Below are 115,343 nucleotides of genomic sequence, written 5' to 3' on the forward strand. Positions count from 1 at the left end.
CCCGACCCGGACGCCGAACAGCTCGCCGACATCGCCCTGTCCTCGGCGCAGACCGCCGCCGCGTTCGGGATCGAGCCGCGGGTCGCCCTGCTCTCCTACTCCACCGGCAGCTCCGGGGCGGGCGCCGACGTGGACAAGGTGGCGGCGGCCACCGCGCTGGTCCGGCAGCGGCGGCCCGATCTGCCGGTCGAGGGCCCGATCCAGTACGACGCGGCGATCGACCCGGCGGTGGCCGCCGCCAAGCTCCCCGGCAGCGCGGTCGCCGGCAAGGCCACGGTCTTCGTCTTCCCGGACCTGAACACCGGAAACAACACCTACAAGGCGGTCCAGCGATCGGCGAACGCGGTCGCGGTCGGCCCGGTGATGCAGGGCCTGCGGCGACCGGTCAACGACCTGTCCCGCGGCGCGACGGTCAAGGACATCGTGAACACGGTCGCCATCACGGCGATCCAGGCGGGAGCGAAATGACTCGGGTGCTCGTGCTCAACAGCGGCTCGTCGTCGCTGCGATACCGGCTCTTCGACGGCTCGGACGTGCTGGCCAAGGGGCTGATCCAGCGGATCGGCGAACCCGGCGGCGACGCGGCCGACCACGGCGCCGCGCTACAGCGGCTGATGGACGAGCTGGACCTGTCCGGGCTGACCGCGGTCGGGCACCGGGTGGTGCACGGCGGCGAGCGGTTCACCGCCTCGACCGTGGTCGACGACGAGGTGCTGGCCGCCATCGAGGAGCTGATCCCGCTCGCCCCGCTGCACAACCCGGCCGCGCTGACCGGGCTGCGGGTGGCCCGTGACCTGCTGCCCGGGGTCCCACAGGTGGCCGTCTTCGACACCGCGTTCCACGCCACGATCCCGCCGGAGGGCGCGCTCTGGGCGATCGACCGGGAGGTGTCGCGCAAGTGGGGGCTGCGGCGCTACGGGTTCCACGGGACGTCGCACGCGTACGTCTCCCGGGAGACCGCCCGGGTGCTCGGCCGGCCGGTCGCCGACACCAACGTGATCACGCTGCACCTGGGCAACGGGGCCAGCGCCACGGCGGTCCGCGGCGGGCGCAGCGTGGCCACCTCGATGGGCCTGACCCCGCTGCCCGGGCTGGTGATGGGCACCCGCTCCGGTGACATCGACCCGAGCCTGATCTTTCACCTGCACCGGGTGGCCGGGCAGTCGCTGGACGAGATCGAGGAGATGCTGACCCGCCGGTCCGGGCTGCTCGGCCTGACCGGGGACAACGACATGCGTACCGTGGAGGAGCGGTGGGCGGCCGGCGATCCGGACGCCACCCTGGCCTTCGAGATCTACTGCCGGCGGATCCGCGAGTACACCGGCTCCTACCTGGCCGTCCTGGGCCGGGTGGACGCGATCACCTTCACCGGCGGGGTCGGGGAGAACTCACGGGAGGTCAGGGCGACGACCATGGCGGGGCTGGAGGCCCTCGGCATCGCGATCGACCCGGACCGGAACCGGGCCAACGCCTCGATCATCTCTCCGGACGGCTCCCCCGTGACGGTCTGCGTGGTGCCGACCGAGGAGGAGCTGGAGATCGCCTCCGAGGCCCGTAGGGCGGTCGGGGCCTAGAGGACCAGCCAGGCCACGAGGGCGATCAGCAGGACCGCCACGGCGCCGCCGACGATGTAGGGCATTTTGGACGGTGCCGCGTCGTCCGGCGTCGTCCGGTTGAAGGCCCGGAACGCCTCGGTGTTGCCGCTCGGGTCGACTTGGTTGTCAGGCATGAGGCCGACCCTAACCACAAAGGTCAAGGTTGGCGAAACAGGTCCACCTGTTCGGCGGAACCCGGTGTGATGTCCGCTACCAGGGAACTCTGATCTTTCGACGGCACAATGGTCGGCGTGTTGCGCCGTTCCCTACTCGCCCTTGTCGCCACCGCCGGCCTCGCCGCCTGCACTTCCGAGAAGCCGAAGGAGGAGACACCCACCTCCTCACCGGCTCCGGAGAAAGCCTCACCAGCTCCGGAGAAAGCAGAGGCCGGCACCAGCGAATTCGACCTCAACCGCGGCGGCGACCGACCCCTGCCGACCAAGGTGTGGCTGCCCGCCACCGCCGGGGCCCGCCCGCTGATCTACTTCAGCCACGGCCTGACCTCCCAGCCCGACGACTACGCCGAGCTACTGACCGCCTGGCAGGCCGCCGGTTTCGTGGTGGCCGCCCCGAAGTACCCGCACACCTGGCACGACGCGCCCGAGTACAACGCCGGCGACATCGTCAACCAGCCCGCCGACGCCCAGTTCGTGATCACCGAGGTGCTGAAGGCGCTGCCCGGCCGGATCGACGCGAACCGGATCGCGGCGGCCGGGCACTCGGCCGGCGCGATCACCACGATCGGACTGTTCAGCGGCAGCCGGGACGAGCGGCTCAAGGCCGGGGTGCTGATCGCCGGCCGGCAGATGCCGCAGCCCGCCCCGTTCGCCGGCACGCCGTCGCCGCTGCTGTTCGTCCAGGGCAAGCTCGACGAGACGGTGACCTACGAGCAGGCGTACGGCGCGTACAACGAGGTGACCTGGCCCAAAGGCTTCCTGGAGCTTCCGCAGGGCACCCACCTGCCGCACCGGGACCAGCCGGCCGTGGTGGCCGCCACCACCACGGATTTCTGGCACTGGACCCTGGACGGCGACGAGGCCGCCAAGCAGAAGCTGCCGCAGGACGCGTCGTCGACCGGTGTGGCCGGGCTGACCAGCACCTTCTAGAACTCGACGACGACCTTCCCGAAGACGTCACCGGCGGCGAGGCGGGCGAACGCCTCGCCGACCGCGTCGAACGCGAAGGTCGAGTCGATCACCGGGCGCGCCCGGCCGGACGCCACCAGTTCGAGCAGGGCGGCCAGCTCGTCCGGGGTGCCCATGCTGCTGCCCAGGATCTCCAGCTGCATGGCGAAGACCCGGCGCAGGTCGACCTGGGCCAGGTGGCCGGCGGTCGCCCCGCACACCACGATCCGGGCGCCCGGGGCGGAGCACTTCATCGAGTGCTCGAAGGTGGGCGCGCCGACCGACTCGATCACCACGTCGACGCGCTCCGGCAGCCGGGCGCCGGACTCCACCGCGGTGGCGCCCAGTTCGGCGATCCGCTCCCGCTTGGCGGCGTCGCGGCTGGTCACGTACACCCGCTTGCCGAGGCCCGCGGCGAGCGCCACGGCCGCCGTGGACACGCCGCCGCCCGCGCCCTGGACCAGCACCGAGCCGGCCTCGGCGACCCGGCCCCGGGTGAACAGCATGTGGTAGGCGGTGAGCCAGGCGGTCGGCAGGCAGGCGGCCTCGGCGAAGGACACCCCGGCCGGCAGCGGGACCAGGTTCTCCCGGGGCGCGGCGAGGCGCTCGGCCAGCGTGCCCGGGTGCCGCTCGGAGAAGAGCGAGAAGCCCCGTGGATCGGCCTTGTCCTCGACCACCGGGTAGACCACGACCTCGTTGCCGTCCGGGTCCACCCCGGCCGCGTCACAGCCGAGGATCATCGGCAGCCGGTCGGCGGGCAGGCCGACCCCGCGCAGGGACCAGATGTCGTGGTGGTTGAGCGAGGATGCCCGTACGTCGACGGGCACCCAGCCGTCCGGGACGGAGAACGGCAGGTCACCCACGGTCAGGCCGTCGAGCGGCGCTTCGGGGTGCAGGGCGGAGGCGTAAGCAGCTCGCATGACCCGACCTTAGGGCTGGTTCAGGGGATCACAGAAGCGTGATCCCCTGAACATCCTCGACTAAACGCTCTGCCGCTGCTGGGCCGGAGCCGGCGTGGCGGTCCGGCGGGCGACCCCGTCCTCGATCGCGGCCGCGGCGACGGCGGCGGCGACCGCCGGGGCGACCCGCGGGTCGAGTGGCGACGGCACGATCGCCTCCGGGCGGAGGTCGTCGGCGACGATGGCGGCGATCGCGTCGGCCGCCGCCACCTTCATCCGGTCGGTGATCGTGGTGGCCCGGACGTCCAGCGCGCCCCGGAAGATGCCGGGGAAGGCCAGCACGTTGTTGATCTGGTTCGGGAAGTCGCTGCGGCCGGTCGCGACGATCGCCGCGTACCGGTGCGCGATCGCCGGCGGAACCTCCGGCGTCGGGTTGGCCAGCGCGAAGATGATCGCGCCCGGCGCCATGCCGGTCAGCGCCTCCTCCGGGATGTTGCCGCCGGAGACACCGACGAGCACGTCGGCGCCGATCAGCGCCTCCGCGATCCCCCCGGTACGCCCGGAGACGTTCGTGACGGCGGCCAGCTCCGCCTTCATCCCGTTCAGGTCGCCGCGCTCGGCGTGGATGATGCCGCGCGAGTCGACGACGATCATGTTGGCGCCCTGGACACCGGCCGCCATCAGGGTGTTCGTGATCGCGACACCGGCCGCGCCGGCCCCGCTCACGACGACGCGCAGGTCACCGAACGACCGGCCGAGCAGCTTCGCGGCGTTCCGCAGGGCGGCCAGCGTGACGACCGCGGTGCCGTGCTGGTCGTCGTGGAAGACCGGGATGTCCAGCTCGGCGTCGAGGCGGCGCTCGATCTCGAAGCAGCGCGGCGCGCTGATGTCCTCGAGGTTGATCCCGCCGAACGACGGCGCCATCGCCTTGACCGTGGCGATGATGCCCTCGACGTCCTGCGTGTCCAGCACGATCGGGATGGAGTCGACGCCGCCGAACTGCTTGAACAGGACGGACTTGCCCTCCATGACCGGCATGGCGGCCTTGGGACCGATGTTGCCGAGACCCAGGACGGCGGATCCGTCGGTGACCACGGCGACCGTGTTCGACGTCCAGGTGTAGTCGGAGTAGAGCGACTCGTCCTCGGCGATCGCCTCGCACACCCGGGCGACACCCGGCGTGTAGGCCAGTGAGAGGTCGTCACGGCTGGCCAGCGGAATGGTCGCGCTCATCGTCATCTTGCCCCGGCGGTGCAGGTCGAAGACGGGATCGGCGGCGAGGGCGGGATCGAGTTCGAAACTGAAGAAAGACACGGTGAAACTCCACACTGCATCGACATTGATACGTGGCACCAGCGGGTCCTGGTCGCGAGTATGCGCCAGGCGGCGGTGCATGCGGGGATCACCCGGTAAACCGTCCACAGCACGGGTGTGCGCTGGGGATTAGAGGACACTAACTTAACCGGAAGGGTCTCGGGTAGTAGCGAAATATCACACGCCCGATGACATCAGCGACGCCGTGAGCACGGGAATCGTCCTCCACGAACTGATTGTCACCGACCAGCCACCACCCGCCGTCGCGCTTTTCCACGGCCCGTTTCACGACCAGCAGACCCGGCCGGGAACGGAACTCGCCGACGACGATGTCCCCGGCCCTTACATGATCTGCCCCCCGGCGCACGATCAGGGCATCTCCGGACCGCAGAGTCGGAGCCATCGAGGGCCCGTTCACAAGCACCGCGAACAGTGGTAATTGCCATCTCAACGCATCAAGCCTCCGTCGCGTTACGTCCGGGCTGTAAGGGGTAGGGTCAACCTCGGATCATCGCAAACTCTATGGAGGAGTCCTGATGCGACTTCCGCGTTTCCTCACCCCGCGCACCGTGGCCAGCGCGCACTGCGACCTGCCGTGCGGCGTCTACGACCCGGCCCAGGCCCGGATCGAGGCCGAGTCGATCAAGGCGATCGCCGAGAAGTACCAGGGGAACACCGACCCCGAGTTCCGCACCCGGGCCATCCTCATCAAGGAGCAGCGGGCCGAGCTGGTCAAGCACCACCTCTGGGTCCTGTGGACGGACTACTTCAAGGCCCCGCACTTCGAGAAGTACCCGAACCTGCACCAGCTCTTCAACGAGGCCACCAAGCTCGCCGGCGCCACCGGCGCCAAGGGCTCGGTGGACCCGGCGATCGCCGAGCAGCTGCTCGGCAAGATCGAGGAGATCTCCAAGATCTTCTGGGAGACCAAGCAGGCCTGATCCGTGCCTGTGCCGACGGCCGGCCCGCCCCGAGCGAGCCGGCCGTCGGCGTCTCACTCCCCCGTTTTCCAGGCCATATCACCCACACATCGGAACTGGCGGTCACCGGGTGCTCCCGCAGCGTCCAGTAGCCGCTAGAGTCTCTCCATCGGGAGGAGGCCTCGGGTGACTCAGCTGATCGAAACGGAGCCGGTCGTCGGAGACGATGTCGTACTACTGACGGTGCCCGCCGACGGCGGTTACCTCAGCGTCCTCCGGACGGCCACCGCCGGCCTGGCGGCCCGCCTGCACTTCGCCCTCGACGAGATCGAGGACCTGCGCATCGCCGTCGACGAGGCGTGCGCCATGCTGCTGGCCATCGCCACCCGCGGCGCCGAGCTCGAGTGCCGCTTCGCGGTCACCGACGACGCCCTCACGGTCGAGGTCACCGTCGCCACCGTCCGCGGCGCCCGCCTCCCCTCCGAGTCGTCCTTCGCGTGGAAGGTCCTCACGGCCCTGACCACGAGCGCCGCCGCCGAGGCCAACGGCCGCCAGGCCACCATCCGCCTCCTGACCCGCCGAACCGAGTTCTAAACCCCTTCTCCGGTACGGGCTGCGCCGCCCCCGCCGAATCCCGGCCGTACCGCGGCACCCCGCGACCATCTGCCGGGTCAAGCCCGTGCCGCGCCCGCCGGGCTCAGATCGGTGGTCCGGCAGACCGGCCCTCCACCAGAAGCGCCGCTCACATGCCCCCCACGCAACGCACACGACCGAGCAGACACCGCGTGGACCCCCCAGCCTGCCTCTCGACTACGGACGGCCGCGCCCGAAAGACACCACGTGGAACCCCCCGCAACCCCAGAGAGCCTGCCTCTCGACTACGGACGGCCACGCCCGAAAGACACCGCATGGAACCCCCCGCAACCCCAGAGAGCCTGCCTCTCGGTTGTGGGTGGCCGCGATGGCAAGTCACGCATTCGGATGGCTCCGGCGTCACCCCAGACTCGCCGGCAATCTTGGTCGATTGTTGCTTTCGGGCCAATCTTGATTCCTGGTTGCCATCCGACGGGCGATCATCACCCATGATCCATTTCCCCTGGAAGATCTTGGGTCATCGGACACATCGGTTGCGAGGCGCTCAAGATGGCCAAGGCGCACGGGTGGGCCGCGCACCCGGCTCCCTCCACCCGCGATCTTGGACGATAGGCCACCGATTGCGGTGGTAAGGCGTCCAAGATCGCAGAGGCACGCAAGAGCGCAAGACGACATGGGGCCGCGCGTCTGGCGCGCCCCCGGCCGCGATCTTGGACGATTGGTCACCGCAATCGGCGGCGAGGCGTCCAAGATTGCCGAGGTACAGGCGCGTCCGGCTCCGCCTGCCCGCGATCTTGGACGATAGGCCACCGATTGCGGTGGTGAGGCGTCCAAGATCGCGGAGGTACAGGCGCGTTCGGCTCCGTCTGCCCGCGATCTTGGACGGTGGGCCACCGTTAGCGGTTGGTGGGCGTTCGAGATTGCGGGTGGGTGGATGGGGTGGGTGCGGGACCACCGGTATGCGCCCGGCGGGCGCGGCAAAGGCTGGAGTGGCAGTCGCTCGCGTGGAACCGACGGGACTGCCAGGATTCGGCGGGGGCGGCGCACCCCGTACCGGAAATGGGTTTGAAACGGACGCCCGGCCGGAAGCGCGCCCACGCGCCGGAAGGAACCGCCAAGCCGAAGAGCGACGCACGGCCGAAGAGCGACACACGGCCAAAGAACGACACACGACCGAAGAACGACAGACGACACACGGCCGAAGAACGACACACGGCCGAAGAGCAGCATCCGGACGGAGAGCGGCATCCGGACGGAGAGCGGCAACCGGACGGAGAGCGGCAACCGGACGGAGAGCGGCAACCGGACGGAGGGGCTGGTCAGCGGACGGTTTCGGCGATGAATTCGAGGTGGGCGGCCGCTGTCCGGGTGGCGCCGTCGGCATCGCGGGCGACCACGCAGTCGAGGATCGCGCGGTGATCGGCGTCGATGCGGTTCCAGTAGTCCGCGGGGAGGCCGTCGGTCACCTCCTCGCCGTAGGTGGCCTCGTACAGCGGGAGGCTGACCAGCTCGAAGAGCGGGTTACCGGTGGCCTTGGCCATCACCCGGTGGAAGGCGGGGTGCGCCGCCATCATGGTGTCGAAGTCGTCGATCGCCGGGTCGAAGAGGGTGCCCCTCAGCTCGGTGAGGTGGCTGTCGGCGCGGCGGACGGCGGCCAGGCCGGCGGCCGGAACCTCCAGGGCGCGGCGCAGTTCGAGCAGGTCGGCGAGGCCGACGTCGGCGGAGTGGGCGAGCAGCGCGAAGCCGGTGGAGAGGCCGTCGGCGAGCTGGCCGGCGTCGGGGTGTGCGACGAAGCTGCCGCCGGTGACACCTCGCGTCGTGACGATGAGGTGCTGGCTGGCGAGGAGGCGGAGGGCTTCACGCACCGTGCTCCGGCTGACGCCGATCTTGACGCACAGCTCGGGTTCGGGTGGTAGCCGCTCGCCGGGTTGGAGGCGGCCGGACGTGATTTCCGCGCGTAGCTCGTCGGCGAGCTGCTGGTAGGCGGGTGGGCGCACCGTTGAGCCGGTCACCCGTCCAGGTTAGGCCCTGATCCGCACCGGAAGACCGGCTAATCGACGCCCAACGCTCGGCTACTGGGTGGAAGAAGGATCAGCAATGCGGTCAGCGCGGCCAGGACGAGCAGTCCGGCGCCGGCCCATCGCGGGCCGATCTGGAGCAGGAAGCCGCCGGTGGCGAGGAGGAACAGCTGCACCACGATCGCCGGGCCGCGGGCCCGGGCGGAGCGCCGGCCGAGGGCGCGGGCCACCGCGAAGACGGCCAGCGCGGCCAGCGCGGACATCACGGTGAGCGAGACGGCGATCGCGACGACGATGTCGCCGCTGGTCAGATCAAGGACGATCAGGTACGCGGTGAGCGCCACGAGTCCGGCGCACTGCAGGTAGAGCAGGCGCACCCCCCAGTCGAGGGTGGCTGCGTCGACGGTCACGGGCTTCTCACCGGTCACCGGTGCACCATACCTACCGCTTCCGGGTAAGGTGCCGCCCATGCGAGCGTTGCTGGTGGTCAACCCTCGGGCGACGACGACCAGCGAACGGGCCCGCGACGTGCTGGTGCGGGCGTTGCGCAGCGCGGTGGACCTCACGGTGGCCTACACGGAGCGGCGCGGTCATGCCACCAGGCTGGCCCGGGACGCCGCCGAGAGCGGGATCGACCTGGTGGTGACGCTCGGTGGGGACGGCACCGTGAACGAGGCGGTGAACGGTCTGCTGACCGCGACGACCGCGCTCGACGGTCTCTCCGCGACCCCGGCGGACCGGCTGCCGGCGCTGGCCGTGGTCCCGGGCGGTTCCACGAACGTCTTCGCCCGCGCGCTGGGCATGCCCCGTGACTGGGCGGACGGGACGAGCGTGATCCTGGACGGGCTGCGGGACGGCCGGCACCGGGTGATCGGGCTGGGCCGCGCCGACGACCGCTATTTCTGTTTCACGGCCGGGCTGGGCTGGGACGCGGCGACCATCCGCCGGGTGGAGCAGTCCCGGCTGCGGGGCCGTACGTCGACGCCGGCCCTCTACATGCGCGCGACGTTCGGCCAGTTCTTCACCGGCCTGGACCGTGGGGATCCGCCGCTGACCCTGGAGCGCCCGGATGAGACGCCGGACACCGGGCTGGCCACGGTGATCGTGCAGAACACCGCCCCGTGGACATACGTGGGTGACCGTCCGGTCCATCTGAATCCGGACGCATCGTTCGATCTCGGCCTGGATGTGACCGCCCTGCGCCGCCTCACGATCGTGGCCGGAGCGCGGACCGTGACACAACTCGCGTGGCGTAGCGGGGATCCACGCGGTAAACAGGTGTTGCGTCTGCATGACACCGCGGAGTTCACCGTGGTGGCGTCCCGGCCACAGCCTTTCCAGCTGGACGGTGACTACCTAGGGGAACGACAGAAGGTGCACTTCGTGTCCGTCCCCTCGGCTCTGCGTGTGATCTGCTGACGACGGGGTACGTGTCTCGGCACGTGCTCACGATCCGTTACAGAAGCGCGGCAAAAGGTCTGCGAGATGGCCGGGACCTTACTACATTGATGGGAGCGTTCGTCAACCGGCTCTGGCGACAGCGGCGGAACCGGACATATGGGTGCGTGAGCCAGCTCACCCGCCGGGAGAAACTTCCAGCGCTACCCTTGACATCGCGTGAGTTCGTGAAAGCATTCACAAGCGATAAGAAGTAACCGGTTGCCGGTTGTGCGCGTTCCTTAATCCGGAAGCGCAAACAGCACCAAACACCAAAGCTTGCTGACGCATCGGTGAGCGTACGGGCACAAGCCGTCGCCAACCACTGCGCTCGCATATAGGTAAACAGCACTGTTTTCATTACCCCATCCGAAACAAGGAGTTTGCCGCCATGGACTGGCGTCACGATGCGATCTGCCGCGACGAGGACCCCGAGCTGTTCTTCCCGATCGGGACGAGTGGGCCGGCGCTCCTGCAGGTCGAGCAGGCCAAGGCCGTGTGCCGCCGGTGCCCGGTGACCGAGGAATGCCTCTCGTGGGCACTCGAGTCCGGTCAGGACGCCGGCGTATGGGGCGGGATGAGCGAGGACGAGCGGCGCGCCGTCAAGCGTCGTGGTGGTCTTCGGATCAGCGCCCCCACTGCCTGAATCAATCCCCCACACAGCATTTGCGCCCCGGGCCGTACGGCACCGGGGCGTCTTGCTGTTTTCAGGTTCTTCACAGCTACCAACTCCAATGCGCGCTAATTTGATCACGGTACGTTTCCCTGGTCCCGCCGAAATGATCTCGAAATTCCGTCCATGACGCTTTGCGTTGCGAGTCACACACACTCCGCAATGGACGATGGGGATCGGGACGTCAATCACATCAAGGCCGTCGCCGAACGCAGAGTGACAGTCGCGCAGAGTAGCGATCAGTCCGGACGGCTCTCAGGAACGTCTCAGGCCGCGACGGGCAGCGGCTCGTTCAGGACCGCCTCGGCCCGTGCGCCGATCAGCCGGACCAGCTCCGGGGCATCGCCCAGCGGCTCTGCGGCGGTGACCGCGCCGGCCTCGACGGCCGCCCGTACGGCGGTGTCGTAGAGAAGCCCGGGCGCCAGGAAGTAGGCGGCCACCCCGACCCGCCGGGCGCCGGCCGCCCGCAGCCGGGCCACCGCCTCGCCGGAGCGGGCGCCGGGGCCGGAGGCGTAGGACACCGCGGACGGCAGCCCCAGACGCCGTCCCAGGGCCGCGGCCGCCTCGGCCACCGTCTCGCGTGCGGCGTCGTCCCTCGTGCCCGCAGCGGCCAGCACGACGGCGTCGAGGTCGTTTCCCGGGAGTCGCCGCTCGAGGGCGGCCAGCAGGAGCGGGGACGCCGGGCCGAGCACGTCGGTGGCGGTCACCGTGAGCGGGAGCGGCTCCGCCTCCCGGATCACCGCGGGCAGGTCCACCCGGCCGTGGTAGGCGGCGGTGAGCAGCAGCGGCACCAGGGCCACGCGCCGGCCGGGCAGAGCGGCCAGCACGTCCAGCGGGCGGGGCCCGTCGTGGTCCAGGTACGAAGCCCGGACGGTCCAGTCGGGGCGGGCCCGCCGCACCGCCCGGGCCAGCGCCTCGGTCGACACCGCGGCCCGGGGGTCCCGGCTGCCGTGGGCCACCAGGACCACGGCCGGCCGGTACGGGGTGGTCAGACGTGCAGACCGCATTCGGTCTTCTCGAACATCGCCCAGCGGCCCGCGCGCGGGTCCTCGCCGGCCTTGGTCCGCCGGGTGCACGGCCAGCAGCCGATCGAGCCGTAGCCCTTCTTGAACAGCTCGTTGACCGGCACGTTCCACCGGCTGATGTAGGCGTCCACGTCGGCCTGGGTCCAGGCGGCGATCGGGTTGACCTTCACCTTGCCCTTCTTGGCGTCGAACGCGACGACCGGCGTGTTGGCCCGGGTCGGCGACTCGTCCCGGCGCAGGCCGGTGGCCCAGGAGTCGTACTCGGCGAGGGCGCGTTCCAGCGGCTCCACCTTGCGCAGGAAGCAGCACTCGTCGGGGCTGCGGGCGAACAGCCGGGGACCGTACTCGCCGTCCTGCTGGCCCACGGTCAGGCGCGGGCGGATCGAGCGGACGTTGACGTTCATCGTCCGGACGACCGTGTCCCGGATCTTCAGCGTCTCCGGGAAGTGCAGGCCGGTGTCCAGGAAGACCACGTCCACGCCGGGCGACACCCGGGAGAAGAGGTGCGCCACCACGGCGTCGGCCATCGAGCTGGTGACGCAGAACCGCGCGCCGAAGGTGTCGGTCGCCCACTTGGCGATCTCCTCGGCGGGCCGGCCCTCGAGCGTCTCGGCGGCCTCCAGCGCGAGGGCCTTCAGCTCCTCGGGTTTCCGGCGTTCGGGATCCGCGCCGGCGGACGGACCGCCCAGGTTGATCAGGCCCATACCCGCGGCGTTGAGGAGACTCATGACGAACTCACTCCCTTGGACAGAAGACCGATGAACTTGACCGAGAACACACGGGCGCAGGAGTGGCACTCCCAGGCGCCGTGCGAGGACTCGTTGGGGCGGAGGTCCTCCTCACCGCAGTAGGGGCAGTACAGCGGAGCCTGTCGCTCGCTCATTTGAGGAGCTCCTCGTCGGCCCGCAGCACCCAGTTGGCGAAGGTCTCGCCCTGGTCGCGGCCGTCCAGGTAGTGCCGGGCGACGCGTTCCACGTACTCCGGAAGCTCTTCGGCGGTGGCCTTGAGGCCACGGACCTTGCGGCCGAACCCGGCGGTCTCGCCCTTGGCCATGCCCAGCGCGCCGCCCAGGTGGATCTGGAAGCCCTCGACCTGCTCGCCGTGCGAGTTCAGGACGAGCTGGCCCTTGAGGCCGATGTCGGCGACCTGTGTGCGGGCGCACGCGTTGGGGCAGCCGTTGATGTGGATCGACAGCTCGGCGTCGAAGCCCTTGAGCCGGTCCTCGAGCCGGGCCACCAGCTCCTCGCCGCGCGCCTTGGTCTCGACGATGGCGAGCTTGCAGTACTCGATGCCGGTGCAGGCCATGGTGCCGCGGCGGAAGGCCGACGGACGGGCTTCCAGCCCGATGCCGCGGAGACCTTCGATGATCGGCTCCACCTGGTCGTCGGCGATGTCCAGGACCAGGAGCTTCTGGTACGCCGTGAGCCGCACCCGCTCCGACCCGTGCTTCTCGACGAGGTCCGCGAGCTCGGTCAGCTGGGTGCCGGACGACCGGCCGACCACCGGGGCCGCGCCGATGTAGTTCCGCCCGTCGATCTGCTTGTGCACGCCGATGTGGTCGAGCGGCTTCTCCGGCAGCTCCGGAGCCGGGCCGTCGATCAGCGCGCGGCCCATGTACTCCTTCTCCAGGACCTCGCGGAACTTCGCCACGCCCCAGTCGGCGAGCAGGAACTTGAGCCGGGCGCGGTGCCGCAGGCGGCGGTAGCCGTAGTCCCGGAAGATCCCGACGACGCCCTCCCAGACGTCCGGGACCTCGGCCAGCGGCACCCAGACGCCGAGCCGCTCGGCCAGGCGCGGGTTGGTGGACAGGCCGCCTCCGACCCAGAGGTCGAAGCCGGGGCCGTGGTCGGGGTGGTGCACGCCGACGAAGGCGATGTCGTTCGCCTGGTAGGGACCGTCGGGCAGCCAGGAGATGACCGACTTGAACTTGCGCGGCAGGTTCGAGTAGCGCGGGTCGCCGACGTACCGCTCGACGATCTCGTCGATCGCCGGGGTGGCGTCGATCACCTCGTCGGCCGAGACCCCGGCGACCGGGCTGCCCAGCACTACGCGGGGGCAGTCGCCGCAGGCCTCGGTGGTCTGGAGGCCGACCGCCTCGAGCCGGCGCCAGATCTCCGGCATGTCCTCGACCCGGATCCAGTGCATCTGGATGTTCTGCCGGTCGGTGATGTCGGCGGTGTCCCGGGCGAACTCGGTGGCGATGCCGCCGATGGTGCGCAGCTGCGCGAGGTTCAGCGCGCCGCCGTCGATCCGCACGCGGAGCATGAAGTACTCGTCCTCGAGCTCCTCCGGCTCCAGCACCGCGGTGCGGCCGCCGTCGATCCCGGCGCGCCGCTGGGTGTAGAGGCCCCACCAGCGGAACCGGCCGCGCAGGTCGGCCGGGTCGATCGAGGAGAACCCGCCGTGGGCGTAGATGTTCTCGATCCGGGCCCGCACGTTGAGCGGGTTGTCGTCCTTCTTGCTGCGTTCGTTGGGGTTGAGCGGCTCGCGGTGTCCGAGCGCCCACTGACCCTCGCCGCGCGCCTTGCGGGGGCGGGCGGTCGGCCTTGCAGCGGGAGTGTTGCTGGGCGCCATCTCGGCGTTCCTCCGGGTTTCGTGGGCGCGCTGTGCCGCTCACGGCCCGTGGGAGGCTCGTGACATCTGTGTCAGGAGTTGGGCCCGGCGGTCGAGCGCCCGGAAATGGAAATCGGGCGTCGTCAGGAAGCCGGACACATGGCGCTGCGGACACGGCCGTAGTCGACGTGGCGACGGGCCACGAAGCGGCGGTCAACTGCAGCGGTCATGTCGGCTAGCCTCTCACGCCCAGCGATTCTCGGCCAGCACGGTCCAGATTTCGGGAGTGTGCCGAGTCGCACAACGGCAACATCTTGTAACAGTTGGCCCCTAAGCTGTACGGCTACGCTCCGTGAGTAGCGCATCACGAGCCGGAGTTGCGACACTCGGGCCGGAGGCGCTCATGCAGGCTCAGGCCGTCCACGACGACTCACCGACCCGGCCGCTGTCCGGCCCGCACCGCCGCCCGGCACGCCGGGCGGCCACCCTGTTCTGGACGTGGATCCCGTCCCTGCTGCCGGCCGCGGCCATGCTGATCGTCGGCCGGATCGGGCTGACCGGCCCGGCGCCCGGCCCGCGGGAGGCGCTGACCGGCGACTCCCCGGCCGCCCTCGTCGAGGCGGGCCGCGCGGCCGACGCCGTGCTGGTCCCCTACCGGATCCTGCTGCACTACTGGAGCCAGGTGGCCGGCGACTCGGTGGTCGCGCTACGGGCGCCGTCGCTGCTCGCCATGGCGCTCGCCGCCGGGCTCACCGGGGAGCTGGGCCGCCGGCTGCTCACCCCCGGGGCCGGCCTGTGCGGCGGCCTGCTGCTGGTGGCACTGCCGGTGACCAGCCGGTACGCCCAGGAGGCCGGCCCGCACGCCCTGGCCCTGTGCGCGGCCACCGCCGCCACACTGCTGCTCTACCTAGCCCTGGACCGGCCGGGGGCGCTGCGCTGGATCGGGTACGGGCTGGCCGTCGCGGTGACCGGGCTGGCGCATCCGGCGACCCTGCTGGTGCTGGCGGGGCACACGTACACCGTGGTGTCCCGGTGGCGACTCAGCCGGGAGCGGTCGCTGTTCTGGTGGTTCCCGGTGACCCTGCTGGCCCTGGTGGTCCCGGCGCCGCTGGTCTCCCTCGGGGTGCGCCAGCACACCGCGCTCTTCCTCTACCGGCCCGGCACGCCGTGGGAGATGCTGCGCGCCGCCCCGGAGGCGTTCTTCGGCGCGGCCGCGGCCGGGCTGTTGGTGACCGGCCTGGCCCTGGCCGCCCGCTGGCCGGACCGGGCGCTGCTGCGGGAGCTGGCGGTGCTCGCCGTGCTGCCGCCGGTCGCGCTGCTCGCCGCGTCCTTCCTGACCGGCCCGCTGTGGCAGCCCCGCTACGTGCTCTTCGCCCTGCCCGCGGTCGTGCTGCTGGCCGCGGCCGCGCTGCGCGGGTTGCGGCTGCGCGCGGTGGTCACGGTGGTCCTGGTGGCCGCGCTCGGGCTACCCCAGCAGCAGGCGCTGCGTCAGCGTTTCTCGAGCGGCACCACCAGCACGGCCTCGGTGCCGCCGCCGGCCCGGTTGCGCAGCTCGATGCTGCCCCGCAGCTCACCGGTGGCCAGCGCCCGGACGATCTGAAGCCCGAGACGGTTGCTGCCCTCGAACTTGAAGCCGTCCGGCAGGCCGCGCCCGTTGTCGGCCACGGTGACGTGCAGCTGCTTACGGAACCGGTGCGCGGAGACGACCACCTCGCCGTCGCTGCCGGCCGGGGCGCCGGCCGCCTCCTCGTCCTCCTCGGGCTCCGGGAAGCCGTGCTCGACCGCGTTGATCAGCAGCTCGTTGAGGACCATGACCAGGGAGGTGGCGATCTCGGCGGGCAGCACCCCGAAGGTGCCGTCCCGCCGGATCCGGACCGGGGAGCCGGTGGTGGCCACCTCGGTCGCGGCCTGGGCGACCCGGTCCACGATGCCGTCGAACTCGACCGCCTCGTCGCTGGACATCGACAGCGTCTCGTGGACCAGGGCGATCGAGGCGACCCGGCGGACCGACTCCTCCAGCGCCATCCGGGCCTCCGGCGCGTCCACCCGGCGGGCCTGGAGGCGCAGCAGCGCGGCCACGGTCTGGAGGTTGTTCTTCACCCGGTGGTGGATCTCCCGGATGGTGGCGTCCTTGGTCATCAGGGCCCGCTCCCGGCGGCGCACCTCGGTCACGTCCCGGACCAGCACCAGGGCGCCGATCGGCACACCGGCCGGCAGCAGCGGCAGCGCCCGGGTGAGGACGGTGGCGCCGCGCGCCTCCACCTCCATCCGGGCCGGGAACTCGCCGCGCAGCGACCCGAGGATCCGCTCGGACGCGTCGTTGCCCTCCAGCGGGTCGCCGGAGAGCCGGCTGGCGAGCTTGGCCAGTTCCTCCCCGACCAGGTGCGCGTTGAAGCCGAGCCGCCGGTACGCCGACTGCGCGTTCGGGCTCGCGTAGGTCACCTTGCCGGAGGCGTCCAGCCGGATCAGCCCGTCCCCGACCCGGGGCGCCGAGGTGATCTCGCCGGGCAGGCGGGGCGGCGGGAACGTCCCGTCCGCCACCATCTGCGCCAGGTCGTCGGCCGTGGTCAGGTAGTTCAGCTCGAGCTGGCTCGGGGTGCGCGCGGTGCTCAGGTTGGTGTCCCGGCCGATCACCGCGATCACCTCGCTGAGCGCCTCCTCCAGGTCGGTGGCGTCGCGCAGCCGCACCGGGATGGCCTCGTGCCGGGCGGGGGTGTCCCCGTACCAGACCGGATCGCCCTCCCGCCAGATCCGCTCCTGCGTGATGGCGACGTCGAGGTGCGCCACCTCCGGCCCGCCGACGATCTTGCCGACCTGGTCGTCCTGGTACGCCGTGGGCGCGGTGGTGGGCCGCACCTGCGCGACGCACAGGAACTCCCGCGGCTGCCTCGGCTCCCCCTTGATCGGCACCCAGAGCAGCAGGTCCGCGAAGGAGAGGTCGGACAGCAGCTGCCAGTCACCGGCGATCCGGTGCAGGTGATCGATGTCGGCGGGGCTCAGGCCGGTGTGCTCTTCGACAAGGTCACGGAGGGTGGACACCGGCCCAGCCTATTTCTAAAGCGTGGTGGTGACCTTCTTCAAACCGCGAGGAGCATCGGGATCTTCGCCACGTGCCAATGCCAGCGCGAGCGCGAGCTGCTGCAACGGCAGGATGTCGAGCAGCGGCGAATAGCGCTCGTCGACGGCCGGCACGGCGAGCCGGGCCGAGGCGCCGGGCACGTCGGCGGCGCCGACGGTCACCACGTCCGCACGGCGCTCCCCGAGCCGGGTCACCACGTCCCGCATCGAGCGGCCACCCGGGCCGTCACCGACCACCGCGAGCACCGGCACGTCCGGGTCGGTCATGGCGAGCGGGCCGTGCAGCAGGTCGGCGCCGGAGAACGCGAGCGCCGGCAGGTACGACGTCTCCATCAGCTTGAGGGCGGTCTCCCGGGCGGTGGGGTACGCGTACCCCCGCCCGGTGGTCACCAGGCTGGAGGCGAACCGGTAGCGCTGGGCCAGATTCTCGGCCGACCGGTCGGCGAGCACCTCGGCGGCCAGCCCGGGCAGCCTGTCGAGGGCGGCCCGCTCGCCGGCGGGCAGCCTCCCGTCGCCGGCCCGGATGCCCTCGACCAGCAGCAGCAGGGCGAGCAGCTCGGCTGTGTAGGTCTTGGTGGCGGCGACGGCCCGCTCGTGCCCGGCGACCACGTCGATCGACAGTTCGGCGGCCTCCGCGAGGGGCGATGAAGGGTTGTTGGTGACCGCCAGGGTGAGCGCGCCGGTCTCCCGGGCCACGTTGAGCACCCCGGCGAGGTCGGGCGAGCCGCCGCTCTGGCTGACGCCGATCACCAGCGTGCCGGTCAGGTCGGGGCGGGCGCCGTAGAGCGTGATGGCGCTCGGGGAGGCGCTGGCCACCGGCAGGCCGAGCCGGATCTCGGCGAGGTAGGCGCCGTAGAGCGCGGCGTGATCGGAGGTGCCGCGGCCGACGAACAGGACGCTGCGCGGCGCCCGGCGGGCCACCTCGGCGGCCACCTCGGCGATGGCGCCGGCGGGCCCGTCCTCCAGCAGCCGCGCGAACCCGGCGGGTTGCTCCGCGATGTCCGCTGCCATCCCCAGGCCTCGCTGTGTCACGTGATCCTCCCCTTTTCGCGCGCTCCTTGCGCATTCTGTGCGCAGTCTTGCAAGAAACAGCTTACTCGGTCAAGGTTTCGTGCATGAACGAGCAAACGTGAGGACTGACAACGAGCGGCGCTTCCCCTAGGGTCTTCACTCGTGGATTCCCCCTCGGCCCACCGTGACCTCGCGCGTGCTCGCGACGCCCTCGAGCGCGGCGAAACCGCGTCCGCGGCCGGGCACATCGCCGCCGCCCTGGCCCACGCCCCCACCCTGCCCGACACCCACGAGCTGCTCAGCCGATTGGCGGCACGAGCCGACGGCGGGCTGGACCTGTTCCCGGTGGAGCCGTACGCGCCGGTCGGCCGGCTCGCCGCCCGGGCCCACCTGCTCGCCGCCACCGGGCGCCCCGAGGAAGGGCTGCCACTGCTCGCCGCCGCCAGCGGGCACAGCCCCGGGCTGGACTGGGCCGGAGTGCCCTGGGTCGGCGACCCGGCCCTCGGCGCGCGGATCGATCCGGGGGTGCTCGCGCGTACCGTGATGCGGCTCTGCACCGCGGTCGGTGACCCGGCCCCGGCCGGTTCGGTCACCACGCTGCGGCCGTACCTCGAGGTGGTCCGGCACGCGGTCGCCGCCCACGGCGAGCACGGCATGCTGCTCGGCGCCGGCTCGGCGCTGGCCCGCCGGCTCGGCGAGGTACGACTGGCCGTCGACTGGGCCGGACGGGGCTCCCGGGCACAGCCGTCCAAGCTCGCCGAGATCTGGCTGGGGTACGCGTACCGCAGCGCCGGCCGGATGCCGGAGGCGCTCGCCGCACTGCGCCGCGCCGTCGCCTACGACCCCGACGACCTCTCGGTGTACGCCGACGTCGCCGCCACCCTGGCCGACCTGGGCCGGCTCGACGAGGCGCTCCGCTGGACCGAACTCGCCCTGGAACGCGACCCGGACTTCGACTGCGTGGTGCACACCGCCCACCGGCTGCGCTACCGCGCCGACGGCGACGTCGCCCACCTGGTCGACCTGGCCGACTTCATCCGCGGCCACCCGGACGACGCCCACGAGCACACCGACCTGGAGGAGTGCTGCCGGGAGACGCCATGGCTGGGCGGGCTCCCGGCCGGGGCGCCGCTGCCCGCCGGCCGGGCACCGGTCAACGCCGAGCCGTCCGCCGACGCGCTGCACCGGCTGCAACGGATCTCCGGCGCCACCTGGCCGCACCCGCCGGGCGCCTACGACCGGGCGCTCGGGCTGGTCCTGGTCGAGCCGTGGGAACTGCTGGCCCTGCTCGCCCACCCGGAGACCACCCGCGCCGACCAGCAGAACGGGCTGGAGGTGTGGGCCTGCCTGGGCCTGCTGCACCACGGGGCCGAGGAGCCCTGGCCGGAGTCGAGCCGCCGCAGGCTGCTGCTCGGCCTGCTCGACGGCGAGGTGGACCGGGTGACCCAGGCCGCGCTGTTCGCCCTGGTCGCCTACGCCTGGGTGGACCCGGAGGCCCGGGCCGACGTGGCCGCCGTGGTGGCGGCCCGGCTCACCGAGACCGCCTCCCGGCCGAACGCCCGCGCGGTCGCCGAACTCGCCCTGGCCGCGCCCGCCCTGGACCGGCCGACCCGGGAACTGGCCTCGGCCACCATCCGTGTCCCGGCCGTCCCCCGTCAGCGGGGCCGGGGCCGCTCCCTGCTGCGCTGGCGCCGCGACTAGGACGTGCCCTAGTCGATGACGGCGATGAGGTCGCCCTCCTGGACCGTGTCACCCTCGTGCACGGCCAGCCGGGCGACCGTCCCGCCGGTCTCGGCGTGCACCGGGACCTCCATCTTCATCGACTCCAGGATGACCAGCGTGTCCCCCTGGGTGACGGTGGCGCCGGGCGCTGTCACGACCTTCCACACGTTGGCCCCCATCTCGGCACGGATCTCGTCCGCCATGGCTCGGCCTCCTCGTCCGTCGGCACGGTTCGGTGAAGGCCATCACATCACGGATCGGACGCGGGTGAGTCCGGTCCGGCCGGACCGGCCCATTACGATCGGCAACGAGTTCCAGCACCACGAACAGGAGACGCGACATGGCCAAGAAGGCTCGCAAGAAGAAGGCCCGTAAGAAGAGCGGCGCCAACCACGGCAAGCGCCCCAACAGCTGAAAAACGAGAAGGCCCGGCGATCGCCGGGCCTTTCGTCACCTCAGGTTCGTCCCCTCCGGGTTCGTCACCTCAGGGCAGGAACTCCTTGGTCTCCGTCTGCACCTCGAGCTGCCCCAGCTTGTGACGCAGCCGGTCACGCAGCTCGGCCGGCGCCCGCTCGTCGCCGCAGCACCGGCTGACCAGCGCCTTCACGTCGTGCTCGATGCCGAACTCGCGCAGGCAGCCGGCGCACTCGTCGAGGTGCTTCTGGATCAGCCGGCGGCGCTCCTCCGAGCACTCCAGGTCCAGGTAGAGATAGACCTCGCTCAGGACGATCCCGCAGTCGTTCTCGTTCTCCTCGGGCTCCATCTCGTCATGCCCCCTGCGGCTCGGAGGTCGCGGCCCGGGTGATGCCCCGGTCCGCCGCGTACTGCTCGAGCAGCTTGCGCAGGTTGCGCCGGCCGCGGTGCAGCCGGGACATGACCGTGCCGATCGGCGTGCCCATGATGTCGGCGATCTCCTTGTACGAGAAACCCTCGACATCGGCGAGGTAGACGGCGAGCCGGAAGTCCTCCGGCAGGGATTGCAGCGCTTCCTTGATGTCGCTGTCCGGAAGCCGGTCCAGCGCCTCGGTCTCGGCCGACCGCAGACCCTGCGACGTGTGCGACTCGCTCGACGCGAGCTGCCAGTCGGTGATCTCCTCGGTCGGCGCCTGCACCGGCTGCCGCTGCTTGCGCCGGTACGAGTTGATGTACGTGTTCGTCAGGATCCGGTAGAGCCAGGCCTTGAGGTTCGTCCCCTGTTCGAACTGGTGGAAGGCGGAGAACGCCTTCAGGAACGTCTCCTGCACCAGGTCCTCGGCGTCGGCCGGATTCCGGGTCATCCGCAGGCCGGCCGCGTACAGCTGGTCGACGAACGGCAACGCCTCACGCTCGAAGCGCTCTCGGCGCTCCTCGATCCGCTCCCTCTGGGCCACCCTGGACTCTCCCCTCGACCGCCCCGCCGAGGATACGGGTCGAGCCCGCGTGACGCTCTCGAAAACCGCGGGTGTGCTCACGCTCACCGACGGCGACACCTGCGGAGCCCCGGCCGCGGGCCACTCGGGGGAGCTCAGAAGGCCCCGCACCCGGTTCGCCCCCCGGCCGTCACGCTCGACGCATTCGGTACCGGCACGCACCACAGAACCCCTTCCCGCCGACAAAGTCTCATCCGCTGTAACGCCGGCCAGGGTTCCTCACATTCCCTATCTCAGCGCGCCCAGGAATGGCGGCGGAGCCATTCGATCGCGATCACCACCGAGTCGGAGAGGCCTTTGCGCAGATCGTGCACGGCGCCCGGCCGAACGGCCACCTCGACCGTGCCGGCCGGCTCCGGCACCCCGAACGGGTCCCGGTCACCGTTGATCACCAGTGCCGGCAGATCGGTGGGCAGCTCCCCCGCCCGGCTCTTCTCCGGCTTGCCCGGCGGATGCAGCGGGAAGGCCAGGGCGAGCACCCCCGCGGCGCCGAGGGTGGTCGCGGTCCGGCACGCGACGCGCGCTCCGCTGGAGCGCCCGCCCACGATCAACGGCATCCCCGGTACGCCGATCGCGCGCACCACCGCGGTCCAGGCCTCGTCGAGGTGCCCGGCCGGCGCGGGCGCACGACGGCCGGCCACCCGGTACGGCTGCGTGACCAGGGCGACCCGGACCCCGGCGGCCACCGCGGCGTCGCACACCGCCACCAGGTCCGGCGCGTCGACCCCGCCACCGGCCCCGTGACCGAGGACGAGCAGGGACAGCGCCGGACCGGAGGGGTCGCTGACGGCCACGACCGCGGGGCCGCGCGGCGTTTCGATTTCAAGATCCGTACGGGACACGAGTCCCGTTGTATCAGCGACTGACCGGAATCAGGTTGAGCAGACGGCGATCCTCGGCGTCCGGCGAGTCGTCGATCTCCTCACCGTCGGCCTGGATCCGCTCCCGCCAGGCCACCAGCATGGCCCGGCGCTCCCGTGGCGTGGTGCCGCCCCAGACGCCGTGGCAGTCGCCGACCTGGAGCGCCCAGGCCAGGCATGGGCCCTGCACCTCGCACGTGCCGCAGAGGGCGACGGCGCCCCCGGACGGCTCGTTCGGCGCGGGAAAGAACGTCTCGGGATCCACGCTGCGGCAGGCGCCCCGTGTGCGCCAGGCCTCGTCGGTACGTCGTTGCGCGATCGCCTCGAGCAGCCGCGGGTCGCGTCGCGCGATGGCTACCTCGTGCGGACGCGGCATGCGTGCTCGTGTCATCAGCCCACCTCCCCCGTGGGACCGGAACTGCTGTGGCGGCCAGGCCGCACCTTACGGTCCGGCACCACTCCGGCGCTGGTTTGTACCGCAGGGTACAAGATCAGAACAAGGGGGTGATCTATCTTGAAACAAAGTTGGCCAACGAGAATGGCCACATAAACCGACAAAGACCTTTGTTGATCTTCACTTGTTCAAAAAAGCGTTACCTGCGGATCGACTTCGATCAACTCCGGTCCGTTGTTGCGCACATTGCCGACCGTCGGTCCGACCGGACGGATTTCGATGGCTTCCAGTTCCCGTTCGGAGAGCGGGCGCAACAACCGCTCCGGCTCGCCACCGCCGGCCAGCCAGTCCGCCCACCGCTCGGGCGGCAGGACGAGCGGCATCCGGTCGTGCACCCGGGTCAGGCCGCCGACCGCCGCGGTGGTGACCACGCTGCACGTGAGCACCGACTCCGGGCCCCAGGCCGACCAGAGGCCGGCGAAGGCGAGCGGCGACCCGTCCGCCGGCGTCATGTAGAACGCCTGCTTCTCCTTGCCGTCGCGGACCCACTCGAACCAGCCGTCGGCCGGGACCAGGCAGCGGCGCTTGGCGAACGACGGGGCGAACGACCGCAGCTCGGCGACCGTCTCCGCGCGCGCATTGATCATGCGGGCGCCGACCTTCAGGTCCTTCGCCCAGTGCGGCACGAGACCCCAGCGGGCGGTGTCCAGCACCCGGCCCTCGTGCTCCTTCGACATCCGGATCAGCGGCACCGGGTCGGTGGGTGCGACGTTCCAGCTCGCGCGCAGCGGCTCGGCCACATCCACGGCCTCGAACAGCCTGGTGAGGTCCGCGTTGCTCCGGGTGGTCGCGTATCGCCCGCACATGGGCAGCACGGTACGCCGGTTTCGAACACTCGTCCGCCCCGTGACACTCCGGTGGGCCTCACACGTCCGCCTGGAAATGTCCCGGGAGGCGGGAAGGCGGGCCGGAACCGTCGTACGGCGGCGGCAGAATGGCGGCGTGACTGCAGAACCCCGTCCCTGGCTCGCCCCGACCGCCACCGGCCCGGTCACCACGACCGTGCGGCTGCCCGGCTCCAAGTCGATGACCGCCCGTGCCCTGATCCTCGCCGCGCTGGCCGACGGCCCCTCGGTGATCGAGGCGCCGCTGCGGGCCCGTGACACCGTGCTGATGGCGGCCGGCCTGCGTGCGCTCGGTGTCGAGGTGGACACCTCGGCCGACGACCGGTGGACCGTCACCCCCGGCCCGCTGCGCGGCCCGGCCCGGGTGGACGTGGGGCTGGCCGGCACCATCACCCGGTTCCTGCCGCCGGCCGCCGCGCTGGCCGAGGGCGTGGTCGAGTTCGACGGCGACCCGCACATGCGCAAGCGGCCGCTGCGCCCGATCGTCGCGGTGCTGCGCTCGCTCGGCGTGACGGTGGACGCCTCACCGATCGACGGCCTGCCGCTGACCGTGCACGGCACCGGCGTGGTGGCCGGCGGCGAGGCGGTGATCGACGCCTCGGCGTCCAGCCAGTTCGTCTCCGGCCTGCTGCTCTCCGCGGCCCGGTTCGCCAAAGGGCTGACCCTGCGGCACGAGGGCCCGCCGGTGCCGTCCGCGCCGCACCTGCGGATGACGGCGCACATGCTGCGGGCCGCCGGCGCGGTGATCGACGACAGCGTGGCCGACATGTGGACGGTCGAGCCCGGTCCGCTGCACGGCCGCACCTGGGTCATCGAGCCCGACCTGTCCGGGGCGGCGCCGTTCTTCGCGGCGGCCGCGGTCACCGGCGGCGCCGTCACGCTGGCCGGCTGGCCGGCCGACAGCTGGCAGCCGGTCGACCAGGCCATCGGGATCTTCGAGGCGCTGGGCGCCGAGGTCACCCGGTCCGCCGAGGGACTGACCGTGCGGGGCACCGGCACGCTGCGCGGCATCACCGCCGACCTCTCCGAGGTGGGCGAGCTGACCCCGGTGGTGGCGGCGCTGGCCGCGCTCGCCGAGGGGCCGTCCGAGCTGCGCGGGGTGGAGCACATCCGGGGCCACGAGACCGACCGGATCACCGCCCTCGCCACCGAGCTGGGCAGGGTGGGCGCCGGGGTGACCGAGTTCCCCGACGGGCTGCGCATCGTCCCGGGGCCGCCGCGCGGGGCCGCCTTCGAGACGTACGCGGACCATCGGATGGCGCACGCCGCGGCCGTAATCGGACTCGCCGTGCAGGGCGTCCACCTGACCGACGTAGGTTGTACCTCGAAGACGTTGCCCGAGTTCCCCGAACTCTGGGCGGGACTCGTGGCGAGGAGCTAGATCTGCCAGCGCGTAAACGGGAGTACGACGAGGACGACGTCCGGATCCGGCCGGGTAAGTCGTCGCGTCCGCGTACCCGGACGCGCCCGAAGCACGACGACGCGATCGACGGCCTGGTCATCACCGTCGACCGGGGACGGTACGGCTGCGTCCGCGAGGACAGCGGCGGCACCGAGGTGATCACCGCGATGCGGGCCCGCGAGCTGGGCCGCAAGTCGGTGGTGGTGGGCGACCGGGTGGCCCTGGTCGGGGACGTCTCGGGGGCACCCGGCGCGCTGGCCCGGATCGTCCGGATCAGCGACCGCACGTCGGTTCTCCGCCGGACGGCGGACGACGACGACACCACGCCCGAGGGCCGGCTGGAGCGGGTCGTGGTGGCCAACGCGGACCAGCTGGTGATCGTCAGCGCGCTGTCCGACCCGCCGCCGCGGACCGGGTTCATCGACCGGTGCCTGGTGGCGGCGTACGACGCGGACGTGGAACCGCTGCTCTGCCTCACCAAGGCCGACCTGGCCGGGCCGGAGGGTGTGCTCGGCTACTACGCCGAACTGGACCTGCCGCACGTGCTGGTCCGGCCCGGCAGCGACCTGGAGGAGCTGCGCGCCCGGCTGGCCGGCCGCATCTCGGTGCTGGTCGGGCACTCCGGCGTGGGCAAGTCGACGCTGGTCAACCGCCTGGTGCCGGACGCGTTGCGGGCGGTCGGCGCGGTCAGCGCGATCGGGAAGGGGCGGCACACCTCGACCAGCGCGGTGGCGCTGCGCCTGCCGGCGGTCGGCCGCTCCCGCCGGGACCCGGGCTGGATCGTCGACACTCCCGGGATCCGCAGCTTCGGGCTGGCGCACGTGAGCGCGGAGAGCCTGCTGCACGGGTTCCCGGACCTGGTCGAGGGCACGCTCGAGGATCAGCCGAACTGCGGGCACACGGCCGCGGAAGTGGACTGCCGGCTGGACGCCTGGGTGGCCGAGGGGAAGGCCGACGAGCGCCGTCTGGCGTCGTACCGTCGCCTGCTGGCCTCGCGTGCCGGTGAGGGTGACGTGCGCGACCAGCCCGCGGAGGGGGTCTGATCCCGCGGGACCGGGCCGCCGGGAAATCTGATCTTGGAAAGCGGGAAACCCGGCACGCTGACCGGCGCCGGATGGGCTAGCTTTTCGGCATGGCCGGATATGCCGACGATCTTGCGCTTGCCCACGTCCTCGCCGACTCGGCCGACACCATCTCGATGGCCCGGTTCCGCGCGCTCGACCTGAGGGTGGAGTCGAAACCGGATCTCACCCCGGTGTCCGACGCGGACACCGCCGTGGAGAAGGCGATCCGCGCCACGCTGGCCCGGGCGCGCCCCCGGGACGGGGTGCTGGGCGAGGAGTTCGGCCGGTCGGCCGCGGCCGCCGGCCCTGGCAGCCGGTACTGGGTGATCGACCCGATCGACGGGACGAAGAACTTCGTCCGCGGCGTACCGATCTGGGCCACCCTGATCGCGCTGATGGAGGGTGACACCCCGGTCGTCGGCCTGGTGTCCGCGCCGGCCCTGGGCCGGCGCTGGTGGGCCGGTCGCGGCCTGGGCGCGTTCGCCGGGAAGAACCAGCACTCGGCGACCCGGATCAACGTCTCCTCGGTGCGCCGGATGACCGACGCCAGTTTCTGCTACGCGAGCCTGAACGGCTGGGCCGAGATCGGCCGCCTGGACCAGATGATGGACATCCTGCTCGGCGTGTGGCGCAGCCGGGCCTACGGTGACTTCTACGGCTACATGCTGCTGGCCGAGGGCGCGCTGGACGCGATGGCCGAGCCGGAACTGTCGCTCTGGGACATGGCGGCGCTCATCCCGATCGTGACCGAGGCGGGCGGCCGCATCACCGATCTGGACGGGCGGCCGACCGCCGACAAGAGCTCGGTGATCGGCACGAACGGGCTGCTGCACGAGAGCGTGCTGACCGCGCTGGCCCGCCGGAGCTGACCCGCTCTTTCCGGCATACACGTCCCGGACCGGGGTACCACCTCGGACATGCCCGTCGAAGCGCCCTTTGCGGCTGATCGCGGCACCGGATCCGCACGCGCCGAAATGCGACGACGGGACGTGTTATGCACAATGGAGCGATCATGTCGAGCGAGGTTCGTCACCGGGTGGACCGTGACCGTGGCTACCCGTTGGTCCGGATCACCGGAGTGCTCGACGACGACACCGCCGCTCCGATCCGTACGGCGTTACTCGCCGTGCTCGCCACCCAGCCCGAGGCACTCGTAGTCGACGTGGCGGATCTGCGGGTGTCCCGGGCCGCCGCGGTGGCTGTACTGCGCGAGATCCGCGAGGAGACCCGGGACTGGCCGGGCAGCCACCTGATGCTCTGCGACCCGGCCGGCGCATCGGCCTGGCACGACACCGGGTGGCCGGTCTGGCCCGACCCGGCCGGCGCCATCGCGGCTCTCGGCCCGCCGACCGCCGATCACCGGGCCGGCCTGGACCTCGATCCGGTGGCGGGCGCGGCCCGGGCCGCCCGCGAGATGGTCACCGAGGCGTGCGGGCGCTGGGAGCGGCCCGGCCTGGCCGGCAACGCCTGCATCGTGGCGACCGAGCTGGTCAACAACGTGGTGGCGCACGCCGGTACGCCGATGCGGGTCCTGCTGGCGCTGCACGGCGCGACGATGAGCGTGGCGGTGCGCGACGGCTCCCCCGTGCTGCCGCGCTTCACCGGGCCGGTGCCGGTCACCTCGTACGGTGGTCGTGGCCTGTTGTTGATCGACGCGGTCTCGGCCCGCTGGGGTCATCTGGCGCTGACCGACGGCAAGGTCGTCTGGGCTCGCCTCGAAGGGGCATGAGCCGCCCTGGGCGTGGGTAGTCAACGGGCATGCGAGACAACGACTACCCGACTGAGGTCATCGATCCGGAGGCCTCCGGACTGCCGGACACCGCCGATGACGATTCGACCGCGTACGACGAGGTGAACAGCCCGCGGTGGAGCGACGGCCGGGATCCGGCCGCACTCGCCGGCACCGGACCGGGTGGGTCGAACCGGTTCGGCGACACCGCCGAGGAGCAGCGCCGGGGCGAGTCACTGGACCGCCGGCTGCGCCAGGAGGAACCGGACGTCGGGGCCGAGCCGGCCATCCCGCCGCGCCGCGACCCGCTGGACGAGACGCTCGACGATCCGGAGCGGCGTGACCTGGACCGGGACGTGTGGGGCCAGGGCCCGACGTCGGATCCGCGGTCGCCGATCTCGCTCTACGACGACGGCCAGCTGGACGACGACGATCCGCGCCGGGTGGGCCGCCTGGTCGCGCCGGACAGCGGTTCCGGCTGGGACGACGAGGCGGACAGCATCGCCTACGACGCGGGTGCGGCCGGTGGCGGCGCGAGCGCGGAGGAGCTGGCGATGCACGAGACCCGTGAGCCGGACTACGACTAGATCGTAAATTTCTCGGCGAAACCCTTGCTGAGAGCGCTCCCAGGTCCGCACAGTGCACCCTGCTGATCTGAAATGGGGGTTGTTCGATGCTGAGCGGGAGCCTGCGGCGTGCGCTGGCCGCGGCCGTGGTGGTCGTCTCCGGGGCCGGGGCGTCGACGGTGACACCCACCGCCGCCGTGGCCGACACGGTGAACCGCGTGGTGCTCCGCGACGACTTCTCCGGCGACCGCGGCGACACCCCCGACGCCGGCCGCTGGGACACCGGCGGCGACCGCCGGAACTCCGCCTGGCTGGACGGCGACGGACACCTTCTGCTCGGCTCGGCGCTGCGCACCGAGAAGACCTTCGGGCAGGCGTACGGGCGGGCCGAAGCGCGGATCCTGGTGAACCGGGAGGACGGCACACGGCGGCCCCTCGGGGTGCTCGGCGCCGACGGGCAGGCGCCGGCCGGACAGGTCGAGGTGCTCGGCTCCGACCGGGTGGACGGCGACGACTTCCACACGTACGCCGTCGACTGGACCCCGACCACGCTGACCTGGTCACTGGACGGCCGCGACGTCCTCCGCCTCACCCCGGAGAAGGACAGCCGGCCGTACACCTTCGTGCTGAGCCCGGGGTCCGGCGGTGGGTACCGCTCCTCCGGCATGGTGGTCGACGCGGTCACCGTCACCGCCCGGATCACCACCCCGGTCGCCTCGAAGTCCGCGCCGGCATGGCGGCCGTTCACCGCCTACCGGACCGGGGATCTGGTCTCCCAGCGCAACGTCGTCTACCGGGTGCGCGAGCCGCACACGTCCCTGCCCGGCTGGGATCCGACCCTGGTGCCGGCGCTGTTCCTCAAGCTCTAGAGAAACCCCTTTTCCGGTACGCGTGTCGCTGTCCCGCCATTTCAGGGCCGTCCCGTCCGGTCGGCGCGATCTCGCTGCCCGCTCCGGCCTGTGCCGCGCCCGCCGGGCGCAGATCGGTGCCCGGGCCGGTGGCCACTCGCTCACATGCCGCCGGTCACGGCCGCCCCCTGCTTCCGGCCGTAGCGCCGGTCACCCGGGGCGGGTGGTCACGGTTTGCCGGCCAGGCACCGGGATTGCCCGCTCCCGGCCGTAGCGCCGGTCCGGCTGGGCGGGTGGTCACGGTTAACCGAGGGTGGGTGGGTGCGCACGGCGGCAGTGTCGATTGTGGGTAGCCTCGGTGTCGAGTCGCGCATGGGGCCGCCGTCCGCCGCGTTAGGCAGAAATGCGGCTTTCACCGGAGACAGTCGCCCGTTTCGCCCGCTTTGCCCGCCGCTGTTGTGCGATCTTGAACGATTTACCATCGCCTCGGGTGGTAAATCGTTCAAGATCGCTCCGGGTGGCGCGTCCTGCTGTCGAGGGATTGCGGATTCGGCCGTAGGCAGCCAAGAAGGCTCCCTCGGGTGGCAAATCGTCCAAGATCGCTCCGTCTCAGCCCGGCGGGTGCGGCACAGGCCGGAGCAGGCAGCGAGATCGCGCCGACCGGACGGGACGGCCCTGATCGGAGCGGGACGAGGTCACGCGTACCCCCAAAGGAGCGAAGCGAGTCACCGGCGTCTGCGGCCGCGGGAGATCAGCAGGACCACGACGGCGATGACCCCCACCACGAACAGGCAGCAGAACACCCCGAAGAAGCCGAAGCCGCCCCGCCGCCCGCGGCGGGCCGCCTCGATCATCATCTCGCCGGTGCCGCTCGACGCCCAGGCCGCCGCCGGGACCAGCAACGCCATCGTCACGCCGGCCAATGCCGCGGTGAACCACTTCCTGATCACTGAGGTCATGTCAGCCATGTGCCCCATGCTGACGGATGTACGCAACGCGTGAGGGATCGTGTACGGAGTGGTTGCCGACCGAAGGGGACGGACGATGGACGCGGATCTGGTGGCGCTGGCCGGGGCACACGGGGTGGCCACGTGGTACGAGAACTGGCGGCGCAAACGCACCGACGTGGCCGCCGAGTCGGTGATCGGCGTGCTCGGCATGCTGGGCGTCGACGCGAGCACCCCGGCGGCGGTCCGTGCGTCGCTGGCCGCGGCCCGGCGCCGGGACACCGGTGACCGGCTGCCCGGCACGATCGTGCTGCGGGAGGGCGCCGGGCGGGCGCTGCCCGGGCCGGCCGAGATCCGGCTGGAGGACGGCGGCGTACGGGCGGTGGACCGGCGGCTGCCCGGTGACCTGCCGCTGGGCTGGCACCGGCTGCACTGCGGCGGCCAGGAGGTCACTCTCGTGGTGGTGCCCACCCGGCTGCCCGAGCCGCCGCACACCTGGGGCTGGATGGTGCAGCTCTACACGCTCCACTCGGCCGGCTCGTGGGGCATGGGCGACCTCGGTGACCTGCGCGACTTCGTGGCCGGGGCGGCCGGCGCCGGGCTGGTGGTGCTGAACCCGCTGCACGCGGTCACGCCGACCAGGCCGGTGCCGGCATCGCCGTACTCGCCGTCGAGCCGGCGTTTCGCCAACCCGCTCTACCTGCGGGTGGCCGACACCGGCGAGTACCGGCGGGCCGATCCGGCGCTGCGGGCCCGGGTGGACGCGCTGCGGCCGGCGCCGCCGGTGGACGGCCTGATCGACTACGACGCCGTGCTGGCCGCCAAGTTCGCGGCGCTGGATCTGCTCTGGCCGCTGGCCGGGCCGGTCGACCTGGACCGGGATCCGGGGCTCACCGACTTCGCCCGGTTCTGCGCGCTGGCCGAGGAGCACGGGCCGGACTGGCGGGAGTGGCCGGAGGAGCTGCGCCGCCCCGGCGCTCCGGCGGTGCTGGCGTACCGCGGTGACCGGATCGCCTTCCACGTCTGGGTGCAGGCGCTGCTGGAGGAGCAGTTCGACACGGCCGGGGAGGCGGCCCGGGAGCACGGCATGCCGGTCGGCATCGTGCACGACCTCGCGGTGGCGGTCGAGCCGGGCGGCGCCGACGGATGGCTGCTGCAGGACGTGCTGGCCATGGAGGCCCGGACCGGGGCGCCGCCGGACGCGTTCAACCAGCTCGGCCAGGAGTGGGGCGGGGTGGCGTGGCGGCCGGACCGGCTGGTCGAGACCGGGTACGCGGCCTACCGGGACATGCTGCGGCGGATCTTCCGGCATGCGGGCGGGCTGCGGGTCGACCACGTGGCGGGGCTCTGGCGGCTGTGGTGGGTGCCGTCCGGCCTCGGGGCGGCCAAGGGGACGTACGTGCACTACGACCCGGAGGCGATGCTGGGGATCCTGGCGCTGGAGGCGTACCGGGCCGGGGCCGTGGTGATCGGCGAGGACCTGGGGACGGTCATGCCGGTGGTCACCGAAGGGCTGGAGCGGACCAACATGCTGGGCTCGGCGGTGCTCTGGTTCACCCGGGACGAGGTGGGCGGCTACCGTCCTTCGGCCGGATATCCGCGCAACGCGCTGGCCAGCGTCTCCACCCACGATCTGCCGACCGCTTCCGGCTTCCTGGCCGGCGAGCAGGTCGAGGTACGCGCCGCGCTGGGTCAGCTGACCGGCCCGGTCGAGCGGGAGCGGGCGGCCTGGCGGGAGGACCGGGGGCAGTTGCTGGACCGGCTGCGCGCCGAGGGCCTGCTGAACGGGGCCGAGCCGGCGGCCGAGGAGGTGGTGACGGCCATGCACGAGTTCCTCGCCCGTACGCCCTGCCGTTTCGTCGTCGCCTCGCTGCACGACGTCCTGATGGAGCACCGCCAGCCGAACCTGCCGGGCACCTTCGACGAGTACCCGAACTGGCGCATCCCCCTCGACCGGGATCTGGCCGGTGTGGTCGACGATCCGCTGTTCCTCAGGGTGGCCGGGATCCTCGGCGGCCGGCCGCGGCCGCTGCCGGGCCGGCATCCGGCGGCCGGGACCGCTCAGATCGCCAGCGGCTCGGGTGGCGGGTCGTCGTCGAGCGCGTAGAGCATCGGGTGCAGCGGCAGGTAGGTGGGCTCCTGCCGGCAGCGGGCCGGCGGGACCAGGGAGGAGCGGTGCCGCGGGTGTTCCCGGCAGTGCCGCAGCGCCCGGGTGACGGCGTCGTCGTGGTGCCGGCCACCGCCGTACTCGCCGCAGCCGGTGCAGTCCCACCGCCAGAACGGCGCGCCCTCGGCTGAGGCGTGGCGGCGGATCCGCAGCGGCGGCCCGGCCGGGGACCGGTCCGCCGCGGGCTGCCGCCGCTGCGCGCCGATGATCTCGGCAAGCAGGTTGCTCAACATCCGATCAGTGTGGAACGCACCTGATGGGACTTATAGAGGTTTTGCCGAATATCGTCCGGTTCGTCACCTGGCGGTGACGATGCCCAGGCCCGCAGCGGTGACGCCGGGGAACACGCCGTTCAGGTCGGCCACCCCGCACCGGGAGCGCAGGATCTCGCCGATCACCGCGCGGTAGTCGGTGGTCACCGCCAGGTCACCGTCGCGCAGCTGGGCCTCGGTCAGGCCGGGCCACCGGCCGTACACCTTGCCGCCCTTGACGTTGCCGCCGAGGACGAACATGGCGTTGCCGTAGCCGTGGTCCAGACCGCCCGAGCCGTTCTGCGCCACCCGGCGCCCGAACTCGCTGATCGTGATCACGGTGACCCGGCGCAGGTGGTCCGGGCCCAGGTCGGCGGCGAACGCGGCGAGCGCGGTGGCGAACGCCTTGAGCTGGTCGTACATCCGCTTGCCGGGCGCCGCGACGCCGAGGTTCTCGTGCATGTCCCAGTCGCCGGAGTCGACCGTCGCGCTCAGCAGCCCGCTGTTCGTCTTGATCAGCCGGGCCACGTCGCGCAGCGCGTTGCCGAGGTCGCTGCCCGGGTAGACCGCGCCGTTGGCCGGCGTGTACGCCTGGGCCCGCAGTTTCGCGACCTGCCGCAGGCCGCCGGTCAACTGCCCGGCGGTGCCCCTGAGCGAGGTGGGCGCGTCCTCGAACAGCCTGGTCATGGTGGCGGCGATCGGCCGGTCGGCCTGGTCCCCGGTGAGCACCATCCGGTCGATCGCGGTGACTCCGACGTACGGCGCCGGCCCGCCCAGGACCCGGGCCGGCATGGCGGTTCCCATCGCGACCGCCTGGAACGGGTCGCCGGAGCCGACCGTGCCGAGCATCCGGTTCAGCCAGCCGGTCCGCAGCGAGGTGCCGGGGGCCGCCCGCTCCAGCTCCTCCATGGCGGAGAAGTGCGACCGGTTCGGCGCCGGCTGGCCGACCGCGTGCACCGCGGCGAGCTTCCCGCCGGTCCAGTACGGCAGCAGCGGCGCCAGCCCCGGGTTCAGCCCGAAGAACGCGTCGCCCCCGATCAGCTGCGCCTTCGGCACCCCGATGGCCGGCCGGGCGGCGTAGTAGGCGGGGTCGCCGGCCGGCACCACGGCGGACAGCCCGTCGAAGCCGCCCCGCAGCGAGATCAGGACCAGCACGTCACCGGCGTACGCCGGGTCGGCCGCGAAGGCCAGGCCGGTGTCGACGGTGGCCCCGGCCACTCCGGCGGCCACCCCGGCGCCGGCCGCCAGCAGCCGCCGCCGGGAGAGCACGGCCTGCCGGTTGTCCTCGCATCCACACACGGAAGTCGTCACAGGCTCACCTCAACGCGAAGGACGGGGAGTTCAGCAGCATCCCCATCAGGTACGGGTACATCCAGCCGGCCGCCGGGTCGTTCGCCTTGAGCGGCGACGCCGGCGTCTTTCCGTAGAATTCGGCCAGCGCCGCGATCTGCTTCGCGGTGGGTGCGATTCCGCACAGGCGGACCGCGGTCTTCTCGATCAGCGCGCCGTAGGTCGCCGGCAGTGCGCCCACCGTCCCGGTGAGCAGTGACGCGGGCCGGACCAGCGTCTCCGGCCACCAGCCGGCCGCGATCGACAGGTGGAAGTTCCACCGCACCAGCAGCCCGGACGGCGAGGCCCAGGCGGCGGCCACGTCCGGGTAGCCGTTCGGCGGCCCCCAGGCCAGCGGCGCCTGACCGGCGTCGCGCGCCATCCCGTAGAGGCTCTCCAGGAACTTGGTGCCGCTGGTGGCCGGGCCGTAGCCGAGGATGCGCACGGTCGCCGCCAGATCCTCGTACGGTGTCCGGGTCTTGGCCCCGATCGACGCCGCGAACTCGGCGGACCCGAACAGCGCCCGCAGCACTGGCGCGATCGCCGACCGGTTGTCGAGGTAGACCTTGACCAACGTGGTGATCAGCGAGGCGGGCGGCTCGTCGGCGACGAAACGGACGCACAGCCTGGTGACGATCCGGCGGGCGGTCAGCGGGTGCAGCGCCAGGTGGTCGAGCAGGGCCAGCGCGGCCGCCTCGCCCCCGGTCGCGGTGGTGTTGGCGTGCTGGAAGTCGAGCACCCGGATCGCCCCGGTGGCGTGCTCGGCGGCGTCGTACCGGTACCGGCCGGTGGCCCGGTCCACGGTCAGGCCGGTGAACAGCCGGGCGGCGTTCTTCACGTCGGCCTCGGTGTGCCCCTGCCCCACGGTGTGCAGTTCCAGCAGCTCCCGCCCGTAGTTCTCGTTGGGCGCGGCCCGGGTCGAGTAGCGGTTGTCCAGGTAGGTGAGCATCGCCGGGTGCCGGGCCGACGCCTTGAGCAGGTCGGAGAACTTCCCGAGGGCGTGCTTCCGGATCATCGTGTCGTAGTCGGTCCGGCTGTCCCAGACGTCACCGGACGGGCAGGTCACGTTGAGGTGGTTGCTCCAGAGGTCGGTCATCACCTCGAGCAGCTGCCGCTCGCTCCAGAGCGCCCGGGTCAGGGCCGCGTAGCCGAGCTGCCACATCGGCTCCCAGCCGTACTGCTTGAGGGTGCCGGCGGCGACCCGGGCACGGATCTCGTCGATGCCCAGCCGGGCCAGCGGCAGACGGGCGAGCACGCCGTCGGCCACCGGGTCGGCGATCGAGGACGGGTCGAGCTGCCGGTCCAGCCACGCCTTGGCGCCCAGCCGCCGGATCTCGGCGATCGAGGACGGGCCGGGCCCGAAGGTGGCCCGGCGCAGCAGGTGCAGCAGCGGGTCGGCGGGCAGGAAGGCGGCCGGGGCCGGCGCGGCCGCGGCGGCGACGGCGGGCGCGCCGGTGGCCAGGGCGGCCGCGGCGCCGGCCGCGGCCATCCCGCCCATCACGCCGCGACGGGTCAACGTCTGCTCGGAGATGCTCACAGGTCAGTGGTCGGATGTTTCCGATGGGACCTGTGGGTTCCCCGCGCCGCGCTACCCACCTGCTACCGGGATACTTGCCCGATGGCACAGCGCAGGGCGTCGCGACGGCGGGTGGAGACGGTCGCCTCCGGGGTCGCCGAGCTGGTCCCCGACCCGGACCGGGACACCGCGTGGACCCTGCTGCTGGACGGCGCCCCGCAGTCGCACGTCGACCTGGCCGACCCCACCCACCTCCAGTTCGAGTACATCCGGCGGATGGCGGCCGCGATCGATCTGGCGGCCCCGGCGGGCCGGCCGCTGCGGGTGCTGCACCTGGGCGGCGGCGCGCTGACGTTGCCGCGCTACGTGGCCGCCACCCGGCCCGGCTCGGCGCAGCGGGTCGTGGAGATCGACGGGCCGCTGGTCGAGCTGGTCCGCTCGGCGCTGCCGTTGCCGTCCTCGGCCAACATCCGGGTCCGGGTCGCGGACGCCCGGGCCGCCGTGGAGGGGATGCGCGACTCCGGCTACGACCTGATCGTCCTGGACGTCTTCGCGGGCGCCCGGACACCCGCCCACCTCGCCTCGGCCGAGTTCGCCGGCGAGCTGGCACGGATCCTGGACCCGGCCGGCCGGCTGATCGCCAACGTGGCCGACGGCCCGCCGCTGCGGTTCGCCCGCGGCCAGGTGGCCACGATCCGGGCCGCGCTGCCGGAGGCCTGCCTGGTGGCCGACGCCGGGGTGCTGCGCGGGCGGCGCTTCGGCAATCTCGTGGTGGTCGCCGGGCGTACCCCGCCGCCGGTCGCCGAGCTGTCCCGGCGTGCCGCCGGGGACTGGTTCCCGGGCCGGGTGGAGACGGATCTGGACCGCTTCGCGGCCGGAGCGGCACCCGTACCGGACTCCGCGGCGGTAGCCTCTCCCCTGCCACCGCAAGGCCTTTTCGGTAACCGAAAGTAACTGCCGAGAGGCCGAAGGTGCACCAATGATCACCGTGTTGTGTCGAATTCTCGAGTTCGGGTGTGATTCACGCCCGGCCACTGGCAACACCGGCGGTAGCCGGTTGTAATCGATGCTGTCGCGAGATCTGATCGCGGCGACCACCGGGGGAAGGCGAGCATGTACCACCAGCACTTCCTGTCCGCCACCGGCTCGGACCTCGGACCGCTCGACAGCGGTGAGCGGGTGCTGTGGCGCGGCCGCTGCGCCGTCGCCGAGTACGCGTTCGACGAGGCCTCGTCGCTGCCCCGGTGGACGCTTCCGGAGGAGACCGACGTCATCGTCACGGATCGCCGGGTGCGGTTCGTACACGTGGCCGACGGCACGCAGAGTAGTGGCGAGCTGTTCTGGCTCTGGCCGCAGCACCTGCGTGTGCAGCCCGGCAACCGGGAGACCGGCCGCAACGCCACGGTCACCCAGATCCAGCTCGTCTGCGTCGGTCCGGCCGGCACCTATCCGGCGCTGATCTTCGCGGGCGGCGACCTGGCGACGGTCGGCGACGCGGACCGGCTCGCCAACCTGCTGCGGAAGACCATCGCGCACTTCCGGGTGGAGAACGCCGACCTGATCGGCGTCCCGGCGCCGCAGGTGCGGATGCTGTCCCGCCTGGCGATCGGCCCCGAGTTCAGCAACTTCCAGGGCGGCACGGGCCAGACCGTGACCGTGCTCGGCTCGGTGCCGGTGCCGGCCCCGGAGCAGCCCGAGCCCGAGCCGGAGCCGGTCCACCAGGACGACACCCCGGTCTCCGGGCCCCGCGCCCACGCCGATCGTCCCGGCCGGGAGGCCGACGCGCTCCGTGCGGAGGAGGCGATGCGCGCCGAGCAGGACTCCCGCAGCGCCGAGCCGGATCTGGCGTCGCGCGCGGCCAGCCTGGCGGCCCGGGTGGCCAACCTGGTCTCGGAGGCTCCCGACGGCGGGCAGACGAACCTCTCCGCCTACCTCGACGGGGAGTACGGCTCAGGGCGCTGACGGGGCGAAGCAGTGCCCCGCGGCGACCCGCTCGTCGTGCCGCCGGTGCGCCCGCTGGAGCAGGTCCATGAGTTCGGCCTGCCGGCGGACCCGGGCCCGGTGCCGCTCCGGCAGCCGCTTGAGGTTCTCCTCCTCGGCCAGCAGCCGGTGGTAGATCTCGTCGCAGTAGGCCGGATCGGTCTCGACGTCGAGGAACTGGGTAGCGTGCCGGCGGGCGGCGGCCACCGAGGTGCGGGCCCGGCCCTCGGGGCTGAGCAGCGAGGCGATCACGGTGATCAGCAGGACACCGACGATGACGCCGAGCGACACGGCGGTCGGGATCTCGACCACGTCGACCGGCTCGCCGCCGTTGATGAACGGCACGTTGTTCTCGTGCAGGGCGTGCAGCACCAGTTTCACGCCGATCAGCGCGAGGATCGCGGCCAGCCCGTAGGACAGGTAGACCAGCCGGTCCAGCAGCCCGTCGATCAGGAAGTACAGCTGCCGCAGCCCGAGCAGGGAGAAGGCGGTGGCGGTGAAGACCAGGTAGACGTTCTGGGTGAGGCCGAAGATGGCCGGGATCGAGTCCAGCGCGAAGAGGATGTCGGTGCCGCCGATCGCCACCATGACCAGCAGCATCGGGGTGAGCACCCGCTTGCCGTCCTGGTAGGTGAAGAGCTTGTCCCCGTCGTAGGTGTCCGAGGTGTGCAGGAACCGGCGGGCCAGCCGGATCACGATGTTGTCCGGCGGCTCGCCCTCGCCGTCGTGCTTCTCCTTCAGCAGGTTCCCCGCGGTGACCAGCAGGATCAGGCCGAACAGGTAGAAGATCCAGGCGAACGAGTTGATCAGCGCGGCGCCGAGCAGGATGAACCCGGTCCGGGCCACCAGCGAGACCACGATCCCGAAGAGCAGCACCTTCTGCTGGTCCGCCCGGGGCACCTTGAAACTGCCCAGCAGCAGTAGGAAGACGAACAGGTTGTCGACCGAGAGCGCCTCCTCGGTGACGTATCCCGCGAAGTACTCGGCGCCCATCGTGGAACCGCCGAACACCCAGACCCCGACCCCGAACAGAATGGCGATGGAGACGTAGACGGAGGTCCACAGGGCGGCCTCGCGCAGCCGGGGCACATGCGCCTTGCGGACGTGGAAGAAGAAGTCGAACAGCAGGAGACCGACGATTCCGAGGACGGTCAGAACCCACACCACGCCGGACACCTGCTGCATCCACCCATCCTAGAGTCGATCGTCGTCCGTCACTGCGGCTCGCAACTGTGACGGGGTCAGGAAGAGAACCCCGTCCAGATTCGCGCCGCGCAGATCCGTACCCCGCATGTCGGCTCCGGTGAAATCGGCCCGGCGCAGGTCGGCGTCGCGCAGATCGGCGCCGATGAGAAGCGCGCCGCGGAAACTGGCGCCACGCAGATCGGCGCCGCGCATGCGGCGGCCGATCAGGCGGGCGCCGCTGTGGTCCGGCCCTCTGCGGCCCGCCCGGGCCATCTCACTCGCTCTGCGCAGAAGCGGGACAACCTTTCCCCGGTACGCGTCCACGTCCATTTCTCGTAGTTCGGCCGGCGACCGGCCCGCCATGGCATCGGTCTCGTCGAGAGCGGCGCGCAGCCCGGGGTGCAGCTTCCGCGTCTCGGCCAGTTCCAGCGCCTCGGTGAGGTACCACATCAATTCGTGCAGCTGACGCATCACCGGCAGCACCGCGAACATGTCCCCGGCGATCTTCGGGGTGGACCGCCAGTCCCGCCCGCCGAACGTCTCCTGGGTGATGCGCTGACCCGCGCCGAAGCAGTCGAACACCACGCAGCCGTGGAAGCCGCGCGGTTCCAGCCGTTCGTGAATCGTGCAGCGGAAGTCGGCGCCCAGGTTGCGGCAGGGCTGACCGGCCGGCTTGTCGACGGCGAAATCCGAGGAGCGGGCGAAGGCCGGGGCGACGCAACAGAGCGCAGCGCACCGCGCACAATCAGCAGTCAAGTCAGTCATTTCATCCGATTCATAGAACTGCGGGTTTCGCGCACCGGACAGTTATCGGCGAAAACGGGCGGCTGACTGAAATCGCCCAATATCACCGCGGCCGGTACCTGCGTCACTTTACCGACAGGGGTTCATCGGGCCGTTTACCTGCGCTTTTGATCACTGAGTGCCTTGAGGGACCACATGCGGGTAGCACCAGCGGGTAGGGTGCCCAGGCGGGATGAACGATAACCATGCGCATCGATTCTCGATAGCGTCAACGTTCAATGCCGGAGCGGGCGCTCTGGGTGCTGCCCTCACCACGGAGGATCTCTAAAGACATGCAAAGACGACCGAAAACGATTCTCGGCAGCGTCGCCGCCGGTGCACTGGCCGCCACCGCGGCGGTGTTCGGCGTCAGCCCGGCGTCGGCGGCGACCGCGCCGACCTTCGACATCGTCCCGCTGCGGACCGGGTACGGACCGGTCGAACTCACCGGCTCGGCCGAGGCCAACGACACGGTCACCCTCTACGAGTGGGCCTACGTGTACAGCGAAGGCTGGGGCCAGGCGGAGCTCTCCCAGCACACCGCCAACGACTACGACCAGCCGCGGAACGAGGACGGGACGTGGCCGCCGATCACCACCAAGGCTGACGGCTCCGGCAAGTGGAGCATCACCCGGAACCTCGACTCCGGCCACCGGATGATGGTCGGCACCAACGACGGGTACTCACAGGTCCGTCTGGCCGCGCTGCGGGTCAAGGCCGACCTCAACGTGAGCGTCAGCGGCACAACGGTGAACTTCGCGGTCAGCACCGACCCGTCGCAGCCGGGTCTGCCGATCGAGATCCAGCGCTACGACAACGGCACCTGGGTCAGGAACGTGGCCACCGGCGCGACGGTGCAGGAGGGCGAGGCCGCCACCTGGAGCGGCTCGGCCGCCGGCCAGGCGGCCGGCACCTCGTACTACCGGGCGTTCCTGGAGGACGCCGATGACGAGGACTGGGCGGACAAGTCCAACTACATCGTCGCGAACTACTCGGAGAGCCAGTCGGCCACCGTCGGAAGCGGCAGCGGCCACGGGGTGCCGCCGGCCAACCCGACCCCGTCGCCGGTCTACGACACCGGTGTGGTGACGACGCCGCCGACGACGCCCACCACCAAGCCCCCGACGACGACGCCGACCAAGCCGCCGGCGACGACCCCGGCCGGCCCCGCGGTGGGTTCGATCCAGTTCACCCGGATCCAGTACAACGCTCCCGGCGTGGACAAGAAGACGAACAAGAGCATCAACGGCGAGTACTTCCGCCTCACGAACAAGACCAAGAGCACCGTCAACCTCAAGGGCTGGACCGTGCGGGACGCCGCCGGGAACCTCTACCGGTTCACCGCGAACTACTACCTGGGCGCGGGCAAGAACGTCTACGTCCGCACCGGTAAGGGCTCGAACACCTCGTCCACCCGCTACTGGGGCAAGACCAAGCACGTGTGGAACAACGGCGGCGACAGCGCGCTCCTGCGCACCGGCGCCGACAAGACGATCGACACCTGCAAGTGGACCAAGCCGGGCAGCGGCTACACCAACTGCTGATCTGTCTCAGCGACAACGAGAACGGCCCTCCGGGAGCATCCCGGAGGGCCGTTCTCGTTGTCGGGTCAGTCCTCGGCGAGGGCCGAGACCAGGGCCGCCAGGTCGTCGTCGTCCAGCGCGAGGAGATCCTCGGCGGAGGGCTCGGCGGCGGTCTCCGGGCCGGCCGGCACCGCCTTCTCGGCGATCCGCTCGACCGTGTGCAGGGTCAGCACGTCGCTCACGCTGATCTGCCAGCCGGCGCTGCGCGACCGGGTGACCACCTGGATCGCCCGGATGCTGTCGCCGCCCAGGTCGAAGAACGAGTCGGAGGCGCCGACCCGGGTGACCGACAGCGCCTCGGCGAAGGCGGTGGCCAGCGCCCGCTCGGCGGCGCCGGACACCTCCCGGCCCACGGTCACGGTGACCTCGGGGTCGGGCAGGGCCTTGCGGTCCACCTTCCCGTTGGCGTTGAGCGGCAGCGCGGGCAGGACCATGACGACGGCCGGGATCATGAAGTCCGGCATGGTGTCGCGCAGGCCCTCGCGGACCGCGGCCGGCTCCGGGGTGTGTCCCTCGGCGCCCACCACGTAGGCCACCAGCCGCTTCACGCCCGGGGCGGTCTCCTGGGCGGTGGCGTACGCCTGCGAGATCTCCGGCAGCCGGGTGAGCGCCGCCTCGACCTCGCCCAGCTCGATCCGGAAGCCACGGATCTTCACCTGCTGGTCGCCGCGGCCCACGTACTCGATCACGCCGTCCGCACGCCAGCGGACGATGTCGCCGGTGCGGTACAGCCGCGAGCCGGGCGGGCCGAACGGCGAGGCCACGAACCGCTCGGCGGTGACGGCCGGCCGGTTCAGGTAGCCGCGGGCGTTCGCCCATCCGGCCAGGTAGAGCTCGCCGGAGACGCCGGCCGGCACCGGGCGCAGGTCCGGGCCGAGCACGTACACCCGGGTGGCGTCCAGCGGCGCTCCGATCGGCGGCACCCCGTCGACCTCGTCCACCGGCATGAGCGTGGCGAACGTGGTGGTCTCGGTCGGCCCGTACGCGTTGACCAGCTTCGTGCCGGGGCAGGCCGCCCGGACCGCGCGCATCGCCTCACCGGAGGCCGCCTCGCCGCCGGTGAGCACCGTGCGCAGCCCGGCGAACGCCGCCGCCCGGGTGCCGGCGATCAGGTTGAACAGCGAGGTGGTGAGGAAGGCCGCGGTCACGCCGTGCGCCCGGACCAGGCGGGCCACCTCGTCGGTGGTGAGCTGCCCGGGCGGGGCCACCACGATCCGGCCGCCGGTGAGCAGGGGGACCCAGATCTCGTACGTCGACGCGTCGAAGGCGTGCGACGAGTGCATCAGGACCCGCTCGTGGTCACCGTCGAGCCACCGCCCGTGCGACGCGAAGGCCAGCACGTTGCCGTGGGTGATGGCGACGCCCTTGGGCCGCCCGGTGGACCCCGAGGTGTACATGATGTAGGCCAGCCGGTCCGGGTCGCCGGGCAGCGACGGGGGGACGGCCGGGGCCGGCGCGCCCAGGTCGGCGGCCGACACGGTGAGCACCTCGACCGGGAGCCCGGCGGGCGCGTCGGTGAGCAGCAGGCGGACCCCGGCGTCGGCCAGCATCGCCTCCTGCCGGGCGGGCGGATCGGCGGGCCGCAGCGGGAGGTAGGCCCCGCCGGCCTTGATGATGGCCAGCGTCGTCAGTACGACCAGCGCCGAGCGCTCGGCCAGGATGGCCACCGGCTCCTCGGCCCGGATCCCCCGGTCGGTCAGCCGGGTGGCGAGCGCGTCGGCGGCGGCGTCCAGCCGCGCGTACGTGATCTCCCGGGTCCCGTCGACGACGGCGACCGCCTCCGGGGTGAGTGCCGCCTGCCGGGCGAAGGCGGTGGCCAGGTCGCCCTGCGGAGCGGCGGCCGGCGCCCCGTTCCACTCGATCAGCATCCGCCGCCGCTCGTCGGCGGTGGTCAGCTCGAACAGGCCCACGGCGGCGTCCGGCAGGGCCGTCACGGCCAGCAGGAACCGCTGGTAGAGGCCCTGAACCGTGGCGAGGTCGTCGCGCGACCAACGATCGGGGTTGCCGTCCACGTCGAGCCGCCAGCCGCTGCCGTCACCCCGGTCGTAGAAGCCGAGCGACAGGTCGTCGACCGGCCCGAGGGACAGGTTGTGGGTGACGGTGGGAATCCCGGCGAGCGTCACCTGGTAGTCGAACGCCATCACGTTGACGACCGTGCCCCAGCCGGTGCCGGCGGTGCGCTCCGGCTGCCAGTCCTCGAACCGGCACCGCTGGTGGCGCAGCGCCTGCCGCAGCTCGCCGGACACGCGCGGAACCAGCTCGCGCAGGGTGTCGCCCGGGTTCACCTCGACGCGCAGCGGGACGACGTTGGAGGACAGGTTCGGGGTGGCCCGCAGCAGCTTGCTGGTCCGGCCGGTGACCGGCACGCCGAGGACCACGTCGGTACGCCCGGTGCAGCGGTGCAGGAAGGCCGCGGTGGCGGCGATCAGCAGGACCGGCCAGCGGGTCCGCAGTTCGCGGGCCACCTCGGCGATGGCGCCGGTCTGCCCCGGGGTGACGTGCCCGGAACGGCGCAGGTGCACGACGCCGGGGTCGGGGGCGGCCGGCCCGCGGGCGGCCCAGTGGTCGCTGAGTTTGACCGGGCTGGCCGAGCCCGCGTGCTCGCGCCAGAACCGCAGGTCCTCCTGGAAGTCGGGGCCCTCGCGGTACTCGATGTCGGCGGCCAGTGTCTCGGCCAGCGGCCCGGCGACCGGCGGCGCGTCGGCGACCGGCTCCCCGGTCACGATCTCGGTGTAGTAGGCGCCGATCTTGCGGAACAGCAGCGAGGCCGCGTAGCCGTCACAGGCGATGTGGTGCCCGCGGGCGTAGTACAGGAAGCGCCGGTCGGCGACCCGCAGCAGCGCGAAGGTGAACAGGCCCCCGGCCTCCAGGTCGATCCGCTGGTCCATGTCCGCCTGGATGAACCGCCGGGCGGCGGCCTCCGGGTCCGGTGCGGCGCGCAGGTCGACGCGGCTGATCCCGGCCCGCGCGTCGTTGATGATCAGGCGGAGCTCGCCCTGGTCGTCGCGGCGGACCGCGACCGCCTTGAAGGTGGGCGCCTCCTCCAGGACGCGGGACCAGGCCTGCTCGAAGGCGTCCTGGTCCAGCTCGCCGTCCACCTCGGTTACCTCGGCGATGTTGTAGGCGTGCCCGGTCGGGTCGAGTTCGTGCCCGAGCCAGATGCCCATCTGCCCGGCTGACAAAGGTAGCTGCATAGGTCTCTCATCTCACGACAGTGGAGCCCTGGATACGGGGGAATCGCAGGGCTCCACTGTGTCGATGAGGCCTATATTTCTGGTGTCACCCGACCTCGCGCATCATCTTCTCCATCGCCGAGGTGGCCTCCCGCACCTGCAGGAGCTCGGCGACGGTCCGCCGCTGCAACTCGGCGTTCTCCTCCAGCAGCCGCGCGCACTTCTCGGCGAGCTCCTGGTACTGCTTCTCCCGGGCCGCGGCCAGGCGCGCCCGCCAGGTGGCGGCGACCTGCCACACGATCACGATGAGCACCGCGAAGATCCCGGCGGCAGCCAGCACGCCCACCCAGTCGTCGCTCGTGGAACCCAACGCACTCACCATCGCCTTCACTTCTCGTCGCCATCGCCGCGCCGGTCGTCACTCAGCGTCTTCACCGCCTCTGCCACCGACTCCGGTGTCAGATGCAGCGCGAACGGTGTGACCTCGAAGAACTTCATCGCCTTACCATCCGCGGACAGTTCGAGGCTCCCCTCGATGAGGCCCGCGGCCTCCAGCCGGGCGAGGTGCATGTGCAGGAGCGGCCGGCTCATGCCCAGGCGCCCCGCCAACCGGCTGACGTAGTCACGCTCGACGGAGAGCATCCCGACGATCCTGAGACGGTGCTGATTGCTCAGCGCCGTCAGCATTTTCAGCAGGTCATCCCCTGTGACATCCATCCGCTTGAACCTCATTTCCGGCGCATGGAGAGCCTTTCACACGCGCGGAGAGGTGTCAACAAGACATGACAGGTGTCAGCGAATTCTGTCACGTGATCAGTAGCCTCCCCACTGCGCCACGACCGTATCCCGCTCCAGTGCGCTGAGCAGGTCGATCTCGCGCACCGGCCGGTCCAGGCCGTCGGCCAGGGTCTCCAGCGCCAGCATCATCCGGTCCAGGTGGGCCTCGGTCTCGGCGAGCGTGACGAGGTCGGGCCGGTAGCCGAGGCGTACGGTCAGGCCGTCGTCCGGGCCGGGCACCGCCACCAGCCGCAGCGGATAGTGCGTGGCGTCGTCCAGGCCGAGCCCGGTGACCCGGATGCCGGCGCCGTCCGGATCGGCCAGCGACTCCACGTCGAAGGGGTAGTTGACCAGCATCGTCGTGGTGTCGAAGAGCTGGGTGCAGCCGGTCAGCCGGTGGATCCGGCCCAGCCCGAGGTGCTGATGGTCGAGCAGTTCGGTCTGCTCGTCCTGGAACGCGGTCAGCGCCTGCCCGACGGTCCGGCCCGAGTCGAGGCGCACCCGCACCGGCACGGTGTTCACGAACAGGCCGATCATGCGGTCGGCGCCGGGCAGGTCGGCCGGGCGGCCGGAGACGGTGGTGCCGAACACCACGTCCTCCCGGCCGGTGATCCGGGCCAGCACCAGGCCCCAGGCGAACTCGACCGCGGTGTTGAGCGTGACGCCCAGCGGGTGGACCGTGTCGAGCAGCCGGCGGACGACCGTGCCGGGCAGCTCCCGCATGGTCTGCCGCTGAGCGGTGACCGCCGCGCCCGGGATCTCCGGGGCGACCAGCAACGGGCCGGGCAGGCCGTGCAGGTTCCCGGCCCAGGCGCGTTCGGCGGCACCGGTGTCCCGGATGGACAGCCACTCGGCGTGTGCGCGGTGGGCGGGCGCGACGGTGTCCGCGTACGCCTCCGGGTCGGCCCACAACCGGCGCAGCTCGTCCACCAGGATCGGCATCGACCAGCCGTCGAGCGCGATGTGATGGCCGGTGACCGCCAGCCGCCACGCGTCCGGGCCGAGCCGCATCAGGGCCAGCCGCAGCAGCGGCGGCGAGTTCGGGTCGAAGCCGCCCCGCTCGGCGACGGCCAGCCGGTCGGCCGCGGCCTCCCGCTCCTCGGCCGGCAGCACGCCGAGGTCGGTCTCCCGCCACGGCAGGACCCCACCGGGCCGGACGACCTGCACCGCGGCCCCGCTGTCGAGCTGATGGAAGCCGGTACGCAGGGCCGAGTGCCGGTCGATCAGCGCCTGACCGGCCGCCCGGATCCGGGCCGGGTCCACGTTCCCGGACAGGTCGAGCCGCACCTGCGTGGTGTAGACGTCGGTGCCGCCGTCGCGCGCCTCCGCGGCGTGGAACAGGAAACCCTCCTGGAGCGGGCTCAGCGCGAGGGCGTCGGCGAGATCCGGTACGCGGGACTCCAGCGCCGTGACCTCCGCCTGGGACAGCCCGGTCAGCGGCAGGTCGGAGGGGGTACGCCCGCCCGGTACCGCCGGGTCGGCCAGTGCGGCCAGGCCGGTCAGCTCGTCGCGCCACCGCTCGGCAGGTACCCGGTACCCGGCCGCGGTGATCCACCGGGCGTGCAGGGTGGTCCCCCGCTCCCCCGGGCGCGCCTGGACGTGCACCTCGGTGCGGTAGCCCAGCGGCATTCCCGGGTCGGTGCCGGAGGGGAGTGCCTCCGTGGTGACCAGCGGCCACGCGCCGGGGATCGCCCCGCCGACGGAGCCGAGGTAGTTGAACAGCACCGCCGCCGGACCGGCGGCGGAACCGGACCGCACCTGCTCCTTCACCCGCATCAGGGCGGCCCGCCGGTCGGCGCCCGCACCCTCCGCGAGGACCGGGCGCACGCTGGTCAGCCAGCCGACCGTCCGGGACAGGTCGGCGTCCGTGTCCCGGCCGTGCCCCTCCACGTCGATCGGCCCGCCCGGTCCGGGCAGGGCCCGGGACAGCGCGGTGATCAGCAGGTCGTCGAGCCGGGCGTGGAACTTCTCCGCCACCCGTTCGAGCCGCTCGACCACGTCGGCCGGCACGGTGATCTCGTCGTGCCGGGCGTCGCCGGCCACACCGTAGGTGGTGTTCCGCACGTCGTCGGCCGTCCGGCCGAGGGCCCAGGTGCGGTAGGAGACCGGCACCGGGTCCAGGGTGGGTGACCCACCCCGGGTGCGGGCGGCGGCCGCGGCGGCCAGGTCGGGCAGCAGCACCTGCCAGGAGACGGCGTCGACGACCAGGTGGTGCGCGCAGAGCACCAGTTCGCCGGCGCTCACCCGTACGCCCAGAAGGTTTTGACCTTGAACGGGGTCGAGACGACGGGCGGCGAACCCGGCCGCGTCGTGGGCCGACATCTCCCCCGGCGCGGGCAGCAGGATCTCCGCGTCGCCGCCGGGCGGCGGGATCTCGAAACCGTCGTCGCCGGGCAGCAGGCGGGCCCGCAGCACCGGGTGGTGGCGCACGACGTCGCGCAGCGCGGCGGCGAGCGTGGCGTCGTCCAGCCCGGCCGGTGTCTCGACCACGACGGCCTGGTGGAAGCCGCGGAACTCACCGCCCCGGGCGACCAGCGACGACCCGAGCGGCGGCAGGGGCGCGCGGCCGATCGCGGCGTCCGCGCTCTCCACGGTGACCGCGTCGGCGGGCCGGGCGACCGCGGCCAGCGCGGCCGCCGTACGCAGCCGGAACACGTCCTTGGCCGTGACGATCCAGCCGGCCTGCCGGGCCAGCGACACCACCCGCATCGCGAGGATGCTGTCGCCGCCCAGGTCGAAGAAGCTGTCCGAGACACCGGCCCGCTCCTGGCCCAGCACCGCGGCGAAGGCGCCGGCGAACGCCGCCTCGGCCGCCGACCGCGGCTCGTCACCCCCGGCACGCCCGAGGACGGGCGTCTCCGGGGCGGGCAGCGCGTTGCGGTCGACCTTGCCGTTCGGGGTGACCGGGAACGCGTCCAGCAGCACCAGCGAGGTCGGGACCATGTGCGCGGGCAGCGTTCCGGCCACCGACTCCAGCAGACCGGCCGGATCCGGGGCGGTTCCCGGCTCGGGAATCACGTAGGCCACCAGCCGCTGCACGCCGGGACGGTCCTCGCGGACCAGCACCAGCGACTGCGAGACGTCCGGGCAGGCGGCGAACGCGGCCTCGATCTCGCCCGGCTCGATCCGCTGCCCGTGCAGCTTGACCTGGTGGTCGCTGCGGCCCAGATACTCCAGGGCGCCGTCGGGACGCCAGCGGACCAGGTCGCCGGTGCGGTACATGCGCTCGCCCGGAAGGCCGTACGGGCAGGCCACGAACCGTTCCGCGGTGAGCCCGGCCCGGCCCAGATAGCCGTGCGCCAGACCGGCCCCGGCCAGGTACAGCTCGCCGACCACACCGGGCGGGACCGGGCGCAGGCGGCGGTCCAGGGCGTACACCTGGATGTTGGTGATCGGCGAGCCGATCGGCACGGTCACCGCGCCCGGCTCGGGGCGGCACTCCCAGGCGGTCACGTCGACCGACGCCTCGGTGGGGCCGTACAGGTTGTGCAGCTCCACCCCCGGCAGCAGCTCGGCGAACCGGCGTTCCAGGTCGACCGGCAGGGCCTCGCCGCTGCAGATCACCCGGCGCAGCCCGGTGCAGCCGGCGGCGGCCGGCTCCCGGAGGAACTCGCCGAGCATCGACGGCACGAAGTGCACCGTGGTGATCCGCTCGTCGCGGATCAGCGCGGCCAGGTAGGCCGGGTCGCGGTGCCCCTCCGGACGGGCGACGACCAGGGTCGCGCCGACCAGGCAGGGCCAGAAGAACTCCCACACCGACACGTCGAACCCGGCCGGCGTCTTCTGCGCGACCGGCTCGCCGGGGCGCAGACCGTACCGCTCCTGCATCCACACGAGACGGTTGACGATGCCGCGGTGCGGGACGGCCACACCCTTCGGGCGGCCGGTCGATCCGGAGGTGAAGATGACGTACGCGGTGTCGTCCGGGCCGGCGGGCCGCCGCTCGGCCGCGGTGAGCCGGTGGGCGGGAACCCCGGTCAGGTCGAACGTGGTGTCCCCGGTCAGGACGCAGACCGGGTCGCCGTCCTCGATCATCTGGGCGATCCGGGCGGGCGGGTAGTCGGGGTCGATCGGCAGGTAGGCGGCGCCCGTCTTGAGCACCGCGTACAGCGCCACGACCAGGTCGAACGAGCGGGGCAGGGCGACACCGACCAGGCGGCCGGTCGCGGCGCCCTCGGCGATCAGCCGCCGGGCCAGGCGATTCGCCCGCTCGTCCAGTTCACGGTACGTGAGAGCGCCGCCCTCGAAACGCAGGGCGACCGCGTCCGGGGTCCGGTCCGCCTGCTCCTCGAACCGGGAGATCAGCGTGCCGCCGGGCACCTCCGCCGCGGTGTCGTTCCAGCGGTACAGGACGTCGGCGCGCTCGGCGGCACTGAGCGGGTCGAGGTCGTCGACGGCGACGTCCGGGTTCGCGGCGACCGCGGTCAGCAGCCGGGCGAGCCGGTCCAGCAGGGCCGCCGCCTCGTCCGCCGGAACCACGTCCGGGCGGTGGCCGAGCCGCATCTCCAGCCCGTCGCCCGCGGTGACCGCCAGGCGCAGCGGGTAGTGGGTGCTGTCCTCGATCCGGTACCCGGTGACGCGTACGCCGGCCGCGGTCAGCGGCGCGGTGACCGCCTCGTGGTCGAGCGGGAAGTTCTGGAACACCGTCGTCGTGTCGAACAGCGCCGGATGCCCGGCCGCCCGCTGGATGGCCGCGAGCGGGGTGTGGTGGTACTCGATCAACTCCGCCTGGGTGGTCTGGAGCCGGGCCAGGCAGCTCGCGGCGGTCTCCCCCGCCTCCGGGCGCAGACGGACCGGCACCGTGTTGAGCAGCAGGCCGACGATCCGGTCACTGCCGGGCAGCAGCGGCGGGCGGCCGGAGACGGTGGTGCCGAACACCACGTCGCCCGAGTCCAGCACCCGGGACAGCAGCACACCCCAGCCGAACTGGATCACGGTGCTCAGGGTCCAGCCGTACCGGCGGCCCTGCTCGGCGAGGCGGTCGGCGATCTCCGCGGGCAGCACGGCACGCACCTCGTGCTGCATGATCGCGGGCAGCTCGGCGGCCTGCGGCGCGTACAGGGTGGGCGTCTCCAGGCCGGTCAGCGCCCCGGACCACGCCGCCTCGGCCGGCTCGGTGGGCCGGGCGCGCAGCCAGGCCAGGAAGTCGCGGAACTGGGGCGCCGGCGGCAGCGTATCGGCCCGGCCGGCGTAGATGGTGAACAGCTCACCCAGCGCCACCGGCACCGACCAGCCGTCCCACAGCAGGTGGTGCACGGTGAGGACCAGCCGGTGACGGCCGGGGGCGAGGCGGAGCAGGGCGAACCGCAGCAGCGGCGGGCGGTGCGGGGAGAACCCGGCCGCCCGTTCGGCCGCGGCGATCCGGGTGGCCTCGTCCTCGCGGGACGCGCCGGGCGTACCGGTCAGGTCGTGCTCGCTCCAGGCCGCCGGCACCTCGCGGTGGATGAGCTGCACCGGCCGCTTGAGCCCACGATGGTGGAAGGCCGCGCGCAGCGCGCCGTGCCGGGCGATCAGCCGGTCGGCGGCCGACCGCAGGCGGGCGGCGTCGAGGTCGCCGTCGAGGTCGAGCCGCAGCTGGGTGGCGTAGACGTCGACCCCGGCCCCGTCGTCCTGCTCCTGCACCGCGTGCAGCAGAAGGCCCTCCTGGAGCGGGGTGAGCGGCAGCGCCGACTCGATGCCTTCAGGAAGCTTCGCGGCGCTCATCGGGAGGCCTCCCGCGGGCGCAGATCGGTCCAGTTGCGCTCGACGTAGCGGACGCACTCGTCGCGCGCGGACTCGGCGAGCGCGACACTCCAGCCCGCCGGAACGGTGACCGTGGCCGGCCACAGAGAGTGCTGGTCGTGCTCGTTGGTGAGCACCAGGAACCGGGCCTCGGCGTCGTCGAACGGGTTCGCGCTCATGCCGTCACCTCCGCGGCGAGCTTCTCGGTGAGAAGCCGCGCCAGGGCGTCCGGCGCCGTCTCGGTGTAGAAGTGGCCGCCCTGGACAGCGCGGACCTCGCATCCGGCGACCGTGTGCCGGGCCCACTCGGTGGCGTGGTCGACCGTGAAGGACGCGTCGATGTCCCCGGCGATCGCGGTGATCGGGCAGGTCAGCGGGGCGCCCGGGGCGTACCGGTAGTCCGCGATCAGCCGGAAGTCACCGCGCAGGATCGGCATGGCCAGTTCCCGCAGCTCGGCGTCGGCGAGCAGCTGGGCGCCCGCGCCGCCGAGCGAGTCGACGTAGCGCAGCACCGACGCGTCGTCCGGGAAGGTCAGCGCCTTGCTGTTGTCGTGGTGCGGGGCCCGGCGGGCGGAGGCGAACAGGCGCCGCAGCGCGTTCGGCCGCCGGGAGCGCAGGCGGCGGGCCGTCTCGAAGGCGACCGTGGCGCCCATGCTGTGGCCGAAGAAGGCGGCCGGGCGGTCGAGGCGCTCCAGCATGGCGCCGGTGATCTCGTCGACCAGCTCGGCGAGGGTACGGGGCATCGGCTCGCCGTACCGGTCCTGCCGGCCCGGGTACTGCACCGCGACCAGCTCGATGTCGGGCGGGAGCAGCGTGGCCAGTTGGTGGAACGAGCTGGCGGCGCCACCCGCGTGCGGGAAACAGAAGAGGGTCAACCGTGCGGCGGGCCGAGGCGCTATCACCCGGAAGCAGTCACGCGCCGCTACGTGCTTGGCAACAGTCATGAGCGTGCAGACTCTCTGCTCGTGGCCGGAACGGCCGGGTCCCGGACGGCGACGGCCGTCCGGGACCACACTGTGCCTCGTCTATCTATATTTATTGTGTTTCGCCCGGTCAGCTGGTCACGGTGACGTTGCCGCCGCCGGACTTCGCCTTGATCTTGTTCGCCGAGCCGGGGACCTCCTGCACCGACACCTCGCGGTTGCCGCCGTCGGTCTTGGCGTCCACCTCGTACGGCCCAGCCGGCACCTTGATCGTGACGTTGCCGCCCGCGCTCGTCGCGTCGACCAGGGTCGCCGCCGTGGAGTACTCCAGCTTGACGTCACCACCCGACGTGTCGACCGTGGCGTTCGCGCCGAGACCGCTGCCGGTGATGTCGCCACCCGCGGTCTTGATCTGCACGATCGTGCCCTTGGGCAGCTCGATCTTGTAGTTGACGTGGCAGTTGTCGCCGCCGCAGCCCTTGTCGACCAGCTTGAGCGTGTCGCCGTCGACGCTGTGCGAGGTCTCCGGCTTGGTGTCCGAGTAGTTCAGGTCCTCGGTGACCTTCACCGCGGAGGTGTCCGAGGCGGTGAGGGTGACGTTGCCGCCGCGGGCGTCCAGCGAGATGGTGCTCACCTTCTCGCTGACGTCGTACGTGTTCCCGGCGCTCTGGTCGGATCCGCTCGCGTTCGGGTCGCACCCGGCCGCCAGCAGCGCGCACATCGCGATCGCCAGCGTGCTCACGCCTGCCTTGGTCATCTTCATCGGGTTCCTTCCTCGGTGGCGCCCACCGGGCTGAGGACCTTGACGTCCTCGCCGGGCTCGATCGGGTTCTCAGTGGTCGGCTCGGGCTCGGCGAGCGGGGCGGGCCGGCCGCGCAGGGCCCAGGCCCGGTCGCCGAGCAGCGACAGCGACGCCGGGAGCAGCACGCCCCGGACGATCGTCGCGTCGATCAGGATGGCGACCGCCATGCCGACGCCGAGCATCTTGTACTCGATGCCGGAGAGCGTCGCGAAGATCGCGAAGACCGCGATCATGACGACCGCCGCGCTGGTCACCACGCCGGCGCTGCTGCCGACGCCGTGGACGACCGCGTCCTTGGCGGACTCGCCGCGGGCCCAGCGCTCCCGGACCCGGCTCAGGATGAAGACGTGGTAGTCCATGCTCAGTCCGAAGAGGATCACGAACATGAACAGCGGCAGCCAGTTGACGACTCCGCCGAAGGAGGAGAAGCCGAGCAGGCCGGCGAAGTTGCCGTTCTGGAAGCCGAGGACCACGATGCCGATCGCCGCGCCGATCGCGAGCAGGTTCAGCACCATCGAGACCGCGGCGACCAGCGGCGCCCGGAACGCGATGACCAGCACGATGAACGACAGGACCAGGACGAAGCCGATCACCCAGATCGTCCGCGTCTCCAGCACCGTGGCGAAGTCGTGCAGGCCGGCGGTGCGGCCGCCCACCGCGTACTCCAGGCCGGGGGTGTTCGCGAACGCCTGCGGCAGCACGTCCTCGCGCAGGGTGCGCAGCGCCTCGACGGAGGTGTCGTCGGTGCCGCCGCCGGCGAGCGGGACCTTGATGCTCAGCACGTCGCCGACCGGGTTGGCCGAGATCTGGTCGCCGAGCAGGTCGCTCGTGGCCGCCTGCCGGCGCAGCTCCTCGACGGCCTGGTCGGCCGCGCCGGTGGTGGCGCCGGCGCCCCAGACCACGACCTGCGCCGGGTCGGCGCCGCCGGGGAACGCCTGCTGGAGCCGGACACCGGCGTCGACCGCCGGGATGCTGCGCGGCAGCGAGTCGAGCTGACCGGGCTCGCTGAGCTTCATGCCGAAGGCCGGGAGGGCGAGCGCCACCAGCGCGATCAGGGCGATGCCGCCGAAGACGACCGGGTGGCGGGTCACGCCGCCGGCGATCGCCGACCAGCCGCGGGAGGTGGTCGCCGTGGTGCGGGAACGGCCGAGGAACGGCAGCCGGAGCGCGTCGACCCGCCGGCCGAGCAGGCTGAGCATCGCCGGCAGCACGGTGACCGAACCGAGCACCGCCAGGCTCACCACGATGATCGTGCCGATGGCCATGCCGTTGAACGTGTCGATCTGGGCCAGGAAGAGGCCGGCCAGCGACAGCACCACGGTGATGCCGGAGACGACCACGGCGTGCCCGGAAGTCCGGGCGCTGATCCTGAGGGCCTCGGCCGCGTCCTTGCCGGCGGCCCGTTCCTCCCGCTCGCGGCGCAGGTAGAACAGCGAGTAGTCGACGCCGACCGCCATGCCGATCAGCAGCACCACCGACGACACCGTGCTGTTGGCCGGGATGACCGTGCCGACCAGGCCGAGGACGCCGAGTCCGGCGAGTACCGCGGTGGCGGCGAGGAACAGCGGGACGGCGGCGGCGATCAGCGCGCCGAAGACGACCACCAGGATGATCAGGGTGACCGGCAGGGAGAGCAGCTCGGCCTGGGCCAGGTCCTCGTCGGCGGCCTTGTCGACCGCGGAGGTCAGCGAGATGTCACCGGCCATCGCGACGCGGGCGTCCGGGTGTGCGGCCTGAACCGCCTCGACCTCGGTCCTGATCTTCGCGAAGTGCTTGTCCGCCTCCGCCCCGGGGCCCGGGATGGTGAAGCTGACCAGGCCGGACTTCCCGTCCTCGGAGACCAGCACGGCACGCGTCTGCTCGTTGTCGAGCGGCGTCACGATCTCGGTGGTGGCACCGGGCAGCGCCTTGATCCGGTCGCTCAGGTCCTTGGCGGTGCTCTCCAGCTCGGCGCTGCCGAGGAACGGCTTGTCCCGGCCCGGCGCCTCGATGAGCACGTTCTCGGTGTACGACGAGGTGACCTTCTGCTCGCGGATCATGCTCTGCGCGCGACCGGCCTCACCGGCGTCGGTGGTCTTGGCGCCCGATCCCGCCGCGTCGCCGAGCAGCACCGCCACGGCGACCAGGAGGATCCAGCCCACGATGACCTTCTTGGGATGGCGGGCGGACCAGCCCACCATCCGCTCCAACAGGGGACCCTTCGCCGTCGTCGACGACGCCTTCCGTGACATGACTGTCCTTCCTGGATCAGCTGAGAGGGGGGAGGGGTTTCACTTCAGCTCGCGCATCATCTGCTCCATCGAGACCACCGACTCGCGTACGCCGGTGAGTTCGCCGGCCACCCGACGGCGCAGCTCGTCGTGTTCGAGGACCAGCTCGGCGTACCGCTGGCTGAGCTCGCGGTAGTGGTCGTCGTCCCGCTGGGCGACGATGCGGGCCCGCCAGGTGGCGGCGACCTGAGTGATGATCAGGACCAGGACCAGGACGATTCCCACCACTGCCAACACGCTGGTGAGGTCGTTGCCGTAGCTCATCGCGCCACCCTCTCTCGCGGCCTGCTGACGTGATCTGAACCCCCGGCCCGGCTTGCCTCGAAGTGATCCTAAGTGGATTATTCGGGCGGACCGGCCTCGCTCGGGGTGATCAAACGGGATCTAGGGGTGACCCCTATCAACAGGAGACTTCATGTGTAAGAAAAAACTTACAGGAGGGTCGTGGCACCTGTCAAAGAAAACTGACACGTGTTTGTCTCACTCGACGGGTGGGCGGCGGATCGACGGCACACAGAGCGCCAGGAAGGCCAGCACACCCATGCCGGCGGCCGTGATCAGAGCGGCCCCGGACGTTCCGGCGGCACTCAGCAGGACCCCGCCGAGCAGCGCGCCGACCGAGTTCAGACCGGATCCGATCAGCGCGAACACACTCGTCACCCGGCCCTGCATGACGTCCGGGGTGACCCGGATCTGGTAGGTCGCGGCGGCCACGTTGAGCAGCGCGCCCAGCGCCGCCATGCCGCCCATCAGCGCGCCCAGCCCGGCCGGGAGGGTGGTGACGGCGACCAGGGCGATCAGGACGGCCCACAGCGCCAGGACACCGATCAGGATGGCCTGGACCGGCACCCGCCGCATCACCCGTGCGGCGCCCAGCGCCCCGAGCAGGCCACCCAGGCCACCCAGCAGACCGAGCAGGCCGACCATGTACGGCGGATGCCCGCCCTCCCGGATGATCAGCACGAGGGTCAGGTTGATCACCTGGAACGCCAGGTTGCTGCCGCCGACCAGCAGGATCGCCGACCGCATGAACCGGTGCCGCCACACCCAGGCGAACCCCTCGGCGATCTCGGTGGTCAGCATCCGCCGTGGCTTGACCCGCTCGTCCTGGAGGTCACGGCGCACGGTCAGCAGCGTCACGAAGGCGACCAGGTGGGTGACGGTCGCGAAGAGGAACGGCAGCCACCGGAACACCGAGTACAGGGCGGTGCCGGCCGGCTGCCCGATCAGGCCGGTGGACTGGCCGCGGGCCTCGTTCTGGGACAGGGCGGCGCCCAGGTGGGTGGGATGCACGACGTGGCGTACCGAGGCGCGCTCGGCCAGCCGGTAGACGATCACGGCGGCGCCGTCCAGGAAGGCGACCAGCATGACATGCGGCAGCCACACCTCGCCGAACAGCAGCGCCACCACCAGACTCGCCATGCCGGAGAACCCGACGGCGTCACAGATCAGCATGGCCCGGCGGCGGTTCCAGCGGTCGACGAGCGCGCCGGCCGGCAGCACGAACAGCAGCTGCGGCAGCAGGGTCGCGAACGCCACGAGCGAGGCGTCGGCCGGCGTGCCGCCACCCCACAGGATCATCAGGGGGTACGCGGCGACCGCCACCCGGGTCCCGAGCAGCGAGGCTCCGGCGCCCACCCAGAGCATCCGGAAGTCCCGGTTACGGCGCAGTGGCGGCACCGGGGCCGGCGCCTCGGCGCCCGGTGTGATGTGCGAGGTCGAGGTCATCAGCAAGCTCCGGAAAAGAGAATGGCCGGCCGGCTCGATGGGCGAGCCGGCCGGCCGTGGACGGTGATCTATCGGGAGCGCAGCCGGGCGGCGACGGTCTTGACGACCTGCTCACCGGCGTCGCCGTTGGTCATCACGCAGAGCCCGTCACCGGACCTGAGCGCGATCACCGACAGCCCGTGGTAGCCGGTCGGCGTGCCGCCGTGACCGAACTCGGTCTCGGCGCGTGCGTCGACGACCGTGCCGAGCCCGTACAGGCTGTCCTCGTAGGGGGTGAGCATCAGGACCGCGGTCTCCCGCCGGAGCAGGGCCTGCGGGCGGCCCAGGGCGGACCGTCGCAGCTCGATCGCCACCCGGGCCAGGTCGGCCGGCGTGGACCAGAGACCGGCCGCGGCGGCGTCCGGGCGGACCCGCCAGCCGCCCTCGATCGGCTCCCCGTCACGGTCGTGGCCGTGGGCGACCGGGCCGGCCGACCGGGCCGGGTGGTCCTGGCCGAAGCCGCTGTCCACCATGTTCAGCGGGTCCAGCACCAGCCGGCGCATGAGCCCGTCGAACGGATCCCCGGTGACGTCGCCGAGGACCTGCTGCACCACCACGTAGTGGACGTTGGCCTTGCGGAAGCCGGCGCCGGCCGCCTCGATCCGGGTGACCCCGTCGAGCAGGCCGGTGAGCGACGGCACCGGGCCGCCCGGGAGGAAGCCGCCGCCCGGGGTGGACGACAGGCCGGAGCGGTGCGCCAGCAGCTGCCGCAGCGTGACCGGGCCGTCCCCGGCGGGCACCTGCCAGCCGGTCAGGTAACGGTTCACGTCCTCGTCGAGGTCGAGCCGGCCCTCGTCGACCAGCCGCAGCACGGCCAGCGCGGTCAGGTGCTTGCTCAGCGAGCCGGCCTGGAACGGCGTCCGCCCGGTGACCGGGACACCCGCCGCGGCCCGGCCGAACGTCTCGACCTCGACCAGTTCGCCGCCGGCGATGACGGCCACGCTCAGGCCCGGCACGTGGTGCCGTTCCATGGCGTCGCGCCACTCCTGGCGGGACACCAGGCCGGGCGCGGCCACCTGCGGAGCGGCCTTGGCGGCGGCCTCGGTCGCGATCTGCTCGTCGACCGCCTCGGCCAGCGCGGCCAGGGTCCGGTGCTGGTACATCATGAACAGCGACAGCGGGAGCCCCCGGCGCTGGGCGGTCGCGACCGCCTTGATCACCAGGATGGAGTGGCCGCCGAGCGCCAGGAAGCCGTCGCCACGGCCGACCCGCTCGACGCCGAGCAGCTCGGTGAAGACCTCGGCGAGGCCGCGCTCGGTCTCGGTGACCGGCGGCTCGAAGTCGTCCATCGACAGCGAGTGCTCGGGCAGGGCGCGCCGGTCCAGCTTGCCGTTGGCGTTCAGCGGCATGACGTCCAGCTCGACGAACGCGGCCGGGACCATGTAGTCGGGCAGCCGCTCGTCGCAGAACGCCCGCAGGCCGGCGGCGGAGCCGACCACGTACGCGGTCAGCCGGTCGTCGACCAGCAGCACCCGGGCCTCGGTGACCGCCGGGTGCTCGTTCAGCACCGCCTCGATCTCGCCGATCTCCACCCGGTAGCCACGGATCTTGACCTGGTCGTCGGAACGGCCCAGGTACTCGACCACCCCGTCACCACGCCAGCGAACCACGTCACCCGAACGGTAGAGCCGGGAGCCGGCCGGACCGTACGGGTCGGGCACGAACCGCTGAGCGGTCAGCGTGGGACGGTCCAGGTAGCCCCGGGCCACGCCCTCGCCGCCGACGAACAGCTCGCCCACCGCCCCGACCGGGACCCGGTTGAGCCGCTCGTCGAGGACCCGCATCACCATGCCGGGCAGCGGGGCGCCGATCGGCACCACGCCGGAGCCGGGGTCGGCGGGCACCCGGTGGATGCAGGTGCCGACGCTCGCCTCGGTCGGGCCGTACTCGTTCACGATCCGGCCGGACGGGGAGTAACGACCGGCCAGGGCACTGGGCAGCGCCTCGCCGGCCACCACGATCACGCCGGCCAGGCCGGTGACCCGCTCCGGGCTGAGCTGGTGCGACAGCACCTCCAGGTGACCCGGCGTCAGCTTGAGGAACGCGAACGGAGCCGCGGCCTCCAGGCGTGCGCCCAGCTCGGACAGGTCCAGGTCCTGCGGCAGCATCTCGACCGGCTGACCGGCCAGCAGCGGCGCCCACACGTTCGGCACCACCAGGTCGAACGCCACCGAGGAGAAGACCGCTCCGCCCGTACCCCCGCCGATCAAGGAACCAGCGACGGCCAGATCCCGCACCGCCCAGCCGACGTGGTTCGCGAGGCCGCGATGCGACACCGCGACACCCTTCGGCCTACCGGTCGAACCCGAGGTGTAGATGACGTAGGCCAACTCGTCGGGATCGACGTCGACCGGCTCGAACGCCACCGGCTCCAGGCCCTCGACCCGGATCACCGGACCGTCGACGGTCCGATCGGAATCGGTCACCAGGGCGGCCGCGCCGTCCAGCATCGACTCCACCCGCGCGGCCGGGAAGGACGGGTCCACCGGGATGTACGCGGCCCCGGCGAACCAGGTGCCCAGCAGCGCGGCGTGCAGCCACGGACCCCGATCGACCAGCACACCCACCCGGTCGCCGCGGGACACGCCCGCGTCTTTGAGGGAAGCCGCGACCGCACCGGCCCGGCCCAGCAGCTCGGCGAACGACAGCTCGAAACCGTCGCCGCGGACCGCGACCGCCTCCGGGGTACGGGCGGCCTGCCCGGCGAAGGACAACGGCACCGGACGGGCGGTCACCGCGCCCTCGGCCGCCGACTCCCAGCCGGCGACCGTCTCGGCCTCACCGACCGGCAGGAACACCCGGGTGGCGTCACCCTCCGGGTCGGCGGCCATCGCCTCCAGCACCGAGCGGTACATCGAGGCGAGCCGGGAGACGTGCTCGCGGGACAGCAGCTGGAGGTTGCAGCGCAGGTGCAGCAGGCCCGGGCCGGTCGAGATGGACAGCCCGAACTCGTTGCTGCTGTGGCCGAGGCTGTCGCCGACCGCCACCTCACCGTCCAGGCTGGAGCCCAGCCCGGTGAAGTCGTGGTAGCTGAAGTAGGCCTCGATCATCCGGCCGCCGTCACCGTGGCTGCGCTCGATCTGCGGCATCGGGAAGTGCCGGTGCTCCCACACCTCCCGCTCCCGGGCGAAGGTGGCCGCCACCAGGTCCCGCCAGGTGCGGGCGCCCCGGTCGTGGCGCAGCGGCAGCACGTTGAGGAACATGCCGTGCACCCGGTCGGCGTCCGCGGACTCCGGCCGTACGTGGTGGGTCAGCCCGGACAGGAACGACGACTCCGGGGTGAGCCCGCCGAGCACGTTGAGGTGTGCGGCCAGCAGCGTGCTCTTCATCGGGGCGCCGGCCCGTGCGGCGACCGTGCGCAGGCCGTCCTCCAGGTCGGCGAACGGGATGTCCACGACGATCGTGCCGCCCGGTTCGCCCTCCGCGACACCCCAGCCGGCCGGGAGCGAGAACCGCGGGCAGTTCTCCACCTGCGAGCGCCAGAACTCCTGCTCCGACGCGGAGGCCAGCGCGGCCAGCTCGGCGGCGACCGTGTCGGCGAACCGCAGCGCCGGCGGCGCCCATTCGACCGGACGGCCCTCGATCAGGTTGTGGTACGCCTCGAACAGCTCGACGAACAGCGTCCGCCGGCTCCAGCCGTCCAGCACCACGTGCGAGTTGATGGCGGTGAGCTGCCAGCTGCCGTCCGCGCACCGGTGCACGGCGAGTTTCAGCAGCGGCGGCCCGGCCGGGTCGAGCGGGTGCCGGCCGGCGTCGGCGACGAACAGCTCGATCTCCGCGGCGGTCTCGGCCTCGTCCAGTCCGCTCAGGTCCGCGACCGGGACGATCACCGGCACCTCGGTGTGCACGAGCTGCATCGGTGTCGAGTAGCCGTCCAGGCTGACGGTGCTGCGCAGCACGTCATGGCGGGGCGCGAGCAGGGCCGCGGCGGCCCGGAACCGCTCCGCGTCGAACGGGCGGCCGTCACGGATCCGGACGCTGGTCACCACGTGGTACGGCGGGTGCTCCCCGCCGACCAGCATCTCGACCTGCATGCCGGTCTGCGCCTGGAGCAGCGGGTACGCGTCGTCCAGGCCGTCCGGCAGCAGCGCCCGGTCGTCCTCGCTGATCAGGCTGAACGGCTGCACCGGGGCGGCCGGCGCGGCGGCTCCCGCACGCTGGGCCAGCAGCGCGGCCAGCTCACCCAGGACCGGGCGCCGCATCAGGTCCTTGACCTCGACGTCGTACCCGTGGTCGCGGAGCGTGCCGATGAGCACCACGGCCCGGATCGAGTCGCCGCCGATGTCGAAGAAGCTGTCGGTGACGCCGGCCCGGTCGATGCCGAGCACCGACTGCCACATCTGCGAGACCGAGGCCTCCAGCGGGGTACGCGGGGCGACGTACTCGCCGCCGCTGCGCCACTGGCCGGCCTCCGGCGCGGGCAGGGCCCGCTTGTCCAGCTTGCCGTTGGTGGTCAGCGGGATCGCGGCGATCGGGACCAGCGCGGCCGGGACCATGTACTCGGGCAGGGTGCGGGAGATGGTCTCCCGGATCGCCCGCGGGTCCGGGGTCCGGCCCTCGGCCGGCACGACGTAGCCGACCAGCCGGCCGTCCGCGCCGAGCACGGTGACCGCCTCGCGGACCCCGTCGCAGCCGCTGATCGCGGCGCTGATCTCGCCGAGCTCGATCCGGAAGCCGCGGATCTTCACCTGGTCGTCGGCCCGTCCGAAGAACTCGAAGGTGCCGTCCGGGCGCTGCTGGGCGAGGTCGCCGCTGCGGTACATGCGGCTGCCGGCCGGGCCGTAGGGGTCCGGCACGAACCGCTGCGCGGTCAGCGACGGGCGGCCCAGGTAGCCGCGGGCCACGCCGGGCCCGGACACGTAGATCTCGCCGGTGACACCCGGCGGAACCGGGTTGCCGTCCGAGTCCAGCAGGTGCATCTCCAGGTCGGAGAGGGGCCGGCCGATCGGATTTCCCGCGCCGGGCGCGAGGTCGCGCTTGGTGAGCCGGTGGTACGTGGTGTGCACGGTGGTCTCGGTGATCCCGTACATGTTGACCAGCGCCACCCGGCCCAGTCCGGCCCGGTCCACCCACGGCTTGAGCTCGGCCACCTCCAGCTTCTCGCCGGCGAAGACGACCGCGCGCAGGCTGAGCAGCTTGATCCGCCGGTCGCCGTCGGCCGCCGCGGTGACCACCGAGCGGAAGGCGGTCGGCGTCTGCGACAGGACGGTGACCTGCTGGTCGACCAGGAGGTTCAGGAAGTCCTCCGGCGAGCGGGACACGTCCCGCGGCACGACCACCAGGCGGCCGCCGAACGCCAGGGCGCCCCACATCTCGAACACCGACACGTCGAAGGCGTACGAGTGGGCCATCGACCACACGTCCGCGTCGTCGAACGCGTAGTGCTCCTGAGCGGTGTCGAGCAGGCGGGTCACGTTGCGGTGGGTCAGCACCACGCCCTTGGGCCGGCCGGTCGAACCGGAGGTGTAGATCGTGTAGATCACGTTCTCCGGAGTCGCCACCCGCGGCGGGTTGTCGATCCTGCCCTCGGTGGGCGGCAGGATCAGCTTCCCGTCGAACACATCGGACAGGCCGGGCGCCAGCGCGGCCGAGGTGACCACGATGTCCGCGCCCGCGTCCGCCAGCACGTAGCCGAGACGCTCGACCGGGTTGGCCGGGTCCAGCGGCAGGTAGCCGGCGCCGGACTTGAGCACGCCCAGCAGGGTCGGGACCAGGTCCACGCCGCGTTCCAGGTGCACGCCGACCAGGTCCTCCGGTCCCACGCCGGCGTCGCGCAGCAGCCACGCGAGACGGTTCGCCCGGGCGTTGACCTCGGCGTACGTGAGCTCGTCATCGCCCGCCACGACCGCGACAGCATCGGGGTCCGCGGCCACCCGGGCCTCGAACAGCTCGTGTGCGAGCGGGTCGTGTGCGAGCGGGTCGCCATCGTGAAGCACTGTCGCCTCCTCGTCGAGTCCGGCGGCGATCCCGGTCAGAACCGACCGGTACTGCGCCGCGAGTTGGTCCGCGTACCGCGGGGCGAGCAGCACGCCGTCGGTGGCGATGCCGATCCGGCGGTCGCCGAACGCGTGCACCGACAGACCGAAGTCGTTGGCCCGCTGGTTGACCGCCACGCCCTGGTCGACGATCTCGCCGTCGACCTGGTGGAAGTCGATGTAGTTGAAGAGCACGTCGATCAGCCGGCCGTCGACGGCCGCGTCCCGCTGGATGCGGGACAGCGGGTACTGCCGGTGCGCCCAGACCTCCGTCTCCTGCTCCAGGACCCGGGTGAGCAGCTCACGCCAGGTCCGGGCGCCGGCGCGGTGCGGGAACGGCAGCGAGTTGAGGTGCATGCCGAGCACCCGCTCGGCGCCGACCGCCTCGGGCCGCCCGTGGAACACCACACCGGTGTGGAAGGCCGGCGCGCCGGTGACGCGGCCGAGCACCTCCAGGTGGGCGGCGAGCAGCAGGGTCTTGAACGGGACACCGGCCTCGGCCGCACGGGCCCGCAGGTCTCCTGCCAGGTCGTCGATCGGGACGCTCACCCCGTACGCCTCCGGCTTGTCGCCCGGAGTGACCGCCCACGCGGCCGGAACGTCGAACCGTGCGTGCTCCTCGACCACCCGCTTCCAGAACGCGGCGTCCTCCGGGTCGCGCAGCGACGCCAGCTCGCCGGCGATGACGTCCGCGTAGCGGACGGCAGGCGGCTCGTAGGCGGCGGGCGCGCCGGTGTCGCGGATCTCCCGGTACGCGTTCGCCAGCTCCATCTCGAAGGTGGCGCTGCTCCAGCCGTCGGTGATCACGTGCGAGCAGGTGATCAGCAGCCACCAGGTGGTGTCGTTCTCCACCAGCGCGGCCAGCCGCATCAGCGGCGCGGACCGGAAGTCCAACGGGTTCGCCCGCTCGGCCGCCACCTCGGCGGTGAGCAGCCGCTCGTCGGCGCCGCGGGCGTCCACCACCCGCACCGGCACCTCGGCGGTCCCGTGCACGATCTGCATCGGCACCGAGTAGCCGGTGAGGTGCACCGACGTCCGCAGGTTCTCGTGCCGGGCGGTGATCACCCCGACGGCGCGGCGGAACGCGGCCTCGTCGAACGGCCGGCCGTCGGTGATCCGCCGGGCGGCCACGTTGTGGTAGGTCCGGCGCTCGCCGCTGGCGAAGTACTCGGCCACCATGCCCAGCTGGACCTCGCCCAGCGGGTAGGCGTCCACGGTTCCGGCCGGGAGCAGGGCCCGGTCGGCGGCGCTGATCAGCGCGTACCGCTCGGTGACCGTCTGCGCCGCGACGCCCGCTCCCCGGCCGGCCAGGACGGCGGCCAGGTCGGCGACCGTGCGCTGGGCGAAGACGTCCCGCACGGTCAGGTCGAAGCCGTGGCCGCGGAGCGCGCCGACCACCGCGACGGCCCGGATGGAGTCGCCGCCCCGCTCGAAGAAGCGGTCGCCGCGGCCGATCGGGGCGGCGCCCAGCGCTCGCTGGAACGCCTCGGCGACGGCCGTCTCGATCGCGGTCATCGGGGTGTCGTCGACGGTCTCCGGACCGGCGGCCGGCGGCTCGGGCAGCGCCCGGCGGTCGACCTTGCCGTTGGCGTTCAGCGGCATGACGTCCAGCTCGACGAACGCGGCCGGGACCATGTACTCCGGGAGGCGCTGCTCGCAGAACGCGGCAACCCCTTCGGAAGACCCGGTGATGTACGCGATGAGCCGTCCCCCCACGAGCAGGACGCGGGCCTCGGTGATCGCCGGGTGCTCGTTCAGCACCGCCTCGATCTCGCCGATCTCCACCCGGTAGCCACGGATCTTGACCTGGTCGTCGGAACGGCCCAGGTACTCGACCACCCCGTCACCACGCCAGCGGACCACGTCACCCGAACGGTAGAGCCGGGAGCCGGCCGGACCGTACGGGTCGGGGACGAACTTCTGCGCGGTCAGGGTGGGACGGTCCACATAGCCCTGGGCCACACCGGTTCCGCCGACGCATAGCTCGCCCAGGGCGCCGACCGGCACCTGGTTGAAGCGCTCGTCGAGGACCCGCATCACCATGCCGGGCAGCGGGGCGCCGATCGGCACCACACCCGTACCGGGGTCGGCCGGCACCGGGAAGATACAGGTGCCGACGCTCGCCTCGGTCGGGCCGTACTCGTTGACGATCCGGCCGGACGGCGAGTAGCGGCCCGCCAGCGTGCCGGGCAGCGCCTCGCCGGCCACCACGATCACGCCGGCCAGGCCGGTGACCCGCTCCGGGGTGAGCTGGTGGGAGAGCACCTCCAGGTGGCCGGGGGTCAGCTTGAGGAACGCGAACGGGCCGGCCGAGTGCAGGCGTGCGCCCAGCTCGGACAGGTCCAGGTCCTGCGGCAGCATCTCGACCGGCTGACCGGCCAGCAGCGGCGCCCACACGTTCGGGACGACCAGGTCGAACGCCACCGAGGAGAAGACGGCTCCGCCCGTACCCCCGCCGATCAAGGAACCAGCGACGGCCAGATCGCGCACCGCCCAGCCGACGTGGTTCGCGAGGCCGCGATGCGACACCGCGACACCCTTCGGCCTACCGGTCGAACCGGAGGTGTAGATGACGTAGGCCAGCTCGTCGGGGTCGACGTCGACCGGCTCGAAGGCGGCCGGCTCCAGGCCCTCGACCTGGATCACCGGACCGTCGAACGCGGTGTCCGCGTCGGTGACCAGGGCGGCCGCGCCGTCCAGCATCGACGCGATCCGGGCCGCCGGGAACGCCGGGTCGACCGGCACGTAGGCGGCGCCGGCGAACCAGGCGCCCAGCATCGCGGCGTGCAGCCACGGACCCCGGTCGACCAGCACACCCACCCGGTCACCGCGGGACACGCCCGCGTCTTTGAGGGAAGCCGCGACCGCACCGGCCCGGCCCAGCAGCTCGGCGAACGTCACCTCGAAGCCGTCGCCGCGGACGGCGAGCGCCTCCGGGGTACGGGCGGCCTGCTCGGCGAAGGACAGCGGCACCGGGCGGTCGGTGACCGTGCCCTCGGCGGCCGGTTCCCAGCCGGCGATCCGGGCGGTGTCGTCGGCGGGCAGGAACACCCGGCCGGCGTCGCCCTCCGGGTCGGCGGCCATCGCCTCCAGCACCTGGCGGTACATCGAGGCGAGGCGGTCGGCGTGCTCGCGGGACAGCACCGACGTACGGGTCTTGAGGGTGAGACCGCCGTTGGAGGTGGTGACGGTCAGCCCGAACTCGTTGGTGCCGGTGCCGAAGCCCGCCGCCAGGTCGATCCGCTCGCCGTCCAGGTTGTGGAAGTCCTGGTAGTTGAAGATGACGTCGACGAGCCGCCCGGTGCCGCCGGCCAGCCGGGAGACCCCGGCCATCGGGTAGCGGCGGTGCGGCCACATGGCCACCTCGGCGTCGAAGACCGCGCGGACCAGCTGCCGCCAGGTGGTGGCCGACCGGTCGTACGGGAAGGGCAGGGTGTTGAGGAACATGCCGTGCACCCGGTCCGCGCCGAGCACCTCCAGCCGGGTGTCGCAGACCAGCCCGGCGTGGAAGGCCGGCTCGTTGGTGAGCTGGCTGAGCACCTTGAGGTGGGCGGCGAGCAGCACGCTCTTCACCGACGTCCGGGAGCTCATGGCGAGCCCGCGCAGCGGCCCCTCCAGGTCCATGGCCGGAACCGTGATCTGGTACGCCTCGTCCGGCCCGGTCGTGTCACCCCAGGCGGGCAGGCGGAACGGCATCCGGTCGTCGACGACGCCCTGCCAGAACTCCCGGTGCGCCGGGGACTCCAGCGCGGCCAGCTCGGCGGCGACCGTGTCGGCGAACCGGACCCCGAGGGCGTCCGGCCGCGCCGGGGTGGCGCCGTCGCGCAGCGCCCGGTAGCAGTCGACGAGCTCCATCAGCATCTCGTGCTGACTCCAGCCCTCGGTGATCATGTGGGACCGGGACAGCGCCAGCCACCAGCCGTCGTCCGCGACCAGGGCACCGATCCGCAGCTGCGGGACGGCGGCCGGGTCGATCGGCCGGGACTGCTCGCCGGTGACGTAGTCGTTCAGCGCGGCGTCACGCGCCGCCTCGTCCAGGCCGCGCAGGTCGACCACGCCGACCGGCGGCTCGGCCCGCTCGTGCACCAGCTGGAGCGGGATCGAGTAGGTGGACAGGTCGAACGACGTCCGCAGCGCCTCGTGCCGGGCGCAGACGGTACGGACCGCGGCCCGCAGCGCGTCCACATCGAACGGCGCGTCGTCGATCACCTTGTAACCGCCGGTGCTGTGGTAGTGCGCCACCTCGCCGGCCTCCAGCTCGAACAGCATGCCGGCCTGCGCCTGGAGCATCGGGTAGGCGTCCGCCACCCCGTCCGGCACGAGCCGCCGGTCCGCCTCGCTGATCAGCGCGAACGGCGCGGTGGCCCGGTGCGGCTCGGCGGGCGCCGTCCGGCTGCCGATCAGCTCGGCGAGCCCGGCGACGGTACGCCGCTCGAACACGTCGGTGACCGAGACGTCGTGGCCGGCCGCCCGGACCGCGCCGACCAGGCTGACCGCCCGGATCGAGTCGCCGCCCAGGTCGAAGAACGAGTCCTCGACACCGGCCTGCGGCAGGTCCAGCACCTGCGCCCAGACCAGCGCGAGCTGCTGCTCCAGCGGGGTGCGCGGGGCGACGCCGGTGGCGGCCGGGAGCTGCCCGCCGTCCGGGGCGGGCAGGGCCCGCTTGTCCAGCTTGCCGTTGGTGGTCAGCGGGATCGCGTCGATCTCGACCAGGGCGGCCGGGACCATGTAGTCGGGCAGGGTGCGGGAGATCGTCTCGCGGATCGCCCGGGTGTCCAGGCGGCCGTCGGGAACCAGGTAGCCGACCAGACGGCCGTCGGCCAGGACGGTGACCGCCTCGCGGACGCCGTCGCACGCCGAGAGGGCTGCGCTGATCTCGCCGAGTTCGATGCGGAAGCCGCGGATCTTGACCTGGTCGTCGGCGCGGCCGAGGAATTCGAGCCTGCCTTCGCTGGTCCAGCGGGCCAGGTCGCCGCTGCGGTACATGCGGGTGCCGGGCTCGCCGAACGGGTCCGGGACGAACCGCTGTGCGGTCAGGGCTGCTCGACCCAGGTAGCCGCGGGCCACACCCGGGCCGGCGACGTAGATCTCGCCGGGGACACCGATCGGGACCGGTTGACCGGCCTGGTCCAGTAGATACACCGACAGGTCCGGCAACGCCACACCGGCCGGGCTCACCGACGTGTTGACTAGATCCATTGCCGTCAACTCGTGCACAGTCACATGGACTGTGGTCTCAGTGATGCCGTACATGTTGACCAGCGCAACCTTGCCGGCCCACGGCTGGATCTCGGCGATCTCCAACTTCTCGCCACCGAACACCACCGACTTGAGCGACAACCGCTCGTCCCCCGCAAACGGCGTCAACGAGCGGAACGCGGTCGGGGTCTGCGACAGGACGGTGACCTTCTCGTCCACCAGTAGCTGGAAGAAGTCCTCCGGCGAACGGGCGATCGACCGCGGGACGACCACGACGGTGCCGCCGTACATCAACGCGCCCCACATCTCGAACACCGAGAAGTCGAACGCATACGAGTGCACCAACGACCAGACATCGTTGTTTTCGATGCCGAGTTCGGTGCGGCACACCTCCATCAGGCGCACGACATTCGCGTGCGTGAGCATGCAGCCCTTCGGACGACCCGTCGAGCCGGACGTGTAGATCGTGTAGATCACGTTCTCCGGGGTCGCGACCGTCGGCGGGTTATCGGTCCGGCCCTCCCTCTCGTCCAGAATGATCAACTTGCCGTTGAACACTTCGGCCAAACCGGGCGCTAGATCAGCCGTCGTCACGACGATCTCGGCGCCCGCGTCCTGCACCACGTAGCCGAGGCGCTCCATCGGGTTCGCCGGGTCCAGCGGCAGATAGCCCGCACCGGACTTGAGCACACCCAACAGCGCCGGCATCAGATCCGGGCCACGCTCCAGGTGCACACCGACCAGGTCCTCCGGGCCCACCCCGGCATCATGCAGCAGCCACGCGAGACGGTTCGCACGGGCGTTGACCTCGCCATACGTCAGCCGGGACTCCCCCGCCACCACGGCGAGCGCGTCCGGGTTCTCCTTGACTCTGGCCTCGAAGAACTCGTGCGCCAGCTTTTCCGATGTAGTCCCGGCGACCGGCGGGACCACCACGGCGGCCCGCTCGGCCGGCGGCAGGTAGGTGGCCCGCGCGTCACCGCTCGTACCGTCGGCGGCCATGCCCGCCAGGACGGCCCGGTACATGCCGGCGATCCGGTCGATGTTCTCCCGGGACAGCAGGTGGGTGTTGCTGCGCAAGCCGAGGACGCCGCCGATGGCGGTCACCGCCAGCCCGAACTCCATGGCGGTCCGGTTGATGCCGTTGCCCTCGTCGACCACGTCACCGTCGTCGAGCAGGTGGAAGTCGAGGTAGCTGAAGAACGTGTCGATCAGGCGCTGCCCGGCCGAGGCGATCGCCGGCATCGGGTAGGACCGGTGCGGCCAGGCGGCCGCCTCGTCGTCGAACACCCGGCGCACCAGGTCGCCCCAGGTGGCGGCATCGCGGGCGGACGGGTGCGGCAGCGTGGTGATGTACATGCCGATCAGCCGCTCGGAGCCCTGGACCTCGGGCCGGACGTGCCCGACCAGGCCGGTGAAGAACCGCTCCGCGCCGGTGAGCTGGCTCAGCACCTTGAGGTGGGCGCCGAGCAGCACCGCCTTGAACGGGACGCCGGCCGTGGCGGCCAGCTCACGCAGGCCCGGCTCCAGGTCCGAGAAGGAGAACCCGCCGTCGATCCGCTCGGCCGGTACGGTCAGGTCGCCGTGCCAGTCCTGCGGCAGGGTGAGCGGCTCGTACTCGCCGACCAGCCCGTTCCAGAACTCGCGGTCGGTGTCCGAGGCGAGTGAGGTCAGTTCGGCCGCGACCGTGTCGGCGAACCGCACCGGCGGCGCGTCGTAGCCGACCGGGGTCCCGTCGCGCAGCCCGCGCAGCGCCTCCACCAACTCCTTGAGCAGCTGGTGGTAGCTCCAGCCCTCCAGCAGCGCGTGGCTCTTGGTGAACGACAGCCGCCACGAGTCGCCGGTCTGCACGTGCACGTTGATCCGCAGCAGCGGCAGCGTCGTCGACAGGTCGAACGGGTTGCCCCGCTCGGCGGCGGCGAACGCCTCCAGCGTCCCCCGCAGCTCGGCCGGGTCGACGTCGCGCAGGTCGTGGCAGGCCACCGGGATGGTGACGTCGTGGTGCACGAGCTGCATCGGCACGCTGTATCCGGTCAGGTCGACCGACGTACGCAGGATGTCGTGCCGCCGCGCGACCAGGGTGACCGCCTCGCGGAACAGGCCGGCGTCGAACGGCGCGTCGTCGCGGACCAGGAACGACGTGAAGTCGTGGTAGTTGGCCCGCTCCCCGGAGGCGAGCGTCTCCACGAGCATGCCGGTCTGTGTGCGCAGCAGCGGGTAGGCGTCGTCGAGGCCCTCCGGCAGCCGGGCCCGGTCGTCGTCGCTGATCAGCTCGAACGGGGCCACCGCACGTACCGGGGTGGGTTGAACGGTGTTGCCGGTCGCCGACGCGCACAGCGCCGCCACCGTGGTGTGCTCGAAGACGTCCAGCACGCCGACCGCGAATCCGGCCGCCTGGAGCGCGCCGACCAGGCTGACCGCCCGGATCGAGTCGCCGCCCAGCTCGAAGAAGTCGTCCTCGACGCCGACCCGCTCCAGCTTGAGCGCGTTCGCCCAGATCGCCGCCATCCGCTGTTCGCCGGGCGTGCGCGGGGCGACGTACCGGTCATTGTCGTAGGTCTGCTCGCCGGGCGCGGGAAGCGCGCGCCGGTCGAGCTTGCCGTTGTTGGTCAGCGGGATCGCGTCGATCTCGACGAACGCGGCCGGGACCATGTACTCGGGCAGGGTGCGGGCGAGGGTCTCGCGGATGGCCCGCGGGTCGGGGGCGTGACCGACCAGGTAGCCGACCAGGCGGCCGTCGACCAGCACGGTGACGGCCTCGCGGACGCCGTCGCAGGCCGACAGGGCGGCGGAGATCTCGCCCAGCTCGATCCGGAAACCACGGATCTTGACCTGGTCGTCGGCGCGGCCGAGGAACTCCAGGGTGCCGTCGGCGCGGCGGCGGGCCAGGTCGCCACTGCGGTACATGCGGCTGCCGGCCGGGCCGAACGGGTCCGGCACGAACCGCTGCGCGGTGAGCGACGGACGGCCCAGGTAGCCGCGGGCCACACCGGGACCGGACACGTAGATCTCGCCGGAGACACCGAACGGCACCGGGTGGCCGGACGCGTCGAGCAGGTAGACGCCGAGGTCGGCGAGCGGGTCGCCGACCCGGTTCATGCCGGGGTCGGCGATGTCCAGCTCGTCGAGCCGGTGGTACGTGGTGTGCACGGTGGTCTCGGTGATCCCGTACATGTTGACCAGCGCGACCCGATCCAGGCCGACCCGGTCCACCCACGGCTTGAGCTCGGCGACCTCCAGCTTCTCGCCCGCGAAGATGACCGCGCGCAGGTCGAGGCGGTCGATCCGCTCGTCGCCCTCGCCGGCCGCCGTCACGATCGACCGGAACGCGGTCGGCGTCTGCGACAGGACGGTGACCCGCTGGTCGAGCAGCAGGTTGAGGAAGTCCTCGGGCGAGCGGGCCACCGAGCGGGGCACGACGACGATGCGGCCGCCGAAGGCCAGCGCACCCCACATCTCGAAGACCGAGACGTCGAAGGCGTACGAGTGGGCCAACGACCACACGTCGGAGCTGCCGAAGGAGTAGTGCTCCTGCGCGGTGTCGAGCAGCCGGGTCACGTTGCGGTGGCTGAGCACCACACCCTTGGGCCGGCCGGTCGAACCGGAGGTGTAGATGGTGTAGATGACGCCGTCCGGGGTGGACACCCGCGGCGGGTTGTCGGTCCGGCCCTCCTCTGGCGTCATGATCAGCTTGCCGTCGAACACGTCGGCCAGTCCGGGCGCCAGCTCGGCCGAGGTGATGACGATCTCCGCTCCCGCGTCCTCCAGGACGTAGCCGAGACGTTCCAGCGGGTTGGCCGGGTCCAGCGGCAGGTAGCCGGCCCCGGACTTGAGCACCCCGAGCAGCGTCGGGACCAGGTCCACGCCGCGTTCCAGGTGCACACCGACCAGGTCCTCCGCGCCCACCCCGGCGTCGCGCAGCAGCCACGCCAGGCGGTTGGCGCGGGCGTTGACCTCGGCGTACGTCAGCTCGACGTCACCCGCGACCACCGCGATGGCGTCGGGCCGCTCGGCCACCCGGGCCTCGAACAGCTCGTGGGCGAGCACGTCGGTCCCGGCGCGAACGGCCGGCGGGGCCACCAGCGCCGCCCGCTCGGCCGGCGACAGGTAGACGGCCAGCGCGTCACCGCGGGCGCCCTCGGCGGCCATGCTCTGGAACACGGCCCGGTACATGGCGGCCAGGTTGTCGGCGGCGGCGGTCGTCAGGTGGCGGCGGTTGGCGGTCAGGATCAGGTAGCCGGCCCGGGACGCGACGGTCAGCGGGAACTCGGTCGGGCTGTCGTCCATGCCCGAGGCCGCGTCGACCACCTCGGTGTCCAGCTGACGGAAGTCCTGGTAGTTGAAGTAGACGTCCATGATCCGGCCGCTGCCCTGCCACTCGCGCAGCACGGCCGGCAGCGGGAAGCGGCGGTGGCCCCACAGGTCCACCTCGGCCGCGAACACGTCCCGGACCAGGTCACCCCAGGTGCGGGCGCCACGGGCGTACGGGAAGGGAAGGGTGTTGAGGAACATGCCGTATACCCGGTCGGCGCCGGTCACCTCGGGCCGGACGTCGCAGACCAGGCCGCTGTGGAACGACTCCTCCTCGGTGAGCTGGCTCATCACCTTGAGGTGGGCGGCGAGCATGACGGCCTTCATCGACGTGTCGGTCGCGGCGGCCAGCGCGCGCAGCCCGGACTCCAGGTCACGCCAGGAGAAACCGGTCTTGTACGGGGCGGCCGCCGGCGCCTCCGGGTCACCCCAGCCGGCCGGCAGGCTCAGCGGGGCGTGCGAGCGGACCAGGTCCCGCCAGTAGGCGCGGTCGTCCTCCGAGTCGAGGGCGGCCAGCTCGCCGGCGATCGCGTCGGCGAACCGGATCGGCGGCGCCTGCACCTCCTCCGGCGTGTTCCCGGCCCGCAGGGTGAGGTACGTGGTGACGAACTCCATGAGCAGCGAGTGGTAGCTCCAGCCCTCGAGGATCGGGTGGCACTCGACCAGCGAGAGCCACCAGCCGCCGAGACCGGTGGTGGTGTGCGCGTGGAACCGCATCAGGCCCGGAACGCTCATGTCGAACGGGTTGGCGCGCTCGCGGGCACCGAACTCCTGAACCTCGGTCCGCACCTGCTCGGCGGTCATCCCGGAGCAGTCCCAGACGTCGGTGGTCATCTCGGCGTGGGCGTGCACCAGCTGCATCGGGCGGGAGTACGCGGTCAGCTCGATCGAGGTGCGCAGGACGTCGTGCCGGGCCAGCACGATCCGCCCGGCCTCGGCGAACGCGCCCGGCAGGAACGGCTGGTCGTCGTGGATCCAGTACGCCGACACGTTGTGGTAGTTGTTCTGCCCGTCGTCGGCCAGCATCTCGATGACCATGCCGAGCTGGTTCTGGCCGAGCGGGTAGGCGTCGACGATCCCGTCCGGCAGCAACGCCCGGTCCGCCTCGTCGATCAGCTCGAACGGACTCACCGGCCGGTAGGCGGCGTCCGCGCTGGTCTCACCGGCGAACTCGACGAGCCGGGCCACCGTACGGTGCTCGAACACGTCCCGGACGCTGACCTGATAGCCGGCCTCGCGCAGGGCGCCGACCAGCGCCACCGCCCGCATCGAGTCGCCGCCCAGCTCGAAGAAGCTGTCGGTGACCCCGACCCGGTCGGCGCCGAGCACGGCACGCCAGACCGCGGCGACGGCCTCCTCGGCGGGGGTACGGGGGGCCACGTACTCGCCCGCGCTCCGCAGCTGGGCGCCGTCCGGGGCGGGCAGGGCCCGCCTGTCCAGCTTGCCGTTCGCGGTGAGCGGGATCGCGTCGATCTCGACCAGGGCGGCCGGGACCATGTAGTCGGGCAGGGTGCGGGCCAGCTCCTCGCGGACGGCGGCCCGGTCCAGGTCGCCCTCGGTGACCAGGTAGCCGACCAGGCGGTCGCCGGCCAGGACGGTGACCGCGTCACGGACACCCGCACAGGCCGAGAGGGCGGCGGAGACCTCGCCCAGCTCGATCCGGAAGCCGCGGATCTTGACCTGGTCGTCGGCGCGGCCGAGGAATTCGAGCCTGCCTTCGCTGGTCCAACGGGCCAGGTCGCCGCTGCGGTACATGCGGGTGCCGGGCTCGCCGAACGGGTCCGGCACGAACCGCTGCGCGGTCAGCGACGCACGGCCCAGGTAGCCGCGGGCCACACCGGGACCGGCGACATAGATCTCGCCGGGCACCCCGACCGGGACCGGCTGACCGGCCTGGTCCAGCAGATACACCGACAGATCCGGCAACGCCACACCGGCCGGGCTCACCGACGTGTTGACCAGATCCTGTGCCGTCAACTCGTGCACAGTCACATGGACTGTCGTCTCAGTGATGCCGTACATATTGACCAGCGCAACCTTGCCGGCCCACGGCTGGATCTCGGCGATCTCCAGCTTCTCGCCACCGAAGACCACCGACTTGATCGACAGCCGCTCGTCTCCCGCGAACGGGGTCAGCGACCGGAACGCGGTCGGCGTCTGCGACAGGACGGTGACCTTCTCGTCCACCAGCAACTGGAAGAAGTCCTCCGGCGAACGCGCGACCGAACGAGGGACGACCACGACCGTGCCGCCGTACATCAACGCGCCCCACATCTCGAACACCGAGAAGTCGAACGCGTACGAATGCACCAACGACCACACGTCATCGCTTTGAATGCCCAGCTCGGTGCGGCACACCTCCATCAACCGCACCACGTTGGCGTGCGTGAGCATGCAGCCCTTCGGGCGGCCGGTGGAGCCGGAGGTGTAGATCGTGTAGATCACGTTCTCCGGCGTCGCGTTTCTGGGCGGATTGTTCGTCCAGCCGTCCTCAGGAAGCGTGATCAGGCGACCGTCGAACACTTCGGACAACCCGGGCGCCAGCTCGGGGGACGTCACGACGATCCTCGCGCCGGCGTCCTGCACCACGTAGCCGAGGCGCTCCATCGGGTTGGCCGGGTCCAGCGGCAGGTAACCCGCACCCGACTTGAGCACACCCAACAGGGTGGGGATCAGGTCCGCGCCACGCTCCAGGTGCACACCGACCAGGTCCTCCGGGCCCACCCCGGCATCGCGCAACAGCCACGCCAGGCGGTTGGCCCGGGCGTTGACCTCGGCGTACGTCAGACGGGTCTCCCCCGCCACGACAGCGATCGCGTCCGGATTCTCGGCGGCCCGGGCCTCGAAGAACTCGTGCGCCATCAGGTCCACCCGAGGGCCCTCGACCGGCGGGACCACCACGACGGCCCGCTCGGCCGGGCTGAGGATCTCGATGTCCGGCAGCCGGATCTCCGGGTCGGTCACGGCGGCGGCCAGGACCCGCTGGAAGGCGCCGGCCAGCCGGGACGCGGTGGCCGGGTCGAACAGCGCGGTCGCGTACTGGAGGCGGCCGTGGATCGTGCCGTCCGGGCGCTCCTGCATCTGGAGGGTGAGGTCGTACTTCGCGATGCCGTCGTCCTCACCGAACGGCTCGGCGGTCAGGCCGGCGAACTGGAGCACGTCGAGGCGGTACTCGTGCAGGGTGAACGCGGTCTGGAAGATCGGCGTACGGGACTGGTCGCGGTCCGGCTGGAGTTCGTCGACCAGCCGCGCGAACGGCACGGCGTGGTGGTCGAACCCGTCCAGCACGGTGGCCCGGCCCCGGCGCAGCAACTCGGCGAAGGAGCCGTCGCAGTCGGCCCGCATGACGAGCGTGTTGATGCAGTAGCCGAAGACGCGCTGGAGGTCGGCGTGGGCACGCCCGGAGACGACCGTGCCGACCGCGACGTCGTCGGTGCCGCTGAACCGGGACAGCATCGCCTGGTACGCGCTGAGCAGGACGGTGAAGGCGGTGGTGTCGAACTCGCGGGCCCGTGCCCGGACCCGGTCGGCGAGCTCGGCCGGCACGTCGAACACCACGTCGGCGCCGTCGTGGCTACGGACCGGCGGGCGGGGACGGTCGATCGGCAGCGAGATCGGCTCCAGTCCGGCCAGCCGCTCCCGCCAGTAGGAGAGCTCCCGCTCGCCACGTTCGCCGGCGAGTTCCCGGCCCTGCCACTGGGCGAAGTCGGCGTACTGCACCGGCAGCTCGGGCAGGGCCGGCGCCTCGCCGCGGACCAGCGCGTTGTAGGCCACGCTCAGCTCGGAGCCGAACATCCGGGTCGACCAGGCGTCACAGGCGACGTGGTGGAAGACGACGGCCAGCACGTGGTGGTCGTCGCCGAGGCGGAGCAGCGCGCCGCGTACCGGCCAGTCGGTGGCCAGGTCGAACGGCGCCTGGAGGTCGCGCCGGATGAACGCCTCGACCTCGGCCTCGGGGCGGCCGGTCAGGTCGATCTCGGGCAGGGCGACCGGGCGGGGCGCGTCGATAACCTGCACCGGCTCGACACCGCGCAGCTCGATCCGGGTACGCAGCACCTCGTGCCGGGCACAGACGTGCTCCCATGCACGGCGCAGCACGTCGACGTCGAGCGGGCCGCGCAGCCGCATCATCAGCGGGACCAGGTACTCGATGCTGTTCGGGTCCAGCCGGCTGAGGAACCACATCTGCTGCTGGCCGTGGCTGAGCGGCAGCACGCCGTCGCGGTCGGCGCGGGGAATCGTGTCCCGGCGGGCCGCACCGGACTGCCCGGAGAGCCGCTTGCGCAGCAGCTCCGCGCGGAGGTCGGCGACGTTCCTGGTGGACTGCTGGGCGGTCATGCCTGGGGCTCCTCGGTCATGGTGAGGTCCGCGACGACCTCCGAGTCGGACATCTGGTCGATCTCGTCACGGATCAGGTTCTCGATGAGCTCCGCCATCTGGACGATCGTGGGACCCTCGAAGACGGCGCGGACGGGCAGCGTGACGCCGAACTCGTCCTGGATGGCGGCGATCAGGCGGATCGCGATGATCGAGTTGCCGCCGGCGTGGAAGAAGCTCTCCCGGGGGCCGGCGGCGATCCCGCACTTCTCCCGCCAGAGCTGCTGGACGTACTCGGCGACCGGCGACAGCGGCTCCTCGTCCCGGTTCGCGTCCGACGGGGCCGGGTCGGGCAGCGCCGACCGGTCCACCTTGCCGTTCGCGTTGAGCGGGATGGCGTCGATGGCGAGGAACCCGGTGGGCACCATGTAGTCGGGCAGGATCCCGGCGCAGTGCTCGCGCAGGATGGCGTCGGCGACCGGGGCCGGCCCGACCGGCACCCAGCAGGCCACCAGCCGCGTGTTCTCGCCCTGGTCGTCGACGAGGATGCGGGCGTCGGCCACGCCGGCGTGCTCGCGCAGCACCGCCTCGATCTCGCCGATCTCCACCCGGTAGCCACGGATCTTGACCTGGTCGTCGGACCGGCCGAGGAACTCGACCGCGCCGTCGCCCCGCCAGCGGGCCACGTCACCGGAGCGGTACATGCGGGAACCAGCCGGGCCGTACGGGTCCGGCACGAACCGGGCGGCGGTCAGATCGGGACGGTCCACATAGCCCCGGGCCACCCCGGTGCCACCGACGAACAGTTCGCCGACACCGCCGACCGGCACCTGGTGGAACCGCTCGTCGAGGACCCGCATCACCATGCCGGGCAGCGGGGCGCCGATCGGCACCACACCCGTACCGGGGTCGGCCGGCACCGGGTGGATGCAGGTGCCGACGCTCGCCTCGGTCGGGCCGTACTCGTTGACCAGCCGGCCGGCCGGTGAGTACCGGCCGGCCAGGGCGCCGGGCAGCGCCTCGCCGGCCACCACGATCACGCCGGCCAGGTCGGTGACCTGCTCCGGGGTGAGCTGGTGGGAGAGCACCTCCAGGTGGCCGGGGGTCAGCTTGAGGAAGGCGTACGGTCCCGCCGCGGTGAGCCGGGAGCCGAGCTCGGCCAGGTCCAGGTCCTGCGGCAACAGGTGGACCGGCCGGCCGACCAGCAGCGGCGCCCACACGTTCGGGACGACCAGGTCGAACGCGACGGACGAGAAGACGGCGCCACCGCCGGCGCCGGCCGATGCGAGGTCCCGGACCGCCCAGTTCACGTGGTTGGCGAGGCCCCGGTGGGTGACCGCGACGCCCTTGGGGCGGCCGGTCGAACCGGAGGTGTAGATGACGTAGGCCAGCTCGTCCGGGTCGACCTCGACCGGGGTGAACAGCGTCGGCACCAGGCTGTCGACCACGGTCACCGGGCCGTCGAACACCCCGGCCCGGGACGCGTCGGTGACCAGCGCGGCCGCGCCGTCCAGCATGGACTGGGCCCGGGTCACCGGGAAGTCCGGGTCGACCGGCACGTAGGCCGCCCCGGCCAGCCACACCCCGAGGAGCCCGGCGTGCAGCCACGGTCCGCGCTCGATCAGCACGCCGACCCGGTCGCCGCGGCGGACTCCGGCGTCCCTCAGCGAGCGGGCCACCGCCCCCGCCCGGGTGAGCAGTTCGCCGAAGGTGAGGGTGAAGCCGTCGCCGCGGACCGCGATCGCCCGCGGCGTACGGGTGGCCTGCTCGACCAGCCGGACCGGCACGACGGCGCCGTCGATCGCCGGCTCGCCGTGGCTCCAGCGGTCCAGGTCGGCGGCGTCGGTCCCGGTCAGGGCGCTCAGCGCGGCCAGCGGGGCGCCGGGCGCGGCGGCCGCCTCGGCCAGGACATTTTCGAGGGTACGGGCGATGCGTCCCGCCGTCTCCGCGCCGTACAGGCTGGTGGCGTATTCCAGGCCGCCGACCAGTCCACCGTCCGCGGAGGGGCGCAGCAGCAGCGTCAGGTCGGTGTGGGTGACCCGCCACATCTGCCGGATGGTGTCCAGGTCGTCGTCGACGGCCTCGTTGAAGTCGGCGCCGTGCAGGTCGAAGGCGGCCTGGTAGAGCGGGGTGCGGGACAGGTCGGGCTCGGGCACGATCCGGTCCACCAGCAGGTCGAACGGCAGCTCCTGGTGGGCGAAGGCGTCCCGGGTGACGGTCGAGAGCCGGGTCACCGCCTCGGTCACCGTCGACTCCGGGTCGAGCTTGCAGCGCAGCACCAGGTTGTTGAGGAAGAACCCGACCACGCCGTCCAGTTCGGCGCGGCCGCGGCCGGCGACGACGGTGCCGACCGGGATGTCCCACTGGCCGCTGTAGCGGGCCAGGACCAGCGCGTAGACGGCGAGGATCGTGGTGAACCGGGTGGCGCCGGTGGCGGCCGCCAGGTCGTCCAGCGAACGGACCAGGGCCGGCGGCACGGTGACCGGAACGATCGAGCCCTTCCCGTCGCGGATCTTCGGGCGCGGGTGGTCGGTGACCAGGGTGAGCGGCGCCAGCCCATCGAGGACGGTCGCCCAGTGGCCGAGTTCGGCCTCGACGACCTCGTCGGTGAGCCGGTCGCGCTGCCAGGCGGCGAAGTCGGCGTACTGGATGTCGAGTTCCGGCAGCTCCGGCGTGCGCCCGGCCGCCAGAGCGCCGGTGACCTGCGCGAACTCGCGCTCCAGCACGGCCGCCGACCAGCCGTCGGTGGTGATGTGGTGCATGGCGACGGCCAGCAGGCGGCGGCCGTCGGAGACGTCGAGCACCACGGCGCGCAGCAGCGGCTCGGCCCCGTCCAGGGCGATGCCGCGGCCGAGCAGGGCGGCGATCCGCTGCGGCAGGTCGGCCGGGGTGGTGCGCTGCTCGCCGACCTCGACGGTGAGCCCGGGGCGGATGAACTGGAGCGGCTCGCCGTTCACCTCGCGGTATTCGGTGCGCAGCGACTCGTGCCGGGCCACCAGGATGTTCAGGGCCCGCTCGGCGAGGTCGCGGCCGGCGCCCTCGGGCAGCCGGAACAGCAGGCCGGCCATCCATTCGGGGCTGGCCGGGTTGAGCCGGTCCATGAACCACAGGCGGCGCTGACCGCTGGACAGCGGCAGGCCACCGGCACGGTCGGCGCGGGTGATCACCGATCCGGCCCGGGCGCCGTCGAGCAGCCGGGCCTGGGCCCGCAGGGTGGGCGCGTAGAGCAGGGCGCGCAGGTTGAGGTCGGCACCGGTCCGCGTACGCAGGTCGGAGAGCAGTTTGGTGAGTTGCAGCGAGGTGCCGCCGAGCTTGAAGAAGTCGTCCTCGACGGTCAGTTCCCGGTCGCCGAGCAGTTCCTGCCAGGCGCGCTGGATGACCAGTTCGGAGGCGGTGGACGGCGCGGCCCCGGTGGGCGCCTGCCCGGTCGGAGTCTCGTCGGGGTGCGGCAGGGCGCGGCGGTCGACCTTGCCGCTGGCCACCTGCGGCAGCGCGTCGAGGTGCAGGAACCGGCCGGGCACGTGCGACTGCGGCAGCCGGTCCAGCAGGTGGGCCCGCAGGAGTGCGTCCAGGTCCGGTCCGGCGCCGGTACGCGGCACGATGTAGCCGGCGAGCCGGGCGGCGCCGTCGGCGAGCCGGTAGGTGGTGACGGCCGCGGCCACGACGTCCGGGTGGGTGGCGAGGGCCGCCTCGATCTCGGCGGGCTCCAGGCGTACCCCGTTGACTTTGACCTGGTCGTCGAGGCGGCCCAGGTATTCCAGCTGCCCGTCGGCGCGCCAGCGGACGCCGTCGCCGGTCCGGTAGACGCGGCCGCCGTCCTTGGCCAGCGGGTCGGGCACGAACTTCTCGGCGGTCAGGTCCGGGCGGCCGAGGTAGCCGCGGGCCAGCCCGGCGCCGCCGATCAGCAGCTCGCCGGGGACGCCGACGCCGACGACCCGGCCGCGCTCGTCGACGACCTGCACCCGGGTACGCGGGAGGGGCCGCCCGATCGGGATCGGCCCGGACAGCTGGGCCGGGTCGACGCGGGTGGCGAGCGAGTTGATGGTGGTCTCGGTGGGGCCGTAGACGTTCCAGACCTCGACGTCGGCGAGGCCGAGCAGGCGCTGGACCGGTTCGGCGTGCAGCTGTTCGCCGCCGGAGACGACGAGCCGCAGCGTTGCGCAGCCCGCCCAGCCGTCCTCCTCGACCAGGGTGTGCAGGATCGACGGGACGACCTGCATGACGGTGACCGCGTGCTCGGCGATGACCCGCAGCAGGGTGGCCGGGGCGGTGTCGTCGGCGGGGGCGAGCACGAGCGTGCCGCCGCACACCAGCGGGGTGAAGATCTCGAAGGCGTGCGCGTCGTAGACGAGCGAGGTGCGCTGGAGCATCCGGTCGCCGGAGTCGATGCCGACCTCGCGTACCGCCCAGTCGAGGAGGTTGGCGAGGCCGCCGTGGGTGACCACGACGCCCTTGGGGACGCCGGTCGAGCCGGAGGTGTGCTCGACGTAGGCGACGTCGTCGGCGCTGATCGTCACCGGCGGCGCGGTGACCGGCCGGGTGGCCAGGTCGGCGGCGAGCGCGGCCTGGTCGAGCGGCTGGGCGCCGGCCGCGGTGACCGTGCCGGCGCCGGTGGCGTCACAGAGCACGAGCGCGCAGCCGGAGGCGGTGAGGATCCGGTCGATCCGGTCCTGCGGGTGGTTCGGGTCGAGCGGCAGGTAGGCGGCTCCGGTGCGCCAGACTCCGAGCAGCCCGACGATCAGGTCGAGGCCGCGGCCGAGCAGCACACCGACGTGTGTGCCCGGGCGCGCGCCCCGCTCCCGGAGAAGGTCGGCGAGCTGGGCGGAGCGGATGTCCAGTTCCCGGTAGGTGAGCCGCCGGACGCCGTCGATGACGGCTACGGCGTCCGGCGTCAGCACTGCCTGGGAGCCGATGAGGTCAGGCGTGAGCGCCGTGGTGGCCTGGGTGCTCAGGATTGCGGGCATGGCAGTGCTGTCTCCTCAGAACGGATCGGATGTCAGGCGGCGGCCTGCTCGGCCATGCGGCGGCGCAGGCTGGCCGGGCGCATGTCGGTCCACACCGTCTCGATGTGTGCCAGGCACTCGTCCTGGCTGCCGGCGAAGCCCTCGGCGGTCCAGCCGGCGGGCAGGTCACGGTCGTTCCACCAGATCGAGTACTGCTCCTCGTCGTTGCGGACGACGCGGTGGCTGGCGGTGTTCTGCTCGGACATCTGAACTCCTATTTCAAGAAAGGTGGAAGGGGGTCAGTCGGTCATCGCGACGAGGACGCGGCGGCTGCCGGTGAAGGACCGCCGGCCGTGCGCGACGAGCAGGTTGTCGAAGACCATGACGTCGCCGACCCGCCAGTCGACGTCGACCGCGTTCTCCAGGCCGCGGTCACGGACCTGGATGACGTACTCGTCGGGGATGGTGCTGCCGTCGGCGAACGTCACGTACTGCGGCAGCTCCTCGGGCGGGAGGATCTGGGCGAGCGCCTTGGCGGTGTCGTCGCCCAGGGCGGCCGGGTGCCACTGGTCGGACTGGTTGAACCAGACCTCGGTCCCGGTCACCGGGTGCCTGGTGGTGGACGGGCGCGGCTGTTCGACGTGCAGGCTGCCGTCCTTGCGCCAGGTCCACTCGGCGCCGGCCGTCGACAGGTAGTCGTCGACCGCCGCCCGGTCCCCGGTCTCGAACGTGTCCTGCCAGCTCTTGCCGAGGCCCTGGCCGCCGTGCAGGTTCTGGGTGTAGCGGACCCCGCCGGCGAACGCCTCGCGCACCTCGGGGTCGAGTGACTCGAGCCAGAGCGCGGCGTCCACCAGCGGAGTCGCGCCGCCGGTCTCCGCGGCGATCTGGCAGTAGAACGCCAGCCGGCTGGGCCAGCTGGTGGCGTACGACATCTCGTTGTGCATGGAGATGGTGAACTCGGACGGGTACTCGGTGGAGGTGTAGAGGTTCGATCCCACCTTGGTGCGCGGCGAGTTGCCGTTGACGTACGCGAGCCGGCGCGGCAGCAGCCGGTCGAAGACGCCGTCGAGTTCCTCGGGCCGCACTCCGAAACCCCGGAAGACCAGGGCCTTCTCCCGTACGAGGAGGTCGTCGAGCTCGGCGCCGAGGGCGTCGAGGTGGTTGATGAGGGCCTCGGTCGTCGCCGCGGCCCCGATGTCCTGTGCCGTGATGTCCAACGGCTTCCAGCTCTGCCCGGCCATCGAAGCGGTTCCTTCCCTGTGGTGGCTGAGGTCGTGCGCAGCGTCCCGCGACGGGCTATAGCCGCCCTATACGTGTTTCAGCAGGTGAAGGAGGCCGGGCATGCGGAACTGGCTGGCGCCGCGGTCGACGGCGACCTCCTCGACCAGCCGGGCCTCGACCAACATGTCGAGGACCTGTTCGGCCGTCACCAGCGAGGAGGGCTCGTCGAACACGTCGCTGAGCAGCACCTCCTGGTACGCATGGGTGAGCGCCTCGCCGGGGTTCACGCCGAGCTGGTCGGCCAGGGTCCGGCGGGCCCGGTCGTAGGCGACCAGGGCCTCGGAGCGGCGGCCGGCCCGGTGCAGGGCCAGGACCAGCTGGGCCCGGAACCGTTCGCGCAGCGGGTAGCGGGCCACCAGCTCGGTCAGCTCGGGGATGATCTCCAGGCTGGCGCCCAGGTCCAGCTCGGCGTCGGCCTTGCGTTCGCAGGTGAGCGCGTAGGCCTCGTCCAGCCAGGGCAGATGCCGCTCGGACAGCGGCTCGGCCACGTTGGTGAGGGCGGGGCCACGCCACAGTGACAGCGCCTCGCGCAGATCGTCGACGCCGGCGGCCCGGTGGCCGTCGGCCAGCCGTTCAGCGCCACGCGCGGCGAGTTCCTCGAAGTCGAACAGGTCGACGGCGGCGTCGCCGATGTCGAGGGTGTATCCGGCGTGCTCGCGCACGATCTTCACCTGGAAGTCGAGGCGCTTGCGCAGCCGGGAGACGTACGTGTAGATCTGCGCGTCCACCGTGGCCGGCGGATCCCAGCCCCACAGCAGGTCGCTCAGTTCTCCGTGCGGCACGACCTTCCCGCGCGCCAGCAGCAGCGCGGCGAGCACAGTCGTGATCTTGGAACCCGGCAGCATGACACGACGTCCGTCGCGCCACACCTCCACCGGACCCAGGACTCGGAACTCAAGGTCACTCACGATTCCACCTCCGCACCCGGCACAAGGCCGGGGTACAGCCCCCGTTGGTTTCCTTGATGGGAGGTTCATTCACCCGCGGCGGCGAATCCACAGCGGACGGCAGAGATAGGGGTCGCTGGAAGGGCGTACCGGCCCCCTCAGGGGTGCGGTGGAGATAGGCAAAGTATCGAAGCCCGCCGGATGCTCGCCCCGGTCTGGTCTGCCTTGGCGACCACCCGTAGATGGAGTGAGGAGAACATGCCGAGCGAAAGCATTCGTTTCCTGAACCGCGCCGACGTCGCCGTCTGCCTGTCCAAGATGGACGCGACGGAGGTGGTCGCCCAGACGCTTCGCGATCACACTCTCGGCCGCACCGAGCTGCCCGCCGAGGGCTATCTGAGCTGGTCCAACAGTGTCGGCGCGTACAGCCGGGCGATCGCCATGCTGGGCGCCGTGCCGTCCGGCGGCGCGATGTCGTACGGCATGAAGCTGATCAACGCATCGGTCAGCAACCCGGCCCGTGGCCTGGAACGGGCCGGCGGGCTCAGCTTCGCCTTCGACCCGGAGACGGCCCGTCCGGACGTGGTCGCCGAGGCCGGGCTGCTCAGCGCCGTCCGTACCGCCGCCTACACCGTGGTCAGCCTGCGCGAGCTGGGGCCGGAGTCGTTCGACGAGGTGAGCCTCATCGGCACCGGCACGCTGGCCCGGGTGCACCTGGACGCGATCACGGCGGCGTTCCCGGCGGTGCGCCGCGCCTACGTCCACGACCTCGATCCGGCACGCGCCGCCGCGTTCCGGGACGACCTCCGGGAGCTCTGCCCGGAGCTGGAGATCGTGGTGGTGGACAGCGCCGAACGGGCCGCCGGCGCCGCCCCGGTGCTGGTCACCGTGACCACCAGCAACGACCCCTACATCCCGGCCCGGTGGCTGAGCGCCGGCCAGTTCGTCGCGCACGTGTCGCTCGACGACCTCACCGAGGACGCCTTCCGGTCCGCCGAGGCGATCTTCGTCGACGACCTGGAACTGATCCGGGAGAACCCGCGCCGGATCATGGGCCGCCTGCTCCAGGAGGACGCCGTGGGCGACCCGCCCAGCCTGGGCGAGGTGCTGATCGGCCGGCATGCCGCACGGCGGCCGGACCGGGGGTACGTGATCAGCAACCCGTTCGGCATGGCGGTCCTGGACGTCGCCCTGATCCACGCCGTCGCCGGCGTCGCGCGGGAGACCGGCGGCGGGCAGCTCCTCGACCTGCTCTGATCCGCATCACCCGACCCTTGTGGAGCTACCATGATCGTCGAATCCGCGCTGGACATACAGTTTCCCGACGTATTCCTCGAGCTGTCCGGCTTCCTCCCGGACAGCCGCCTCTATCTCAAGATCGAGGCGATGAACCCGGCCGGCTCGATCAAGTTCAAGCCGGCCCTCGCCATGGTCGACGACCTGGAGCAGCGTGGCCTGCTCCGGCCGGGCAGCCGGATCATCGAGTCGTCCTCCGGCAACCTCGGCATCGCGCTGAGCATCGTGTCCAACGCCCGGGGATACCGCTTCACCTGCGTCACCGACATGAACACCGCCCCGGCCACGATCGAGCTGATGCGGGCGTACGGGGCCCACGTCGTCGTGATCGACAAGCGGGACACCAACGGCGGCTACCTGTCGATGCGCCTGCAGTACCTCCAGGACCGGATCCGGGCCGACCCGGCGCTGGTCTGGCCCAACCAGTACGCCAACCCGATCAACACGATGGCGCACTACCACACCACGGCGGCCGAGATCCTCAAGGAGTTCCCGCAGGTCGACGCGGTGTTCGTGGGCGCCGGCACGACCGGGACGCTGACCGGCTGCGCGCAGTACTTCGCCCGACACCGGCCGGAGACCGAGGTGTTCGCGGTCGACATCATCGGGTCGACCACGTTCGGGACGCCGCCGGGCCGCCGGCACATCCCGGGCCTGGGCACCAGCCGTACGCCCGCGATCGCCTCCCTGCAACACGTCACCGACCTGGTGATGGTCTCCGAGCACGACGCCGTACAGGCCTGCCGGCGGTTGCGTGACAGCCACTGGCTGCTCGGCGGCGGCTCGACCGGCGCGGTGCTCAGCGGGGTGGCCGCCCGGGCGGGGATGCTGCGCCCCGGTTCGGTGGTCGTGGCGATCAGCCCCGACCTCGGCGACCGCTACGCCGGCACCCTGTACGACCCCGGCTGGCTCGCCGAACGCGGACTCGACCGGCCCACGGCGCCGGCCGGCCTGCTCGAGCCCGCGGGCTCCTACTCCGAAGCCCACTGACCAGCACACGGAGGAACCCATGTCCCTGTCCGAAGCCTTCACCGGGTTGCCGCCCCGGCGCGACCCGCGCGGGCTGCTCTCCCTGGCCGACCTCACCCCGGACCGGCTGGCCGCGCTGGCCCGCCGTTCCGTCGAGTTCTACCGTGATCCCACCGCACACCGCGATCCGCTGCGGGGGCTGCTCGTCGGTGTGGTCTTCACCCGTACCTCCACCCGGACCCGGACCGCGTTCACCGCGGGCGTCGAACGGCTCGGCGGCCGGGCGGTCGGCTACGGTCCCGGCGATCTCCAGACCAACACCGGCGAGTCGCCGGCCGACACGGCCCGCATGTTCGGGCTGATGCTGGACGGCATCGTCACCCGTACCGCCGGACCGCTGGCCGACATGCGGGAGCTGTCCGCGGAGAGCGGCCTGCCGGTGGTCAACGCGATGGCCGCCGAGGAACACCCGACCCAGGGTGTCTGCGATCTGGCCACGATCCTGCTGCACCGCGGCTCGCTGGACGGGGTGCGGGTGCTCTACGTGGGCGAGGGCAACAACACGGCGACCGCGCTGGCCCAGGGGCTCAGCAACTTCGCCGACGCCCGGCTGCACCTGCTCACCCCGGACGGCTACGGGCTGCCCGAGAACGTGCTGAAGGAGACCACCGCCCGGGCGTCCGGCAACGGCGGCTTCGTCACCGAGTCGCACGACGCGTCGGCCGTGCCGGCCGACGTCGACTTCGTCTACACCACGCGCTGGCAGACCACCGGCACGAGCAAACCCGACGCGTCGTGGCGGGAGACCTTCCGGCCCTTCCACATCGACGAGACATTCCTTTCCGGTACGCCGGGCGCGCTCTTCCTGCACGATCTGCCGGCCCATCGGGGTGAGGAGGTGTCCGGAGCCGTCCTGGACGGGCCGCGCTCGGTCGCGTGGTCGCAGGCGCGGATGAAGCTGTGCAGCGCGATGGCGGTGCTCGAGTACGCGTTCGCCGGGCAGGGCTGATCGCCGTGGGCGCGGACGATGCGGTGACCCGGATCGCCGGCCTGCTGCGCTCGGCCCATTCCCTGCGGGTGCGTTCGGCGATGCGCCAGGCCGACGAGATCCTCGCGTCGGTGGCGCCCGCCGACCGGGCCACGGTCATGGACCGGGCCATCCACCTGGCTCTCCGCGACCGCTAGACACGGCGAGGGGCTCACCGGCGGACAGACGCCGGTGAGCCCCTCGCCGTGTGGCATCCGCCGCCCCTAGCCGGCGGCAGGGTACCCCGGCTGCGGTTCCGCCCCGCCGGACCGGCCAATAATCTGGATTCATGTCCATTGTCGAGAAGGTTGGGCCCCGTCCGCCGGCGTGCGCCGAACCGGTATCGGGGACGTCATGATCGAGACCATCCTGCCCGGCGCCGTCACCGCGGTCGACACCTTCACGGACCCGCCCCAGGCGACGCTGTTCCCCGAGGAGGAGTCGCTGATCAGCGCCGCCGTGCACAAGCGGCGCGCCGAGTTCACCACCGGCCGCTGGTGCGCCCGCCAGGCGATGCGGCGGATCGGGCACCGCCCGTCGGCGATCCTGCCCGGCCCGCGCGGCGAGCCCCGCTGGCCCGACGGCCTGGTCGGCAGCATCACCCACTGTCCCGGGTACCGAGCGGCCGTCGTCGCGCCGACCGCGCGCGTCACCACGGTCGGCATCGACGCCGAGGTGCACGAGCCGGCCCCGCCCGGCGTGCTGGAGGCGGTCTCCCAGCCGGAGGAGCGCGACCACCTCGCGGCCCTGCGGCGCGACCATCCCGGCGTGCACTGGGACCGCCTGCTGTTCAGCGCCAAGGAGTCGGTCTACAAGGCGTGGTACCCGTTGACCGCGCGGTGGCTCGACTTCGAGGACGCCCGCGTCACCTTCTACCCGGCGACGGCCACCTTCACGGCCCGGCTCGACGTCACCGGTGCGCGCCTGCACGGCGCCGACCTGACCGGATTCACCGGCCGCTGGGTGATCGGCAACGGCCTGCTGGTCACCGCCATCACGATCCTGGAACCGGCTCTCGCCGCCGCCTGAGAAACGCCCGGCCTTCCGGCCGGGCGTTTCGGCGTCGGTGCGAGCGGACGTCAGCCGGTCACGATGTGGTCCCGCACCAGGTGCGCCGGCAGATCGGTACGGCGGGTGACGTTGAGCTTCCGGTAGATCCGGGTCAGGTGCTGCTCCACGGTGCTGATCGTGATGTACAGCTTCTTGGAGATCTCCCGGTTCGTGTAGCCGTCCGCGGCCAGGACGGCCACCCGCCGCTCGGCCTCGCTCAGCGTCGCGGCCGGGGTGGGTGACGCGACCACCTGTGCCCGGGCGTCCTCCGCGCCGCCCGGTTCCGGGTTCAGCGTCGCCAGCAGCGGCTCCGCCTCGATCTTCTCGACCAGGGCACGCGCCCGCTGGGCGATCATGCCGGACCGCCGCGGCTCACCCAGCGCCTGGAACGCGCCGGTGAGGTCGACCAGCGCGCGGGCCTGCTCGTACTCGTCGGCGGTCTGCAACTCCACGGCCTGGCGCAGGAACATCGGGCGGTGGCGCAGTTCGCCGGCCGCCGCGTACAGGCGCATCGCCATGCCCTGCACCCGCGGGTTCTCCTTGCCGCAGCGGTGCAGCTGCTCCTCGACGAGCTTGTGCGCCCGGTCCGGCCGGCCCAGCCGCAGCAGCGCCTCGGCCGCGTCCACCCGCCACGGGACCAGCCCGGGCGTGTCCAGCTGCCACCGGCCGGCCAGCTCGCCGCAGTACTCGAAGTCGCGCAGCGCCAGGTGCAGTTGCCCGATCGCCATGCTGTACCGGCCGCGCGCCTGGAGATAGTGCAGGCCGTACCGGGTCTGGAACATCTCCTCCGGCACCGGCTGGTCGAGCTGCTCGCGGACCAGGTCGTAGCGGCCCATCGCGGTGGCCGCGATCATCATGGGCGCTGCCACGGAACCGATCGCGACACCCCAGCTGGTCGGCGGCATCACCTCCAGGGCGAGCCGCGCGTGGCGTACCGCGGCCGGCAGGTCGCCCACCCGCAGCGACACCTCGGCGCGGATCGCCGACAGGCGGGCCAGCCGGCTGGGCGCGCGCCGGGTGACGGCCTCCTCGACGAACAGGTCGCACCAGGACGCCGCCTGGTCGGACCAGCCGCCGTAGGTGAGCGCCAGCAGCGCGCTCTCCACGGTGTCGAGGCTCATCTCGTCCAGCCGGGAGTTGTGCAGGATCCGGGCGACCGCGGTGGCGATCTTCTCGGACGGGCCCCGGGTGAGGACCGTGGCCAGCGCGGACGCCGCCTCGAGCCGGTGGCTGGAGGCGACCGTCGACACCACCGGGGGCCGCTCGGCGGGCTGGCGCAGCAGAGCGAAGAACGACGGGTACGTCGAGCGCAGCAGCGGCCGCGCGATGGCCAGCTCGGTGAGGCCCTCCTGGTCCAGGTCGTCGCCGGCATCGTTGAGGTGCTCGAACACCGACCGCGCGTCGGTGAACCGGCCGTCCCACAGCAGCGCCTTGGTCAGCGCCAGGGCGTCGCCGCCGCGCAGATGGCCCCGGCGCAGGGCCGCGGTCAGCTCGGACAGGTAACCGGTCGAGGTGCCCGGGTTGATCCGCCAGGCGGCCCGCAGCATGGTCGTCATGATCTTCGCGCGGTGCTGCTCGTCGCCGCAGGCCTGCCAGGCCAGCCGCAGGTAGCGCATCGCGGCGTCCACCCGGCCCTCGCGCAGCGCCCAGCGGGCGGCGTCCTCGAGCACCGGGACGGCCCACCGCTCCTCGGCCCGTCCGGCGCCGAGCAGCTGATCGGCGACCACCCGGCTGGGCGCACCGCCGTGGTGGGCCAGGACCGCGGCCCGGCGGTGCAGCTCGCACCGCTCCTCGCCGTCGATCTCGGCGAGCACCGCGTCACGGGCCACCGGGTGCCGGAACTCGCCCTGGTGCAGGATGCCGGCGGCGGTCAGCGCCCGTACCGCCTGGCCGATCTGTGCCGTCTCGACACCGATCAGCTGGTCCAGGAAGCCGGCCCCGGGCAGGATGGCGGCGCCGCGGGCCACCCGGGCCAGGCGCGGGTCGGCGCGGTGCAGGCAGGAGACGACCGCCCGGGCGTAGTGGCCGCCGGCGACCGGTTCGTCGTCCGGGGCGCCGCCCTCGGCCAGAATCTGCCGGTGGTCCTCGATCAGGCCCGCGACCAGCAGCGGGTTGCCGCCGCTGAGCTGGTGCCAGCGGACCGCGGTGCGCCCGGCATCGTCGTCGGCCAGCACGCCGGCGGCCATCTGGCGTACGCCCTCCGCGGTCAGCGTGGCGAGCGTGAGGTGCGCGCCCTGCGGAGGCCGGCTCAGCGCCTCCAGCTCGAGAGCCGGCTCGTCCGGGCGCCCGTGCCCGGAGTGGCTGAACACCACCAGCAGCGGCGCGAACCGTACTCGCCGGGCCAGGTAGGCCAGGCAGAGCACGGACGCCGGGTCGGCGTGGTCCAGGTCGTCGACGACGATCACCAGCGGATAGCGCTGGGCCAGCTCGAGCAGGACGGTGCAGAGCCCGTGCACGATCTGCGGGTCCAGGCGGGCGGCGCCGTCCGGACCGGCTGGGACGCTCTGCGCACCCTCGTGCAGCAGGTCCATGGCACGCCGGCTCTCCTCGGCGACCAGCGGGGCGTCCATCAGCAGCTGGCCGAAGACGCCGAGCGGCAGGTTCCGTTCGGCACGCGAGCCGACGGCGGTGATGGCCAGGCCGTTCAGGTCCAGGACCCGCTCGGCGAACGTGTTAAGCAGTTCGGTCTTACCGGTGGCCACGGAACCCGTGACCATCGCGACCCGTCCCTTTCCGGCGACGGCGGCGGCGAGCATGCCGTCCAGCACCGCCATCGCGGCGTCCCGTTCCACCAGTTCCATGATCTTCCCTCGTTAGCGGTTTCGACCTGTGCCCCGAACGCTACGGGTGCTCCTTGTCGATGCGTTATCTCCTACTTATCGCCCGTGACCTGCGGTTATCAGCTCGCTCGGGCGAGTGGGGCGGTGCTGCGCGAGCGCTCGGCGGTACGGCCGAGCCGGGCCGCGGCGGAGCGGACCGCCGCCAGGATCGCGGTCTCCACGTCGTCGTCGACGGCGACGCCCCACAGTGGCCGGTCGCCGGTGCGCAACTCGGCGTAGACGCCGGTCCCGCCGGTGTGCGCCAGGCCGGTCCCGGTCCGGTGCACGGCCCGCAGATCGATGCGCCAGGCCGCGAGACGTTCCTTGACCCGTTCCACCGCGTCCGTCCGGACCGCGCCGACCTCGAAGGCCGCGCCGTCGACGTGCACCACCACGGACACCCCGGGCGGCGGCAGCGGCACCGGCAGCAGCGGCCGGGTGACGTACTCGCGGGTGAACAGCTCGACGATCCGGTCGGCGCTGATCGGGCCGCCCTCGGCGTCGGCGCGGGCCTGCACCAGCTCGGCGAACTCCAGCTGGAGGTCCCGGGGCATGTTGAGGCCGAGGTGGGAGCTGATCACGTACGCCACCCCGCCCTTGCCGGACTGGCTGTTGATCCGTACGACGGTCTCGTAGGTGCGCCCCACGTCGCCCGGGTCGATCGGCAGATAGGGGATCTCCCAGGCGGTCGCGCCGGTGCGCTTGCGCTCGTCGAAGCCCTTCTTGATGGCGTCCTGGTGCGACCCGGAGAAGGCGGTGTAGACGAGGTCACCGGCGTACGGATGCCGCGGGTGCACCGGGATCCGCGTGCACTCCTCGACGACCCGCCGGACCTCGTTGATGTCGGAGAAGTCGACGCCCGGGTCGATGCCCTGGCTGAACAGGTTGAGCGCGAGCGTCACGAGGTCGACGTTGCCGGCCCGCTCACCGTTGCCGAGCAGGCATCCCTCGATCCGCTGGGCCCCGGCCAGCAGTGCCATCTCGGCGGACGCCACGCCGGTGCCCCGGTCGTTGTGCGGGTGCACCGACAGACAGACGTGCTCGCGGCGGCTCAGCCCACGGTCCATGTATTCGATCTGGTCGGCGAACACGTTGGGGGTGGACCGTTCCACCGTGGTCGGGAAGTTGAGGATGATGGGGCGGCCCGCCCCGGGCTGCCACACGTCCATCACGGCCTCGCAGACCTCCAGCGAGAAGTCCAGCTCGGTGTCGTTGAACAGCTCCGGCGAGTACTGGAAGCCGAGGTCGCAGCCGGCCAGGGTGCGGTCGGCGTATTTCAGCATGAGCCGGGTGCTCTGCACCGCCAGTTCCTTGCACTCGGCCCGGTCCATCCCGAAGACCACCCGGCGGAACTGCGGCGAGGTGGCGTTGTAGATGTGGATGGTGGCCCGCGGCGCACCCTCCAGGCTCTCCACGGTCCGGCGGATCAGCTCGTCGCGGGCCTGCACCAGCACGGAGATCCGGACGTCGTCCGGGATCAGGTCCTTCTCGATGAGCAGCCGCAGGAAGTCGTGGTCGTCCCGGCTCGCGACCGGGAACCCGACCTCGATCTCCCGGTAGCCCATCGAGGTCAGCAGCCGGAACATCCGCAGCTTGCGCTGTGGGCTCATCGGGTTGGCCAGCGACTGGTTGCCGTCGCGCAGATCGGTGGAGAGCCACCGTGGGGCCGAGGTGATGGTCCGCCCTGGCCAGGCACGCTCCGCGTTCGTCACCGGCGCGGCCGGCCGCACGTACTTCTCCACCGCCCGCCGAAACTGTTCCGACATGACTCTCCCTGATTTCCGCAAACGGGACCTCTCAGCCCCGGAATCCAAAATCCATCGAGTACGAATAGGGCGCGAGCCGCACCTGGATCTGGCAACTGTCGGACTCGTCGGCCAGCCGCACGACGACCGAGATCTCCTTGTAGGCGGCGCTCAGCCCCAGCATGGCGAAATAGGCGTCGCTGTCGAAGACGATCTGGTACGGCCCCCGCCCGAACCGTTCCGCGGTCCAGTCCTTGATGCAGCCGTCGCTGTCCGTCTCCGTCTCGTCGACGGTCAGCCAGTCGTCGAGCTCACGGCCGAGATCCGAGATCCTCCGCTGAAGGCGTACCTGAACACCGGCTGCCGGCCGTCCGTAGACGACGTCCACTGCTTGCGCGGAGATACTCATGAGGCTTCACCCTGCCGTCGTTTCCGTGGCGTCACCGCCCCTTGGCGCCCATCCTCGGTTATCGCGTTATCGCCGCGCATTCTCTTCGTTATCGCCGGGCCGGCCACCGACAAAAGCCGTGGACAAAGCATTTGATAACTCGGCGATAGGGGTGGTCCATAACGTCTTCGGTGTCGACACGGAATGCACCGGGTCGGAAAACCCCTACCGAAGGATGACCTTCCCATGCGCTCTATCGCCCGCTTCGCCCTGGCCGCCGTCGCTGGAATCGCCTTCGCCGTTCTCGGCGCCGGCGCCGCGCACGCCGACGACACGGCGACGACGGACACCACTCAGACCACGACGACGGTTTCGCCCACGGGCATCGAACCCTGGAACTGAGATCAGCCTCGCCGACGAAATAGGGAAAGGCATCCGGTCGGATGCCTTTCCCTATTTCGAGTACGGACCGATCAACCGATGCTGCATCGCCCATTCACCCGGGCGAGAACAGTCAGCACGCTCTCCTCCAGCACCGGGGCGCGCATCTCGCGGAACATGTCCCGGGCCCGTTCCAGATGGGTGATCGCCGTCTCCCGGTTCCCGCTCGCGAGTTCCAGTTCGCCGAGCCGGAATTCGAATCTCGCCTCGAGGATCGGCTTGCCGCTGGTGGCCGCCCGCTCCCGGCCGGTGGACAGGGCCGCCCGGGCCGCCGCGTGGTCGCCGCCCGCCAGGTGCGCGGCGCCCATTCCGAGCAGCACGTACGACTCGCCGATCACATCGCCGAGATCCCGCGTCGCGGCCAGCACGTCGTTGAAGACCGCCACTGCCTCGTGCGCGTCGCCGGCCTGGAGATGGGCCTGACCGAGCCGGTACAGCGCCTGCGCCTCGATCCGCCGGCTGCCGGACCGGCGGCTGACGTCAAGCGACTCGACGAGCAGGACGGTGGCCTTCGCCGGCTCCCCGCGATCCAGCTCGACCTGCGCCATGTTGTGCAGGATGTGCGCGATCGCTGCCACGTCTTCGACCCGGCGCAGGACCGTGAGCGCCTGCTCGTACCGGCGGTACGCCTCACCGAGCTGGCCGTCCATTCGCTCCAGGTAGGCAAGGTGCCGGTTCGCCACCGCAGCGCCGTGTTCCTCACCGAGTGCCTCGAACTGCGCCACCGAGTCGTCCAGGTACCGGCGCGCGTCGGCGAGCCGGCTCTCCACGACACCCAGGGAGCCCATCGAGTACCGGATCACCGCCTGACCGAACCGGTCGCCGGCCTGCTGTGCGGCGGCCAGAGCGATCTCGTTGGTCTCCCGCCAGTCGTTGAGATAGTCCCGCGACTCGAACAGCATGACCGAGGTGATCGTCAGACCCCAGGAGTAGTCGGCGGCGCCCACCTTGGCCGCCTGGCGGATCGCCGCCACGATGCACTGCCGTTCCCGTTCGAACCAGTCAAGCGGGTCGCTCAGGATCCGATCCGTAGCCCGCGGCGGAAGCTCCCAGCGAGCCGCCCGGCTGCGCAACGGATTGCCTTGCCCGTTGAACTTGCGGTGCGCCTCCTCGGCGAGGAAGAGCATCCCGCCGAACGCGCGCCGAAGCGCGGCGGTCCGCTCGGCCAGCGGCTCCTCGGCGGCCAGGCGCTCCCGGGCGAAGACCCGGATGAGGTCGTGCATCCGGTACTGACGGTGCCGGCTGTGCTCGGTGCCGACGGTCTCCACGAGCTGCGCGTCCACCAGCTCGTCGAGCAGGTCGTGGGCGTCCGGCAGCGGTTCGTCGAGAAGCGCGGCGCAGACCCAGGCCGAGAAGTCCGGGCAGTCGACCACGGCTAGCAGGCGGAACAGCCGCCGGGCCGGATCGCTGATGTTGTCGTAGGTGATCGAGATGCTGACCCGTACGCCCATGGCGCCGTGGTTGAGCTCGTCGAGCCGCCGCGACTCGTTCTCCAGCCGGTCGACCAGGTCCTCGACCGTCCAGTGCGGACGCGCCGACAGCCGGGCGCCGGCGATCCGCAGGGCCAGTGGCAGCCGTCCGCACAGGTCGATGAGCTCCTCGGACGCCTCCCGCTCGGCCCGGACCCGGTCGTCGCCGGCGATCCGGGACAGCAGGTCGAGGCACTGCGGCGGGTCCAGCACGTCGATGTCGACGTGCACGGCGCCGGGCAGGGCCCCGAGCCGGCTGCGGGTGGTGACCAGCACGGCGGTACGCGGATTGCCCGGCAGCAGCGGCAGCACCTGGGCCTCGGATCCGACGTTGTCGAGCACGACCAGCATCCGCCGGTCGGACAGCAGCCCGCGGTACATCTCCGCGCGCTCCTCCAGCCCGTCCGGGATCGAGGTGCCGGCCACCCCGAGGGTCCGCAGGAACCGTTCCAGGATCTGCATCGGGCTGACCCGGTCCGAGCTGCGGCCGTGCAGGTCGGCGAAGAGCTGCCCGTCGGGGTAGCGGGGCGCCAGCCGGTGCGAGACGTGGACGCCCAGCGCCGTCTTCCCGATGCCCGGTTTGCCGGCCACCACGATGATCGGCACGGCCAGCTGGTCGGTGTTCGCCGCGGCCATCGCGAGCTGCAACTGGATCGCGTCGATCTGCCGGCTGCGGCCGGTGAAGTCGGCGATGTCGGTGGGCAGCATGCACGGCGCCGGCTGGCCGGGGCGGGCCGGGGGCGCCGGATCGGCAGGCGCCCGGACCGGCTCCGGCTCGCCGGTCACGATGCCCAGGGACGGCACGTCCGGCCCCGGTACGGCGATCGGCGCGGCGACGGTGACCGCCTCGGGCGCGCTGAGGTCGGCGTCCGAGGTGAGGATGGAGCGTTCCAACTGCTGCAACCACTCGCTCGGCTCCAGGCCCAGTTCGTCGATCAGCGTGCGGCGGGCCGCACGATAGGCGTCCAGCGCCTCGGCCTGCCGCCCGGAACGGTAGAGCGCCAGCATGAGCTGGCCGCGCAGTCGCTCCCGTAGGGGGTGGGTGCCGACCAGGCCGACCAGCTCCGGGATCACCTCGCGGTGCCGGCCCAGCTCCAGGTCGTACTCGATGCAGTCCTCGTTGACGGTGAGCCGCCGCTCGGCGAACCGGTCGGCGACCATCCGCAGCGGCTCGCTGTCGAGCCCGTCCAGCGCCGGGCCGCGCCACAGGGCCAGCGCCTCCCGGTAGCGGGCCGTCGACTCCTCCCGGCGACCGGCGTTGCCGGCGGTCCTGGCCTCCTGGACGAGCCGTTCGTAGCGGTGCAGGTCGATGTCGATCCCGGTGGGCACGAGCACGTACCCCTGATTCCGGGTGGCGATGGCCTTGGGATGGCCGTGCGAGCCGAGCAGCCGGCGCAGCGCGGAGACGCAGATCTGCACCTGGACCCGGGCGCTGGACGGAAGGCTCTCGCCGTAGACCGCTTTCATCAGGCGGTCGATGGAGATGACCGTTCCGGCTTCCAGAACGAGACTGGCCAGAACGATCTGCTGACGGTTACCGCCGATGTCGAGTCGCTGGCCGTCGACGACCGCTTCCAGCGGTCCCAATACGTGAAACTCCATGGGCGCCTCTACCGCCCGTCAGGTGGAAGTCGCTGCGCCGGTATATCGCCTAGTTGCCCCCTTCTGTCGTTTGGATCCGCATTTCTCGGGCCGAAGACGGGTCGCCGGTGGATTCGTGTGCGCAAGTCTCTGTCCCCCATGAGTCGCCCCGAGCCTACGAACTATCCGAAGTGGTCGCCACCTCCCGTCCACTAATCGGATACCAACTGACCAAGACATAGTGCCCGATCTATCGGTTACGCCCATTGGAGACGCTCCCACCAGGGATGGCGGCGCGAATGCGATCGCTCTCATGGCATTCGCACAGGAACGTTCTGAGCTGCGATTTCGACGATGCGGGCGGGTTACGGCGAGGTTACCGGCCGATGTCGATCATGAAGAGTGAACGGCACCCTGGCGACTTTCCGACAGGTGGACACCTATGAAACGAATACACATTCACTTGTTCCGGCCTTTCGGGGCCACGCCGGAATGGACAGCGAACGAATCGGGCCCCGGAGAAACGGAAAACGCGGTCCGTCTGCTGACGAACCGCGTTTTCCGTTGGTAGCGGGGACAGGATTTGAACCTGCGACCTCTGGGTTATGAGCCCAGCGAGCTACCGAGCTGCTCCACCCCGCGTCGGTAGGTAAAGCTTAGCTCGTCCTCCGCGGGGCCCGCACACCACCCCCCTCCTCAGGCGGCGGATGCCGCCCACGCAGCGAAAACCCACTCCTCCGGCGTGTGCGCCGGTCGGCGCACACGTACCGGTCTCCGTGGTCGCCCGCCCGCGTCACAGCGGCAGACCGGGCACACGGGCAGCGCGACGTGAGCGCCCGCCGGGCCGGACAGCACGGGCAGCACGACGCGAACACCCGCCAGGCCGGACAGCGCGGCGTGAGCGCCCGCCAGGCCGGACAGCACGGCGTGAGCGCCCGCCAGGCCGGACAGCACGGGCGACGCAACGTGAGCGCCCGCCGAGCCGGACAGCACGGCGTGAGCACCCGCCAGGCCGGACAGCACGGGCGACGGATGACAGTGGGGCAATTGACCAGCAGGGTCTCCGCTGAGAGCCGGCCGGACCACCGACCTCCGCCGACGGTCGCGGCACAGGGCTGGCCCCTGGCGGCTTGGCGCGGGAAGCCACTGGAACGGGCAGGAATCGCCGGGGCAGCACAGCCCCCGTACAAGAAGGAGGGCAGGAGAGGCACGCGCGGGCCACGCAGACGTCAGGAACGGACCGAGCCCTGCGCACGGGACGGCCGCCGCGGCGCCGACGCCTACGAACCCCGTTCATCCCGCCGGAGCCCCGCGCACGGGACGGCCGCCGCGGCGCCGACGTCTACGAGCCCGTTCATCCCGCCGAGTCCGGCGCGAGGACGGCCGAGGGCCTGGGGTTCACCGGCGAGAAGTGGCTACGGGCCGAACGGAAGCGCACAAAGCGGAGAGAAACACTGTCGCAGCCACGCGGCGAGCGGGCGACAGGTCACCCGGCGGGGCCGGCCCACCCAGCGCAATCACCGCACCGTGGGCTCTGGGGCTCGGCCTCAGGAGGGAAATACGAAGAAGGGCCCGGTCCGCGGACCGGGCCCTTCTTATTCGTAGCGGGGACAGGATTTGAACCTGCGACCTCTGGGTTATGAGCCCAGCGAGCTACCGAGCTGCTCCACCCCGCGTCGGTTTCTTAACCCTAGCGCACCGACTCCGGGGACCGCAAAACGGCCCCCGGAGACGATCGTCACCCGCCCGATGTTCCCGACGGGCTGGCAGCCGTGGACGGGCTCGGCGACGTGCTCGGCGACGTGCTCGGCGCGGCGCCGGGCTTGCTGGCCGCCTGGAAGCGGGCCATAGCCTCGTCGAGGGCCTTGAGCGCCTCACCCTGCTTGGCGAAGTCGCCGGCCTGCTGCGCGGCGCGCAGGTCCTCGATGGCCTTGTCGACGTCCGCGGCCGCCTGGGCCAGCTCGGCGCTGATCTGGCCGGGCGGCTGGTTGGTGGACGGCGGGGTCGTCGGGGTCGTCGGGGTGCCGCCGGTGCTGGGCGGGGCGGCCTTACCGAGGGCCGCGAGTGCTTCGAGACCGCCGGTGAGGTTGTCCGCGAGGACGACGTAGTTGCCGGCGTCACCGTAGGAGACCAGCACCTTCTGGAGCAGTGGCGCCGTGCTGGCCTGGCTGTCCCGCACGTAGACGGGTTCGACGTACAGGATGTCGTCGGCCAGTGGCAGCGAGATCAGGTTGCCGTAGAGAACCGTCGCCTGGCCACTACGGGTGAGCAGGGTCAACTGGTTGGAGACGGAGGAGTTGTTGACCATCCGCTGGTGCACCTGGACCGGACCGGGCACGACCGTGTTGTCGGGCAGCTCGAGAACTTCGAGCCGGGGTTGCCCGTCGACGTAGGAGCCGGAGATCAGGGCCGCCATGTTCTCCCGGTTGGCCGGGGTGACCCCGGAGGTCAGCTGGAACCGGGTCTCCTCCTGCTCGGGCAGCTTGACGTTCAGGTAGAACGGCGGCTGCTTGCCGCTCGACGGCGAGTCCGGAGCGTTCGGGACCTGCCAGAAGTCGTCGCCGGAGAAGAACGTCCGCGCGTCGGTGACGTGGAACTTGGTGAGCAGGTTGCGCTGCACCTTGAACAGGTCGGCCGGGTAGCGGAAGTGCTCGGCAAGCGCCGCCGGGATCTGGCTCTTCGGGACGATCAGGTCGCCGCCGAACGCCTTGTTCCACGCCTTGAGAACCGGGTCCTGCTCGTCGAACTCGTAGAGCGTCACGGTGCCGTCGTACGCGTCGACGGTCGCCTTGACCGAGTTGCGCATGTAGTTGACGTCGTCCTTGGCCAGGGCGAAGGAACCGGTGCCGGTCAGCTCGTCACGCGTCTCGGTGGCCAGGTTGATCTTCTGGGCGTACGGGTAGGTCTTCGCGGTCGTGTAGCCGTCGAGGATCCAGGTGATCCGCCCGTTGACGACGGCCGGGTACGGGTCGCCGTCGATGGTGAGGAACGGCGCGACCTTGGCGACCCGCTCACGGGGCTCCCGGATGTACATCAGCCGGGAGTCCGCGTTGACCGCGTCGGAGAGCAGGAAGTTGCTCTCGGTGTTCTTGATCGCGAAGACCATCCGGCGGAAGAACGAGCCGATCTCGACGCCGCCCTTGCCCTCGTACGTGTAGAGCACGTCACCGCTGCTGGCGTTCTGCTCCTGCGGCCGGTCGAACTCGACGTTCTTGTTCTCGTCATCCTGGCCGACGATCACGTACTCGGTGGACTGCTCGCCGTAGTAGATCCGCGGCTGCTCCGCCTTGATCAGGTCGGTCGCCTCGGAGCAGTCGGTCTGGCCCTGCCCGCCACCACCGAGGAAGCCGGACACGAAGTACGGCAGACCGGTGCCGCAGACCCGGTTGGCCGGCGCCGCCACCAGGCCGTAGCCGTGGGTGTAGACGGTGTGCCGGTTGATCCAGTTGCGCTGCTGGGCGGTGAGCTTGTCGTCGTTTATCTCGCGGGCGCCGACCACGTAGTCCTGGCTCTTGCCGTCGATCGTGTAGCGGTCGACGTCCAGCTTCTCGCCGAAGTCGTAGAAGCCACGGGGCTGCTGGGACTGGGTGAACGCCTGGGAGACGAGCTGCGGGTCGACCAGCCGGACGTTCTGCGCGCTGGTGTCGGCGGCCAGTGTCTCCGGTGGCCGGGCACTGCGGGCCGCGTACTGCGTGACGTCGGTGTTCTCCAACCCGAACGCCGCCCTGGTCGCTTCGATCGACCGTAAGATGTAGGGCGACTCCTTGTCCGAGAGGCTGGGCTTGACCTGGAAGTTCTGCACCGCCAGCGGGTAGATGCCGCCGATCGCCACGGCCGAGATGGCCAGCAGGGCGAGCGAGACACCGGGCCAGACCAGGTTCCGCATCACCGCGTTCGAGAAGACGATGATCGCGATCGCCACCACCACGGAGATGTAGGCGAGGATCTCCTTGGCCGGAAGCAGCGCGTTGACGTCGGTGTAGCCGGCGCCGTAGAGATCCGGCGACACGTGCTTCTCCAGCAGCAGGGCCCGCCGGTCCAGCACGTAGGCCACCGCCTTGAGCAGCACGAAGACCGCGACCAGGGTGGTCAGGTGGGCACGCGCCGCCACGGTCATCCGGTCGCCGACGCCCTGGAGGCGCACACCGCCGAAGATGTAGTGCACCGCCAGCGCGCCGAGCACCGACAGCACCACGGCCGTGAAGCCGAGCCCGAGCAGGTAGCGCAACCACGGGTACTCGAACACGTAGAACGAGATGTCGATGTTGAACTGCGGGTCCGGGACGCCGAACGGTTCGCCGTTGCGGAACAGCATCCAGTCGCTCCACCGGCTCTGCGCGGAGAGGCCCGCGAAGAAGCCGATGACCAGACCGGTCACCGCGATCCACGTCCCCAGGCGCGGGGCGAGGATCATCCGGTAGCGCTCGAGGGTGGCCTGTTCGGCGGAGTGCGGGCGCAGCAGCGGCCGCAGGCGGTACGCCAGGTAGAGGTTACCGGCGACGATCAGGGTCATCACCACACCGACCGCCACGAACAGGACGAGGCGGGTCAGCAGCACCCCGGAGAAGACACTCGTCTTCTGGACCTCGGAGAACCACAGATAGTCGGTGTACGCGTCGATACCCCAACCGAGCAGCGTGAATAGGACGAAGACCCCGACCAGGACGCCGACGGTGACGCGACCGCGCCGGCTCATCCTCGGTAGAGGACTGTTACGCATGACCACGTTGGCTCCACACTTCCTCTGGCCGGTTCTTCACCTTACGATGTCGCATCCAGCTTCGATACGCGGCAGAACTGTCTCGTCACTCCTGGCACACACATCACGATGCCGAGCACGGTTTCGGGGTGTTACCGGAGGTGAAGGCCTGTAGCGCGGTGAGCGCGTCGTCCACCGTGGCCACCTCGGCCATCGGCAGGCCGGGCACGGCGTTCCGCAGCGCCTCCGCACAGTTCTCCCGGGGGACCAGGAAGAGCTCGGCGCCGGCCTTCTTCGCGCCGACCAGCTTCTGCGGGATGCCGCCGATCGGGCCGACGTTGCCGCTGTCGTCGATGGTGCCGGTGCCCGCGATCACCTTGCCGCCGGTCAGGTCCTCGGGGCGCATCTTGTCGATGATGCCGAGGGTGAACATCAGGCCGGCGCTCGGCCCACCGATCTTGTCGAGGTCGATCTCGATCTCGTACGGGTTGGGCTGCTTGGTGTCGATCTCGATGCCGATCCGCGGCGTGCCGTCCTTCTCGTCGGCGCGCGAGGTGATCTGCGCCGTGGCCGGCTGCCCGCCCCGGGTGTAGGCGACCGTCAGGGTGGACCCGGCCGGCTTGCTCCGGACCAGCTCGGTCACCTGGGCGCGGTCGGTGATCGCGGTGCCGTCGACCGCGGTGATCACGTCGTCCGCCCGCAACACGCCCTCGGCCGCACCACCCGGGGTGACCTTGGCCACGTAGACCTGCACCGGGTAACCGAGCTCACGCAGAGCCACCGTCTCGGCGCTGCTCTGCGACTGCTTCCACTCCTGGGCGTTCTGCTCCTGGACCTGCTTCTCGCTCTGGTCCGGCGGGTAGATCAGCTCACGCGGCACCACCGCGTCGGAGTTGCTCAGCCAGCTGCGGATCGCCTGGACCAGCTCCACCTGTGACTGCACGTTGACGGTGGTCAGGCGCAACTGGCCGGCCGACTTCGAGGTCTCGCCCTTCGTGACCTGGATGACCTCGGTGCCGTTGTCCGAACCGAGGGTGTCGACCGTGGGGCCGGGCTTGAGCACCACGTAGGGCATCGGTGCGACCATGACACCGGCAGCCAGGAGTGCGGTGATCAGGGCGCCGAGGATGACGGTGACACCGCGACGTCTCATGCGCGGAAGCGTACCCACCCTGTCTGAGTTCTCTCTGAGCTGACACCGCCCTCAGTCCGCTACGGGGTTTTCGCGCGTACCGTTGGGGTCGTGCCTGATATCCCGTTCGGCTTCTCCCTGCCGGGCGCTCAGCCGCCCGACCCCTCCGACCCGCAGCAGATGCAGCAGTTCATGGCGCAGCTGCAGCAGATGTTCGCCGCGCCCGGCAGTGGCCCGGTCAACTGGGACCTGGCCCGACAGGTCGCCGCCAGCCAGCTCTCGGCGTCCGGTGACCCAGCGGTGAACATGCTGGAGCGCCACCAGGTCGAGGAGGCGCTCCGCCTCGCCGACCTCTGGCTCGACCCGGTGTGCGCGCTTCCCAGCGGCATCCACAAGTCCGTGGCGTGGAACCGCAACGAGTGGATCTACAACACTCTCGACGTCTGGAAGAAGCTGTGCGAGCCGATCGCCGGCCGCATGGTCGGCGCCATGGGCGACCTCGTGCCCGAGGAGGCCCGCGCCCAGCTCGGCCCGATGCAGTCGATGGTCGCCACGCTCGGCGGCGCGCTCTTCGGCGGCCAGCTCGGCCAGGCCTTCGGCCAGCTCGCGGCCGAGGTCCTCTCGGCCGGTGACATCGGCCTTCCGCTCGGTCCGGCCGGCACGGCCGCGCTGGTCCCGTCCAACATCAAGGCGTACGGGTCCGGCCTCGAGCTTCCGGAGGACCAGGTCCGGCTGTACGTGGCGTTGCGCGAGGCCGCCCACCAGCGGCTGTTCGGGCACGTCCCGTGGCTGCGGGCGCATGTGCTCAGCGCCGTGGAGACGTACGCGAGCGGCATCACGGTCAACCGGGAGGCCATCGAGGAGGCGATGAGCCGCGTCGACCCGAGCGATCCCGAGTCGATGCAGGCGATGGCCCTGGAGGGCATCTTCACTCCGGAGGACACCCCGCAGCAGAAGGCCGGGCTGGCCCGGCTGGAGACCGCGCTCGCCCTGGTCGAGGGCTGGGTGGGCCACATCGTCGACGCCGCCGCGGGGGACCGTCTGCCGTCGGTGGCCGCGCTGGGCGAGGCGTTCCGCCGCCGCCGGGCCGCCGGTGGCCCGGCCGAGCAGACCTTCGCGGCCCTGGTCGGCCTGGAGCTGCGCCCACGTCGCCTGCGCGAGGCCGGCGCCCTGTGGGCCGCGGTCACCGAGCACCGCGGCATCCCCGGCCGGGACGCCCTCTGGGACCACCCCGACCTGCTGCCCACCAACGACGACTTCGCCGACCCGGACGGCTTCGCGCGCAGCCGCACCGACTGGGACATCAGCGAACTCGAGGGCCTCGAAGACGGCCCGACCGAGGACTGACCCACCGGGGCGCCGACCAGGCGCCCCGGACCAGGGTGATCCTCAGCCGCCGAGGAGGGCGCGGGTGTTCTCCCAGCCCTCCAGGGCCGGGTCGAGGGTGGCCAGGTCGGCCGGGCCGCGCAGGCGTCGCCACTGCGGGGTGGAGGTGACCTCCCCGGGGGAGGGCGCGGTCTTCCGCAGCGCCGGTGCCGACCCCTGGTCCAGGTCGTGGTCGGCCAGCCATTCGGGCGCGGGCAGGCTGGTCGCCACCCCGAAGAGGCCGCCGGCCGGACCACCCGCGGCCACCGCGACCGCCTTACCGTCGAGCGGGCGGAGCAGCTTGCCCAGCGTCATCCCGGGCACGTCCGGAGCATCGGCGGCGATCACCGCGGCCTGATCGAAACCGTCCTCCGCGGCAGCCCGCAGCACCGGCAGCACGGTCGGCGCCGGGATCTCGTAGATGTGCATCCCCGGCCAGGCGATCTCCTCGGCCAGGGCCCGGTCCCCGGGAGCCGCGGCGATCGCGGCCTCCGCCTGGGCCAGCCGGGCGAGCAGGTCGACCACGTCCTCGGCCATCGCGGTCCGCCAGGCGACCCGGTCGACACCCGGCGGGCTCCACGGAACCGGCACCAGCATCACCACAACCACCCGCCGCGTCACGCCCGCCACCCTACCGACCGGCGCCCCGCTCCCACCCGCAACGCCGGGCCGTCGCTCGACACCGATCCGTTCTCCGGGTCCCTTCCACGCCTTCGCTCGCCCAGAACAGCCCCGCGACCAGCCGAAAGCCCTCAGCCAACTCTCAGCACCGCCCCGGGGTGACCGGGGCGGCGTGCGTGAGTGGGGCGCGGAGGGTGACCCACCACGGCGATCTCACCGGGCCGGACCGGCCCGTCACGCCGCAGGCGCGCCGCGGCCGGGAGTGGGCAGCGAGCCGGGACCCTCCCGTCCAGGGGGCGTGTAGGCGTACCGATAATGGGGTTATTCGGCCATCACGAGCGTGCCGGCCGCAGAGACGCCTTCCAGATAGCCGCGGGCGCGCTCGGCCTTGGGGAAGCGGTTCACCAGGTCCCAGAAGCGGGCGTTGTGGCTGGGTACGACCAGGTGGGCGAGTTCGTGCAGCAGCACGTAGTCGATGACCCAGTCGGGCATCTCCTGGATGCGGTGGGAGATGCGGATGGTCGCGTCGTCGGGGGTGCAGGAACCCCAGCGCCCGTTCTGGTTGGTCACCCAGCGCACGCTCGCGGGCACCACGCGGTCGGCGTGATCGGCCAGGTAGCGGCTGGTCAGGCGGCGGGCGCGGGCCAGCAGTTCGGCGTCGGTGCACCGCAGGCGTTCCTCGCGGGCGGCGAGCCGGGCGAGCATGCGCTCCACCCACTCCGTCTCCTCCGCGCGGGAGAATCGGTCCGGGATGAGTACCACGACTCGCTCGCCGTCGCGATACGCGGACACCGTCCGTCGCCGACGCTGACTGCGCCGCACTTCCACGACAGGCTTGCGCGCGCGGGCCATTACCGGCTCGCGCGGCCCAGATTCGGGTTCACGTTGAGACGCTAATCCGCCGCACCCGGGTCACCGCAAGGGTACTGACAATGACTGTCACGGAAAATGCGCACTTCGCCCGCATATACCCGAAAAAAATTTCCCCACCGGCAACATCGGTGACATCCGTCAACCTAGACCATCGTCGACTCAAGCGCCCAACCGGCCCACCTGTCCGGTTCATGCCTTTGCGATGAGAATTGTCGGCGTGTCTGGGCAAAACAGGCTATAAAGGGTACTTAGGACAGGCACACTCACGTCGTCGGCGACACCGCCGACGCTGCGCTGACATGGAACCGTCCTGACCTGGGTAAGTGAGCGCCCCGGACGGGGAGCACACGACCACCCGGACAGGGGTGGCCACATCCGCGTGGCCGCATTGCGGTCCAGCGCCGCAGAGAGGTTCGCGCCCGCCGCCGCGAACAGAGGCACCGGGCCGGCGGCCGACGATACGACGAGGAGGAACCGTGGCCGAGACCACCTACAACGGCTACTGCGTCAAGTGCAAGGAGAAGCGTGACTTCCAGGGCAACGTGGAGGTCTCCAAGACCGGCATGAACATGGCCAAGGGCAAGTGCCCGGTCTGCGGGACGACGATGAACCGGATCCTGGGCAAGGCTGCCAAGGCGTGAGCCGCCACCACCGGGGAGGAGCCACCACGGCCACCTCCCCGGTGGAGGACCTGGCCGTAACCGTGTCCGCTCAGACACGTTGAGTCAACTAGGCCCCAACCGCCTGTGGATAACTAGCCCCGAACCTGTGGACAACCGTGGTCGCAGTCCTCGGGCCTGTGGATAACATCACCACTGCGCAGCTTCGCAGTGACACCCTGTCATGCATGAATCGGACACCGCTGCCCCGGCCCACCCTGGTCCCGGGCCTGTCCCGCTTCTGGCGCACCGCGGGCGAGCTGCAACTGGGGCTCGATCCCGCGCACGCCGTGCTGCTGCGGCTGCCCGATCCCCGGGCCGCCCGGCTCCTCGATCTGCTGGACGGCGACCGCGCTGAGCGGCTCGTCCTGGTCCGGGCCGCCGAGCTGGACATCCCACCGGCCGACGCCCGCACCCTGCTGGACCTGCTGCACGAGGCGGGCCTGGTGCTGCCCGCCGCCTCGCTGCTGCCCGCCGCCCTGCCGTCGATCGTCCGGGACCGGCTCACCGCCGAGGCCGCGGCTCTCGCGCTGGACGGCGCCGCCCGTTCCCGCGGGCCGGCCTCCGACCGGTCCGGCCCGTCGCCCGCTCAGATCCTGCGCCGCCGCCGGGAGGCCCGCGTGGTGCTCACCGGACGGGGCCGGCTGGGCTCGACCATCGCGGTCGCGCTGGCCCAGGCCGGGGTGGGGCACGTGTTCCCGGACCTGGCCGGGGTGGTCGGGCCGGCCGAGATCACCGGCAGCCCGCTGCTCGCGTCCGACGTCGGCAGCCCTCGCCACGAGGCCGTCACCGCGGCGCTGGAGCGGATCGTGCCGGGCACCGGGGTGCACCCGCTCCGGCGTATGCCCGCTTCGCTCGTCATCCAGCTGGCCCACGACGAACCACCCGCCCTCGTCGCGGCCGGGCACGAGGCACGCCGTCAGCCGCATCTGTCCGTGACGATGCGCGACGGCGCCGGGGTGATCGGGCCGCTCGTGCCGGCCGCCGGCGCGCCCTGCCTGAACTGCCTGGATCTTCATCGCCGGGATCGGGACGACGGCTGGACCGGGATCGCTCCTCCGGCCGCCCCGGACGGGGTCGAGCCGTGCACGGTCACCACGCTGCTCGCCGCCACCGCCTACGCGACCGGCGAGGCGCTCGCCTTCCTGGACGGGGCCACGCCGGAGACCCTCGGCGCCGCCGTGGAGATCTCCGCGGCCGGCCGGTTCCGGCGCCGGACCTGGCCGCCGCACCCCCGATGTGGTTGCCAGAGGGGTCGGCGGAGGCCAACCTTCACCGGACCTTCACCGCATAACCACCAAACCACCTTCCGGCGGGCCAGATGAGGACCGGACGTCGGTCACAATGATCTGGTGACGGACATACCGCGCCGCGCCGCTTCCCGGACGGCGAAGCTAGCCGCACTTCCACTCGGTTTCGCTGGGCGTGCCGCCCTCGGTCTCGGCAAACGTGCCGTCGGCATAGCGTCCGACGTCATCTCGGCCGACATTCAACAGCGCACCGCCGAGCAGATCTTCAGCGTGCTGGGTCAGCTCAAGGGCGGGGCGATGAAATTCGGCCAGGCCCTGTCGGTGTTCGAGGCCGCGCTGCCCGAGGAGATGGCCGGGCCCTATCGCCAGGCCCTGACCAAACTCCAGGAGGCCGCGCCGCCGATGCCGGTGGCCAACGTGCACAAGGCGCTGGCCGAGCAGCTGGGCCCGGACTGGCGGGACCGGTTCGCCGAGTTCGACGACGGCCCGGCCGCCGCCGCCAGCATCGGACAGGTGCACCGGGCCGTGTGGAAACTGCCGCCGGCCCGGCGCAACGCGAAACCGAAGCTGCTGCCGGTGGCCGTGAAGGTGCAGTATCCGGGCGCCGGCGACGCCCTGATCTCCGACCTCAAGCAGCTCTCCCGCCTGGCCGGCATGTTCAAGATCATCCAGCCGGGCATCGACGTGAAACCACTGCTGGCCGAGCTCCGTGAGCGGATCACCGAGGAGCTCGACTACGAGATGGAGGCGGAGACACAGCGGGCGTTCGCGGAGGCGTACCGGGACGATCCGGAGATCTTCGTGCCCCGGGTGGTCGCCTCCGCCCCGCGGGTCCTGGTCACCGAGTGGGTGGACGGCACCCCGCTGGCCGACGTGATCACCGGTGGCTCGCCGGCCGAGCGGGACGAGGCGGGCCGGCTCATGGCCGTCCTGCACTTCTCGGCTCCCGGCCGGGCCGGCCTCCTGCACGCCGACCCGCACCCGGGCAACTTCCGGATCCTGCCCGACGGCCGGCTCGGCGTCATCGACTTCGGCGCGGTGGCCCGGCTCCCCGAGGGCCACCCGGAGCCGATCGGCCGACTGGTCCGGCTCGCCCTCGACGGCCAGGCGCAGGCGGTCGTCGACGGGTTGCGCGACGAGGGCTTCGTCAAGGGGACCGACGATCTCGACGCCCAGGCGCTGCTCGACTTCCTGCTGCCGATGATCGAACCGGTGTCGGCCGAGCGGTTCCGGTTCACCCGGAGCTGGCTGCGGTCGGAGGCGACGAGGCTGACCAATCCCCGGGGCCCGGCCTACCAGCTGAGCCGGCGGCTCAACCTGCCACCGTCCTACCTGCTCATCCACCGGGTGACACTGGGCTCGATCGGGGTGCTCTGCCAACTCGAGGCGGAGGCGTCCTATCGCGAGATCCTGGAGAAATGGCTGCCGGGGTTCGCCCCCGTCGCATAGAGAAGCACATCGCAAAGAGAAGCACGTCGCAGAGAAGCGCAGTATGAGAACGGCCCGTCCGCACCAGCGGACGGGCCGTCATTTTCCATCAAGGTCGGTTGTCAGAGCCCGACGCCGCGATCACGAGAAGCCCTGCTGCGGGCGTCCATGGTGATCTGGCGGGCGGAGCGGTAAGCCTCAGGTGCACGGTCACTCTGAGGCCGACGCATTCGGGCACGGGACAACGCTTCTTGGATGAGTCTCATCTTCGGGGCTCCACTCGGGTTCATGTCGTTACTCGGCTTTCGGATTTCGATCTCGGGTTTGGGGAGGGTGTGCATCTCAGGCCGCCAGACGGACCGAGCTGCGGGAGTCGAGACCGTTGGCGGCGAGCCGCTCCTCGACCTCGACAGCCAGCTCGGCGTCGCGAGCGACGTCGGCCTTACGCGGACGACCACGGGGCCGCTTGCGCGGAACCACGGCGCCACGCTCGAAGATCTCGCCACCCCAGACACCCCAGGGCTCCGCACGGTCGACCGCACCGGCCAGGCACTCGGCGCGCAGCGGGCAGTCCCCGCAGAGCGACTTGGCCAGCTCCAGCTGAGCCGGGGAGTCGGAGAACCAAAGGTCCGGGTCGAACTTCCGACAGGGCAGGTTCGCCTCGATGTCGACGCTCACGTCGATCGGGGCCAGCGCCAGACTCATAAAGCCCGGTCACCTCTCTCTTCTTCATCGATCTTCTGGATCGTGTTTCGGGTCGTGCACCGGCCGGGTAGGGCCGGAAAAGATTTGAGGCCGCGGATCCCATTTCTGGGTTCCGCGGCCTCGAGGTGAGCCGGAGGTCTGTTTGTCAGACCGGCCTTCCTCGAGGCGGGACACCGCTGCCACCATCTGCGTAGCGCTTGCTGGAGATGGTGATATTGCTGCCCTTGAAACCAGTTGTCCCGTTGCTTCCACCCGTGCGCACCAGGGTCGCTTTGCCCAGCTCGGCCTGGAGGCTGACCTGGTGCTCCCGCGGAGCCGGGACGAGCGCTGCCGCGGTCGGCAGGGCCCGGACGAGCTCGGACGGGGTCCGCTCAGCCGCCATCAGCGCCAACGGAGCGGCGGTGACGGGCAGTGAGGCGGACAGAGGCCAGGCAGCAGTCGGCAGCATCGACGGGATCGTCATCGTGATGTTGAGCTTCATCGTTGCCACCTCCCTCTCCATGACCTTGCACTCGTGGTTAGAAACCCCAGCAAGCGAACCGCTCGCCAAGACGTGTCCTGAGGCTATGCCTGCCCTACACGGGAGGGCAAACGAATTAACGCACTAGTTTCCGAAGTTTTTCGGCGCAAGATCATCTGGGTTCGCACCGGCCACCAGAGCGAAGACCGCGTCGCCGTACTGACCCAGCTTCCGGGGGCCGATCCCGGCGATCGCCAGCAGCTCCGCCGGGCCGGTCGGGCGGCGCTCCGCCACGGCCACCAGGGTCGCATCGGTGAACACCACGTACGCAGGGACTTTGAGCTCCGCCGCGGTGCTCGCGCGCCACACCTGCAAGCGCTCGTGGAGGTCCTCGTCGAGGTCCGACGGGCAGGTGGGGCAGCGGCCCAGTTTGCGGTCGGCGCCGGCCAGCAGGGTGGCGCCGCAGATCCGGCACGAGGACACCCGGATGGGACGCCGGTCGGGTTTCCGACTTCCATCGACCGGCGTACGTTCCCTGGACGTCGAGCGTTCCAGCTGCGGAAGGAACCGGCAGGGGCGGCGGGCCCGGCCGCCGGGGGCGCGGGACTGGCCGTAGGAGAGCCAGAGCAGGTGACGGGCCCGGGTCACCCCCACATAGAGCAGGCGGCGCTCCTCTTCCAGCTGCTCGGCGGTCTTCGCGTACGTCGTCGGAAGCGTCCCGTCGGCGAGCCCGACCAGGAAGACGGCGTCCCATTCGAGGCCCTTGGCGGAGTGCAGCGAAGCGAGTGTGACTCCTGCCACAGTGGGCGCGTGCTGCTGTTCGGCACGGCGGGCCAGCTCGTCGTTGAAGGTGGACAGCGACACGTCCCGCTGGATCCGTCCGGCCTCACCGATCGGCAGGATCTCCGGCTCGGCGGCGTACTCCTCGGCGAGGGTGACCAGCGCGGCGAGCGCCTCCCACTGCTCGCGGGCCGCACCGCCCGGCGGGGGCTGGCTCCGGTTCCACCCGGTGGCGGCGAGCGCCTCCACGACCGCCTCGACGAGCGGGGTCTCGCCGGGGACCGACCGCACGGCGGCACGCAGCGCGACCATCGCCCGCCGCACCTCGGCACGCTCGAAGAACCGCTCGGCGCCCCGGACCACGTAGGGCACCTCGGCCTCGGCGAGCGCCTCCTCGTACGCCTCGGACTGCGCGTTGGTCCGGAAGAGCACCGCGATCTCGCTGGCCGGGGTGCCGGCCGCGATCAGCTCCCGGCAGCGCCGGGCCACCGCGACAGCCTCCCCCGGCTCGTCCGGGAAGATCTTGAGTTCCGGCTCCGGCCCGGGCGGCCGCTGCCCGACCAGCTCCAGGCGCAGTTTCGCCTCGGTGCCGCGGGCCTGCCGGATCACCGCGTTGGCCAGCCCCACCACCTGCGGCGTGGAGCGGTAGTCACGGACCAGCCGGACCACCACGGCGTCGCGCCGCTGACGCGGGAAGTCGATGAGGTACGCCGAGGTGGCGCCGGTGAACGAGTAGATGGTCTGGCTGGCGTCGCCGACCACGGTGAGGTCGTCGCGCCCGCCCAGCCAGGCGCCGAGCAGCCGCTGCTGGAGCGGGTTGACGTCCTGGTACTCGTCGACGACGAAATGCCGGTACTGGGCGCGGATCTGCTCGGCGACGTCCGGGTGCTCCTCGATGCCCCAGACCGCGGCACGCAGCAGGTCCTCGAAGTCGATCACGCCCTGGCGGCGCTTCAGCGACTCGTAGGCGGCGAACACCTCGGCCACCCGGGCCGGCTCGAACGGCGACTCACGCATCGCCTTGGCCGCGGCCACCGCGTACTCCCCCGGCTCGACCAGGGAGGACTTGGCCCACTCGATCTCACCGGCCAGGTCCCGGGCGGCGGCCCGGTCGGTGCGCAGCCCGGCCTTCGCGGCCGCCAGCCCGACGACGCGGACCTTGCTCTCCATCAGCTCGGGCATCTGCCGGCCCTCGAGCAGCCGCGGGGCGAAGTAGCGGACCTGCCGCAGCGCGGCCGCGTGGAAGGTACGGGCCTGCACCCCCGCCGTACCGAGGGCGGTGAGCCGGGCCCGCATCTCGGCCGCGGCCCGCGCCGTGAAGGTGACCGCCAGCACGTGCCGCGGGCTGATCTCGCCGGAGAGGGTCCGGTACGCGATGCGGTGGGTGATGGCCCGGGTCTTGCCGGTGCCCGCGCCGGCGAGGATGCAGACCGGCCCGGCGGGGGCCGTCACCGCCGTCCGCTGCTCCGGATCCAGCCCGGCCAGCACCCCTTCAGTCCGCACGGTAGGGAATCATGACACCCGTACGGGGTGTTGTGCTTGCCGGACGCACCACCGTGTGACCTGTATCGAAGGAGCCCTGACCGATGCTGACCATGTACTCGACGTCCTGGTGTGGGTACTGCCACCGCCTCAAGTCGCAGCTCGACCGCGAGGGCATCGCCTACGACGTCGTCGACATCGAGCAGGACGAGGCCTCGGCCGCGTTCGTGCGCAGCGTCAACGGAGGCAACCAGACGGTGCCGACGCTGCGGTTCGCGGACGGCTCGGCACTGACGAACCCGTCGATCGTCCAGGTCAAGCAGCACCTCGCCGCCATCGCGGCCTGAGGTTTTCGGGAGGGGCCCCGGCCCCTCCCGAACCTTTACGGGATCAGCGCCGGGATGCTCGAGTCGAGCAGACCCCGCTCCTTGAGGGCGCCGTAGAGCGGCGTGGTCTCCGGGTAGTGGCCCCACTGGTGGTCACCGTCGCCGTTGCCGAAGCCGCCGAGCAGCTGCTTCTGCACCTCGTTGAGATTCGCCCAGGCCGGCGTGTTCGGCAGGTCCGCGTTCTCGTCGCGCATCGCGATCCACCGCGGGGTGTAGCCGAAGAACGCGCCGACACGGGTGATGTCGGAGTAGTTGTCCGACCGGGCGTGCCAGATGCGCCGGTCGAAGACGACCAGGTCACCGGCGTTCGCGGTGATCTGGGTGGCACCCTCGGGCTGCGGGAACGGCAGGCCGCGGTTCTTCGGGCCCGGCAGCCAGTTGGTCTTGTGGCTTCCCGGCAGCACGGTGAAGTTGCCCCGGCCGGTCTCGCTCACGTCGGAGAACCAGTACGCCAGCTTGACCGACAGCATCGGCCGCGGGTCGGTCTCGATCTCCCGGTTCTGCCGGCCGCCGTCCTGGTGCCAGTGCCACCAGTCCTTCTGCTTCTCGTGCAGCTGCGGGTGAACGTCGATGTGCGAGTGGTAGATGTGCAGGTTCCACCCGAGCAGCGACCAGATGTACTTGAAAGCCTTGGGGTGGTCGATCAGGAAGGCCAGCTCGGGCACGTGAGCGATCGGCGACAGCTGGTGCAGCGCACCGGTCGCGCTGAGCGTGCCCTCGGCCCTGCTCTTCTCGTAGTACCCCAGGATCGCGGCCCGGCCGGCCTCGATCTCGCTCTCACTCAGCACCGACGGCACGACGATGTAGCCGTCGCGATCGAACGCCTCCCGCTCCTGAGCGGACATCGGCGTCCACGCCGGCGCCTCCACCTGAGTCATCGCTTCCCCTCTCGTCTTTGAAAGGAAGACGCGATGGCCACTCGGATTGGTTGCCGCCTAACCGGAAAAAGTTTCCTGATCATCGTGGAGCCACCTCTCGATCAGGTAGAAGGCGATCGATGAGTTCATCGGCAGGCCACGCGTGCCCTCGCCGGCGATCATCTTCGCGACCGCCTCCCGGGTGAACCAGTGCGCCTCGTCGATCTCCTCCGGGTCCAGGACCAGCGGCTGGGCCGGATCGGCGATGCCGTGGAAGCCGAGCATCAGCGAGCCGGGGTACGGCCAGGACTGGCTGCCCTCGTACCGGATCTCGGAGAGGCGGACGCCGACCTCCTCGTGGACCTCTCGGGCGACTGCGGCCTCGGCCGACTCGCCGGCCTCGACGAAGCCCGCCAGGCAGGAGAAACGCCGGCCGCCGTCCGGCCGGGGCGGCCAGGCCGCGTTGTGCCCGAGCAGGCAACGGCCACCCGGCCCCGGTACGCCGTCGTGCACCAGGATGATCATCGCGGGGTCGGTCCGCGGCCACATCAGGGCGCCGTCCGGGTCGACCCGCGCCCACCCCGCCTCCACCGAGACGGTCGGCTTCCCGGTACGCGGGGAGAACCGGTGACTGAGGTGCCAGTTCCCGAGGGCGACCGCGGTGGTCAGCAGGCCGGTGTCCCGGGCGTCGAGCAGGTGCCCGACCGAGCGCAGATCCATGGACCGGGTGCCGTCGCCCGCCGTGAGCGGGGCGTCGACGGCCCAGAACGGGGTGCCGTCCGGGCCGGCGCCGAGGAACCAGCGCTCCCCCTCCGGCGCCTCCGCCGGCGACACCAGGACCAGCGCGGAGCCGCCGTCGGGACGGTCGGTGACCAGCGCCCGGCCGCCCTTGGCCAGGTCCACGACGACGACCTGGCCGCGGTCCCAGGCGGCGGCGAGCCAGTCCTCGTCCTTGCGGCGGTGCGCGGCACGGTCGAGGGTGGTACGGGCGAGCGGTGGGCCGCCCGGCTCTTCGGAACTGGTCACGCTGCGCCGCGCTCCACCGCGGTCAGCGCGGCGAGCTGTGCCTCGATCCGCTCGGCGTCACCCAGGACGACGGCCACCGCGCGGGACGGGGCGAGGTACTTCGCGGCCGCGGCGGCGACCTCCTCACGGGTGGCGGCCGACAGCGCCGCCGAGTAGTCGCGCAGATGGTTGAGGCGCAGCCCGAAGCCGGCGTAGGTGCTGGCCAGCCCGGCCAGGCCGGCCTGGGTGGACATGCCGAGACGGAGGGCGCCGAGGGCGTACCGGCGGGCCTGCTCCAGCTCCTCCTCACCGGGGGCGAGGCTGGCGATGCGGCCCAGCTCGTACTGTGTCTCGAGCAGGGACGGGCCGGTCACCTCGGTGGCCACCTCGGCGGACGCGACCAGGGCGGACCCGGCGACGTAGTGCTCGATCGACGAGTACGACCCGTAGGTGTAGCCCTTGTCCTCCCGGATGTTCTCCGTCCAGCGGGACGAGAAGTAGCCGCCGAAGACCAGGTTGGCCAGGTAGAGGGCGGCGTAGTCGGGGTCGGTGCGGGTGAGCGCGGGCAGGGCGATCCGCAGCGAGGACTGCACCGAGCCGGGCCGGTCCACGAGCAGCAGCGGGCCGGTCTCCAGCGCGGGGGTGGCCGGGATGGTCCCGTCCGGGGCGCTGCCGGTCCAGCCGCCGAGGATCTTGTCGGCGGTGTCGATGGCCTGCTCCGGGTCGATGTCGCCGACGAGCACCAGCACCGCGCCGTCCGGGCGGACCCGGTCGGCGTGCAGCTCGCGCAGGGCGGCCGGCTCGACGGCGCGGACCTCCTCCGGGCCGGGGGTCTGCACCGCGTACGGATGGGCGCCGTACATCCGGCGGAGCAGCGCCACCCGGGCCAGGTGGCCGGGCTGGCTGAGGGCGACCTGGATGTGGTCGACCAGCCGCTCCCGCTCGGTGGCCACCTCGGTCTCCGGGTAGGCGGCGCCGGTGAGCACCCCGGCGAGCAGCTCCAGAGTCCGGTCGAGCCCGTCGGCGAGGGCGTTGCCGCTGATCAGCAGGCGGTCCGGGTCGAGCCCGGCGGCCAGGCTGCCGCCGACGGCCTGCAACTCGGCCGCGATGTCGATGCTCGACATGGCGCCGGTGCCGGTCAGCAGGGCCTGCGAGAGCAGGGTGGCCGGGGCCAGCGGCGCCCGCCCGAACGGGATCCGCAGCCGCACCTCGACCAGCGGCACCGCGGACCGGCGGATGGCGATGACGGTGAGGCCGTTGGGAAGGGTGCGCTCCCTCTCCAACGGCAGGTTGAGCTCCGCGTCGGGCACCAGGTCCGGCAGCGTCTTGGTCACGGTCTTGGTCACGCGGATGCTCCCGGGATCACTTCGACGGAGGCGCGGCGCTCGGGCCGCAGGGTGGCCGCGGCGGCGACGATCTGCTCCGCGCGCACCTCGCTGATCAGCTTGGGCAGGTCGTTCAGCAGCTCGGGGCGACCGCGCTGCAACTCCAGCACGGCCATCGGCAGCGCCCGGCCGAGCACGTCGTCGGTGCCGTTCAGCAGGCGGGTCGCCATCCGGGCCTGGGTGCGGTCCAGCTCGCCCGGCTTGAGACCGTCGGCGGCGAGCCGGTCCAGCTCCTCGTCGATGGT

Annotated in this window: 84 protein-coding genes, 2 tRNA genes and 1 pseudogene (2 of these 87 running past the window's edge); 31 read left to right on the plus strand and 56 right to left on the minus strand. The window is 71.8% G+C overall.

Annotation, left to right across the window (positions count from 1 at the left end; all coding sequences use genetic code 11):
* Together pta and BJ964_RS05560 are read left to right on the plus strand one after the other, a co-directional pair.
* Positions 1–468: the 3' portion of a phosphate acetyltransferase gene (gene pta / locus BJ964_RS05555; RefSeq protein WP_188119673.1), read on the plus strand. It extends 1,602 nt beyond the left edge of the window; 468 of the gene's 2,070 nt are visible here — the last part of the coding sequence; its start codon lies beyond the left edge, outside the window; the stop codon is at positions 466–468.
* The gene (locus BJ964_RS05560) at positions 465–1,574 is read left to right on the plus strand and encodes an acetate/propionate family kinase (RefSeq protein WP_188119674.1); all 1,110 of its coding nucleotides are present in this window, start codon (positions 465–467) and stop codon (positions 1,572–1,574) included. Before pta ends, BJ964_RS05560 begins: the two co-directional genes overlap by 4 nt.
* Here BJ964_RS05560 and BJ964_RS05565 read toward each other — a convergent pair.
* Positions 1,571–1,729 (minus strand): hypothetical protein, encoded by a 159-nt coding sequence (locus BJ964_RS05565; protein WP_188119675.1) that lies wholly within the window; start codon positions 1,727–1,729, stop codon positions 1,571–1,573. The two genes, BJ964_RS05560 and BJ964_RS05565, sit on opposite strands and share 4 nt — an antisense overlap.
* Positions 1,730–1,846: 117 nt before the next feature.
* On the opposite strand from BJ964_RS05565, the gene BJ964_RS05570 reads away from it, so the two are divergent.
* A complete protein-coding gene (locus BJ964_RS05570; RefSeq protein WP_229806577.1) occupies positions 1,847–2,701 on the plus strand; it encodes an alpha/beta hydrolase family protein in 855 nt (284 codons plus the stop codon).
* On the opposite strand, the gene BJ964_RS05575 is transcribed toward BJ964_RS05570, so the two are convergent.
* The 3 genes from BJ964_RS05575 to BJ964_RS05585 all read right to left on the minus strand — a co-directional run bounded on the left by BJ964_RS05575 (position 2,698) and on the right by BJ964_RS05585 (position 5,383).
* Entirely contained in the window at positions 2,698–3,639 is a 942-nt protein-coding gene (locus BJ964_RS05575; protein ID WP_188119677.1) for a zinc-binding dehydrogenase, read from the minus strand. The genes BJ964_RS05570 and BJ964_RS05575 overlap by 4 nt on opposite strands.
* A 60-nt stretch (positions 3,640–3,699) precedes the next feature.
* Positions 3,700–4,857 carry an NAD(P)-dependent malic enzyme gene (locus BJ964_RS05580; RefSeq protein WP_188126802.1) on the minus strand — a complete coding sequence of 386 codons (1,158 nt, stop codon included), beginning with the start codon at positions 4,855–4,857 and terminating at the stop codon, positions 3,700–3,702.
* A gap of 214 nt (positions 4,858–5,071) precedes the next feature.
* Positions 5,072–5,383 (minus strand): S24/S26 family peptidase, encoded by a 312-nt coding sequence (locus BJ964_RS05585; protein ID WP_220142849.1) that lies wholly within the window; start codon positions 5,381–5,383, stop codon positions 5,072–5,074.
* An 85-nt stretch (positions 5,384–5,468) separates the two neighbouring features.
* Between BJ964_RS05585 and sodN the strand changes: the two genes are divergently transcribed.
* Positions 5,469–5,873 carry a superoxide dismutase, Ni gene (sodN, locus tag BJ964_RS05590; protein ID WP_188119679.1) on the plus strand — a complete coding sequence of 135 codons (405 nt, stop codon included), beginning with the start codon at positions 5,469–5,471 and terminating at the stop codon, positions 5,871–5,873.
* Positions 5,874–6,038: 165 nt separating this feature from the next.
* On the plus strand, positions 6,039–6,446 hold the full coding sequence (locus BJ964_RS05595; RefSeq protein ID WP_188119680.1) for an ATP-binding protein: 408 nt from the start codon (positions 6,039–6,041) through the stop codon (positions 6,444–6,446).
* Between the two features lie 1,319 nt (positions 6,447–7,765).
* Here the strand turns inward: BJ964_RS05595 and BJ964_RS49020 are convergent.
* Entirely contained in the window at positions 7,766–8,458 is a 693-nt protein-coding gene (locus BJ964_RS49020; RefSeq protein WP_188119681.1) for a FadR/GntR family transcriptional regulator, read from the minus strand.
* Between the two features lie 38 nt (positions 8,459–8,496).
* Positions 8,497–8,892 (minus strand): hypothetical protein, encoded by a 396-nt coding sequence (locus tag BJ964_RS05605; protein ID WP_229806578.1) that lies wholly within the window; start codon positions 8,890–8,892, stop codon positions 8,497–8,499.
* A 40-nt stretch (positions 8,893–8,932) separates the two neighbouring features.
* On the opposite strand from BJ964_RS05605, the gene BJ964_RS05610 reads away from it, so the two are divergent.
* Entirely contained in the window at positions 8,933–9,883 is a 951-nt protein-coding gene (locus BJ964_RS05610) for a diacylglycerol/lipid kinase family protein (RefSeq protein WP_188119682.1), read from the plus strand.
* A 409-nt stretch (positions 9,884–10,292) separates the two neighbouring features.
* The gene (locus tag BJ964_RS05615; protein ID WP_183216939.1) at positions 10,293–10,547 is read left to right on the plus strand and encodes a WhiB family transcriptional regulator; all 255 of its coding nucleotides are present in this window, start codon (positions 10,293–10,295) and stop codon (positions 10,545–10,547) included.
* Between the two features lie 293 nt (positions 10,548–10,840).
* Here the strand turns inward: BJ964_RS05615 and BJ964_RS05620 are convergent, their stop codons facing one another.
* Genes BJ964_RS05620 through BJ964_RS05635 form a run of 4 tightly spaced genes read right to left on the minus strand, consistent with a single transcriptional unit; the run spans position 10,841 to position 14,173 of the window.
* Positions 10,841–11,581, minus strand: coding sequence for a sirohydrochlorin chelatase (locus BJ964_RS05620; protein WP_188119683.1), 741 nt, complete (start codon positions 11,579–11,581; stop codon positions 10,841–10,843).
* Complete coding sequence (locus BJ964_RS05625) at positions 11,563–12,327, minus strand: phosphoadenylyl-sulfate reductase (RefSeq protein ID WP_188119684.1); 765 nt, start codon at positions 12,325–12,327, stop codon at positions 11,563–11,565. The genes BJ964_RS05620 and BJ964_RS05625 overlap by 19 nt, the downstream gene beginning before the upstream one ends.
* On the minus strand, positions 12,324–12,482 hold the full coding sequence (locus BJ964_RS05630) for a hypothetical protein (RefSeq protein WP_188119685.1): 159 nt from the start codon (positions 12,480–12,482) through the stop codon (positions 12,324–12,326). Before BJ964_RS05630 ends, BJ964_RS05625 begins: the two co-directional genes overlap by 4 nt.
* Complete coding sequence (locus BJ964_RS05635) at positions 12,479–14,173, minus strand: nitrite/sulfite reductase (protein WP_188119686.1); 1,695 nt, start codon at positions 14,171–14,173, stop codon at positions 12,479–12,481. Before BJ964_RS05635 ends, BJ964_RS05630 begins: the two co-directional genes overlap by 4 nt.
* A gap of 382 nt (positions 14,174–14,555) precedes the next feature.
* Between BJ964_RS05635 and BJ964_RS05640 the strand changes: the two genes are divergently transcribed.
* A complete protein-coding gene (locus tag BJ964_RS05640) occupies positions 14,556–15,752 on the plus strand; it encodes a glycosyltransferase family 39 protein (protein ID WP_188119687.1) in 1,197 nt (398 codons plus the stop codon).
* On the opposite strand, the gene BJ964_RS05645 is transcribed toward BJ964_RS05640, so the two are convergent.
* Together BJ964_RS05645 and BJ964_RS05650 are read right to left on the minus strand one after the other, a co-directional pair.
* Positions 15,641–17,191 carry a sensor histidine kinase gene (locus BJ964_RS05645; protein WP_188119688.1) on the minus strand — a complete coding sequence of 517 codons (1,551 nt, stop codon included), beginning with the start codon at positions 17,189–17,191 and terminating at the stop codon, positions 15,641–15,643. The two genes, BJ964_RS05640 and BJ964_RS05645, sit on opposite strands and share 112 nt — an antisense overlap.
* A 15-nt stretch (positions 17,192–17,206) precedes the next feature.
* Positions 17,207–18,241: an SIS domain-containing protein gene (locus BJ964_RS05650; protein WP_188126804.1), complete on the minus strand. Its 1,035-nt coding sequence runs from the start codon at positions 18,239–18,241 to the stop codon at positions 17,207–17,209.
* Between the two features lie 162 nt (positions 18,242–18,403).
* On the opposite strand from BJ964_RS05650, the gene BJ964_RS05655 reads away from it, so the two are divergent.
* Positions 18,404–19,942 (plus strand): tetratricopeptide repeat protein, encoded by a 1,539-nt coding sequence (locus tag BJ964_RS05655; RefSeq protein WP_188119689.1) that lies wholly within the window; start codon positions 18,404–18,406, stop codon positions 19,940–19,942.
* A gap of 8 nt (positions 19,943–19,950) precedes the next feature.
* Here the strand turns inward: BJ964_RS05655 and BJ964_RS05660 are convergent, their stop codons facing one another.
* Complete coding sequence (locus BJ964_RS05660; protein WP_188119690.1) at positions 19,951–20,166, minus strand: biotin/lipoyl-binding carrier protein; 216 nt, start codon at positions 20,164–20,166, stop codon at positions 19,951–19,953.
* 137 nt (positions 20,167–20,303) lie between these two features.
* On the opposite strand from BJ964_RS05660, the gene BJ964_RS49495 reads away from it, so the two are divergent.
* Entirely contained in the window at positions 20,304–20,378 is a 75-nt protein-coding gene (locus tag BJ964_RS49495) for a 50S ribosomal protein bL37 (protein WP_369700219.1), read from the plus strand.
* Between the two features lie 69 nt (positions 20,379–20,447).
* Here BJ964_RS49495 and rsrA read toward each other — a convergent pair whose 3' ends face one another.
* The 5 genes from rsrA to BJ964_RS05685 form a co-directional block, all read right to left on the minus strand.
* Entirely contained in the window at positions 20,448–20,726 is a 279-nt protein-coding gene (rsrA, locus tag BJ964_RS05665) for a mycothiol system anti-sigma-R factor (RefSeq protein ID WP_183216956.1), read from the minus strand.
* Between the two features lie 4 nt (positions 20,727–20,730).
* Complete coding sequence (locus BJ964_RS05670; protein ID WP_188119691.1) at positions 20,731–21,534, minus strand: sigma-70 family RNA polymerase sigma factor; 804 nt, start codon at positions 21,532–21,534, stop codon at positions 20,731–20,733.
* 71 nt (positions 21,535–21,605) lie between these two features.
* Complete coding sequence (locus BJ964_RS05675; protein WP_188119692.1) at positions 21,606–22,214, minus strand: alpha/beta hydrolase family protein; 609 nt, start codon at positions 22,212–22,214, stop codon at positions 21,606–21,608.
* Positions 22,215–22,227: 13 nt separating this feature from the next.
* Positions 22,228–22,623, minus strand: coding sequence for a WhiB family transcriptional regulator (locus BJ964_RS05680; protein ID WP_183216962.1), 396 nt, complete (start codon positions 22,621–22,623; stop codon positions 22,228–22,230).
* Between the two features lie 191 nt (positions 22,624–22,814).
* Positions 22,815–23,492 carry an SOS response-associated peptidase gene (locus tag BJ964_RS05685; protein ID WP_188119693.1) on the minus strand — a complete coding sequence of 226 codons (678 nt, stop codon included), beginning with the start codon at positions 23,490–23,492 and terminating at the stop codon, positions 22,815–22,817.
* 76 nt (positions 23,493–23,568) lie between these two features.
* Here BJ964_RS05685 and aroA point away from each other — a divergent pair, with 76 nt between their 5' ends.
* From aroA to BJ964_RS05715, 6 genes are all read left to right on the plus strand, one after another.
* On the plus strand, positions 23,569–24,912 hold the full coding sequence (gene aroA, locus BJ964_RS05690; protein ID WP_188126806.1) for a 3-phosphoshikimate 1-carboxyvinyltransferase: 1,344 nt from the start codon (positions 23,569–23,571) through the stop codon (positions 24,910–24,912).
* A 2-nt stretch (positions 24,913–24,914) separates the two neighbouring features.
* A complete protein-coding gene (rsgA, locus tag BJ964_RS05695) occupies positions 24,915–25,976 on the plus strand; it encodes a ribosome small subunit-dependent GTPase A (protein ID WP_188126805.1) in 1,062 nt (353 codons plus the stop codon).
* An 89-nt stretch (positions 25,977–26,065) separates the two neighbouring features.
* Complete coding sequence (hisN, locus tag BJ964_RS05700) at positions 26,066–26,866, plus strand: histidinol-phosphatase (protein ID WP_188119694.1); 801 nt, start codon at positions 26,066–26,068, stop codon at positions 26,864–26,866.
* Positions 26,867–27,009: 143 nt separating this feature from the next.
* Positions 27,010–27,726 (plus strand): ATP-binding protein, encoded by a 717-nt coding sequence (locus tag BJ964_RS05705; protein WP_229806580.1) that lies wholly within the window; start codon positions 27,010–27,012, stop codon positions 27,724–27,726.
* A 29-nt stretch (positions 27,727–27,755) separates the two neighbouring features.
* A complete protein-coding gene (locus BJ964_RS05710) occupies positions 27,756–28,313 on the plus strand; it encodes a DUF5709 domain-containing protein (RefSeq protein ID WP_188119696.1) in 558 nt (185 codons plus the stop codon).
* Between the two features lie 86 nt (positions 28,314–28,399).
* Complete coding sequence (locus tag BJ964_RS05715) at positions 28,400–29,161, plus strand: carbohydrate-binding protein (protein ID WP_188119697.1); 762 nt, start codon at positions 28,400–28,402, stop codon at positions 29,159–29,161.
* A gap of 704 nt (positions 29,162–29,865) precedes the next feature.
* Here the strand turns inward: BJ964_RS05715 and BJ964_RS05720 are convergent.
* Positions 29,866–30,099 carry a hypothetical protein gene (locus BJ964_RS05720; protein ID WP_188126807.1) on the minus strand — a complete coding sequence of 78 codons (234 nt, stop codon included), beginning with the start codon at positions 30,097–30,099 and terminating at the stop codon, positions 29,866–29,868.
* An 85-nt stretch (positions 30,100–30,184) separates the two neighbouring features.
* Here BJ964_RS05720 and malQ point away from each other — a divergent pair, with 85 nt between their 5' ends.
* Entirely contained in the window at positions 30,185–32,194 is a 2,010-nt protein-coding gene (malQ, locus tag BJ964_RS05725) for a 4-alpha-glucanotransferase (RefSeq protein WP_188119698.1), read from the plus strand.
* Here malQ and BJ964_RS05730 read toward each other — a convergent pair.
* From BJ964_RS05730 to BJ964_RS05740, 3 genes are all read right to left on the minus strand, one after another.
* A complete protein-coding gene (locus BJ964_RS05730; RefSeq protein WP_188119699.1) occupies positions 32,149–32,487 on the minus strand; it encodes a hypothetical protein in 339 nt (112 codons plus the stop codon). The genes malQ and BJ964_RS05730 overlap by 46 nt on opposite strands.
* Positions 32,488–32,550: 63 nt before the next feature.
* Complete coding sequence (locus tag BJ964_RS05735; protein ID WP_229806581.1) at positions 32,551–33,816, minus strand: DUF1501 domain-containing protein; 1,266 nt, start codon at positions 33,814–33,816, stop codon at positions 32,551–32,553.
* A 4-nt stretch (positions 33,817–33,820) separates the two neighbouring features.
* A complete protein-coding gene (locus BJ964_RS05740; RefSeq protein WP_229806582.1) occupies positions 33,821–35,371 on the minus strand; it encodes a DUF1800 domain-containing protein in 1,551 nt (516 codons plus the stop codon).
* An 81-nt stretch (positions 35,372–35,452) separates the two neighbouring features.
* Here BJ964_RS05740 and BJ964_RS05745 point away from each other — a divergent pair, with 81 nt between their 5' ends.
* Together BJ964_RS05745 and BJ964_RS05750 are read left to right on the plus strand one after the other, a co-directional pair.
* On the plus strand, positions 35,453–36,304 hold the full coding sequence (locus BJ964_RS05745; protein WP_188119700.1) for a spermidine synthase: 852 nt from the start codon (positions 35,453–35,455) through the stop codon (positions 36,302–36,304).
* A 159-nt stretch (positions 36,305–36,463) separates the two neighbouring features.
* The gene (locus tag BJ964_RS05750; protein WP_188119701.1) at positions 36,464–37,312 is read left to right on the plus strand and encodes a translation initiation factor 2; all 849 of its coding nucleotides are present in this window, start codon (positions 36,464–36,466) and stop codon (positions 37,310–37,312) included.
* 210 nt (positions 37,313–37,522) lie between these two features.
* Here the strand turns inward: BJ964_RS05750 and BJ964_RS05755 are convergent.
* Both BJ964_RS05755 and BJ964_RS05760 read right to left on the minus strand, forming a co-directional pair.
* Positions 37,523–38,515 (minus strand): annotated as a pseudogene (locus tag BJ964_RS05755) (TerC family protein); the annotation flags it as partial.
* A gap of 9 nt (positions 38,516–38,524) precedes the next feature.
* Positions 38,525–39,280, minus strand: a complete 756-nt coding sequence (locus BJ964_RS05760) for a pentapeptide repeat-containing protein (RefSeq protein ID WP_188119703.1) — start codon at positions 39,278–39,280, stop codon at positions 38,525–38,527.
* A 311-nt stretch (positions 39,281–39,591) separates the two neighbouring features.
* Here BJ964_RS05760 and BJ964_RS05765 point away from each other — a divergent pair, with 311 nt between their 5' ends.
* Positions 39,592–40,842, plus strand: a complete 1,251-nt coding sequence (locus BJ964_RS05765) for a lamin tail domain-containing protein (RefSeq protein ID WP_229806583.1) — start codon at positions 39,592–39,594, stop codon at positions 40,840–40,842.
* A 65-nt stretch (positions 40,843–40,907) separates the two neighbouring features.
* Here BJ964_RS05765 and BJ964_RS05770 read toward each other — a convergent pair whose 3' ends face one another.
* The 15 genes from BJ964_RS05770 to BJ964_RS05840 form a co-directional block, all read right to left on the minus strand.
* Positions 40,908–44,075, minus strand: a complete 3,168-nt coding sequence (locus BJ964_RS05770; protein WP_188119704.1) for a non-ribosomal peptide synthetase — start codon at positions 44,073–44,075, stop codon at positions 40,908–40,910.
* An 85-nt stretch (positions 44,076–44,160) separates the two neighbouring features.
* Positions 44,161–44,433: a hypothetical protein gene (locus tag BJ964_RS05775; RefSeq protein ID WP_229794459.1), complete on the minus strand. Its 273-nt coding sequence runs from the start codon at positions 44,431–44,433 to the stop codon at positions 44,161–44,163.
* Between the two features lie 8 nt (positions 44,434–44,441).
* Entirely contained in the window at positions 44,442–44,771 is a 330-nt protein-coding gene (locus tag BJ964_RS05780; RefSeq protein ID WP_188119705.1) for an ArsR/SmtB family transcription factor, read from the minus strand.
* A 96-nt stretch (positions 44,772–44,867) separates the two neighbouring features.
* Positions 44,868–50,534 carry a non-ribosomal peptide synthetase gene (locus BJ964_RS05785; RefSeq protein WP_188119706.1) on the minus strand — a complete coding sequence of 1,889 codons (5,667 nt, stop codon included), beginning with the start codon at positions 50,532–50,534 and terminating at the stop codon, positions 44,868–44,870.
* A complete protein-coding gene (locus BJ964_RS05790) occupies positions 50,531–50,731 on the minus strand; it encodes an MbtH family protein (protein WP_188119707.1) in 201 nt (66 codons plus the stop codon). The genes BJ964_RS05785 and BJ964_RS05790 overlap by 4 nt, the downstream gene beginning before the upstream one ends.
* A complete protein-coding gene (locus tag BJ964_RS05795) occupies positions 50,728–51,495 on the minus strand; it encodes a thioesterase II family protein (protein WP_188119708.1) in 768 nt (255 codons plus the stop codon). The genes BJ964_RS05790 and BJ964_RS05795 overlap by 4 nt, the downstream gene beginning before the upstream one ends.
* A 109-nt stretch (positions 51,496–51,604) precedes the next feature.
* On the minus strand, positions 51,605–52,237 hold the full coding sequence (locus BJ964_RS05800) for a DUF4097 family beta strand repeat-containing protein (protein WP_188119709.1): 633 nt from the start codon (positions 52,235–52,237) through the stop codon (positions 51,605–51,607).
* Positions 52,234–54,507, minus strand: a complete 2,274-nt coding sequence (locus BJ964_RS05805; RefSeq protein WP_188119710.1) for an MMPL family transporter — start codon at positions 54,505–54,507, stop codon at positions 52,234–52,236. The genes BJ964_RS05800 and BJ964_RS05805 overlap by 4 nt, the downstream gene beginning before the upstream one ends.
* 39 nt (positions 54,508–54,546) lie before the next feature.
* Entirely contained in the window at positions 54,547–54,810 is a 264-nt protein-coding gene (locus BJ964_RS05810; protein ID WP_188119711.1) for a hypothetical protein, read from the minus strand.
* Between the two features lie 216 nt (positions 54,811–55,026).
* On the minus strand, positions 55,027–56,274 hold the full coding sequence (locus BJ964_RS05815) for an MFS transporter (protein ID WP_188119712.1): 1,248 nt from the start codon (positions 56,272–56,274) through the stop codon (positions 55,027–55,029).
* Between the two features lie 68 nt (positions 56,275–56,342).
* Complete coding sequence (locus BJ964_RS05820; RefSeq protein WP_188119713.1) at positions 56,343–76,136, minus strand: non-ribosomal peptide synthetase; 19,794 nt, start codon at positions 76,134–76,136, stop codon at positions 56,343–56,345.
* A complete protein-coding gene (locus tag BJ964_RS05825) occupies positions 76,133–81,079 on the minus strand; it encodes a non-ribosomal peptide synthetase (RefSeq protein WP_188119714.1) in 4,947 nt (1,648 codons plus the stop codon). Before BJ964_RS05825 ends, BJ964_RS05820 begins: the two co-directional genes overlap by 4 nt.
* Positions 81,080–81,111: 32 nt before the next feature.
* On the minus strand, positions 81,112–81,324 hold the full coding sequence (locus BJ964_RS05830) for an MbtH family protein (protein WP_183217013.1): 213 nt from the start codon (positions 81,322–81,324) through the stop codon (positions 81,112–81,114).
* 33 nt (positions 81,325–81,357) lie between these two features.
* Positions 81,358–82,299 carry a TauD/TfdA family dioxygenase gene (locus BJ964_RS05835; RefSeq protein ID WP_188119715.1) on the minus strand — a complete coding sequence of 314 codons (942 nt, stop codon included), beginning with the start codon at positions 82,297–82,299 and terminating at the stop codon, positions 81,358–81,360.
* 66 nt (positions 82,300–82,365) lie between these two features.
* Complete coding sequence (locus BJ964_RS05840; RefSeq protein ID WP_188119716.1) at positions 82,366–83,247, minus strand: AfsR/SARP family transcriptional regulator; 882 nt, start codon at positions 83,245–83,247, stop codon at positions 82,366–82,368.
* 237 nt (positions 83,248–83,484) lie between these two features.
* Here BJ964_RS05840 and BJ964_RS05845 point away from each other — a divergent pair, with 237 nt between their 5' ends.
* The 5 genes from BJ964_RS05845 (at position 83,485) to BJ964_RS05865 (ending at position 87,547) form a co-directional block, all read left to right on the plus strand.
* A complete protein-coding gene (locus BJ964_RS05845; RefSeq protein ID WP_188119717.1) occupies positions 83,485–84,483 on the plus strand; it encodes an ornithine cyclodeaminase in 999 nt (332 codons plus the stop codon).
* Positions 84,484–84,513: 30 nt separating this feature from the next.
* Positions 84,514–85,512: a 2,3-diaminopropionate biosynthesis protein SbnA gene (sbnA, locus tag BJ964_RS05850; RefSeq protein WP_188119718.1), complete on the plus strand. Its 999-nt coding sequence runs from the start codon at positions 84,514–84,516 to the stop codon at positions 85,510–85,512.
* A gap of 19 nt (positions 85,513–85,531) precedes the next feature.
* Positions 85,532–86,500 (plus strand): ornithine carbamoyltransferase, encoded by a 969-nt coding sequence (locus tag BJ964_RS05855; protein ID WP_188119719.1) that lies wholly within the window; start codon positions 85,532–85,534, stop codon positions 86,498–86,500.
* Between the two features lie 5 nt (positions 86,501–86,505).
* Positions 86,506–86,676, plus strand: a complete 171-nt coding sequence (locus BJ964_RS05860) for a hypothetical protein (RefSeq protein WP_188119720.1) — start codon at positions 86,506–86,508, stop codon at positions 86,674–86,676.
* A 196-nt stretch (positions 86,677–86,872) separates the two neighbouring features.
* Positions 86,873–87,547, plus strand: coding sequence for a 4'-phosphopantetheinyl transferase family protein (locus BJ964_RS05865; protein WP_188119721.1), 675 nt, complete (start codon positions 86,873–86,875; stop codon positions 87,545–87,547).
* A 50-nt stretch (positions 87,548–87,597) separates the two neighbouring features.
* On the opposite strand, the gene BJ964_RS05870 is transcribed toward BJ964_RS05865, so the two are convergent.
* The 3 genes from BJ964_RS05870 to BJ964_RS05880 form a co-directional block, all read right to left on the minus strand.
* Positions 87,598–90,369: a helix-turn-helix transcriptional regulator gene (locus tag BJ964_RS05870; protein WP_188119722.1), complete on the minus strand. Its 2,772-nt coding sequence runs from the start codon at positions 90,367–90,369 to the stop codon at positions 87,598–87,600.
* Between the two features lie 98 nt (positions 90,370–90,467).
* Positions 90,468–92,153 (minus strand): 2-isopropylmalate synthase, encoded by a 1,686-nt coding sequence (locus BJ964_RS05875; protein WP_188119723.1) that lies wholly within the window; start codon positions 92,151–92,153, stop codon positions 90,468–90,470.
* A 31-nt stretch (positions 92,154–92,184) separates the two neighbouring features.
* A complete protein-coding gene (locus BJ964_RS05880; protein ID WP_188119724.1) occupies positions 92,185–92,541 on the minus strand; it encodes a hydroxyisourate hydrolase in 357 nt (118 codons plus the stop codon).
* A 225-nt stretch (positions 92,542–92,766) separates the two neighbouring features.
* Here BJ964_RS05880 and BJ964_RS05885 point away from each other — a divergent pair, with 225 nt between their 5' ends.
* A complete protein-coding gene (locus BJ964_RS05885) occupies positions 92,767–92,922 on the plus strand; it encodes a hypothetical protein (RefSeq protein ID WP_188119725.1) in 156 nt (51 codons plus the stop codon).
* 71 nt (positions 92,923–92,993) lie between these two features.
* Here BJ964_RS05885 and BJ964_RS05890 read toward each other — a convergent pair whose 3' ends face one another.
* The 5 genes from BJ964_RS05890 to BJ964_RS05910 form a co-directional block, all read right to left on the minus strand.
* Positions 92,994–96,032 (minus strand): AfsR/SARP family transcriptional regulator, encoded by a 3,039-nt coding sequence (locus BJ964_RS05890; RefSeq protein WP_188119726.1) that lies wholly within the window; start codon positions 96,030–96,032, stop codon positions 92,994–92,996.
* A gap of 544 nt (positions 96,033–96,576) precedes the next feature.
* Positions 96,577–96,653, minus strand: a tRNA-Met gene (locus BJ964_RS05895).
* Between the two features lie 960 nt (positions 96,654–97,613).
* A tRNA-Met gene (locus tag BJ964_RS05900) sits at positions 97,614–97,687 on the minus strand.
* Positions 97,688–97,749: 62 nt separating this feature from the next.
* Positions 97,750–100,707, minus strand: coding sequence for a UPF0182 family membrane protein (locus tag BJ964_RS05905; protein WP_229806585.1), 2,958 nt, complete (start codon positions 100,705–100,707; stop codon positions 97,750–97,752).
* Between the two features lie 127 nt (positions 100,708–100,834).
* Complete coding sequence (locus tag BJ964_RS05910; protein ID WP_188119728.1) at positions 100,835–101,863, minus strand: YlbL family protein; 1,029 nt, start codon at positions 101,861–101,863, stop codon at positions 100,835–100,837.
* Positions 101,864–101,953: 90 nt separating this feature from the next.
* Between BJ964_RS05910 and BJ964_RS05915 the strand changes: the two genes are divergently transcribed.
* On the plus strand, positions 101,954–103,189 hold the full coding sequence (locus BJ964_RS05915) for a zinc-dependent metalloprotease (protein ID WP_188119729.1): 1,236 nt from the start codon (positions 101,954–101,956) through the stop codon (positions 103,187–103,189).
* A gap of 42 nt (positions 103,190–103,231) precedes the next feature.
* Here the strand turns inward: BJ964_RS05915 and BJ964_RS05920 are convergent, their stop codons facing one another.
* Both BJ964_RS05920 and BJ964_RS05925 read right to left on the minus strand, forming a co-directional pair.
* Positions 103,232–103,828, minus strand: a complete 597-nt coding sequence (locus BJ964_RS05920) for a hypothetical protein (RefSeq protein ID WP_188119730.1) — start codon at positions 103,826–103,828, stop codon at positions 103,232–103,234.
* 321 nt (positions 103,829–104,149) lie between these two features.
* Positions 104,150–104,680, minus strand: a complete 531-nt coding sequence (locus BJ964_RS05925; protein ID WP_188119731.1) for a M48 metallopeptidase family protein — start codon at positions 104,678–104,680, stop codon at positions 104,150–104,152.
* Between the two features lie 497 nt (positions 104,681–105,177).
* On the opposite strand from BJ964_RS05925, the gene BJ964_RS05930 reads away from it, so the two are divergent.
* From BJ964_RS05930 to BJ964_RS05940, 3 genes are all read left to right on the plus strand, one after another.
* Positions 105,178–105,342: a DUF5679 domain-containing protein gene (locus tag BJ964_RS05930; RefSeq protein WP_188119732.1), complete on the plus strand. Its 165-nt coding sequence runs from the start codon at positions 105,178–105,180 to the stop codon at positions 105,340–105,342.
* Positions 105,343–105,548: 206 nt separating this feature from the next.
* Positions 105,549–106,685 (plus strand): hypothetical protein, encoded by a 1,137-nt coding sequence (locus BJ964_RS05935; RefSeq protein WP_188119733.1) that lies wholly within the window; start codon positions 105,549–105,551, stop codon positions 106,683–106,685.
* A gap of 27 nt (positions 106,686–106,712) precedes the next feature.
* Positions 106,713–108,059, plus strand: coding sequence for an ABC1 kinase family protein (locus BJ964_RS05940; protein WP_188119734.1), 1,347 nt, complete (start codon positions 106,713–106,715; stop codon positions 108,057–108,059).
* A 321-nt stretch (positions 108,060–108,380) separates the two neighbouring features.
* Here the strand turns inward: BJ964_RS05940 and BJ964_RS05945 are convergent, their stop codons facing one another.
* From BJ964_RS05945 to BJ964_RS05955, 3 genes are all read right to left on the minus strand, one after another.
* On the minus strand, positions 108,381–108,743 hold the full coding sequence (locus BJ964_RS05945; RefSeq protein WP_188119735.1) for a WhiB family transcriptional regulator: 363 nt from the start codon (positions 108,741–108,743) through the stop codon (positions 108,381–108,383).
* A gap of 145 nt (positions 108,744–108,888) precedes the next feature.
* A complete protein-coding gene (locus BJ964_RS05950) occupies positions 108,889–109,224 on the minus strand; it encodes a hypothetical protein (protein ID WP_188119736.1) in 336 nt (111 codons plus the stop codon).
* A gap of 123 nt (positions 109,225–109,347) precedes the next feature.
* The gene (locus tag BJ964_RS05955; RefSeq protein ID WP_188119737.1) at positions 109,348–111,486 is read right to left on the minus strand and encodes an ATP-dependent DNA helicase UvrD2; all 2,139 of its coding nucleotides are present in this window, start codon (positions 111,484–111,486) and stop codon (positions 109,348–109,350) included.
* 83 nt (positions 111,487–111,569) lie between these two features.
* Between BJ964_RS05955 and BJ964_RS05960 the strand changes: the two genes are divergently transcribed.
* Positions 111,570–111,812: a mycoredoxin gene (locus tag BJ964_RS05960; RefSeq protein ID WP_188119738.1), complete on the plus strand. Its 243-nt coding sequence runs from the start codon at positions 111,570–111,572 to the stop codon at positions 111,810–111,812.
* A gap of 35 nt (positions 111,813–111,847) precedes the next feature.
* Here the strand turns inward: BJ964_RS05960 and BJ964_RS05965 are convergent, their stop codons facing one another.
* The 4 genes in view from BJ964_RS05965 to BJ964_RS05980 are tightly spaced (at most 57 nt apart) and all read right to left on the minus strand, a layout consistent with a single transcriptional unit that may run on beyond the window.
* Positions 111,848–112,729: a phytanoyl-CoA dioxygenase family protein gene (locus BJ964_RS05965; protein ID WP_188119739.1), complete on the minus strand. Its 882-nt coding sequence runs from the start codon at positions 112,727–112,729 to the stop codon at positions 111,848–111,850.
* A gap of 57 nt (positions 112,730–112,786) precedes the next feature.
* A complete protein-coding gene (gene nudC, locus BJ964_RS05970; RefSeq protein WP_188119740.1) occupies positions 112,787–113,734 on the minus strand; it encodes an NAD(+) diphosphatase in 948 nt (315 codons plus the stop codon).
* A complete protein-coding gene (locus tag BJ964_RS05975) occupies positions 113,731–115,059 on the minus strand; it encodes a M16 family metallopeptidase (RefSeq protein WP_229806586.1) in 1,329 nt (442 codons plus the stop codon). Before BJ964_RS05975 ends, nudC begins: the two co-directional genes overlap by 4 nt.
* Positions 115,056–115,343: the end of a M16 family metallopeptidase gene (locus tag BJ964_RS05980; RefSeq protein WP_188119741.1), read on the minus strand. The gene runs 1,020 nt beyond the window's last position; the window shows 288 of its 1,308 coding nt (coding positions 1,021–1,308); the start codon falls outside the window, past its right edge; the stop codon is at positions 115,056–115,058. Before BJ964_RS05980 ends, BJ964_RS05975 begins: the two co-directional genes overlap by 4 nt.

The organism is Actinoplanes lobatus, from assembly GCF_014205215.1.
GTDB classification, from domain to species: Bacteria; Actinomycetota; Actinomycetes; order Mycobacteriales; family Micromonosporaceae; genus Actinoplanes; species Actinoplanes lobatus.

What these genes read in the sequence shown, in the direction of transcription:
- BJ964_RS05560 (WP_188119674.1), top strand. Translation starts at nt 465, where the DNA reads ATGACTCGGGTGCTCGTGCTCAACAGCGGCTCGTCGTCGCTGCGATAC.
- BJ964_RS05565 (WP_188119675.1), bottom strand. Translation starts at nt 1,729, where the DNA reads ATGCCTGACAACCAAGTCGACCCGAGCGGCAACACCGAGGCGTTCCGG.
- BJ964_RS05575 (WP_188119677.1), bottom strand. Translation starts at nt 3,639, where the DNA reads ATGCGAGCTGCTTACGCCTCCGCCCTGCACCCCGAAGCGCCGCTCGAC.
- BJ964_RS05580 (WP_188126802.1), bottom strand. Translation starts at nt 4,857, where the DNA reads ATGACGATGAGCGCGACCATTCCGCTGGCCAGCCGTGACGACCTCTCA.
- sodN (WP_188119679.1), top strand. Translation starts at nt 5,469, where the DNA reads ATGCGACTTCCGCGTTTCCTCACCCCGCGCACCGTGGCCAGCGCGCAC.
- BJ964_RS05610 (WP_188119682.1), top strand. Translation starts at nt 8,933, where the DNA reads ATGCGAGCGTTGCTGGTGGTCAACCCTCGGGCGACGACGACCAGCGAA.
- BJ964_RS05615 (WP_183216939.1), top strand. Translation starts at nt 10,293, where the DNA reads ATGGACTGGCGTCACGATGCGATCTGCCGCGACGAGGACCCCGAGCTG.
- BJ964_RS05620 (WP_188119683.1), bottom strand. Translation starts at nt 11,581, where the DNA reads ATGCGGTCTGCACGTCTGACCACCCCGTACCGGCCGGCCGTGGTCCTG.
- BJ964_RS05625 (WP_188119684.1), bottom strand. Translation starts at nt 12,327, where the DNA reads ATGAGTCTCCTCAACGCCGCGGGTATGGGCCTGATCAACCTGGGCGGT.
- BJ964_RS05630 (WP_188119685.1), bottom strand. Translation starts at nt 12,482, where the DNA reads ATGAGCGAGCGACAGGCTCCGCTGTACTGCCCCTACTGCGGTGAGGAG.
- BJ964_RS05635 (WP_188119686.1), bottom strand. Translation starts at nt 14,173, where the DNA reads ATGGCGCCCAGCAACACTCCCGCTGCAAGGCCGACCGCCCGCCCCCGC.
- BJ964_RS05640 (WP_188119687.1), top strand. Translation starts at nt 14,556, where the DNA reads ATGCAGGCTCAGGCCGTCCACGACGACTCACCGACCCGGCCGCTGTCC.
- BJ964_RS05650 (WP_188126804.1), bottom strand. Translation starts at nt 18,241, where the DNA reads ATGGCAGCGGACATCGCGGAGCAACCCGCCGGGTTCGCGCGGCTGCTG.
- BJ964_RS05660 (WP_188119690.1), bottom strand. Translation starts at nt 20,166, where the DNA reads ATGGCGGACGAGATCCGTGCCGAGATGGGGGCCAACGTGTGGAAGGTC.
- rsrA (WP_183216956.1), bottom strand. Translation starts at nt 20,726, where the DNA reads ATGGAGCCCGAGGAGAACGAGAACGACTGCGGGATCGTCCTGAGCGAG.
- BJ964_RS05680 (WP_183216962.1), bottom strand. Translation starts at nt 22,623, where the DNA reads ATGACACGAGCACGCATGCCGCGTCCGCACGAGGTAGCCATCGCGCGA.
- BJ964_RS05685 (WP_188119693.1), bottom strand. Translation starts at nt 23,492, where the DNA reads ATGTGCGGGCGATACGCGACCACCCGGAGCAACGCGGACCTCACCAGG.
- aroA (WP_188126806.1), top strand. Translation starts at nt 23,569, where the DNA reads ATGTCCCGGGAGGCGGGAAGGCGGGCCGGAACCGTCGTACGGCGGCGG.
- hisN (WP_188119694.1), top strand. Translation starts at nt 26,066, where the DNA reads ATGGCCGGATATGCCGACGATCTTGCGCTTGCCCACGTCCTCGCCGAC.
- BJ964_RS05705 (WP_229806580.1), top strand. Translation starts at nt 27,010, where the DNA reads ATGTCGAGCGAGGTTCGTCACCGGGTGGACCGTGACCGTGGCTACCCG.
- BJ964_RS05710 (WP_188119696.1), top strand. Translation starts at nt 27,756, where the DNA reads ATGCGAGACAACGACTACCCGACTGAGGTCATCGATCCGGAGGCCTCC.
- BJ964_RS05715 (WP_188119697.1), top strand. Translation starts at nt 28,400, where the DNA reads ATGCTGAGCGGGAGCCTGCGGCGTGCGCTGGCCGCGGCCGTGGTGGTC.
- BJ964_RS05720 (WP_188126807.1), bottom strand. Translation starts at nt 30,099, where the DNA reads ATGACCTCAGTGATCAGGAAGTGGTTCACCGCGGCATTGGCCGGCGTG.
- malQ (WP_188119698.1), top strand. Translation starts at nt 30,185, where the DNA reads ATGGACGCGGATCTGGTGGCGCTGGCCGGGGCACACGGGGTGGCCACG.
- BJ964_RS05730 (WP_188119699.1), bottom strand. Translation starts at nt 32,487, where the DNA reads ATGTTGAGCAACCTGCTTGCCGAGATCATCGGCGCGCAGCGGCGGCAG.
- BJ964_RS05745 (WP_188119700.1), top strand. Translation starts at nt 35,453, where the DNA reads ATGGCACAGCGCAGGGCGTCGCGACGGCGGGTGGAGACGGTCGCCTCC.
- BJ964_RS05750 (WP_188119701.1), top strand. Translation starts at nt 36,464, where the DNA reads ATGTACCACCAGCACTTCCTGTCCGCCACCGGCTCGGACCTCGGACCG.
- BJ964_RS05760 (WP_188119703.1), bottom strand. Translation starts at nt 39,280, where the DNA reads ATGACTGACTTGACTGCTGATTGTGCGCGGTGCGCTGCGCTCTGTTGC.
- BJ964_RS05765 (WP_229806583.1), top strand. Translation starts at nt 39,592, where the DNA reads ATGCAAAGACGACCGAAAACGATTCTCGGCAGCGTCGCCGCCGGTGCA.
- BJ964_RS05770 (WP_188119704.1), bottom strand. Translation starts at nt 44,075, where the DNA reads ATGCAGCTACCTTTGTCAGCCGGGCAGATGGGCATCTGGCTCGGGCAC.
- BJ964_RS05780 (WP_188119705.1), bottom strand. Translation starts at nt 44,771, where the DNA reads ATGGATGTCACAGGGGATGACCTGCTGAAAATGCTGACGGCGCTGAGC.
- BJ964_RS05785 (WP_188119706.1), bottom strand. Translation starts at nt 50,534, where the DNA reads ATGAGCGCCGCGAAGCTTCCTGAAGGCATCGAGTCGGCGCTGCCGCTC.
- BJ964_RS05790 (WP_188119707.1), bottom strand. Translation starts at nt 50,731, where the DNA reads ATGAGCGCGAACCCGTTCGACGACGCCGAGGCCCGGTTCCTGGTGCTC.
- BJ964_RS05795 (WP_188119708.1), bottom strand. Translation starts at nt 51,495, where the DNA reads ATGACTGTTGCCAAGCACGTAGCGGCGCGTGACTGCTTCCGGGTGATA.
- BJ964_RS05800 (WP_188119709.1), bottom strand. Translation starts at nt 52,237, where the DNA reads ATGAAGATGACCAAGGCAGGCGTGAGCACGCTGGCGATCGCGATGTGC.
- BJ964_RS05805 (WP_188119710.1), bottom strand. Translation starts at nt 54,507, where the DNA reads ATGTCACGGAAGGCGTCGTCGACGACGGCGAAGGGTCCCCTGTTGGAG.
- BJ964_RS05810 (WP_188119711.1), bottom strand. Translation starts at nt 54,810, where the DNA reads ATGAGCTACGGCAACGACCTCACCAGCGTGTTGGCAGTGGTGGGAATC.
- BJ964_RS05815 (WP_188119712.1), bottom strand. Translation starts at nt 56,274, where the DNA reads ATGACCTCGACCTCGCACATCACACCGGGCGCCGAGGCGCCGGCCCCG.
- BJ964_RS05820 (WP_188119713.1), bottom strand. Translation starts at nt 76,136, where the DNA reads ATGACCGCCCAGCAGTCCACCAGGAACGTCGCCGACCTCCGCGCGGAG.
- BJ964_RS05825 (WP_188119714.1), bottom strand. Translation starts at nt 81,079, where the DNA reads ATGCCCGCAATCCTGAGCACCCAGGCCACCACGGCGCTCACGCCTGAC.
- BJ964_RS05830 (WP_183217013.1), bottom strand. Translation starts at nt 81,324, where the DNA reads ATGTCCGAGCAGAACACCGCCAGCCACCGCGTCGTCCGCAACGACGAG.
- BJ964_RS05835 (WP_188119715.1), bottom strand. Translation starts at nt 82,299, where the DNA reads ATGGCCGGGCAGAGCTGGAAGCCGTTGGACATCACGGCACAGGACATC.
- BJ964_RS05845 (WP_188119717.1), top strand. Translation starts at nt 83,485, where the DNA reads ATGCCGAGCGAAAGCATTCGTTTCCTGAACCGCGCCGACGTCGCCGTC.
- sbnA (WP_188119718.1), top strand. Translation starts at nt 84,514, where the DNA reads ATGATCGTCGAATCCGCGCTGGACATACAGTTTCCCGACGTATTCCTC.
- BJ964_RS05855 (WP_188119719.1), top strand. Translation starts at nt 85,532, where the DNA reads ATGTCCCTGTCCGAAGCCTTCACCGGGTTGCCGCCCCGGCGCGACCCG.
- BJ964_RS05865 (WP_188119721.1), top strand. Translation starts at nt 86,873, where the DNA reads ATGATCGAGACCATCCTGCCCGGCGCCGTCACCGCGGTCGACACCTTC.
- BJ964_RS05870 (WP_188119722.1), bottom strand. Translation starts at nt 90,369, where the DNA reads ATGGAACTGGTGGAACGGGACGCCGCGATGGCGGTGCTGGACGGCATG.
- BJ964_RS05875 (WP_188119723.1), bottom strand. Translation starts at nt 92,153, where the DNA reads ATGTCGGAACAGTTTCGGCGGGCGGTGGAGAAGTACGTGCGGCCGGCC.
- BJ964_RS05880 (WP_188119724.1), bottom strand. Translation starts at nt 92,541, where the DNA reads ATGAGTATCTCCGCGCAAGCAGTGGACGTCGTCTACGGACGGCCGGCA.
- BJ964_RS05885 (WP_188119725.1), top strand. Translation starts at nt 92,767, where the DNA reads ATGCGCTCTATCGCCCGCTTCGCCCTGGCCGCCGTCGCTGGAATCGCC.
- BJ964_RS05890 (WP_188119726.1), bottom strand. Translation starts at nt 96,032, where the DNA reads ATGGAGTTTCACGTATTGGGACCGCTGGAAGCGGTCGTCGACGGCCAG.
- BJ964_RS05905 (WP_229806585.1), bottom strand. Translation starts at nt 100,707, where the DNA reads ATGAGCCGGCGCGGTCGCGTCACCGTCGGCGTCCTGGTCGGGGTCTTC.
- BJ964_RS05910 (WP_188119728.1), bottom strand. Translation starts at nt 101,863, where the DNA reads ATGAGACGTCGCGGTGTCACCGTCATCCTCGGCGCCCTGATCACCGCA.
- BJ964_RS05925 (WP_188119731.1), bottom strand. Translation starts at nt 104,680, where the DNA reads ATGGCCCGCGCGCGCAAGCCTGTCGTGGAAGTGCGGCGCAGTCAGCGT.
- BJ964_RS05935 (WP_188119733.1), top strand. Translation starts at nt 105,549, where the DNA reads ATGAATCGGACACCGCTGCCCCGGCCCACCCTGGTCCCGGGCCTGTCC.
- BJ964_RS05945 (WP_188119735.1), bottom strand. Translation starts at nt 108,743, where the DNA reads ATGAGTCTGGCGCTGGCCCCGATCGACGTGAGCGTCGACATCGAGGCG.
- BJ964_RS05950 (WP_188119736.1), bottom strand. Translation starts at nt 109,224, where the DNA reads ATGAAGCTCAACATCACGATGACGATCCCGTCGATGCTGCCGACTGCT.
- BJ964_RS05960 (WP_188119738.1), top strand. Translation starts at nt 111,570, where the DNA reads ATGCTGACCATGTACTCGACGTCCTGGTGTGGGTACTGCCACCGCCTC.
- BJ964_RS05965 (WP_188119739.1), bottom strand. Translation starts at nt 112,729, where the DNA reads ATGACTCAGGTGGAGGCGCCGGCGTGGACGCCGATGTCCGCTCAGGAG.